Source organism: Psychrobacter sp. YP14 (assembly GCF_003209315.1).
Classification (GTDB): domain Bacteria; phylum Pseudomonadota; class Gammaproteobacteria; order Pseudomonadales; family Moraxellaceae; genus Psychrobacter; species Psychrobacter raelei.
On the sequence record NZ_CP029789.1, the window covers coordinates 2,479,872 to 2,595,214 of the forward strand.

Here is a 115,343-nt window from a genome sequence, read left to right on the forward strand (position 1 = left end):
CCCACTCTCTGCCACGTGCTAAATTCATCAGCTTATCACGCGTGAGTGGCTCTCGAGGGTGCTGTACTAAAGCTTTCAATACCGAAAACTCACCTGTGGTCAAGGTGACCACGTTACCATCACGTTTTAAAGTTCGAGTAGATAAATCAAGCGTCCATGGGCCAAACTCCACCACCTCCACTTGCTGCGAAGGCGCACCAGGCAGCTCACGGCTGTGACGACGCAGAACCGCTTTGATACGGGCCAGCAACTCTTTTGGGTTAAAAGGCTTAGGCAAATAGTCGTCAGCACCCGCCTCAAGGCCAGCAATACGATCACTGTCTGAGCCTTTTGCAGTGAGCATAATAATAGGGATATCACTGTTCTCTTCACGCAGGCGCTTACAGATAGCAATGCCATCTTCACCGGGTAGCATTAAGTCTAATACCACCAAGGAGAATAACTCGCGCTGCATCAGTTTATCCATTTGGCTGCCATCATGGGCGGTACGCACCACGAAGCCATCATCTTCCAAAAAGCGCTGTAGTAAAGAGCGTAAACGGGCATCATCATCAACCACCAAGATACGGTGGGTTAAACTGTCGGTATTGTTGATTTTATTGTCTGACATACTAGGCGTCCTATTGTTATTTTATTTAATATGGCTTAATTATACACATTTAGCGCCTCACTAATGGCGCAAGTTTAGCAAATCACGATTAAAGCGTATTTTTGATAAAAGGGCTATCACTCATTATTATAAATTGATTATAAAGAGGCAATGGTTTTAAAGGGTACTACTTATTCGCTTAAATTATTATAAGAGACTCATTATTTATATGGGAGTGTTTGGGCTATTTATCAATCTTTTTATTCCCTATCCCTTATTGTCCGGTATTTATTATTATTTTAAGCGTCTTTTAAATCCTATACAGCAGCGCTTTATCTGCTTGTCATTTATGCGGCTGCTAGTTATCTGGTTGCTGTTTATGCGCGGCTGACACAGGTTTATTTTAGCGCAGTTACGTTTGTCTGATAATGACGGTGCTTTTAATAAACCATCTTTAGACGATATAGTATCTGTATTTAATGACACCAAGCGTCGGCTTTTATTACCCACATAAAGCAGATAAACTGTAGCAATTAATTAGTGTATAAGATTACGCAAGAAATTACACACTTATTACATAGTAATGCTGTATGTGTTTGTTAATTTAAGCAGACAAAATCACATAAATAAACATTAATAAGCAAAACCATTTTTATTATCTCAGCTTTTGCTATAATGCCAACCACATTTCTTAACTTCGATACGGATATGAACCAAACCGATACTACAACTGCCAACACCCCTACCAGCCAAAGCAGCAGCAATTTGCCGGCTGATGTCATTGCCAACATCCATAATAAGCTTGCAAAAGAGCTGGGTATTAAGCCTGCGCAAGTCGATGCGTTTGTTAAGCTTTACGACGAAGGTGCTACGGTGCCGTTCATCGCTCGTTATCGTAAAGAAAAAACACAAGGCTTAGACGACAGCCAATTACGTGCTTTGGAAAAAGGTTTAAACTACGAGCGTGACATGGCCTCACGTCGTGCTAAGATTCTTGAGCTACTGCAAAGCCAAGGTAACTTAACCGAAGCGCTGCAATCTCGAATTGAGCAGGCCACCTCTAAGCTTGAATTAGAGGACATCTACCTGCCTTATCGCCCTCGCCGCCGCTCATTGGCTGCTAAAGCCCGTGCTGCAGGTCTGGATAAGGTTGCTAAAACTCTACTTAATAATGAAGTCACGCCACTTGACGCCCTAAGCGATTACAGTCTGCCTGAGACTATCACTGATGATACCGGCGCTGAGATTGACGTTGATTTTTCAGATACCGAAAAACAATTAGCCGGCGTGGAAGCCATTATCATCGATGGCTGGACCCAAGAGCTTGAGCTACTTGATAACTTACGTAGCGGTTTTGCTAAAACTGCCACTATCAATTCAAGCCTAGCTTCTGACGAAAAACGTGAGGTGGGTGAGAAGTTCGCTGATTATTTTGAGCATAGCGAAAGCTTAGCACGCCTGCCCAATCATCGCCTGCTTGCGATGCTACGTGGTCGTCAAGAAAATGTATTGGTGCTTAAAGTCGATGGTGAAGATACTCCTTTTGTCGATAAAGTTATCAATAAATTTGAGCTTGAAAATACCAAGCCTCAAGAGCGTCATGACTTTTTAATAACTGCTGCCAACAGCTTGTGGAAGGATAAGTGGCGCCCGCATTTAGAGCACCGCTTATTGACCGAAAAACGTCTGGCCGCAGAAGCTGATGCTATTGATGTCTTCGCCAGTAACTTACAGCACCTATTAATGGCCGCCCCTGCCGGCCGTAAAGTTATTTTAGGTGTGGATCCTGGTATTCGTCATGGTGTAAAAATGGCGGTGATCGATGCACAAGGTCAAGTCATACAAGATGGCGAAGGTAAGCCGGCCATCGCGACAGTCTATCCATTTGCCCCCGATAATAAAATGGATGAGGCTAAAGCAACTATTGCTCAGCTGTTAAAAGACCATCAGGTAGAGCTTGTGGCAATCGGCAATGGCACGGCCAGCCGTGAAACCGATGCCATGATCAAAGAGCTGATTGAAGCCGATGAGACCATCACAGCCAAAGCCGTCGTGGTCAATGAATCAGGCGCTTCTGTGTATTCTGCCAGCGAGCTTGCCAGTGATGAGCTCTCTGATTTAGACGTCTCTATCCGCGGTGCAGTGTCTATCGCCCGCCGTCTACAAGACCCCTTATCAGAGCTGGTTAAAGTTGAGCCAAAAGCCATTGGCGTGGGTCAATATCAGCATGATGTGAACCAAGCTCAGCTGTCTGACAGCTTAGATAAAGTGACGCAAGACTGTGTGAACGCAGTGGGTGTGGATGTCAATACCGCAAGCCCTGCTATCTTAGCCCACATTGCCGGTCTAAACCGTAACGTCGCTCAGCAAATTGTCAACTACCGCAAAGAACATGGTGCATTTACTAACCGTGAGCAGCTAAAAGATGTGCCCAGACTTGGGGTAAAAACCTTTGAACAAGCAGCGGGTTTCCTACGCATTCGTGATGGCGAAGAGCCGCTGGATGCTACCGGTGTGCATCCAGAGAGCTATGACTTGGTGAAAGCCATATTAGACAAGTCTGGCAAGTCAATTGCTGACGTACTGGGTAATGACAGCCTTATCAATACGCTAAGCACCGATGGTATTGACGCAGCCAACGATGACAACATCAGCATTGCCGCCATCAAACAAGAGCTTGCTAAGCCTGCTCATGACCCTCGCCCTGAGTTCAAAACAGCTCAGTTTAGAGACGACGTAAACAGCGTAAGCGATCTAGAAGAAGGCATGCAGCTTGAAGGCGTGGTTACCAATGTGACTGGTTTTGGCTGCTTCGTGGATGTTAGCGTACATCAAGATGGCTTAGTGCATATCTCTGAGATGGCCAACGACTTTGTTGAAGACCCCATGAACTTGGTTAAACCCGGTGATATCGTCAGCGTTCGCGTTATTTCAATTGATGCCAAACGCAATCGTATCGGCTTTAGCATGAAATCAGAAGATGCCGCTTCGGCCAAACGTGCTACTAGCCCGCAGCGCAGTACTGACAAAAACGCTGAGAATGCTGCGACTAAGCCGGCCAAGGCGCGCAAAAATAGTCGTGCTAAACCTGCCAATAAAGCCGCTCGTACTGCCAATACCCGCAGTGATAAGCCAAAGCCTAGCAAATCTGCTAAGCCCAAAGCTGAAGAGGCTAAAGTAGGCTCACTCGGTGCCTTGCTACAGCAAGCCGGGTTAAAAAAATAACCTAGCATTCATTGCTGCTTTGCAATCAATATCTAAAATCAAATAGAGCCGCCCATTAAACGATACCCCATCAGTTGCACACAACTTGTGGGGTATTTTTATGCGTGACTGTTATAAATATTCATAAATATGACTGTCCATAAAAGCTGATCACAGCTAGCCTAACTGTGATTGACAGCGATTTACAGCACCTCAAATGTGATACCAGCATGCGCCTGTAGACGCTCGATTAATCTTTCGCCCATTGATGACGCCGGCGTCCAAAACCCACCTGTTATTTCTTGCTTTGAGATATCTTGTAGTAAACAAAGCGCACTTTGAGATAACATCTGGCAAGTGCTGCCGTATCCAGGATCTTTATCGCCGGTTACTTTGGTCAACACCTGCTTGCCATGACTGCCCTCACCAAAGAAGCGAATATCAAAGTAACCCTCGTCTCGCTCTTGTTTATTTGGACCTTCACCAGATTGTGGTAACAGCTTGTCGTTAATCAAATCACGAGTGGGCTTAAATATCATGCCTGCAGCAAATCCGGCCATACCCGCCACTAAGCCATAACTTAGCAAGCGACCTTTTAGTCCAGATGGCATCCACATCGCTTCATCATATTTAAAGTCGCGGCCATACTCATAGCCACGTAGCTGATTGCTGCGATGTACCACGCGGGTATTGATAGACTCCATGATAAATGGTGCCAGCCAGCGCTTATTCTGCGCATCCCACTCAGGTACTTTTACACTATTTTGGCGAACATTGGGGCGCTTTGGGTCATCATTTAACACATAAGGGTTGGCCAATAATTTGCGCGCGGCCTTATTGGTACCGACTTCCTCTAATATGGTGGCCATCGAAGCAAACGTACCGCCTGACAGGCCGCCTTTGGCTGCTTTGACACGCATATGAATAGTATGACAAGGCGCGTTTAATGTCTGCTGGGCATAATTTTGGGTAAAAAGCACGCCCAAATCAGAAGGCAGAGAGTCAAAGCCACATGAGTTAACAATGCGAGCGCCCGACGCTTGAGCGGCAGACTGATATTTATCAAGCATGGCTTTGATAAAAATAGCCTCACCGGTTAAGTCAACATAATCGGTACCATTGTCCACACAGGCTTTAATTAATGGCTCACCATATTTAAGATAAGGGCCAACTGTTGAGATAATTACGCGGCTTTTAGAGGCCAGCGCATCTAAGCTTTGTGCGTCTTCACTGTCGGCAATTAAAATGGGCAAATTGCTATCACCCACCTGATCTTTGACCTGAGTTAACTTATCTTGATTACGTCCGGCGATGGCCCATCTGACTGAGTCGGCGTTATCCTTATTAGCCTGTGATAAAAACTGATGTAAGTAAGCGGCAGTCAATTGACCAACAAAACTGGTGGCACCGTAAAGTATGATGCCATAAGGACGGTTGTCCTGTGAGGCAGTATCAGAGCTCATGTTGCTTCATCCTTTAAAAAATAGGGCATCAATAAAAAAGGCAAGTGGGCCTTAAAATATGGCTTAAAATGTCCTTTAATTAAACCACACTTGCTTAGCACACAAAACTACAGTTTGTAAGGAGTCACAACAGACAGGTAAGCTAATTGGGTATTTGCCGCATGGGTAAAAAAGAATTCATCTTTTATTCATGTTTTTTATGCCGCTCATGGTATCACTGTGCTACATTTAGACGTAAAATAGCTTGATGATTGCGCAGGCTAGATTGTGCTACACTAATTGACATCAGTATTGCAATTTCAAAACTGTGGTCCACACAGTTTAACCCAACTCAGTTTTACGCCGCTTAGGGTGAGCCAAACGAGTTCAGATAACATTAGTTAAAACAAATTAGTTAAAATAACAAGGCAATATTATGAGTAACCGCTATTCTGACTTTAAAACCCAACTGCAAGGCTCAATGGTTGCCTTAGTAACCCCAATGAAAGCCAATGGCGAAGTAGATTACCCGCGCTTAGCCAATCTGATTGACTGGCAAATTGAACAAGGCACTCACTGCTTGGTTGCCGTAGGTACCACCGGAGAGTCAGCCACGTTATCTATGCAAGAACACAGTGATGTTATCCACTTTTTTGTGAAACACGTAAATGGCCGAGTGCCCGTAATAGCAGGTACTGGTGCCAACAATACTCAAGAGGCAATTCACCTAACCTCTGAGGCAAAAGCAGCCGGCGCCGATTGCGCCCTTTTAGTAGCGCCTTATTATAATAAGCCCACTCAAGAGGGGTTATACCAGCACTATAAAGCGATATCTGAGGCTGTAGATATGCCGCAAATGCTTTATAATGTGCCAGGACGTACTGTGGTCGATATTGCTCAAGAGACCGTAGAGCGTTTGGCAGATTTTGACAACATTGTCGCCATAAAAGATGCCACCGGCTCGGTAGAACGTGGCAAGCTATTAATTGATGCTTTAGGTGATCGTATTGTGGTGTTATCAGGTGATGATGGCACGGCGCTAGAGCTGATGAAACATGGTGCCAAAGGTAATATATCAGTAACGGCTAACATTGTGCCAAAAGCGATGAGTGATGTATTTAGTGCCGCCTTAAAAGGTGACTTTGAAACGGCCAAAAAGGTGCATGACAGCATTGAGCCTTTGCACAAACTTATGTTCGTTGAATCAAGCCCCATTCCGGTCAAATATGCTTTAAATAAAATGGGCAAAATTGAGAAAGGCATCCGCTTACCTATGGTGTGGTTAAATGAGAAGTTTCATGACCAAGTGGACGCCGGTTTACGAGCTGCCGGTTTGATTGACTAGATTTAAAGCAGTTATACCCATTATTAAGATCAATGGTTACGACTAAGATCAATGGTTACGACCAACCGTTTCAACGCCTGTACTTTGATACATAGTACTTTTGAAGATAAGTGGCTGTTTTATGCCAATTACCCACGCTGGGTTTGCATAAAGCGCCACTGACAAAGGATTTCCCATGCACCAAACCCAACTTTCTAAAACTTCACCAAAGCCGGTTAATGCTGCTCTTAGCACCGCTATACAACTGCTCATTGTCGGTGCGAGTAGTCTGGCTATTCTATCAGGATGCCAAGCCACCAAAGGCGTATTTGGTAAGGTTGATGATGGCAGCTTGGCTTACCAAAAAGCTGAAAAACTTGATCCAATTCAATTGCCTGCAGACCTAGAAGCAGGCCCATTTGTTCCACTTTATGCCACACCCGCTGTTGGGGTAAATACGCTTGATCTTGAAAATGAGTCTGGTAAACGCTTCGAGCTACCACCGCCTTATCGTCAAGTACTGGGACAAAAATCTGGCGATATTGAGTCTGATTCTAACTAGTCTGATGCTCTAATTTAGTACACTATACCCTGCGTTTATGCGCCCAGTCGCGCGATTGGTTGCACTCACATTACCCTTTTCAACCCCCTCTTAGCTAAGATACTTATCCCACTTAGCTATTTGCATAGGACTTAAATCATGCAGCTTCAAAAACAAGACCTCCTTTACAAAGGCAAAGCCAAATCTGTTTATGAAACACAGAACTCTGATTATCTGATACTTCATTTCCGTGATGACACCTCAGCTTTTAACGGTGAGCGCATCGAACAGTTAGGCCGTAAAGGACAAGTGAATAACCGCTTTAATGCGTTTATCATGCAAAAGCTTGCTGAAGCCGGTATTGAAACTCATTTTGAAAAACAGCTTTCTGATGATGAAGTATTGGTAAAACGCTTAGAGATGATTCCTGTAGAGTGTGTGGTACGTAACTTTGCTGCCGGCAGCTTAGTACGCCGCTTAGGTCTAGAAGAAGGACAGCCTCTTACACCACCCACTTATGAGCTGTTTTTCAAAGATGATGCGCTAGGTGACCCTATGGTTAACGAATCATTGTCTGTATCTTTAGGCTGGGCGACACCTGAGCAATTAGCAAAAATGAAAGAGCTTACCTTCAAGGTTAATGACGTGCTAAAAGAGCTGTTTGATGCAGGCGGTTTGATGTTGGTTGATTTCAAACTTGAATTTGGTGTGTTCCAAGACCGCATCGTATTAGGGGATGAGTTCTCTCCAGATGGCTGCCGTATTTGGGACAAAGAAACCAAGAAAAAACTAGACAAAGACCGTTTCCGTCAGAGCCTAGGCGATGTTATCGAGTCTTATGAAGAAGTGGCTCAACGTATCGGCGTTCCAATGAACTAAAAATGACTGCTAATGTGTAAAAAAGGCCGACTATGAGTAATTTATAGTCGGCCTTTTTTTCGCCTTGCACTGTGTGGGGGCATCTATAGTTAACGACCCCATTTAAGTCTTATAATAAACCCTTAAGGAGTCTCTATTTATGTACAAACTAACCGTGTTTATACCAGATTCTGATCTACAAGCAGTCAAGGCCGCTTTATTTAAGGCAGGTGCTGGTCATATTGGTAACTACTCTCATTGCTGTTGGCAGGTGCAAGGCACAGGGCAGTTTATGCCCTTATCAGGCAGTCAGCCGCACATCGGTCAGCAAAACCATATAGAGCAAGTAAATGAGTGGCGGGTCGAGATGGTGGTGGCCAAAGATAAGATAACAGCCGTTATAGAGGCTTTAAAGCAGGCGCATCCTTATGAGACGCCCGCTTACGACGTGATAAAGCTAGAGTCGTTTTAGATACGTTAAGCCTGCTAAGCTAACTGAGTTAAAATGGCAACCTCTTTAATATAGCTCATTAAATCATCTTCAGATTCTTGCAGCAGCTCATCATCATTCATGTGCTTGGCATACTCAATCCACAATAATAGCTGATAAACGCTGTTGCGCTCAGAGGCTTTAAACTGTTTACCAAACTGTTTGAGAGTGCCTTCATCATGGATGTTTAAGCGGGTGAACCAGCCTTCAATCTTAGCCGCCTGCTCATGACTAAAGCGGATTTGAAATAGAGCATCTACCAAGGCATGACGATCCTCCTCACTGATCAGTTTACCCACACGCTTGATTTGACGATTGCGAGCATTCGCACTGGTTATGTCGGCTAAAGCCATCAATTCTGCCAAAAAATACTCAGTGGTTGGCAGCTTTTTCATCTGTTTTTTTGATAATGCAGCTAAGGGCACAGACAGCTGTTGTAAGCGTTCGTGTGCTTTTTTTAGCTCAGTGCGAGAAACTCGCATATCATGTTCGGACCAATCAATCATAAAACTCTCAAATTATTAATAAATAAACTTGCGCGGCTGGGGCTAAAACGTTCATAGCGCCGCAATTTTCCTAATATTATCACCTGCTATTTTTGCCAATTCGGCAGGCAGTGGTGCTATAGGCGATACTTTTAGCATGTTGTCTTTATGCGATATAAGACCGTATCTTTTAGGCTTTCCAGTGCGCTTTTTCTCTGTGCTTAACCATCAGCTTAATCTCACGTGGTAGGCTCTCACTTAACATGCTATATAAGGATTCAGCAAGAAACACTGATCGGTGCTTACCGCCTGTACAGCCTACGGCGACTGTCACTGTGTGACGATTGTTATGCAAAAATTCAGGTAGCCAGCGGTCCAAATAGCGATAGATATCTTGCTTCATCTCTTCAACTTGGGGAAAGTTGGCAAAAAATTCTGCCACTTCGGTATCTTTGCCAGTTTTGACGCGAAGCTGTGGCTCCCAATGCGGATTGGGTAAGATACGCACATCAAACACGAAGTCTGCATCAATAGGCACGCCATATTTAAACCCAAAAGACAAAATATTCACCGTGATTTGATTGTCCGCTCCCACATATTCGCGTACCAACTCTTTTAACTGGTGAATGTTCAGCTGACTGGTATCAATGGTAATATCAGCATTGCCCGATATCGGACGCAGCGTTTCAGTCTCTTTTATGATCGCGCTGGGCAGGTTTTTGATTTCGTAATCATTAACTGCCATTAGAGGATGTACACGGCGAGTAGCAGCAAATCGAGCCACCAATACCGACTCTTGAGCCGTCACATACATAATTCTGACTTTATCAGGCCCATAGCTGTTTAGCAAAGTGTCATATATGGCTGAGAAGCTGGCCGAATCTGCCTTTAAGGTGCGTATGTCTACCCCTAACGCCAGATTAGTAATACCGCCATCTTCGGTAAGCTTATGGGCGGCATCAGAGAGCAAAGACAGCGGCATATTATCAATCACATAATAGCCCAAATCCTCTAAGATATTAAGCACTGACGTTTTGCCCGAGCCTGAACGCCCTGAGACGATAAGTACATCCACACCGCCTGTCGAAGGTACTCTTGGTTCTAAGTCAGCAGTTACCACAGACTCATTGGCCGACATAAAGCTTGCTCCCTATTTTATGATACGACAGATAATAACGACCCAAGGTTATCATCGCTTAGGCGCTTAGGCACTTAGCCATTTACCTCTTGATTATCGAGTAAGCGCGCCTTGCCAAGCCAGGCTGCTACAGCGATAACCCACTGCTTTTGACCGTAAAAGTCCGTAATCTTGCTCAAATCTTGATTGCTAACCTCAAGATAATCCACCCTAAAGCCTGCATTATTTATTTGTGCTATCGTGTCTTCGATTAAGGCCTGTAGCTGTTGATTATTAGCGATAGGGGTATTTTTAAGTTTTTGAGCTAATTTACTCAGGTGTTGATTTAACATCGGTGCAATCTGACACTCTGTTTCGGTAAGATATTGGTTGCGAGATGATAAAGCTAATCCATCTACTGCCCGCACCAAAGGCGCGCCAATTATTTCAATGTTATAACTTAAGTCACGCACCAATTGCTTAATGATGGCCAATTGCTGATAGTCTTTTTTGCCAAATACTGCCACATTCGGCTGCACGATATTAAACAGCTTAGTCACCACAATGCCGACCCCATCAAAATGTGTAGGACGTGACTTGCCACATAAATACTGGCTGATAGCACCGGCTAATACTTGAGTAGGCGGCGGCATGACAGGATACATCTCCTCCACGCTTGGCGCAAAAATATAATCTACCCCAGCCTCAGTCAGCTTTTGGGTATCGGCCTCAAGCGTGCGTGGATAACTGTCTAAGTCTTCCCCTACACCAAACTGAGTAGGGTTAACAAAGATACTGACCACTACCACATCTGCGTGCTCTTGTGCCAGTTTTACTAAAGAGATATGGCCGTCATGTAAATTACCCATGGTAGGCACTAGGGCGATTTTTTTGTCCGTGCGAAGCGGATGCAACGCTTGCTGAAGATCTTGGATGGTGTTAAATGTGATCGTCATAACTGTTGTCCGAAATTAACTAATTGAACTGATGCTCAGCTTGAGGGTAGCTGCCTTCAATGACTGAGTTATGAAACAAAGCAAAAGCCCCTTCCACACTGCCGGCGTATTCACTTTTTTGATTGCGCTCATCAGTCAAGAAATCATGGACAAAGCGAGCAGTACGCCCGTGGGTCACGCCCAGCATGTCATGCATCACCAGTACTTGACCATCAGTATCCGCACCTGCACCAATGCCAATCACTGGCACGTCCACCGCTTCAGTTACCGCTTTGGCCAAGGAGGCTGGAACACATTCTAACAAGATCAGTGAGGCGCCCGCCGCGACCACAGCATGAACATCGCTCATAAGCTTAGCGGCCGCATCATCGCTTTTACCTTGCACTTTATAGCCACCAAATACGTTTACTGACTGCGGTGTTAAGCCTAAATGTACACAGATAGGGGCGCCTGCCTTAGTCAATGTGGTTACCATCTCGCTCAGCTCTGCCCCACCTTCAAGCTTAATAACTTGAGCACCAGCCTGCATCACTTTGCGCGTATTGGCAATGGCATCTTCTACTGTGACATAGCTCATAAAAGGCAGATCAGCTAGGATAAGGGCATGTTTATTGCTACGACTCACATTGCCAGTATGATAAACAATATCCTCTACCGTTACAGGTAAGGTTGAGTCATTACCCTGCACCACCATGCCTAAGCTATCTCCAACTAAGATGGTATCTACTTGAGCATTTTGCATCATTTTTGCAAACATAGCATCATAGCAAGTTAGGCAGCTGAACTTACGACCTTCTTTTTTGTATTTTTTTAAAGTGGATAAAGTAATCATAGAAAGTACCTAGGCAAAATGGGTAAGAACAAAGAAGTGCGCGCTGGTATAGCGGTACTGATTGAAATGAGAGGTTAAGAAGGATTGTCATCCAAACGGGTCAGTCCCGTCCAGTCATGAGTGGGTGCCAAATCAGTTATCAGCTCACCTTGTATCACAAGCTTAGCATTGAGCTCAGCTAAAGGAATAAGCACAAAATTACGCAGTTTAATCCCTGGATGCGGCACAGTTAACGTACGCGTCGATACACTCTCATCACCATAAAGCAGCACATCCACATCCAAGCTGCGCTCACCCCAGCGGCGTAGGCGTACTCTTTGTGCTTGTTGCTCTAAGTGTTGGCACACTTCTAACAGTTGCTGCGCGCTAAGCGAGGTCTGCAGCTCGACCACAGCATTGATAAAATCCGGCTGATCTTGGGGCCCCATAGGCTTAGAGGCATATAACGAAGAGGCACGCACTTGCTCAATTTGTGGATGCGCACTTAAGCTGGCTATGGCCTTAGCAATATGCTCACTGGGCGTACCTAGCTCATTGCTTAGATTGCCACCGAGTCCAAGGTAGCAGGTTTTTAAAGCTCGAGACTCAGACAGATTGACCATATTAGTGGTTATCCTCTTCCAAATGCTTAACAAAAGTTACGACTGGCTTGTTTCGCTCACACTAAGCATCGAGCTTGGTTGACGACGACGACGTGTGGCAGGAACCCGCTCACTTTTTGCAATTAGACTATTCACATCAAGGGTTGCTGCCGGCTTTGACCGTTTTTTTGCTACTTCCGGCTTAGCCTTTCTGGTTTCGCTATCAACTCTCGTTTCGCTATTAGCGGGGACCTCAACTAATGTCTCAGCAGCTTTACTGTTACTGTTATTGGCAGGCTTTTTTGCTTTGGCAGACTTAGCGTCGGCAGAAGCGGCGTTGTTAGCAGCTGGTGTTACGTCGGCTTTAGTGGATGACGGCTGAGCGGTAGCGAGCTTAGCCTGCGCTTGTTCAGACTGGCTCATCTCTTGACTGGGTAGACGACGACGGCGCTTGGCAGGTACTGGTTCAGACTTAGGCAATAGCACGGCCTGTGACTGAACTTTAGCGGTAGCCTGATCTAGCTTAGCTTCCTGCTTTTGAGGCTCCTGCTTTTGAGAATTCTTAGCTTTAGCAGGTTTAGAGGCAGTCTCGGTGCGCCCTGCTGCTTTACTTTCTACCTCATTTTGTACGCTGGTAGCCTGTAACTCTGCCTGCGCCTCAATACCTGGCTGCTGCGGCACTTGTTTGGCCATTTTTTCAGCATTAATAGTAAATAGTGGGCTTGGCTGATTGTGCTTGGGCGACTGCTCACTCACTAAGTTACCTAATGACAGCTTCTCAAGCTGGGCTCTTTCTTCTACATAGCGATCATCTTGAGCAGCGTCTTTTGGCGTAGAATCAAGCGCTGCCTTGTGTTTGGGCACTTTTGGCTTATAGCTATTGGTGGCCTCAGTATTGGCTTGTGCGTCTATTGGGTTTTGCTCCTCGATGCGATTTCTATTACGGCTACGATTGCGACCTGACTTACCGCTGCCACGGCGCGCATCACCTGCAAAGTTATCAATGGCTTGCTGCTTTTGTTTTTCAGATAGGGTCTGGTAAGTCTGCCACCACTCACCCATGCCATTGGTCGACTCAGATAAAGGATTGAGCTCATCATCACACTGCTCACGCAATAATAAAAAGTCGAACGCAGCGCGAAAACGAGGGTGCTCGGCCAACTGTGGGATCTGCTTTACTCTAGGATTGGCAAGCTTGGGCTGCATAACCCAGATATCACGAATAAATTGCTCAGCAAAACGAGGAATGGCTGTTTTTACCCGTTGACGGTCAATGACCTTACTTGCTGCTTGCAATTGTGCATCATGAAAAGGCATGTTTTTCTTTTTAAACTTAGCCAATTGATGCAAATAATTCTCCCACAACAAAGCGGCATAGAAGAACGCTGGATTAATACTTTTGCCCAGAGCAATACGCTTATCGGTATTAATGGCCACTTGATTAACCAATCGCGTGGGCGCTTGTGGTGGATAAATAATCAAATGACGAATGGCACCATATTCAAATAATAAGGGCAATAAAGGGACCAAATAGCCGCCGGTAAACATTTTTTGTGATTCATCATACAGACGGTGCGGAGACACTTGATCTAACAGCGCCCAATTTTCATCATGAAACTGATTGGACAGCTCTTCATCAAACTCAAAACCCAACTTTGCTTTAAAACGTAGGGCACGTAGCAGACGAACGGGGTCTTCTTCAATACGCAAAGGCGCATGACCTAATAATCTTAGGGTCTTATTTTTGATGTCGTCTAAGGCATTACAAAAATCATGTACCACGCCTTTTAAAGGCTGATAGTACATGGCATTGATAGAAAAATCACGGCGCGCAAAATCTTGCTCGATATCGCCCCAGACGTTATCACGCACAATCATGCCATCACTGGTGGCATGCGCATCTCCCGTTGGTGGCGCACGAAAAGTAGCCACTTCAATCATGTCACGGCCAGAATACACATGCGCCAATTGAAAGCGGCGACCGATAATACGGCAACGTTTGCCAAATAAGTCTTTTACTTCATGCGGTCTGGCATCAGTTACGGCATCAAAATCCTTTGGACTTAAGCCCAAAAGTGTATCGCGAACCCCGCCACCGACAATATAGGCATCAAAACCACCCTTGTTTAAAGTGGCAATCACTTCAATAATCGAATTGGGTAAATCCGCCTTACTTAACCCTAACTGCTTGGCTGAACGTTCTGCCATGCATCTACTCCCTACAAACCAACAAAAGCGCTGTATTAACTGCTATCAATTATAAGCAGTAACACTAGGCATATATAAGCGTTAGTGTAACAAATTTTCAAGGCTGCTGCCCAACATACTCAACCTAAGCTACATTAATCAGTCAGTTAGTAAGCCTGACCATAATAATGCTTAGAATTTGCGCCTAATAGCAGTCCAATACACAGACCACCAAAATGAGCAGCAAAAGAAATACCGGCTTGCGGCATTAGCCCCTCTTTAAGAATCAGCCAATAACTGGCACTCATCAGCACACAGGCCAATAGATAGCCCCAACGCCTAGCAAAAAATGCACCACCAACCATATAGCCCAACATAGCAAAAATCAGACCTGAAGCACCAATATGAATCGAAAAAGGAGAGCCAAGCCCCCAAGTCATCAAGCCTGAGCCAATAATGAGCTTAACCATAGTGCGATAAGCATTGCGCTCAAAAATACCAAACAAAAATAAAATCTGTACCAACACCAACGTATTGCCCATCAGATGCGCGAAGCCATCATGCATGGTCCAAGAGGAGGTAATCCCTATCAAGCTACCAAGGCTTAAAGTGCGTGGTACGATACCAAAAGCATTCCAGTAATCAAACAGCACCAACCTATTGATAAAAAACATGCCCCAAATAGGGATCAACATGAAGGCATACAAGCCAAACACTTGCTGAATGCGCTGCCCGACTAATCTAAAGATTCTTTGCCAATTCATAAGTCATGCCGTATCAAAAGTCATAGATGGCGTAAAAGCGCCTCTGTTAACGGCTATTTTTCGGTCAGTTGCCAAGTGTGTGAGTGTAGCTTCGAGGTGGAATGGTATGGTACAAGACCTGAAGGCACATAATTTCTAGCGGCCTCAATATGCTGAATAGAGTCATCAAAGAAAATATGTGGGGCAAAACTCTTAAGAACAGCCGTCTTCTCAAGCCCCCCTAAAAAGAAAGCCATATCAACCGTAACGCCCCATTGCCGCAAAGTTTTGATAGCACGCAAATCAGCGGGCGAATTCCGTGCGGTCACTAGTGCAATCTGAATGGGCTGCTGCGCCTCTAAATTTGGCAATCTTCTTTGCAACACCGACAACTTAATCAGTAAATCTGCATAGGGCCCTTTTTCGATGGGTAAGTCCGCCATCTTAGCCTCTCTATCATGAAAGGCTTTAAGTCCTTTTTGCTTATATAGCAACTCACCTGAATCATCAAATAGCACCGCATCACCATCAAAGGCAATGCGTAATTGATCTGTGTCTAATTTAAAAGTATTAACAGGAGTAGCGTCTAAAATAGCACAAGCGCAGATTTGAGCGTCAGCCACGCTTTGAGCATCCTCACGATTTGTGGTCAAAAACAAATCCACCTTAAAATCTGCAATATAATCCGCCACTCTCGCACCTGAAATAAAGGCGGAACGCGTAATGCACAGACCTCGCTGCCGTATAGCATTCAGCACTCTAATGCCTGTCTCAGGACAGCTTTTTGAAATAATCACCACTTCAACTAAAGGAGCGTTATTTTGATAACTGCTGTCACTGGTATTTTGAGCACATTTATTCAAATTAAGAATGGCTTCAATCAACGGAAAGCCAGCGCCAGTCTCTAATGGCTCATTTTCACGCTCATACATATACTCCCTAAAACTTTGGGCAGCAGTTAGAGGATCTTTTTTAATTAACTGCTCACGATAGGTTTCGGATTCATTTAAGTCAAAAAGTGCGGTTGCGGAGATTGCAACAATAAGGGTATTAGATAAATCAATGGCCATCTGAGTACTCATAAAGCTTATAAAGATTACTGTATTTTACCACTAATTTCTAAACAACCCCTTTATTGGTATGTTGCACCGCTAATAAAAACCCTCGGCAAAGGAAAAAGCCCCCATTCGGATGAATGGGGGCTTTTAGGTATAGGGAGCTGACGATGACCTACTCTCACATGGGCGAACCACACTACCATTGGCGCGACGATGTTTCACTTCTGAGTTCGAGAAGGGATCAGGTGGTTCCATCGTGCTATTGTCGTCAGCAAAGGGGGTATAGATATGAGTTGGTTAAGGGTAAGCTTAACTTTGATTTGACTATTATATCAAGAACCTGAATCAAGTCACTGTTTATAAGTGATTATTTATAAATGATTATCAGGGTGATATCGAAATAATTATAGCTTATACAAAACCACTTGGGTGTTGTATGGTCAAGCCAAACGAGCAATTAGTACAGGTTAGCTACACGCATCACTGCGCTTCCACACCCTGCCTATCAACGTCCTAGTCTTGAACGGCTCTTAAGGGAAATCTAATCTTGAGGTTGGCTTCCCGCTTAGATGCTTTCAGCGGTTATCCAATCCGAACGTAGCTACCGGGCAATGCCATTGGCATGACAACCCGAACACCAGCGGTTCGTCCACTCTGGTCCTCTCGTACTAGGAGCAGATCCTCTCAAATTTCCAACGCCCACGGTAGATAGGGACCGAACTGTCTCACGACGTTCTAAACCCAGCTCGCGTACCTCTTTAAATGGCGAACAGCCATACCCTTAGGACCTGCTTCAGCCCTAGGATGAGATGAGCCGACATCGAGGTGCCAAACACCGCCGTCGATATGAACTCTTGGGCGGTATCAGCCTGTTATCCCCAGAGTACCTTTTATCCGTTGAGCGATGGCCCTTCCATACAGAACCACCGGATCACTAAGACCTACTTTCGTACCTGCTCGACTTGTGGGTCTCGCAGTTAAGCGCGCTTTTGCCTTTATACTCTATGAACGATTTCCGACCGTTCTGAGCGCACCTTCGTACTCCTCCGTTACTCTTTAGGAGGAGACCGCCCCAGTCAAACTACCCACCATACATTGTCCTCGGTATTGTTATACCTGAGTTAGAACCCCAACATGACCAGGGTGGTATTTCAAGGATGGCTCCACAGATACTGGCGTATCTGCTTCAAAGCCTCCCACCTATCCTGCACAAGTCAGGTCAAAGTTCAATGTAAAGCTGTAGTAAAGGTTCACGGGGTCTTTCCGTCTAGCCGCGGGTACACAGCATCTTCACTGCGATTTCGATTTCACTGAGTCTCTGCTGGAGACAGCGCTGCCATCATTATGCCATTCGTGCAGGTCGGAACTTACCCGACAAGGAATTTCGCTACCTTAGGACCGTTATAGTTACGGCCGCCGTTTACTGGGGCTTCGATCAAGACCTTCGCATACGCTAAGCCCATCAATTAACCTTCCAGCACCGGGCAGGCATCACACCCTATACGTCCACTTTCGTGTTTGCAGAGTGCTGTGTTTTTAATAAACAGTTGCAGCAGCCTGGTATCTGCGACTGTCAATAGCTTACACCGCAAGGGTTTCACCATCGACAGCGTACCTTCTCCCGAAGTTACGGTACCATTTTGCCTAGTTCCTTCAGCAGAGTTCTCTCAAGCGCCTTGGTATTCTCTACCTGATCACCTGTGTCGGTTTAGGGTACGATTCGTTTATGACTATAGTTTAGAAGCTTTTCCTGGAAGCATGGTATTTGCCACTTCGCTGTACAAGTACAGCTTGCTATCAGATCTCAGTATTAACAGCCCGGATTTGCCTAAGCCGTCTACCTACATCCTTCCACCTGGACAACCATCGCCAGGCTGGCATAACCTTCTCCGTCCCTCCATCACATCATAAACAAGTATCGGAATATTAACCGATTTCCCATCGACTACGCCTTTCGGCCTCGCCTTAGGGGTCGACTCACCCAGCCCCGATTAACGTTGGACTGGAACCCTTGATCTTCCGGCGTGCGAGCTTTTCACTCGCATTATCGTTACTCACGTCAGCATTCGCTCTTGTGATACCTCCAGCATACCTTACGATACACCTTCACAGGCTTACACAACGCTCCCCTACCACTTGAAACAATTTTCAAATCCGCAGCTTCGGCTCCTAGTTTGAGCCCCGTTACATCTTCCGCGCGGGCCGACTCGACTAGTGAGCTATTACGCTTTCTTTAAAGGATGGCTGCTTCTAAGCCAACCTCCTAGCTGTCTATGCCTTCCCACTTCGTTTCCCACTTAACTAGGAATTTGGGGCCTTAGCTGGCGGTCTGGGTTGTTTCCCTCTCCACGACGGACGTTAGCACCCGCCGTGTGTCTCCCGGATATTACTCATCGGTATTCGGAGTTTGCATCGGTTTGGTAAGTCGGTATGACCCCCTAGCCGAAACAGTGCTCTACCCCCAATGGTATTCGTCCGAGGCGCTACCTAAATAGCTTTCGGGGAGAACCAGCTATCACCGAGTTTGATTAGCCTTTCACCCCTATCCACAAGTCATCCCCTGGCTTTTCAACGACAGTGGGTTCGGTCCTCCGGTGCCTGTTACGGCACTTTCAACCTGCTCATGGATAGATCACTCGGTTTCGGGTCTATACCCTGCAACTAGACGCCCTATTAAGACTCGGTTTCCCTACGGCTCCCCTAACGGTTAACCTTGCTACAGAATATAAGTCGCTGACCCATTATACAAAAGGTACGCGGTCACACCTCAAGGGTGCTCCCACTGCTTGTACGCACACGGTTTCAGGTTCTATTTCACTCCCCTCACAGGGGTTCTTTTCGCCTTTCCCTCACGGTACTGGTTCACTATCGGTCAGTCAGGAGTATTTAGCCTTGGAGGATGGTCCCCCCATCTTCATACAGGATTTCTCGTGTCCCGCACTACTTAATATGCTTCATTATATGTTTCGAATACGGGGCTATCACCCACTATGGCCAGTTTTCCCACACTGTTCTTCTACATATAAATCCGTCGGCTCCTCCCCGTTCGCTCGCCGCTACTAGGGGAATCTCTATTGATGTCTTTTCCTAAGGGTACTGAGATGTTTCACTTCCCCTCGTTCGCTTCCTAATAAATTAGGATACCTAGCTTACGCTAAGTGGGTTTCCCCATTCAGAAATCTCCGGATCACAGGATATTGCCGCCTCCCCGAAGCTTATCGCAGGCTGTCACGTCTTTCATCGCCTCTGACTGCCAAGGCATCCACCATGTGCGCTTAATTACTTGACCATACAACCCCAAAGGGTCTTTAGTCTGTAATTATAACGATATCACCTTGATAATTTACGCTTGATTCAGTTCTCTTTACTTTGTAACCAACCCCTTGGGATAACAACTGATGTCATTAAAAGGTTGGTTACTGGTTAGACAATGGCTCAGTGAATGATTCATCGTCTAACCATATTACAACTCATATCTATGTTTTTAAATAGTAATAACGTCTTCATCAGATCGTCATATTTTCTCTGTATAAAACAGAAGTAAGTAATCGTTTTATCAATTGCTTAATTCTGGCTTATATCTTTTCACTCTTAAATCTGTATCCAATATGGTGGAGCCAAGGAGAGTCGAACTCCTGACCTCCTGCGTGCAAGGCAGGCGCTCTACCAACTGAGCTATGGCCCCTGAGAAGCGTATATAAATGTGCTGGGAGCACATTTTAGCTTCGCAAGAGAGAATCTGTGATTCTCTAGTGCTTTCCGTATTATAAGTGGTGGGTCTGATAAGACTTGAACTTATGACCCCCGCGTTATCAACACGGTGCTCTAACCAGCTGAGCTACAGACCCTTAAGAGCTTGCTAAATCAAAGAACAACTTGTTGTGAATTCTTGCTGACCGGATGCGTCAATAAGGAGGTGATCCAGCCGCAGGTTCCCCTACGGCTACCTTGTTACGACTTCACCCCAGTCATCGACCACACCGTGGTGAGCGCCCTCTAAAAGTTAGGCTACCCACTTCTGGTGCAATCAACTCCCATGGTGTGACGGGCGGTGTGTACAAGGCCCGGGAACGTATTCACCGCGGCATTCTGATCCGCGATTACTAGCGATTCCGACTTCATGGAGTCGAGTTGCAGACTCCAATCTGGACTACGATAGGCTTTTTGAGATTCGCATCACATCGCTGTGTAGCAGCCCTCTGTACCTACCATTGTAGCACGTGTGTAGCCCTGGTCGTAAGGGCCATGATGACTTGACGTCGTCCCCGCCTTCCTCCAGTTTGTCACTGGCAGTATCCTTAGAGTCCCCGGCCAAACCGCTGGTAACTAAGGAAAAGGGTTGCGCTCGTTGCGGGACTTAACCCAACATCTCACGACACGAGCTGACGACAGCCATGCAGCACCTGTATTCTAATTCCCGAAGGCACTCCCGCATCTCTGCAGGATTCTAGATATGTCAAGACCAGGTAAGGTTCTTCGCGTTGCATCGAATTAAACCACATGCTCCACCGCTTGTGCGGGCCCCCGTCAATTCATTTGAGTTTTAACCTTGCGGCCGTACTCCCCAGGCGGTCTACTTATTGCGTTAGCTGCGTCACTAAGGAATCAAGTTCCCCAACGACTAGTAGACATCGTTTACGGCGTGGACTACCAGGGTATCTAATCCTGTTTGCTACCCACGCTTTCGAACCTCAGTGTCAGTATGATGCCAGGAGGCTGCCTTCGCCATCGGTATTCCTTCAGATCTCTACGCATTTCACCGCTACACCTGAAATTCTACCTCCCTCTCACCTACTCTAGCCTAACAGTATCAGATGCAGTTCCCAGGTTAAGCCCGGGGATTTCACATCTGACTTATTAAGCCACCTACGCTCGCTTTACGCCCAGTAATTCCGATTAACGCTTGCACCCTCTGTATTACCGCGGCTGCTGGCACAGAGTTAGCCGGTGCTTATTCTGCAGCTAATGTCATCGTCTATGGGTATTAACCATAGAGTCTTCTTCACTGCTTAAAGTGCTTTACAACCAAAAGGCCTTCTTCACACACGCGGCATGGCTGGATCAGGGTTGCCCCCATTGTCCAATATTCCCCACTGCTGCCTCCCGTAGGAGTCCGGGCCGTGTCTCAGTCCCGGTGTGGCTGATCATCCTCTCAGACCAGCTACAGATCGTCGCCTTGGTAGGCCTTTACCCCACCAACTAGCTAATCCGACTTAGGCTCATCCAATAGCGAGAGCGCAAGCGCCCCCTTTTCCCCGTAGGGTGTATGCGGTATTAATTCGAGTTTCCCCGAGCTATCCCCCACTACTGGGCAGATTCCTAAGTATTACTCACCCGTCCGCCGCTCGTCAGCAAGAAGCAAGCTTCTCCTGTTACCGCTCGACTTGCATGTGTTAAGCCTGCCGCCAGCGTTCAATCTGAGCCATGATCAAACTCTTCAGTTTAATCTTGCTATGAAGCTCTTTAAAGAAGCTTCTAAACTTGGCTCATTCAATACTAGCAAATTGCTTTTCCGTATGTTTCATATAATGAATTAACTTCGAGTTTTTCTGCTATTAAAGAATGATAATTTTTATAGTTAGTCACTTACCCGAAAAGAGTAAGCCCCAACTTTAATTTTTAGCATCCTAAATCAGCAAAAATCCACACAAGTTGTTCTTTGATTTTAGCTTTTAAATAGTTGACTTATTACGTCGTCCGTATTAAGTTAATCACACTAAGAGAAGTTTAAGCAATTTGCTTTCCTACTTAGCGAGCTATCCAGTATACCATCAATTCGGTATGTGTCAAGCTTTTGTTTTAATTCGTTTCATCAGGTAACAATCTCTAAATCTTATTGATTATCAATCCCGCTGTCCCGATGAGGTGCGTATTATAGACGCTTTATTTTCTTAGTCAAGGGCTTTTTTCGTTTTATTTGATTTTTTGTCATTCAGCTTGGCGCTGTATACTTTATATCAAAATAATGCAGTAAATCAAAATAATCCAGTTAGCTTTCAACTGCTTATTTCTAATCAGTTTTTTCAAAACTTGTTTTTGCTCTTAACAGAGCTGCGTAGTATATACCCTTTTACATTTAGGTCAAGCCAAAACTCAAAAAAACTGTTGTTTATATCACTATTTAAACACACTTTTGATTGCGCACAGCTCAGCTTTGGTAGAGTTACCTATATAGTAAGTTTAAATTCAATCACAAAGCTTAAGCTAATCAAGTTTTTCACTATCTTTAAAACCTTAAAGGATTAGCTATAAAAACTGCGCTAAAATCCTTTATAATAGAAGCAATGACGAATTATTAACTGGCCTTACGGTCAGTTTTTCTGTTTTAATGGTTGTGTTTATTATAATCATCACAATTATAGTGATGGTGTCCTTCTTATTTGCGTTATAGATTATTGGATTTAATATTATGGTTGCAATTACTTTACCTGATGGCAATGTAAAAGAGTTTGACGGTGCGACAACAGTGATGGAAGTGGCTCAAAGTATTGGCCCAGGCCTTGCTAAAGCAACAATCGCTGGACGTGTGGATGGTAAGCTTGTGGATGCAAGTGATCCGATTACCCAAGACGCAAGTGTTGAAATTGTGACCGCAAAAGACAAAGATGGTGTCGATATCATTCGTCACTCTACCGCACACTTACTAGGCCATGCGGTTAAGCAGTTGTATCCTAACGTAAAAATGGTTATTGGCCCTGTTATTGAAGATGGCTTTTATTACGACATTTTTAGTGAAAAGCCCTTTACCCCAGAGGATATGGCCGCTATTGAAAAGCGTATGGCAGAGCTGATCAAGCAAAATTATGATGTCATTAAGAAAATGACCCCACGTGAAGAAGCGATTAAAATTTTTGAAGAGCGCGGTGAAGATTATAAGCTCAAGCTAATCGCAGATATGCCAGAGGAAAAAGAGCTGGGTCTGTATCATCATCAAGAATATGTAGATATGTGCCGCGGCCCACACGTACCAAACACCCGCTTCTTAAAAGTATTTAAACTGATGAAAATGAGCGGTGCATATTGGCGCGGTGATGCCAAAAATGAGCAGCTCCAGCGTATCTATGGTACCGCTTGGGCAGATAAAAAAGATTTACAAGCTTATATCCAGCGTATTGAAGAAGCTGAAAAGCGTGATCACCGTAAAATTGGTAAAGCGCTGAATTTATTCCATATGCAAGAGCAGTCGCCAGGTATGGTGTTCTGGCATCCAAATGGCTGGACCATTTATCAAGTGCTTGAGCAATACATGCGTAAAGTACAAAAAGACAATGGTTATCAAGAGATCAAGACACCACAGATTGTTGACAGAAGCTTGTGGGAAAAATCAGGACACTGGGGTAACTATGCAACCAATATGTTCACTACCTCGAGTGAAAGCCGTGATTATGCAGTAAAACCGATGAACTGCCCTTGCCACGTGCAAGTATTTAACCAAGGCCTAAAATCTTATCGTGAATTGCCAATTCGTTTGGCAGAATTTGGCTCTTGCCACCGTAATGAGCCCTCAGGCTCTCTACATGGCTTGATGCGGGTACGCGGCTTTACTCAAGATGATGCTCATATCTTCTGTACCCAAACCCAAATTCAAGAAGAAGTAGCCAACTTTATTAAGCTAACCTTGGATGTCTATAAAGACTTTGGCTTCGACCAAATTGAGATGAAACTCTCTACTCGCCCAGAAAAACGTGTGGGTACTGACGAATCTTGGGACATCGCCGAAAAAGCCTTGGCCGATGCGTTAGACAGCTCAGGTCTTGAGTGGGAGTATCTGCCTGGTGAAGGCGCATTTTATGGTCCAAAAATTGAATTTAGCCTAAAAGACAGCTTAGGCCGTGTGTGGCAGTGCGGTACCATTCAGGTAGACCCCAATATGCCTGAGCGTTTAGAGGCTGAGTTTGTCAATGAGAACAATGAGCGTGAAACGCCCATTATGCTGCATCGTGCGATTCTAGGATCGTTTGAGCGCTTCTTGGGCATGCTAATTGAGCATTATGCCGGCTGGATGCCTGTATGGCTTGCGCCGCAACAAGTGGTGGTCATGAACATCACTGACAAGCAGGCTGATGCCTGTCAAAATGTGGCCAACGAGCTACAAAATGCCGGTCTGCGCGCCATTACTGACTTGCGTAATGAAAAAATTGGATTTAAGATACGAGAAAGAACACTAGAACGTATCCCCTATATGCTAGTATTAGGGGATAAGGAAGTTGAGTCAGGACAGGTTAACGTACGTACTCGTGAAGGCGAAAACCTTGGCGTCATGTCTGTGGCCGACTTTATCGAATTAGTACAGAAAGCTGTCGCCCAAAAGGGTCGACTAACAACAAAAACTGATGAGGAGTAATACCTATTAAACAGTCAAACCGTTTGAACATCAACGAAGAGATTCAGCAAAAAGAAGTTCGCTTAGTGAAAGAAGATGGCGAACAGATGGGCGTTGTCGATATTGAAACTGCCCGTAAAGCGGCTCGTGATGACAATCTAGATTTGGTTGAATTGGTACCGGATGCTAAGCCGCCTGTTTGTAAGATTATGGACTACAAGCGCTACTTGTATGACCAAAAGCAAAAGGCGAAAGAAGCTAAGAAAAACCAAAAGCAAACTCAGCTTAAAGAGATGAAACTTCGCCCAAGTACTGACGAAGCCGATTACCAGGTAAAACTGCGTAAAATCATCAGCTTCCTAGAAGATCAGGACAAGGTAAAAGTAACCATCCGTTTCCGCGGTCGCGAAATGGCTCATACTGAGCTTGGCCGCCAACAACTTGAGCGTATCATTGCAGATACCGCTGAGATCTCAAATGTCGAGCAACATCCAAAAATGGAAGGCCGTCAGATGGGTATGCTACTTGGCCCAACACGTAAAAAATAATTCGCTAATAAAGCGTGATAAGCCCATCGGTTTGTCACATTTAAAGCAATTAATATTACAGTTATGAACGATACCGCCAATTTGCAGCAGCAGATTGGTGGTTTTTTTATGTGCCAATCTATTTTTAGCCTATCCCATAAGGCTGTCTTTTAATGAAGTTCACTTAACCATTAACATTGTTTACTTATAATCAATATCATAGGTTTTCTCTTTCTTGTAGTATTTATTTTATAAGCTTAAAGTTTTTGATACGCCCCTTCTTTACTTTACTTATCAAAACACACTAAAACAACTATAAGGACCTGTTATGCAAGAATTGACGCCTCCAGAAAATGCCACCACGCCTTCTATTAGCTTAACGCCGCCTGAGCCGGTAAAAGAAGTACCCACCAGTGAAGCGGATCAAATTGTGAAGCTTGATCCTAACCAAATCCCTGAGCTAGATGCCAAAGTAGATGCTTTTGTTAATCATGTTTTGACCAACCCAGTACAAAGTAGCGAATTTAAGCAAAACGTGCAGTCTATTCACAACTTGGGTAACCAAGAAATCCGTGAATCGGCACAAGTATCAAACCGCATGCTTGAGCTACCTGCCAAAAGCTTGGACAAAGGCTTATTTGACAACTCCCCTATCGCCAAGTCATTGACTGAACTGCGCGGCATCGTTGAAGACTTAGATCCCAGTAAAAAGGAGCTGACCAGCTCACGCAAACTGTTCGGACTGATTCCGATGGGCAACAAGGTGCAAGATTATTTTCGTCAATATGAGTCGGCGCAGTCACACATCAATGCGGTAGTGACCAGTTTATATAATGGTAAAGATGAGCTGCTTAAAGACAATGCCATGATTGAACAAGAAAAAGTCAACATGTGGAATCTTATGCAGTCCATTCGCCAATATGTTTATGTGGGCAAAAAAATTGATGAGCAATTGGAAAAGAAAGTCTATGAGATTGAGGCCACAGATCCTGAAAAAGCACGCATCATTAAAGAGGAAATGCTGTTTTATGTGCGTCAAAAGAACACCGACTTTTTGACTCAATTAGCGGTCAACGTCCAAGGCTATTTAGCACTAGACACCATCCGCAAAAACAATCTGGAGCTGATAAAAGGGGTTGATCGCGCCACTACTACCACAGTATCGGCACTTCGTACTGCTGTGATTGTGGCTCAAGCAATGACCAATCAAAAACTGGTCTTAGATCAAATCAGTGCACTGAACAAAACTACCAGTAGCCTAATTGAATCTACTTCAGCCATGATGAAGCGTCAGTCTACAGAAATTCATGAGCAGGCCAGCAACAGTACCATTGAGCTTGATAAACTACAAAGTGCCTTTAATAATATCTATGAGACCATGGATATGATTAGTGACTATAAAGTGAAAGCTTTGGATAATATGAAACAGACTGTTGACACCTTGACCACTGAGGTAGATAAGGCGCAAAAATATCTTGATAAAGCCAACCAAACTACGGTCCTTGAAGTTACCAAAGAGATTGATACCAAAAAAATCACCAATCAGACCAATGGTTCTAATACGGTAGATATTGATATCTAATGGTTGTAGCCATCTTATTGTGATAAATTCAAGACATAAAAAAACCCCGCTAATTTTTAATAGCGGGGTTTTTTATTATACGTCTAACTCAATGCTTTGGTTCATTGATCCAGCATTAATTAGATTTTACCGACTAAGTCTAGGCTTGGCTTAAGCGTTGCTTGACCTTGTTCCCAAGCAGCTGGGCATACTTCACCGTCGTTTTCACGAACGTATTGAGCTGCTTTTACTTTGCGAACTAGATCTTTTGCGCTACGGCCGATACCGCCTGCATGGATTTCAGCAACTTGGATTTTGCCGTCTGGATCTACGACGAATGTACCACGTTCAGCCAGACCCGCTTCTTCAATCATTACGTTGAAGCCACGAGTGATACGGCCAGTTGGGTCACCGATCATTGGGAAAGTTACTTTACCAATAGCTTCTGAAGAATCGTGCCATGCTTTGTGAGTGAAATGAGTGTCAGTAGATACTGAGTACACTTCTACGCCTAGGCCTTTTAGCTCTTCATACTGAGCGGCCATGTCTTCTAGTTCAGTTGGGCAAACGAAAGTGAAGTCTGCTGGGTAGAACATGAAGATAGCCCATTTGCCTTTTACGTCGTCTGAAGTGATGGTTTTGAACTCACCGTTAACGAATGCTTCAGCTGAAAACTCAGGGATTTCTTGATTAATAATTGACGCCATGTTTTGGCTCCTTTTTTTGGTGGGTTTAATAAAAATTGTTATTTTGTACTTTGTTGTGATTTATCAATACGACTAAATGCCGTGTTATTTTCTATAGCTTTGGAGAAACTTTATTTTAGAAAATTAAGTCCGCTTGCTTGGCTTAACCTATCATAACGCGATTACATTTCTATGACGTTAAAGGTTGTGAGCATAAGTGGTGGTTTTATGTAGCTACTGGTTGAAATTATCCAGTTGATAACCATATCGTTATCTTATAACCCCAATGCTGATAACCGTTTAAGCAGTGCCTGTTGCTAACTACAAGACCTATTATAGCAAGCGTTTATCTTTAATCTATTTTAAAGATTTTAACGTGATGTTTTGTTTAATAAAACATAGACCTACTTCTTATCAAGCTGTTATCATTATACATGGCCCCGTTTAGGAGAGATTTCAAGCTTCAATCGCACAGTTAACTTACTACAGACTTGCCCTATATACTGCCTATCGCAATCTATCAACCGCTGACCCACAAGAGAATTTTAATGATCACTTTAAGACAACTAGAATTTGCCATTGCCGTAGCCAAACACCGTCATTTTAAGCGCGCAGCAGAAGAGTGCAATATTTCTCAGTCGGCGTTGAGCTTAGGTATTGCAGAGCTTGAAAAACAACTCGATACCCAGATTTTTGAGCGCAATAATAAACAGGTGTTAATTACCCCCATTGGCGAAGAGATTTTAATCCGTGCTCAGCGTGTTTTCTCAGAAATCAATGACTTAACCACTCGTGCCCACAGTCATCAGACGCCTCTAGCCTACCCCATGACTGTCGGTATGATTCCGACCATTGCACCTTATTTATTACCCAAAGTACTTCCTGAATTAAAGGCTCAATACCCAAATTTTCGTATGACTGTGGTTGAGCAGCAGACCGAACGCCTACTCGAACAAGTCCGCTATGGTCATATCGATACGGCCATTATTGCACTGCCTTATGCGGTAGATGGGCTACATACTTTTGAGTTTTGGCAAGAGGATTTCTTTGCTATCTTCCCACAAGACAATCCCATGGCCACGCTTGACACCATTAGTGCAGATGAGCTCGGTGATGCCAACTTGATGCTATTAGGTGAAGGCCATTGCCTAACTGATCATGCACTGAGTGTGTGCTCATTTGACCGAGATGAATTCAAATCCAATTTTTCAGATGCCAGTTTGAACACGTTAATTCAAATGGCATTGGCTGGTATGGGTACCACTTTAATTCCAGAAATGGCTTTAAACCAAGTGCGCCACCAAAACAATGAGGTGGCCACTGTGCCTTTGGCTGAGGCAGGACCACACCGTCACATCGCTTTTGTCACTCGTTTGAATTATGCACGGGTTGATGATGTCAATTTATTAGGCACTATCTTTAAAGCCGCTTTTGAGGCAGACAAGCAAACCAAAAGATGAGCTTAAACTCTTGCTCAACAAAAGCCCCTATCACACTCACAGGGGCTTTTTGCTATGCGCTAAGCTTTGCTAATCTATCAAAATTGATTTGCCTGCCAACATATCATGCCAGCGTTTGTAGTCTGGCATGGCATGCTTTACCTGATTCCAAAAGGCGGTGCTGTGATTGGCATGATGTAAATGACACAGCTCGTGCACGATGACATATTCAGTGCACTCAATCGGATAAGCTGGCAAATACACCGAAAGCCAAATACGTTTAGCCCGAGTATTGCAGCTGCCCCATCGAGTGCTCATCTTTTTTATCCGCATCTCGTTGGCGTATGCCCCCACGATCGGCTGCCATTTGGCAAATAAATCTGGCATAACCTGCTGCAGCTCACGGCGATACCAGTTAATTCGCTCAGTCTCGCTCATAGTTAATGATTGCCGCTGTCCCCATAATCTAATAACGGATAGATTATTCGAGGGCGAAGACCCTTTGGTGCTATGACTATCCGGCAATGGACTCTGTATCAAGCTTTGGCGTTTTAACAGTACCGCATGCTGAGCAATCGCCCATTGTATACGCCGAGCCAAAGCGGCCATAACCTGTTTATCACTGGCGTAGTGCGGAGCTGAGACCGACAAGATATGTGGCCTGAGCCGAAAATTGATGTTTTTCACCCGCTTTCGTGTGATTTCAAGGGCAATACCGGCTTCTGCTAACCTGCGCCTTAGTGGCTGATGGTCATCAAGGGGCGGTGTTTGTGATGGCACATGATTCAATCGCATTGAGGTTAGCTATCTACTGTACCTAATGTTGTCAGGTGATTATCAAAAGCATAACTTTGATGCTTTTTTTCAACCCAAATGGATTGGGGATACGCGGCCTGATCTACGCCAATACTGCTCAGATAGCCTTGTCCATCACTAACCAAGAATAGTGGCAAACCAGACGGTATCTGCTGTGTCGCTTGGTATTGCGTTTGACTGGGCCAAGTGGTGACACCGGCACAATCAGCCAAGGGTATGTCACCAATCATCATTCCTGTGCTTAAATCAAATACCGCAGCGCAGCCACCAATGGGACTGGTGGCACATGCCAGATTGTGCTTAGAGTCTACCGCCACGCTGGCGATATAATGATGGAAGCGGTGCCACCCCTTGCTATCGTCTTTAGCAATCTGCAACTCAGTAAACTTAGGCTCACCTCGCCTATGCGTTAACACCATAGGCACGCTCAAATGACGCTCGCCTTGGAACTGAATACCGATAATCACGCTACCATTGTCATGCATGGCCAAATGCCGCACACTCATCTGATTGTGTGCCGGAAAAACCTGCTGCAATAGTTGTCCGGTATGCCGATTGAGATACACCAAGGAGGGCTGCATGCTATCAAGATTAAGCTCTTCGCGTGAGGCTCTTTCGGTTTTTATGCCACCATTGGCAATCAGTAAGCTCTCGCCATCAGGGTGCATGACTATCTCATGGGGACCAATACCATGCGAGGCGTATTCGGCGATTTTTTTATAGCCTGAGGCCACCTCGTATATGCCAATCCTACCGCTAAAGTCAACCGTATTGTTCTCGGTAACATAAAGCAAGTCACCTTGAAGGCTATAACAAGCATGACCATAAAAATGTCGATCTGTCTGGGCTTTGATGCTGTGGATAATCTCACCACTGTGCGCATCAAGTATCCAAAACCACTCGCTAGGCCGTCTGCCCATCACTGCCACGTGCGGCGCTTGTAAAGCTTTAGAAGCTAAGGGCTGAATGAGCAAGTCATGTACCCGCTCTGGCATGGCGCTCTGCCATACTATCTCTCGAGCTGCATTCAACCCCACTACTGCAAATTCGCTGGTAGTCAGCTCAGCCACGCCGCTTATCCAGGTTACTGAGCTGTTATTTCGGCGAGCTTGGGACTGAACAAGGTTAGCTGGCGCGTCACTTGGTGTCACTATGGGGGCTGCTGCGGTGACTTTACCTAAAGCCTGTCGTAGCCCGTCACGATAATCAGTTAGGCGCGCTTGAGAGTTGTACTGCTTGCGTCCCAAATGATGAGCCCCCACCAAGGCGGCAGTGCCAACACTTGCCAGCCCCAAAGTGGTGAGTGTGTTCTTTAAAGTTTGGGCCAACATATTCAGCCCAGTCTCTTTATCACTACCAATCAAACGGCTTGGCTTATGACGACTGTGTAATGGAGTCGACATTAATCGCCATCCGTACTATTAAAGCCCACTTGTACCCCAAGCGTTGGCATCAACTGGCGTTTGACAACCTGTGCCAGCTCGGTGAGCTTGTCATACAGTGCTTTTTGCTGCTCTGGGGTGGCTGTGGCCAAATCTTCTGGCAGCTGTGCCAATAAGGTTGAGGTATCAGATAATAGTGTAGATAACTTATCTGCTAAGGTATCTTGGCCATTTTTAGATAAGACGGCCACCAAGGCCGGATCAGTTAATGCCTTATTTAAAGCCGCCACTTTAGCGGTAATAATCTCTCGACTTTGCCCTGCTGCATCCGCTGGCAAGTGACCTTTTTTATTGCCAGTAATGCCTAGCGGCTGATCTAAAGAGGTACTTTTGGTGGTCTCAACCAAAGCTAAAATAGAGTTAACCCAACGATTTAGACCTTCTTTGTTATCATCAGGGCTACCATAGCTCAGTAAACTCTGCGGTGATGCTTGCCAATCTTGACTGACTTTATCCAATCGATTTGCTAGAGCCGCACTGGCACTAATCACATATTGGCACTGAGATTTATCCAAGCTATCGTTGGCATACAGCACCTCCTCTAATCCGGGTATCCCTTGAACAATGGCGCTTTCTGAGGCCAATTGCTCCGGTGTCAAATTCGGATTGGCAGCAATCAAGTCAATCACCCCTTGGTGCACCAAGCCGCGCTCATCGGGATAATAGTTGATATATAAGTTGCTCATGCTGTCCATCGCTGGGCCAAAGCCGATGATTTCTGCTTGTGCCCAAGCTTTAGCCAGTTGTAACCACTGCGCTCTAAGGGCGGCAAGCTTATCGGCTGCGACCGAACCATCTGCTTGACAGCTTTGAGTCGCTAGTGCGTTCAGAGCTTGGCTTTGTTCTACTACGTTTTTGTAGGCACTGATAATTTGGGTATCTGCGACTTGCTTGAGATAACTCTCAGCACTTGCGTCAGATAAGGCAATGGCTTTTACTGCCGTGGTATCTGCCGCCGTTTCGCTGCTTTCAGTCGCAGGTTTGACATCGGCAGCTTGTTTATTCGCCGTCGGCTGCGCTTCGTCAGCAGGTTTGCTGCAGCTGATTAAAATACCGGCACTTAAGGCCGACAGTACCATAGCGGCAAGTTGGTGTTTTTTCATAAAGATCTCATTGTGATGGTTGGTGCCCTGTGGGCTTTTTTTGTCAAGCAACCCTCAATTGGCCATTAAATAACTGTGCTTGTAGATTTAAAAACACAAGGTTATGGTCTTAAGGGTCATAACGAATTTAAGAAGGCTTCAAACTCAGTGCGGCCTTGTTTATCAAGCTGTAATACTTTTTGTTTATGCGGCTCAGCCTCGCCACCATGCCACAATACAGCTTCCATCAAGGTTCTGGCACGGCCATCATGTAAGAAGGTCGCTTGTGAATCTACTTTTTGAGCCAGACCTATTCCCCACAGTGCTGGCGTACGCCATTCATAAGAGGTCGCCAAAAACTCTACTTGAGCCTCTTTGGGTGGCAGCTTACCTGCTACGGTGCGATCGGCCAAATCCTCACCCATGTCATGTAGCAATAAATCGGTATAAGGATAAATCACCTGACCTTGCTGCTCTAAATGAGTCTTAGCCATAGCATCTTGAGCTTTGGGCAACTGATAGCGCGGCGTATGACAATCTTGGCAGCCCATATCATAAAAGCGCTTCTTGCCGGCCAAGACTACTTTGTCATCGGCATTACGGCGATTGGGTACCGATAAATTCTGGGTATAAAATTCCACAAACTTGGCCACCTCATTGCTAACCTCTACCGGCGGCTTACCATCACCTTGATCATCTGCACCAGTTGGGGCGCTTAGACATTGCGGTTGGTTTTTGGTGCAAGACTCAATGGGACGGATACGTGAGGTGAGCCCCATGTCCTCATTAAAGGCGCTCATATTCTGGGTAATAAGTCGGGTTTGTCCCGCTTTCCAGCCAAACTTACCCAGCGCTTTTTCACCGGTCTCAGGATCAATGACCCAGTTGTATTTACCACTAATACCGTCTTTGTCTTTGTCATCAACATCTGCTTGGCTTTTGATGTCCTCAGCAGGAATATACTCCAGTAATCCCAGACCTATCATAGGCAGTGCCACTCGAGGTGAGAGCATCAGTGTCTCATCAAAGGGGCCATAACCTGGGTTTTTTAACTGAAAATTAGGCCGACGCAGGGTGACGATATGACCGTCTTTAAAGGTTACGGGCACATCGCTCCAGCTGACACTTACTTTAGCTTCTGCAGGCACCCCTTGTACACCCCGATCTTGTAACTGACCTCCGTATACCGAGTGTGCAACCTTCTCAATTTGAGACTCACTTAAAGCTTTGCGCTGCGCCTCAGTGACGGCAGGCATGGCCAATCGAATTAATAGGCTGTCGGCATCATCTCCCTCATGCAGAGGGGCATGCCCGCGGCCATCTTTTATATGGCAAGACTGACAAGCAGCCACGTTAAATAATGCCCCAAGTCCATCCCGGCTATCGGTACTGGCAGGAGCGACCACCCAAGGCTGCTTAAAAAAGGCATTACCAATAAAAAAGTTACCTTTACGGGAGGCGGCAATGTTCGATGAGGGCTTAGAATAGCTTTCTGCTGAAGTAATGGCTATGCCCGTATCGCCGCCTTGCTTGACCTCTTGGGGATCAAAAGTGACCAGTTTGCTCAGCGGCACACCTGCCAGTGCTTCAATTTTCTGCGTTCGCGCATTGGCTTGAGCTGAGCTCTCCTCTTTTGACTGACAGCCATTTAAGGCCAGCACAGCTACCGCCGATAGCGATAGCCAGACCGCTTTTTTTGGAAGAGTAAAAGCTAAAGCATGAAAAACGGGCGTTTTTGAGGAGGGCGTAGATCGATGGATCATAATAGAAGCCTTACAAAGATGCGGATAGAACACACTAAAAATGGCAATCTTTAAAACAAAAACACGTTGCCAATTCTACACTGGCAACGTGTCTATTTTACAATTTAAGACGAATAAAGTCTTGGTAATAAATTTTGCATCAGTCACTAATTAAGTTCAGCCACGAGCACTTACCTTATGTTAAAACTGCGAGCCTGTATCGGCGTCTAGATTATCAATACCAATGCTTTTTGCAGATGATTCTAAGACATCGGTTAAAGATTTTAGATCATTGATGGCAGACTCCATCCAGCCGCGGCGTTTGTTTTGCTCTTCAGCTGAAACGCCTTGCTTGGTAGCTTGACCCACTGTTGCAATCATTTGATCAATTTTAATACCGTTTTTCTCACCCTGCTCAGCGATGGTATTGAAGCTTGCCTCTACTTTTTTGAAGGCGGCATCTAATTGTTCAGCTGAGTCTTTTTGACCGGCATCGATTAGGTACTGTTTAATACCATAATCACCCACAGTGCTGCCAGATACTGTTTTGTATTGGCCATTAAAGATGTTAGCAATACCGCGCGCATTATTGGCATAGCTTAGATGCGTCAAGTCACTAAAGCACTCGTGCTCATCTTCAGTGGAGCCAGTAACGAATGCCACTTGCATACGCTCTGAGGCAAGCTCTCCTAAAGCTAGGCTACCCATTTGATAAAATATCTGGCGTACGGCATTGTCTGAGCTGCGAGCCATCAAGTCACTACGCAAAGTATTTTCAGTATTGGGCTGCCACTGAGCCACCATATCTGTTAAATCATTAACCAACAGCTGGGTGGCTGCTTTTAGGTACTCACCGCGCTTAGCACATACTGCCGCTTCAGCAGAATTGCCCTCGCCACTGGTGCAGCTGTCATTGGCCATATAATCGGTAACTGGGCGCTGACCTGCCCCTTCACCCACGCCATTTAAATCCTGACCCCAAAGTAAAAACTCAATGGCATGGTAGCCTGTGGTGACATTGGCTTCACTGCCACCAATCTCATTCATCTCAGCCAAGAGCTCAGGGGTAATGGTCTTGGTGTCTTGGCTTGTGCTGCCCACAGTGATTTTGTCTGAATTAATGATATTGTCTTTGCTGTTGTACTCGCCGGCATAGCCGTCTGCAACATAATCAATTAAGGCCTCATCTAATGGCCATGCGTTCACCTGACCTTCCCAGCCATCGATGCTGCCTATAGCGCGCTTGTCGTCTTTGCCCACAAAACCTTCATCAAAACGAAAAACTTCGGTCTGTGAATAAGGCTGGCGAGCAGCTTTATAAGCGGCTTGAGCTGCCTCTAAATTCTGCTGAGTAGGGTTGGCCACTAAGGCATCTACTGCGGCTTGTAATTTTTTGGCTTCACTTAAAGAGTCTTCATAAGCGGCTTGAGCCATATCGGCATAACTGGTTAATAGCTTATTAACAGAAGCCTCATCACCAGCGAGCGTCTGAGTATTTTTGGTCTCTGTGGTTTCATTGGTAACTTCAGCGCTGTTTTCTGCACCACTTGCATTATCTGCCTCTTTTGAACAGCCTGATAAAGTTAAAGCACCAATAAGGGTTGCCATTAGCGCTGTGGTTAGTTTTGATTTGATCAAGTGATTCGAAGTAGCTAAAGCCATAGAGTATTCTCAGATTAGAATTTTTAAAAGAATTGTTGCACAAAGTGCGCTATTTGTTAATGAATTATAATGGTATCGATAACCATTATCAATAATATTATATAAAAACTTAACTAACCTTGAAAATAAACACTTGAAAGGGCATGGCAGACAAAAAAATAAGCCAGTGAATAATCACTGGCTTATGGTTTATCTATTTGCCCTTAACTGTACCTTAGGGCGAGGTAAGATTAAATTAGTTTACGCTTTTTGGGGCCACAATTTGAATCTCAACACGGCGGTTTTGTAGGCGACCACTTTCAGTGCTGTTAGAAGCAACTGGTTGGTTTTGACCATAACCCATGGTGCGGATACGGTTGCTTGATACACCGCGCTGGATTAGGTAACTTGCTACCGCTTGCGCACGACGCTCTGATAAACCTTGGTTGTAAGAAGGGTTACCTACGCTATCAGTGTGGCCCATGACATTTACTGTGGTATCACCGTACTGAACCATAGTTGAGGCAAGCTTATCTAGAGTATTGTAAAAAGACCCATTAATGTTAGTGCTGTCGTGAGCAAAGGTAATATTGCCTGGCATTACTAGGTCAATGTTACCGGTATTTGGGTTACGGTTTACTTCAACACCCGTCCCTGCCATCTGCTGTTTTAGCTGTTTTTCTTGGTTTTCCATGTATAGACCAACTGCACCACCTAAAGCGGCACCGATAGCAGCATCACGGCCAGTTTTTTCGCCGCCAGTTACTTTAGAGATACCGGCACCAGCAGCGGCACCACCTAGAGCACCCAATACCCCTTTATTGATAGACTGTTGGCCAGTTACTGGATCAGTAGCACAGCCAGCTAGAGCTAGTGTAGAAGCTAAAGCGCCAATCATTAGTTTATTTTTCATAGTATGTTCCTCAAAATTATCCGTTAGTTTTATATGTCTTTGCTAAACTGCCTTCTCTGTTGATGACAGAGGTTTTATGACAGAGAATTAACCTCTTCTCATTAGTACATCACGTTATACGCGTTTTAGACACTAATGATATAGCAGTTATTATAATAGAAAGCTTTGGTTAATATAGTTAGCAAATGTTTCATGGATTATTATGACGTTTCAAGCCTACCTTAATGTAATAATTTGTCGTTTTGCTGTATTACATCTATACAACAACTCGGACTTTTATCACTTTAAGCTATCAGAACTGTGTCATCTGATAGTCCAATATTTTAAACGGGTAATCGGTAGATTAGATCTCAAGCAGTCATTGTCTTTAGCGCTTTGGTATGAATGAGCAGTTTGAGGATAGCCATTGTCATTATACTCAAGCTTGGTTTACAATCGTAAACTACCTTGTCTTGCTAATTAGACATTGGGTCTGCATCCCCACCCTACTCTTTAGCCGGCCTTGTGGTTAATTTTGGCTTAGCTTGTTAGCCTGCTATTGATTAGACATGGCCAGACTAGGCATATGCCTATATATATTAGGCGTATTAAGCCTGTCGCTGAGCCTGTTTTATGCTAATGTGGGCTTTTGCTCAATGCCATTGGGGACACCCTACTTTAGTTGATCAAAACGCCTTTAGAAATAAAGTAGGGGTTGAACAAGCTTAAAACAAGTGAACTGCGCTGTTACTTCATGGTTTTTGAATACTCTACTTGACTTGGTCTGTCTTATGAAACATAGAATAAAGAATATCTACCAAAACCTACATGCAAAATCGCCTGTTGTGGGTAAGGCGGCATCTTTCACCACCGCTGTGGGCGTGATTGGGGCCAACACCTTATCTTATGGATTGCCTTTATGGCTACTGGGTGCCACCAAAATTGCCACCGGCTCAAGCGTTGCTGACAATACGGTCATTAAAATTGCCAAACACTGGATTACCACTAACAATCGCCTCATCGATAATGTGCTGCCTGAGAGAGATTGGCGTATTGAGCTGCCTGATGATTTAGAACAAGACAAACAGTATCTATTAATTAGTAACCATTTGTCTTGGGTAGATACCAGCATCGTGCAATATATCAGTCAAGACAGACTGCCTTTGACCCGCTTTTTTACCAAGTATAACCTTATTTATATCCCCTTTATCGGACAAGCTTTTTACTTCTTAGACTTCCCGATGATGAAGCGGCACAGTAAAGAAGAGATTGCCAAAAACCCGAGTCTAAAAGATCGTGACATATTAGAAGCCAAACGCGCTTGTGAACTCTTAAAAGACAAACCCTTTGCGCTACTCAATTATCTTGAAGGTACCCGCTTCACGCCTGCTAAGCGTGATGCTCAAAAATCACCTTACAAAAACCTACTTCGCCCAAAAGCGGGGGGGATTTCTTTGGCGATTCAGGCGTTAGGCCCTCAAATTGATGGCATCTTGGACATGACAATTGTTTATCCTGATGGTAGCCCCTCTTATGCAGACTTGTGGAAAGGCAATGTCAAACGCCTTGGGGTACATGTGCAGCGCATCGATATCCCGCAAGCTTTATTTACCGCCATTGAAGAGGGTGATTATAATAACGATAAGGCCATGCGCGAGACCATGTACACGTGGTTGGATGAGATTTGGCGCAATAAAGATGAGCAAATCTCACGCATGAAAGCGGATTTCATTGATAATCCCAAGTCAGTAGAAAAGGCAGCAAGCTAATCGGCTATTAGCGGTTATCAGTGTACTCATCTCATAATAAGGGTGACACTTAGCGTAAGTTATGGAATGATATTGCAGGACGATTCAACCTAGAGGCATCCCCCCTGCATGACTGATTTAAAAAACGACGCCAACTTGTCACCCACTGACTCTATGAGACCCTCTACTGAGCCTGTCTCCCCTTTAAAAGGTAAGACAGCCACCAAGCTGGCGCTGCTGTATGACATCGCTATGCTGGTTGTTATCATTATTGACTTAGCCATCATCAGCCTAGATTTGCTGCTTATGAGTAAGTTTGCCGCTCAAGTGGCTGAATGGCTCAGTTTATCTGAATCTTTAGACATCTATGTCGATAACATCCACCATCCACTCAGGGTTTTGGGTGGGTTTTTTACCATTTTTTTAATGGCAGAATTGGGGCTACGTTGGCTGTTAGCCATCATCAGCAAACAGTACACTCGGTGGTTCTTTTTTCCTTTCGCTCACTGGTATGAAGTACTCGGCTGTTTTCCCCAATTTCGGGCGTTACGTCTGCTGCGGGCATTTTTTATCGGGCGTAAGCTTTATCAACTAGGCTATCAGGTTCTACCCAAAAAATGGATAGCCACCGGTAAGTTCTATTATGACGTGGTATTTGAAGAGCTCTCTGATCGAGTGATTTTGACCGCCACTGATAACTTGCGTCAACAGTTCGCTGACGAAAAAGCGCATCAGCGCTTTATCGAAGACACTCTAAATAAGAACCGGCCTCACATCCAGTCTATGCTTGCCTCTTTGCTCAAGCAGCAGTTGGCACCGCAGCTACAACACATGGCACGCAGCCAAGCCACCCGCGAGTTGTCCGAGCAAGTGGGTATAGCCGTACAAGAGGCACTTAACAACACCCCTGAGCTGCGTCGTTATTTGCGCTTGATTCCTATTGCCGGCACCCTTATTGAAGGCCAGTTGCACAGTGTCAGCCAAAACATAGGTGAGAACATCACTCAAACCCTATTCACTCATTTAACTCAGCCGCATATTACTGAAGCCATTATCGATGAGGTGGCCCAAACTATCGCCTATATTGACCTCAGTAATCCTGAGCTAGATGCCTTACTATCAGGTATCATCAATGACGCTTTGAGCGCTTTTGAAGCTCAAGTAAAAGTACAACAATGGAAACACCAAGAATACTTGCATCTGTAGCCTATAATTATAATAATCGTAGGCTGACGCTCATAAAATCAGATCCAAGTTAATGCTCTTTATCCCCCCTATCTAAGCCGGCTTATAGGACAGAGCTTTTTTCACCAATAACCCTAATTAAAAAAACTTTGCTGTTTTGATCTTTAAGGATTTACTATGACCGCCGCCACTGAGGTTACCCCTGCATTAAAAATGTTTGGCAAAATGCTCACCTTTACCCGTATCAAGTTAGAAACCGATAATTTAACAGACATTGAAGCTTATCTATCGGGCCAACTAAGTAATAAAGACAGTCAAATCCCAGTAATTATTGACAGTGACATTGAGCAAGATTTAGACGCTTTGGTTGAGCTATTTTGGTCTTGGGGACTTCAGCCTATTGGCGTGGTCACAGGGGTGTTAGATGACGCAGCCAAGGCCAAGCGCTTGGCAATCTTCCCAGGCGATGGGAAGCGTATTGAGAGCATCCGTCCAATCAAAAAGGCAGTGGTCAATGAGCCGCAAGCAGCAGTAAATGCCACTCAGGCCACCCAGAACATGGATGGCTCACAGAGCATCAGTCCCACTCAAGGTCAAGATCTCGTCACTGAGCCTTCTGCCGATACTACATCGGCTACTGTGCAGGCGGCCAATACTAACAGCGACATCATCTCCGAAAGCCATAGCGACTTTGGCAGTGTGGATGCCATGACCACCTTGTTTTATGATCAGATGCTGCGCTCAGGCCAAAGCATCAATCATGTGGGCGGCGACTTGGTATTGACCAACAGTGTTAATAACGGTGCTGAAGCCATTACCGACAACAGCTTACATGTCTATGGCCGAGCGCAAGGTCGCTTGGTAGCCGGTGCCACAGGGGACAAAGATGCACGTATCTTCTGTCAGCGCTTTAACCCCTCACTGGTATCTGTGGCCGGAACCTATTGCTTAAATGATAATATTCCTCAAGAGATGATTGATAAGCCGGTCCAAGTTAGATACGTTGAGGGACAAGGCTTGGTGTTTGAGATGATTACCGATAATTGATAACAGTGGAGCAGACATCTGGGGCACAATCGGTTGAATGCCGCTTGTGTCCATTTTAATCGATTATACCTAAAGCTTTGATAGCAAAAATTTACCTTTAATAGTAATAAAATAGAAATAAAACTCTGTATTAAACTTACACGTAATAAGCACTCAAAGCCTTTATAATCAAGCGAATGCTATGACTTTAAGGTTATCTGTGATAATCTAGAGCCACAAAATTTGACTTTTTGGTGCATTTGTATTTTGTGTTGTCGACTACAAAATGTCGCTCACAGGGTAAGTCAACACTGTCCCTAAAAAGTGCGCCTAATCTTATAACAGTTATGGGCACATTCTGCCCATTTTCATATTCATAGGAGTATGCCATAGTGGCAAAAATCGTTGTAATTACCTCAGGTAAAGGCGGTGTCGGAAAAACTACGACCAGTGCTTCATTTGCCGCAGGTCTAGCATTGCGGGGTTACAAAACCGTTGTCATCGACTTCGATGTGGGCTTACGTAACCTTGACTTACTTATGGGCTGCGAAAACCGTATCGTCTATGATTTCGTTGATGTTATCTCAGGCAATGCTCGTTTGTCACAAGCCTTGGTAAAAGACAAACAGCTAGAGAATTTGTACATCTTGCCTGCCAGCCAAACCCGTGACAAAGACGCCCTAACCGATGAAGGGGTGGCTGAAGTTATCGATGAGTTGTCTAAACAGTTTGACTATATTATCTGTGACTCTCCGGCCGGTATTGAGCGCGGTGCTCAGTTGGCCATGTATCATGCAGATGAAGCCATCATCGTCACCAACCCTGAAATCTCCTCTGTACGCGATTCGGACCGCATTATCGGTGTTCTGCAAAGCCGTACCAAAAAGGTAGAAGAAGGCACAGGTACCGTTCGTGAGCACTTGGTAATCAATCGCTATAATCCTGAACGTGCGGCTGCCAAAGAGATGATGGATATCGACACCATCTCTAATGACATCCTAAAAGTGCCTTTATTAGGTGTGGTGCCTGAGAGCAATAGTGTACTAGAAGCCTCAAACCATGGTGAACCAGTCATTCATAACCCAGACTCAATTGCGGGTCAATGCTATGAAGATATCGTGGCGCGTTTCTTAGGGGAAGAAAGACCATTACGTCACATTGATGTTAAGAAGAAGAGCTTCTTGCAACGCTGGTTTGGGGGTTAAGGATGTCAACACGGAAGAAAGGATTTTGGAGCGCTCTGTTTGGGACAGAAACCAAATCATCAGGCAGCGCCAATACAGCTACTGAGCGACTGAAAGTTATCGTTGCCAGTGAAAATCGTCTCAATTCACGCTTAACTGCTGACCGTATCGAGAAAATGAAACGTGAAATTCTTGAAGTGGTGAACAAGTACGTTAATGGGGTGCAAATCAACGATGTAAACATCAATCACCGTCATGAGGACAACCTTGACGTGTTAGAGATGAACATCAACTTACCTGACGCCAAATAATGGTGTTATTGAGGTATGACAGGTAATTTTTACTAAAAAGCCGCTTATCTCAAGCTATACCTAAAAAGCCGCCCTCAATGAGGGCGGCTTTTTTAATTTTAGGCTGAAGCTATTTGATGCGTGCTAAGATATTGTCTTTTTTGATAAATTGATGCTGCAGCGCGGCTAAAATGTGTAATGCTGTGAACGCCAACAAGGCCGGCCAGAACACATCAGTATGTAATTCATTGATAAAGCGCGCCTGGCTGCGATCAGTGGTCAAAACACTGGGTAAATCAAATAAGCCAAACACCTCAATACCACGTCCCCCATACCAAGTCATCAAAATACCTGAAAGTGGCATAGCAAATAACAGCACATAAAGCACTAAATGGCTAATGTGTGACAACGCGGTCTGCCACTTTGGCATGACCACAGGCGCTGGTGTCGGACTAATCACCCTAGCAATGACACGAAAAATCATCCAAAGCAGTAGGCTTAAGCCAAAGGATCTATGCAGGTCTATAAACGTATTGCCATCTGAGTTTTGATGTAAGGTAATCATCGCCCAAGTAATGACCAGTAATAAAGCACTGCCCCAATGAAACAGCTTAACGGCACGCGACCACATAGTGGGTCTTAAAGGGGTTACTGCATTTGTGTTAACAGACATAGGTTACCTATATTGAGTGGAACTCAAATCAATAAATACCAAAAAACGTTTAGATAATAACTGAGTATTATAAGGGACTGAACGCTATTATGGTAACCTGTGATTATTTTGAGTCATCGCATTTTTTTATGGGGGCAATTACTTTGTTTTATACAGCATCTTAGCAAGCTTGGCTAAGTCTGGTACCACAAAGACCTGTTGGTCTAGTATCACCTCTTGAAACACAAAGTTAGGCGCCGTACTGGCTGTGGATATAGGGCTGGTATCAAGGTCTTTGATATCCGATACTTGGATATAACGCTCGGTTAGCGCCCCCTCAATCAATAAGCCAAGCCGTTGTTGCTCACTACTGCCCTGTAAAATAACCACTGTTGTTGGGGCCGCCTTGGTTAAGAGTAAAGAATATACAGCCAGCGGTTGCTGCTGCCATTCGTAACTGCTTACTCGCTCAGAACAGGCCATACTGTCCAAGATAAGTGCGCTCGGCACTATCCAGTCGGGCTGAGTGCCACGTGGAATGATAGTGATATTTAGGCCACCTTGATTGAGCATTAATAGGGGGCTAATTTTCAGGGAGGATGGGCTGTTTTTCACGACTGCTGTGCCTTATTAAGAGAGTGTATGACATGAGGCTTGGCGACTACTGGGAGTGTTTGGTGATGAGCATTGCTGGTAGCTGCTGATTATCCATCCCCTTTGCTTGGTTATCACTGATAAGTTAGCTGATGAGATTTTGAATAAGCGCCACCAGTTTCGCTTCTTGGAATGGCTTGCCCAGGTAGGCATTAACCCCTATTTTTAGCGCCCGCTGACGGTGCTTATCACCGCTACGCGAAGTAATCATAATGATTGGCAGATGACTGATAGCCTGATTGTGACGCACATGGGTAGCCACCTCAAAGCCATCCATACGTGGCATCTCAATATCAAGTAGCATTAAATCAGGGCGCAAGGTTTGTAGCATCTCGACTGCCTCTACCCCGTCACGAGCAACATGAGCTTGATAACCCTGTCGCTGTAGCATGCGTGCGGTTACCTTGCGCACCGTTACCGAGTCATCAACAATCAAGATTTGTGGCTTAATGGATTTGGTAGCAGGCGCTGGGTTTTGAATGACCCGCTCAGGTTGTGTACCGCCACTTAATCGACTCTGAGCACTTATGGGAAGCGATGCTTTACGTATCAAGGTCTGCACATCTAAAATAAGCATGACCGAGCCTTCAGCCGTAATGGTGGCAGCCGATAAGCCAGCGATGCTTGATAGCGGACGGCCTAATGGCTTAACCACCACCTCAGAGCGTGAGCCTATAATCTCATCGACATGTAGTGCAAAGCTTTGTCCAGCGTGATGTTTAATTAACAGCACCGGTAAGCTGTCTTGCGTATCGAATACTTTAACATCCACCGTCTCACCGGATAGCAGCTGGGTCAGATAGCGTACTCGATACGGTTTACCCCCCACATTAAGCTGTGCCGACTCATGACCGCCCACGGTATTTGGCGATCCATTTTGATTGCGATTACGCTTAGAATCATACAAACTGCTCAAACGTTGTGCCGCTATTCGCTCAATCCGTTCAATTTGTAATAAAGGCACGGCATAAGTTTGATCCCCTGCCCGAACCACCAGAGCCTCAATCACCGCAAGGGTCAGTGGTAATGTGAGGGTGAACTCTGTCCCTTGATTAGCACTGGAGTGCACGGTGACATTACCCCCCAGCTGGCGTACTTCATTGAGCACCACATCCATGCCCACACCGCGCCCTGATATCTGAGTGAGGCTACTGGCGGTCGACAGCCCTGCATGGAAGATATATTGCATCACTTCCAGATCACTTAAGGTATTGTCTTGGGCATCCATAAGCCTGCAAGCGATTGCTTTTTTACGCACAGAATTGACATCAATACCTTGACCGTCATCTTTAACACGAATGACAATTTCGCTGCCTTTTCGGTCCATCTCAATGATGATATGACCTGTGCGCGGCTTGCCTAACGCTTCGCGCTGATCTGGTGTCTCTAAGCCATGATCGATGGCGTTGCGAACCATATGCTCAAGTGGTGCAGTGAGGCGCTCAAGCACAGTTCTATCTATCTCATCTATATCGGTGATGAGCTCAAGCTTGGCCTCTTTACCCACCTCATTTGCGGTCTGTCGAAGCGTACGCTGCAATCTGGGCAGTAGCCGCGAAAAAGGCGCCATCCTTGAGCTCATCAGCCCCTCTTGCATCTGGGTCTGAGTCTGTGACAGCTGCAGCAATAAGCTCTCCGTCTCACGGGTCTTGCTGCGCAAGCTGGTTCTAATCTCCAATAAGTCTGACGCCGATTCGGACAAAGACTTGGACAACTGATTAAGCGCTGAGTACTGATCTATCTCAAGCGGATCAAAGCTTTGATCAGCTTGTAAGACGTGGTCCTCAATCTGAGAGCGTATCTGAGCCTCAAGCTCAATATCCATACGCCGCAACTGCTCTGCCAGACGCTGTACGGTAGACTCCATCTCACTTAACGTACCTGCCACGCTGCTCATATTGAGCTCAATACTTGAACGACGAATAGCCGACTCTGCCGATAAATCAATCATCTGCTCCATCAGCTTGGCAGGCACCCGAATCATCTCGTTGCTGCTATCTTGCGTCGCACCACTCTCAGATCTTAGCAAGCTAGGTGGCATCTGACTGATATCATGGGTGCTCTGTTTGTGGTCAACGTTTTCAGTACTTTGAGCCTTTGGCGCCTTATTTTCAGCCATTATAGTAGCTTTAACAGACACTTTATCATGGTCAGCCGCAGTATCCCCCTCTGTGTAAAGCTGAATCGGCTTAACATCAGACTCCGGTAGTCGCTTGCTACGTACTATGGTCTGCAGTTTGGCCACCAGCTCAGGCACAAAAAATGACTGCCCTTGACGCACCAAACTGTCTACTTGAGCGGACAAGGTATCTTGTACTGACTGCATCAGTGCCACCCAATTAGCATCAGGCACAATTTGCTGATCTAACAAATACTCGTATAACGTCTCCGCTTCATGTGTCAGCTCAGCTAAGCTATCTATACCAGCCATGCGTGCCCCACCTTTTAAGGTGTGTAGATAACGCAGCAAAACGTTAACCGGTGCTAAATCCGCTGGGTTTTGTTGCCATAAGCGCAACTGCTCTTGGCTATCTGTATCAAGCTGCTGTGCTTCTTCTATAAAGATGGCAAGCAGCTCAGCATCTGCCTCGGTGTTTTGTTGTTCGTTATCATCGCTTAAACCCTGTTTGCTTTTAGGGTCAGCACTGAATCGGTTTATCAAAGGTCGGCTGGCCTGAGCTTTATTTAACTCATCACCGAGCTGAGCCAATAATGTGTCATCCACTTTGAGCGTCATGCGACCTGCCAAAGCGTCAAATAAGCCAGTCAACTGCTCGTGCACGGCAATCAAAAGAGCAAGCCTTCGGCGGTCGTGCAGCCATTTTTGAGCAAGTTCAATGTCATTACTAAATGCTTGATATACCAACTGCAAACAATTTAGGACACTGATAAATTTGGCAGAATGACCCACACGTAAGCTCAGCTGCTTAATTTGCTGAAGCATATCGTCCACATAACCTTGAAGGCTTTGCTGCGATAAAGACTGCTCACTGCTTTGTTCAGCTTCATTATCCTCTATCGGCTCATTTGTTGTATGTGCCAACGGCAACAGACGCCATTCTGCATCTAATAGGTCATCGATGCCGTCAATCAGCTCAGCCACACTAAGAGCCACATGACTACCAATATCGCTATCTACCTCTTTGACATCATCATGATGCTCAGCTATTGGTGCATCTATCGGCGCATCTTTTAGGCCAACATGGTGCTGGGTGTCATTATCGCGTGTCTGCTCTAAATACGGGTGCGGATACTGCTGCTGTAAGTGACTTTTTATCAGTTCAATTGATTGCCTCAAGGTGTCCGCATAGCTTGGAGTGATCAGCTGATCGCTTTGTTGCAGCTGCTCTAGATCTTGCTCTACTGCGGCACTTAACTGGCTAATGGTGGTTAAAGATTGGCTACTGGCTGCCCCTCGCAAGGTATGGAAGGCGCGCAGCAGCTTGTCATCCACCTCAAAGCTTGATGAGTCTTGGTGTTGTGCCAGCATAGCGTCGATACTTTGCAGCAGTTCAGTGGCCTCTGCAATAAACACCTGCGCCAGATCTGCCTCATCAATGGCATTATCTACACTGTTTCTAAGCGCAGTACTCTGTGCCGGTGCAGCGGCGTCTAAAGACAGCGGTAGGCGCTGAGGCAGATGAGCCTGGTCGTCATTTATAGCTTCGATAGCTTTAGAAAGCTGTGGCTGAAGCAGCTGCCAATCATCAAACTCTGTGTGTTTGTTGTTGGCATATAAGTTAGCAGCGGCTATCTGATCTACTATCTTTGAGGGATAAAGCGGCGGCTTGTCTGCAGAAGCAGGCTCAGCGAATATCGCTACCAGCGCTGGGTATTGTGCCACCACTTCTGTGAGTAACTGCCAGATGCCTGTCGTCGGCTCAATACTGTCATCTAAGAGCCGATTAAGCATGTTTTCAATGGCCCAAGCCAGCTCAGCGATGGTATGTGCTCCAACCATACGCCCCGACCCCTTTAGCGTATGAAAACCGCGGCCCACCTCACCGAGCTGCACTTTGTCCTGCAAGCGAGGTGTAAGCTGAGCCATTGCTTCGGTTATCGCTTGTAGCACCTCTTGTGCTTCCTCAACGAAGATTTGCTTTATTTCAACATCACAGTCGGGGTCATCGCTTGGCAAATGCACCTCATCGACGGTGCTTTTTAATAACTCAGATAGACCAGCGGCTTTAGTGCTGTGTAAAGATGCCAAAGATTGGCTGTGCTGAATGCTTGAGTCAGGCTTGGTGGGGTAAGTTTTAGAATGGGACAGACGTTTGTAACCGCGCTTATCATAAAGCGCGCTGTCAGTGGCAAAGTCCGTCTGTTTTGGCTGACTGCTCGTTAGGGTTTGATCTAAGCTCAGCTCAGTATCATAGCGGGCAGGCAGCGCAATAATTACCCGGTCGTCCTCAGTGCTGTTATCCTCTTGCTTAACCTGAGCTGGTTTAATATCGTGCTCAGGTTTGTGTTTGCTATTTTTTTTCAGATGGCCTTTTACAGCGCCTGTACTAAGCTGCTGTAAATGCTGTTCACATTGATGCAAAATATCAGGCTGATACGTACCAATTTCTACATAATAGCTCAGCTCTTGTAACAGCTGCTTACTGGCAGTAACCACCGAAGGCAATACTTGAGGGTTAAGCTGTTGGGAGCTTACAGCACAAGTCGTGTTATAAATAGCCTGTGCCACATTCGCAAAATCAACCAAATCAGCACTGTGCAGCTTTTCAAAAACTTGCTGATAGCCGTGACAAATCTGCGCCAAGTTGTCAGCGGTGGCAGGCTGCTTAAGCTGTTTATTATGCAGTTCAAGCAGTTGCTGTTTTAGTAGCGGTAGCATCCAGCGGGCGGTGAATAAGGCATTTGGCTGATCGCTCATTATTTATCCTTTATCACCAGTTGGATCTTGCTCAAGCTTAAAGCCAGAAACTGATTTTTGTAACGAGGCGGCCATCTCATTGAGCTGACCCACAGAGCGGACAGTTGCACGTGTACCTGCAGTGGTCTTAGAGGTTATCTCTTGAATCACCCCCATGGTCTGCGAGATGTGCCCGGCAGAGCTGGCCTGAGCTTTGGCCTCGTTAGAGATCTCTTGGATTAAAGAGGCCAAGCTGTTGGAGACAGTCTGCACCTCTTTTAGTGCCTCGCCTGCGTCGGCTGCAAGCTTAGCCCCTTGCACCACCTCAGCGGTGGTGGACTCCATCGACATCACCGCCTCATTGGTATCGGCCTGAATGGTTTTTACCAAGGTGTCAATTTGCTTGGTGGCATTGGCTGAGCGCTCGGCTAGGCGTTGTACCTCATCAGCCACCACGGCAAAGCCTCGACCTGCTTCACCTGCCATCGACGCCTGAATGGCCGCATTAAGCGCTAAGATATTGGTTTGATCAGCAATGTCACTGATCAGACCCACAATCTCACCAATCTCTTGTGACGACTCACCCAAGCGCTTGATACGCTTAGAGGTCTCTTGAATTTGCTCACGAATGGTGCTCATTCCATTGATTGAGCGCTGCACCACTTGCGCCCCATTATGGGCAATCTCTACCGAACGCTCTGCTACCGAAGTCGACTGCGAAGCATTGGAGGAAACCTGCTTGATAGATAGCACCATATCATTGATGGCTGAGGACACATCGCCAATCTTTTGTGATTGCAGCTCAGAAGCTTGTGCCAGCTCAGTGACATTAAGCTGGGTATGGCTTGATGACTCAGCCACAGTAAAGGCGGTGCGGTTAATGGCTTGCACCAGATGACGCAGCTGATCGATGGCGTAGTTCACTGAGTCAGCAATGGCGCCCGTAATGTCTTCTGACACTGTGGCACTGACTGTCAAATCCCCGTCAGCCACATGCTCAAGCTCATCAAGTAGACGCAAAATTGCCGCTTGGTTTTGCTCATTTTCTTGCTGTACTGCTCGTGCCCGCTCAAATTGCGCATCCATCTCATCACGCTGACGCAACGTTTCTTTTTCAATCAATAAACGCTGAGTGAGATTATTGGCTTGATACAAACGATACAGGGCATAAATGCTGCCAAGCAAACTTAGCAAAAACAACAACGCTGGAATAATAATTATCTTGCGTGACAATAAGCTGCGATCTACCTGCTGCAAGTTCTGCTGGGTTTGTGCGGCGAATAGGCTCACCTTATTAGCGCTTTGTTGTCGCTCAAGCGTAGGCATAGTACTCTGCTCATCACCTACCTCATCTTTTGCCTGACCACTATTAATCACAGACTCAACTTCAGGCTTAACCATTTGCCACTGCTGATTGAGATTTTGATAAATACTTGGGTCATCTAAGGCGTAGGTCTGCACTTGATTTAATGCAGCTTGATAGGTGATTAGGTCATCGGGTAATTGCTGCTGAGCGCTCATGCCTTTTTGAGGAGGGGTTGAGAATATTGCTTGGTTGACATGACGTACCAAGGTGCTTGAAGCCACCTCTAATTGATTAATGCTGCTGACATATCCTGCGACCTTGCTGATGCTAATGATCAGATAAATGATGCTTATAACGCCTAGCACCCCTAAGCCTAATAGGCCATAAATCCATTTTTTTTGAGGCTGAGCGGTATTGTGGGCAGGCCTTTTCGCTGCATCTTTCATTCATCGTTCCTTAAGGTTAATTCTTATTACTGCGCATTGGAGCCTTAGCATAAGGTATAGGGCATACAGCGTAGTTAATGGTCCCTCATGACTACTCTTGAAGCCTTAAAATTGGCTCAATCTTACTTTCAGAAAATTATAACTGTGTTGGTAAAAGCGCCTCTATTATTTAAAGGGATACTTCCAAAAACCTAGGATCGGCTAACAATAAGCTTGGCCTAAATATCGGCCAAGCCTCAAGCTCGGTATCGGTGACAAATTGACCGTGGGTATAGGGTAAAAAAGGGGCGCCAGCTGGCAGGTGCTCAGGCAGGTAATGCTTAGGTAAGAAGTTTTTTATGTGCCACACGGTATCGACCAATAGCCCGACTGCTATGTCTTGCTGCTTAACTACCAGTACTTTACGACGGTTTAATTGTTCCGCTGTACCAGATAGGTTAACAAAGCTTGCCAAATCCACCAAGGGCAACAGTTGACCACGTATGTTGGCAATCCCTAACAGCCACGGCTTGCTCATAGGTAACTCCGTTAGGCTGTTAGGGAAGCTGATAACCTCGGTCACCTCACCAATGGGGGCCACAAAATTTAGCCCAGCCACACAAAATGCCACTCCCTGCCATGGGGTATCCATCCCTTGCTGACGCTCCACTTGGCGTGATTTGGCCATATGCTCTAAGTGCAGTAACTCAATAAATCCCTTTAAAGCCACAATTGCTACCCTATGACCGAGTCGATGGTAGTCAGCAGTTCGGTCTCATTAACAGGCTTAGTTAGATAAGCCTTAGCGCCTTGTCTTTTGCCCCATACCCTATCGGTTTCTTGGTTTTTGGTGCTGATCATCACCACAGGAATATGACCTGTAGCCTCATTGCGAGTAATCTTACGTGTGGCCTGAAAGCCGTTCATTTCAGGCATAACAATATCCATTAAAATGGCATCGGGTAAGTGTATTTGCGCCTTCTCAATCCCTTGTTGACCATCAGACGCTTCTATCACTTCGTAGTTATTTTTTATCAATAACTCCCGAAAACGAGCCATCTCAGATTGTGAGTCTTCTACCACCAAAACCTTGTGCATGTGTTGTCCTTACTATCGATTCCCTGCGTCTTTTATAAGCCCGACTCTGTGCTTTGTATTTCCTAATTTTTGGGTACTACTTTTAGCATAAAACCAGCCGCTTAACGGTCGGCCTTGTGATGCTGCTGAATGGCCGTATATAGCTCATCTTTACTAAAGGGCTTGGTCAAATACTCATCTGCCCCCACAATGCGTCCGCGCGCTTTATCAAACAGACCATCTTTTGAGGACAACATAATCACTGGGGTATCGGCAAAGTCTTTGTTATTTTTTACAATGGCGCAGGTTTGATAACCATCTAAGCGCGGCATCACCACATCAATAAAGATAATCTCAGGCTTGTAGTCGGCTATCTTGGCCAAAGCCTCAAATCCATCTACTGCAGTGACCACATCACAGCCCACTCTTTGTAATAACATCTCGGCTGTACGTCGAATGGTTTTTGAATCATCAATCACCATCACCTTTAGCCCCTCAAAACTTATGTCCATTGCACCTACCCTATATGTAAAACGCTTTTTTTTAAACAGTTTTTATCTTTATTGGTACACTAATATGATATCCATTGCTTGTTTGATATGCGCTTTTGCCGCTTATCTAAGCCTTTAGTTATCTGAGTTACTCACGATTACCCTCACAGTTACTCCTGTCATTTTTAGCATAAAAATACAGGGTTTACTACTTGTTTCCCCATAGACACTCAAAGTTTTTAATGACAACCCTCTCTAAGCAGTTAATTTAATCACATTAATCACTGCCAATCCGCTTTATACTGTACTTAGCTTATCTCTATTAGGCCATATAGATGGTGTATTATCAAACCTACTGTATATTTTTATTTGACAGTTGTAGCAATCTAGACAATTTAGACTTAACAATCTGTGTGTAACAATAGCGAGAAAAAGTAACAAACTGTGTATTGTTATGATAGGCACACCTTAGGCATTATAGTTATAATAGTGCTTACTGGGCGTGCAACATTTATTTACACCGGCTCAATTGTTAATGGCATTTATAGCCCCATTAAGCCCTTAAGTTAAGCCATTTTATTACTTCGGCACTTAATTACTTAAGGTCATAAAAGATAGGTCCTAACTTAAAACAGCCGCCCAAGCTGTTAATAACCAATAATCATCACAAAATTAACAGCCAAGCCAGATGATTCAATTTTTATAATTTTTAAGGATAGTTATGAGCAAGCAAATACTCCTGATCGAAGATGATCCTGATTTAGCAGAATTAATTAGCGATTACTTGGCAATGAATTATTATGAGGTGCACCATGCGCCCACAGGTCAAGAAGGTCTTGATATTCTTGACGCCAAAGAACGCGCCATCGACTTAATTATCCTAGACTTAATGCTACCGGATATGGATGGTATGCAGGTTTGCCAAAAAATCCGTGGCGGTAAAAATAGCCAAACCAATAAAGTGCCTATCGTTATGTTGACCGCCAAAGGCGATACGACCGACCGAGTACTGGGTCTGGAGATGGGCGCAGACGATTATATTTCAAAGCCATTCGAGCCTCGTGAGCTGTTGGCTCGTATTCGTGCCGTACTGCGTCGTCATGAGCAGCCAAATCAAGCTGACAGCCAGTCTGACAGCTTAACGTTTGGCCGCTTAAGCGTATTCCCTGATAGTCATGAAGTCACCATTGATGACAAGCCTGTCCGTTTAACCACCCATCAATTCCAGCTGCTCCACTACTTCGCCACCCATGCAGGTAAGGTATTAAACCGTGAGCAGTTGTGGCAAGCCATGCCCAATGATGACAGCTCAGATAACATTGATCGCGCAATTGACGTGCACATCTCAAGACTGCGTGCATTAATTGAAGACAACCCACGTCAGCCTAAACGCATCATTACTGTGCGCGGTGTCGGCTATCAATTTGCTACCGATCAAGTTTAATTCGGTTCGATATTCTACAATTGATATTCTACGGTTGATATCTACCATCCATTGAGGGTCTAAGCAAAACCGGTTGGCTTAGACCCTCAATTACTCTCATCTAGATTAGATAAGCTTATGCCCCGACTGCCTCGATTTGGTTTTACCTCTGTTTTTAATAAGCTATTTACCAGTGTGGTGTTGACGCTGGTTTTTTTTGCGGCGGCCATGATTACTTTGATGAACATGGTGCACAACAACTCTGCAGATGCAAGATGGGAGGTACTGGCAAAACAAATTGTCAGCCAAGTTGACCCGTTTATTGACGAATTAGACAATGCCACTACCATGAACGAGCTGTTACAGGCCCGATTTATGCTGGCTGTCATAAAAAAAAGCTTCGATGTTTTTGATGAATCCCTACAAGCCAAAATGGGGCTTTATGACCGCAAGGGTCATTTGTTAATTCAAACTGACGATAGCGACTTGCCCAAGACCCTACCCGAGGACCCCTCGTTAATCTCGCGTATGCTACCGGCTTTTTTCTCCTCGGATCAGGTGAACGTGCAGGCCATGAGTGATCGTGGCTATACCTTGCTGTATGAGCCACGCAATCCCCCAAAACGCTCTGAATTATGGGCGGTACTCAATATATTCACCGGTACTTTGGCCTTAATTGGTCTGATGTCGGCCGTGCTGTGGTGGATTGCGCACTCTATGACCTGGCGCATTAATCAGATGAGCAAACAGATGGCTCAGCTTGGTGAGGGTAATTTTAGTGTGCGGGTGCCTGCCAAAGGGACGGATGAGATTGCCAGTCTGGCACGCGGCTTCAACCAAGCAGCACAAAAAATTGAGCAGCTTATCAATGCCAATAATCTATTGCTGGCGCATGCTTCACATGAGCTACGCACGCCCATTACTCGTATTCGTCTGCAGATTGAGATGATGGAGATGCTGTCTAATGAGATGTCCGAGGGCACCAAAGCCAAGTTCCATAAACGGGCACAAGCTGTCAATCGTGACCTCACTGGCCTCAATGACTTGGTGGAGAGTATCTTACTGGTGAGCCGCTTAGATGCCGGTCACGCTGCCCAAGCAAATGAACGCTTTGACTTTTTTGAACTGGTCAATCAAGAGTGCCAGCATTACCCTGAGGCCACTTTATACGGCAAATCTTTGGTAATTGAAGGTCAGCCTAAGTTGCTGATTCATTTGATACGCAATCTTTTAAATAATGCCCTTATCCATGGTCAGCCGCCCATTGAAGTGCATGTTTACGGCGTGGTCAATCAAAAAGATGCGCTGTATCCGCCCAAACAGCTGCTGGATCAAATTGCGCTATCACATGCTGAAGATGAGCTAGAAGTGTTAGAGGACTTAGCTGAATACGAGAGTGAGGCGAATTTACCAGCGCTCGGCACAGAGCAGGCAAGTGAGGAGGCAGATCAATCGCCTGAGCAAGATGAGGATGAGCACCAAAGCCTAATCTCTGACGCTCAAGAGGTCGCCGATGACCAAAGCGCAGACAGCACACCCAATACAGTCGCTGCTAAAGAGGCAGATGAGGGTAAAGATAAGGCCGACAAGCTCAAAAAAGTCGATAAAAAAGCAAAATCTGAGAGCTCTAAGCTCAATGACATGAGCTTTGCCAAACGCTTACGCCGGCCAAAAGCTGAGCCCATTGCCCAGCCCAACTATGTGGTATTGGCGGTGATAGACCAAGGTAAAGGCATTCCAGTTGATAAGCGTGAGGAAATATTTAGTCCCTTTGTGCGTCTACAGCAGCAAAAGAAAGGGTCAGGACTAGGTCTGTCCTTGGTGGCACAAATTGTAGAGGCACATAATGGTCGCATCCGCACCGATACCTATAATGGTCGTACCCGCTTTATCGTGCTGTTACCGGTCAATGATAAGGTGACGGTGGAGAAACCGAGTTTTTCTTAATAAAAAATGCCCCTGCTATTACCTCACGTAAGCTTACGGATCACCTGAGGGACACGGACGGTGATACGACTCACTGCTACTGGGGTAATTGTCATTGCAAGAGCGAGGCCAATCTTCACCCTAGTCAGCAAAAAATATCTGTTTGGCCAATCTAAAAGTGTTGCAGTGGGCCTCTACCACCTGTTCCACCTCTTCTGAATATCCGCCGCCCATGACAATGGCTATTGGGATATGATGCGCTTTGGCCTGAGTTAGCACAAACTCATCACGTGCTTTGCAGCCCTCTAAACTTAGGGCCAGCTTACCCAGCTTATCACTGGCCAGCACATCGACCGCTGATTGATAAAAAATTAAATCAGGCTCATGCTCTGCAATTAACTTAGGCAAGGTGTCTTTTAACAGAGTCAGATAAGTGGCGTCATCGGTATCATTAGGCAAATCTATGTCTAAATCTGAGGGCGGCTTACGAAATGGGTAGTTTTTTTCACCATGCATACTAAACACAAATACCCGAGGCTCATTGGCCATAATACTGGCATTGCCATTGCCTTGGTGCACATCTAAATCCACAATCAAGATTTTGCTTGCCTGCCCTCGTGAGAGCAGCAAATTACTGGCAATACACACATCATTGAACACACAAAACCCCTCACCATGATCGGCAAAGGCGTGGTGTGTACCACCTGCGACATTAAGAGACACCCCGTACTGCTTGGCGTACAAGGCACACTCATAAGTGGCATGGGCAATATAACGCCCCCGCTCAACCAACTGAGGTGTCATCTCAAAGCCGATGGCACGGGCGTCTTTGCGTGGTAAAGTTTGGTTTTTTAATTTATCCCAATACTCAGGAGTATGGGTGGTTAGAATCTCTGCCTCGCTGACCTTGTCCGGTGCAAAAAAGTTGTCCTGAGTCAGTGTGCCTTCTGCAAGTAAACGCTCAGGTATCAGCCGATATTTTTGCATCGGGAAACGGTGTTTTTCGGGCACGTCATATAAGTAAATGGGTGAAAAAGCAATTTTTAACATAACCGTATAATCATAATATCTAAGCTACTGCGTAACTCGGGTAGGCAAAAAGAAGGTTTTATCCATCTGCGCCTTGTGCAGCTCTTGTAATATGGTGGATAACTCAAAGTCTTCAGGATTACTGGCCAATAAGTCACTAAATAAGGGAGAAAAAGAAGCCGTCATTGCCATCACCCCTTTGAGCAAGTAACTGATGACTGTAGGTGGTACGATACCACCGCTGGCATTGATAATCGGCTCTAAATCTAACGAGTTTTTAAAGCGGATCTCGCCATCTCGAATATCAATCTCTACGCAGCCGAGCATCATATCGTAGTTCAGCTGAGTGGCCAGTGCCAGGCCTGCTTCTAAGTGGGTTTCAGGTAAGCTAAATGGCAACACACCGTACATGGCCACCAGTTGGGTGTGCTCATGGACTCGTATCACACAGCCCCACTCTACTTCATTGGCATCAGGTGTGCTGCCTGTGCCAGGTCGTCTTTGCCCCTCACTGCTCTGATCAGCATCAACATCATAGTCACCCGTGGTGTCATTATAGTAGCGCATTGCCATAGAAATATGGTGCACGTTTCGTTTAGTAATGCTGCCTTGGTATTTTTGGGTCTGGTTGCCGGAGGGAGTATCTGCCGTCTCTTCACTTGAGTCGTTAACCTCACTGCTTTCGACCGGATCATGATAATAGTAGTTTAAATCGCTGGCTTCCAAAAAATCCAAAATACTATCGGTAATGGGGTTTTGCGAATACTGAAAAGAAGCGGTGCGCATTTTCATGTTATCGGCATTATCTAGATTAGATAAGCTGATAAATTTGGCAGGCGCTTCATCCACTGCTGCGGCATCGATACTGTCCTCATCAGAAAAATAACTGGTGCTTTCGTAGCCACTGGGGGTCATCTTATGCGCATCACTGGTGCCAGGCTGCTGTGTGCGACTTTTTTGATAATCGTATCGCTCGCGTTTAGGTGGCTGTGCTTGCATCACATCTGCTGTTAGCCGCTCAGGTGAGGCTTGCTGGTCGAGCTCAAAAGCTGACGTAAGCTCCTGATGCTCAGCATTAGACATCTGTGTTGGCTCACGTGTCTGACTCAATGGCGGCGTGGCCGAAGACTCAGAGAAACGGTGCGCTGTGGTCAACGTCTCGGCCTCACTTTTTATGATATCGGACTTTGCCGTTATTAAATATTTTAATCGTTGCCAAAAAGATGGCTTTTTTTGTGAGCTCATAATAGGGACAATACGTTAGTTGTGGGTCGAGGTTTGATATACTATGCACTATAATCTGTATCAGGCGATGGCCTATTAAAGCTATATGACGGCTAGGCGCTCCGATTGCAATAGCCTGAGCGCCACAAACACGGACATAAATGCCAACAGCTTTACAGTTAATATCCCTATATTAAAGCACAATCACCTCACACTGCGCTAAAAACGCACATGGAGGCGAGTTTATTTGTAACTTGGACCGCTTGTGTCGTCAAAAGTATGGCGGCAAATGCAGTATCAAATGCAGTATAAGGTCCATTACGCGGCATAAATCACAAGGGATACCCTAAACTCACACTAATGCGTAAGCTTAGTTGTCTGTCCACCTTTTTATACATCAGGCCACCATGCACCCCACAACCTCGACACATTCAGCTCACATAAATGCCTCTGATAGCCCCTCTACGCCGGTGCTGGTCTTACAAGACCTTACCGTACAGCGTGGCGACTTTCCACTGTGTGAAGGGGTGATGCTGCAGCTGTATACTGGCGATATTTGCCATCTTATTGGCGCCAACGGTACCGGCAAAACCACGCTATTGATGCAATTGGCCGGACTATTACCGCTGCTTGAAGGCAAGGTGCTGTATCAAGGCCAAAACAGCTTACCGATAGCACCTGTCTATGTTTCGCATCAATTGGGTATCCATCCAAGCCTCACCGTTAAGCAAAACCTTAGTTTTTTATTGAACCTATATGGTATTGAGCCAAGCAATGCTCAAATTGAAGCAGCACTGGACTGGGTCGGACTGTCAGGGTTTGAGAACATGGGTAGCAATCAGCTCTCAGCGGGTCAAACCCGCCGTGTTACCTTAGCGCGTTTGTACCTGATGACGCCACAGCACACGCCTTTGTGGTTATTAGATGAGCCGTTTACGGCATTGGATGTGGCCATGGTGGCACGGTTGCAGCAGCAATTAAACAGTTTTGTGAACGCAGGCGGTGCGGTATTAATGACCAGTCACCAGCCGGTAGAGGTCGCCAATAAGCAGCTGGATTTATCTGGTTACCTGCCCTCTTATTCAGGCAGTGATGATTTAGACAGTGATGACAATTTTGCGTCATATGCTTATGATGACGATCACTATGACCCTAATAATCAGGGAACACTATGAGCCACAACCCATTAAACCCAAACCAAGCAACTTCTGTCGGTATCAGCACTGCTCGACTATGGCGCCGTGAATGGCAGGTCAAGCAGCAAGGTGCCGTTCAATGGCTGTATCCTTTGGTGTTGTTTTTGGTGATTATCACCTTATTTCCACTGGCAGTCGGCAGCGAGCCACAATTACTGCACCGACTAGGCGTGCCGGCTGTATGGATAGCGGCTCTGCTGTCGTTGGTGATGGGCGTAGATGATTTGTTTAAGCCGGCAATGGACAATGGTACCTTAGCACAGCTGATTGTCTCTAAGACCTCGTTACCGCTTTGGGTGCTTATTCGTCTTAGCATTCACTGGATATTTAGCAGCGGCTTTGTGGCACTTTTAAGTCTACTGGCGATACTGTTATTTGGATTATCTTGGGGAGAAGCGGGCGCACTTTTGGCCTCTATTGTCGTGGGTAGCCCTATGCTGCTTATGCTATCGGCCATCGCCAGCAGCCTGACCTTATCTTTAAAAAATGGCGCAGTTTTGGTGCCTTTAATTGCCTTGCCGATGCAGTTGCCGGTGCTGATATTTGCCACAGGAGCGGTTGACTTGTACGCGACAGGCCTCAATGGTCTGCCCATATTGGCCTTATTGGCAGCCGGTAGTATCTTATCGATCCTCATTACACCTTGGGTGATTGCTATGACTCTGAAGATGGCATGGCTTAACTGAGGCCAATATTTGCTATAATAGTTAAACATTAGATAAAGTATTCATTGTAGTAGGCACTACGGCAGGCGAGCCCCTTTATATCAGGAATCCATGGCTTAACTTACCGAGCGCCTCACTGACTCGTGTGTGGGACTGTTTGCCCACACTTCCTTGCTCACACTGTGGCTTACAAGGTCGTTTTATTATGCCAAACGCTAATTTATCACCTCAAAACCCGGGCTTTTTTTCACGCCTATGGCAGGGCTTTTTGGCCACTGTTGGTACCCGTGAATTCTTTCGTATCTTCACGCCTTGGGTAAAGTGGCTGGCGGCATTGGCCACTATTATGTTGGTAGTCGGCAGTGTTTGGGGGCTGGCCTTTGCGCCACCTGATTATCTACAAGGCAACAGCTATCGCATTATTTTTATCCATGTGCCTGCTGCCGGTATCGCCTTATCTATTTATTTTGCGCTTGCGGTACTGGGCGTGATATTTTTGGTGTGGCGTATTAAGACCGCCAACCTAGTGGCTCAAGCAATCGCCCCCATCGGATTTATGCTGTGTGTTTTAAGTTTAATAACAGGATCAATTTGGGCCAAGCCGACCTGGGGTACTTTTTGGGTATGGGATGCTCGCCTGACCTCGATGCTGATTTTAGCGTTTTTATACGCAGGTGTGATGGCGCTATTTGCCGCCTTTGAGCATTCACCAAACCGCGGTAAAGCTGCTGCTATTTTATCGATTGTGGGTGCAGTTAACCTACCCATTATCAAGTACTCAGTAAACTGGTGGAACACCCTACACCAAGGCTCTACCATTACCCTCACTGAAGCACCAAAGATGTCATTAGATATGTTGGCGCCTTTACTATTGATGATTATTGGTAGCTACCTGTTGGTGGCCGCCTTAGCCATTTATCGCACCAACACCCTTATCCTACGCCGCGATCAAAATAAGGCTTGGGTCAAAGAATATGTGCGTGACGCCAAATAAAGGAGCGACTTATGCAGCCGTATTTTTATAGCTTTCAAGAGTTTTTGGCCATGGGTAAGCATGGTATGTATGTCTGGAGCACTTGGGGTCTTACCTTAATTGTGGTACTGGGCTTTGTCTTATATAGTGTGCACCAACGTCGCCAACTGGTCAAAGATCTAAAAATCCAGCATACCCGTCAACAGCAGCGCAAGCAAGCTCAGCGCCGCCCGTAAGCAATACTCTATCTGACTAAATTAGGCCTGTTTTTTGGCGCATGTTTTTATAATGGCTCAAAAACAGAACCCAACTTTTGCAACAACACTCAATGATTTGAGCGTATTAAATAAAAGGCAATCTTATGAATGCTGTACGTCGTAAAAAACTGATATGGGTCGCGGCTACTTTAGCAGGCGCTATTATTGCCGTGCTATTGGTCATCTACGCCATTGGGCAGCAGACTGACTATTACTTTGACCCGACTGCTATTGCTGCTGGGGACGCACCTCAGAATAAACGCATTCGTGCAGGCGGTATGGTGGTGAAAGACAGTGTGCGTCGTGACCCTAACGATGACTTGAAAGTACAGTTTGAGATCACTGACTTTAATGCCACCGTGCCTGTCAGCTATCAGGGCATCTTACCGGATTTATTTGCAGAAAACTCCGGCGTTGTTGCCACAGGAGAGATGCAAGGCAAGGTGTTCGTTGCCAGCGAAGTATTGGCCAAGCACGATGAGAACTATATGCCTCCTGAAGTTGCCGCCTCGTTAAAAGAAGACCATGCTGCCAAAGGGGTTACGCCCACCTCAGAGCAGTTTAGTCCCGCCATTCCAGTCAAACAAACAGCGGGCGAAGGTAACCACACCACAAGCACCCTACAAGAGTAATGCGGCCATCTGCTAAGGGCAGATAACTTATCACCAAAAAAAAGCGGAGATAGCAATTATCTCCGCCTTTTTTAACCACTCATTTTAGACACCTTAATCTTGGCGTAACCAGCGTAGCCAAACTTCATGGCCAATAAAGAACAGCACTGCTAAGAAAAATGGCAGAAGGTAATACAGCAGTCTAAACACCAGCAATACGGCCAGTAAATAGGTCTTATCGACTGTGGGCAAGGAGGCCATCATAGTTAATTCAAAAACACCAAGTCCACCAGGCACATGACTTAAGATTGCCAAAATCATCGATTGGATAAAAGCTGAAAACACGGTGAAATAGCCAACACCAGCATCATGCGGCAATAATAAATACAGCACAAAAGCCACACTGGCTAAGTCCACAATAGAGATGATAATCTGCTTAATCATCATCGTCGCAGGCGGTAAATCAAAGCGCCAACCTTTTACCTGAATATGGCGGCCTTGTCTGCCCGACCAAGCTATTAGACCAGCTACCATGGCAAGTAGGCCCAAGCCCAAACTACGAATCACCGACGCATTGCGCAAAAACTCAGGGATATCAATAGAGACTTCTGCCAACTGCAAGTCGAGCTGATTCATCATAGTGACCGTGGCTTCTGGGTTAAATGCCAAGGACAAAGATACCAAGGTAGTAATACCAAAGGTAAAAGCCATGGATACCAACCACACCACATTGGCGATATTTTCAGGGCGTATCTTATTGACCCCATACATCCTAAAACGGACACCAGAGGCGGACAAAATGGCCAGCCCTATGGTGTGACCGATCGCATAAGCCGTAAACGAGGTAAACGCCACCTTTTTAAACGGTAGAGCGATATTCATGTGTTTAAAGGCGATGGTGTCATATAGAGTAAGCACCAAATAGCCAAAGGCAACCACCAATAATGCCCAAAAGATATCTAAATTGGGGATTTGTTCAATGGCTAAAAAAATCTCGGAGAGGCTAATGCTGTGGGTGATGGTGTATAGGGTTTTTATGGCAAGTACGAATATAACCAATGCCAATAAAAAAAGCACACCTCTAAGCAAGATGGCTTTTGGATTTATGACGGTTTTTAGGTTAATAGACATACAGGCACTTTATCAAGACGCTATAAATTCAAAGAAGATTACCGCTGTGAATAACAGACTGATAATTATAGTGCATATAATAACAGTCTGAGCCCTCAGTTTGTGTATTAATGCGATTTAGCGGGCATTTTAGGCACAAATTTTTTTTACTTAAAGTAGCGATTAAATAACGGACACAAAAAAACGAGCCAAAGGCTCGTTTTTTTTGATTCATCTAAAGTAATGAGTGTTTAATGATCACCACTTTAAATCATCATCGCTAATTAGATAGCTGTGATACCGTGAGCTTGTGGGCCTTTAGCACCTTGAGTTACAGTGAACTCAACTTCTTGGCCTTCAGCTAAGGTTTTGAAGCCTGAGCTTGCGATTTCGCTGTAATGAGCGAAAACGTCTGGACCAGTTTCTGGAGCGATAAAGCCAAAACCTTTAGCTTCGTTAAACCACTTTACTGTACCTTTGATAGTATCTGACATATATATAATCCTAATTTTAAAACATAATGACCAATTTGGTCGGTAACGCTCTGAGCAACTACGGTAAATCTTAAAACGGAGGATTAATGCTAATACTACGAGGTAATGATTTGTTGTGGGCTTCTCTCAAGCAGGAGCCTAGTATAGGGTGACAACTCCCCTTTAGCAAGCTTTATTTTAAAATAACTTAAAAAAACAGAAAAATTTACTAAAAAATATGCCGTTAATCGCTGTCAGAGGTGAGTATGCGGCGCTATTCATGTCACAAAATTAGTTATGTTTACCCAAAAATGAGGCTGCATATCTATTAAAATAAGCTTATGATAGTATTAAACAGTAAGGCATATATCATGCAATCAGCCTCTAACAATATGCCACTATCATTGCCATTAACTGCGCAGCTAAGCATGCCCGTTAATGTATCTTTCACTCTGTTTGATATAGGTGTTGCCATGAGCTATAAACATATTTTGCTCGTTACTGACTTACGCTCTGATGCCGACGTTGTTGCCCAAAAAGCCAAATACATTCACTCACGTCAACAAGATGCACAGCTGTCAGTACTACATATTATTAAAGATACGATGGTAGGCTTTGGATATGAAATGGTCCCTGCTGCCAGTCTTTATGATGAGATAGATGATGAGCGCTGCAAAAACGCAAGAGGTGATTTGATTGAGTTTCTCAAGCGAAACGGTCTAGACTGCAAGAGTCAGGAAGTCACCACCGCTATTTCAAATAGCGAGGGTATTATTAACTATTGTCATAAAAACGACGTGGATTTAGTCATTATCGGTCGCCATGAGCGCCATGGTATCTCCGCTTGGATTAACGGCGCGACGGTAGATGCTATTTTGCCCAATGTCTCTTGTGATGTGTTGGTAGTCAGACTAGAAAAGCCGGTAAAATAAAGCTTGACTGTGCTTGAGCCGAAGAGCTGCACCGTCCCATCAAGCCGCTTGGGTGGACAATGAGCGGATAAATGGTCTGTAGTAACAGCCTATAGCCCATTGTGCATAGATAGATAGACATAGACATAGCAGTCTATCAGGCGTCAGGCAACCGCCATAGATAGACGCCGACACAAAAGCAAACCAAGGCCACCGTCCATGCCACCCAAGCTTTGGCCTCAGGTACTGTCAACAGCAGCATGCTGCTTGAGAAGCCCATCATAATACACGCCAGCCATTTTGCTCGGCGTGGCACAGCTCGGCGCTCCTCCCAGTCTCGAATGTACTTACCCATGTGTTTGTGATTAATAAGCCACAAATAAAAACGCTTAGATCCGCGAGCCCAGCACCCTGCTGCGAGTAAAATAAAAGGAGCCGTGGGCATAACGGGCAACACCGCCCCTATCACGCCGAGTGCAAAAAATACAAACCCCAAGATGAGATATAGCCAGCGCATGTGGGCATACTTCGAGGGGTTTATGCGTCCGGTATGTCGATACTTAGTTTGTTCGGTCATATAAACTTATAGCGCTACAGCCTGTCCAAGCCCATCACGCTTCGCCAATTGGGCAATCTTGAGTGCCACAGCTGCATCAAAACTTGCAGCCCCCACAGATTTAAATAAGCTGAGCTTGCTCTTCGCCTGCTCATCGCTTAGCTGTAATTTACCATTGACCAAGTCCATTAGCTGGCCACTTAGCTCATCCCAGCCCCAATCGCAGTCAGCATTGTCATCGGCCTGAATTAGGTCACCCGCTTCATGCTTACCGCCCTCTAGATCATCGATTACCACATAGTCACAAGCGGCAATTACCGAATCACTCACCTCTTTCATATGCGGCTGATAAGCACCGACCGCATTAATATGGGCATTGGGTTTAATCTGCTCGATTTCAAACAGCCCTTGGGTGGCCCGTGTGGCCAAATTAATCACATCCGCCTCTGCCACAGCCGCTTCAATAGACTCACATACCTTAACGCTGATACCTTGCTGGGCCCACTGCGGGTAATCAGCAATAAACTGTGCTTTAAACTGCTGGGCTTTATCACCACTGCGGTTCCATAAGTTCACTTGGCGAATGTTAGGACATACGGTTAACACCGCATTAAGCTGCTCATAGGCCATGCCGCCGGTGCCAATGACAGCCACAGTTTGGCTCTCAGGATTGGCCAAGTACTTAGTGGCAACCCCAGACAAAGCCGCCGTACGAACTTGAGTGACATAGATGCCATCCATAAATGCCAAGGTATCCCCTGTCGCAGTATCTGATACAGTAATGGTAGCCACAGTAGTTGGCTTCTGGCGCTGCGGATTGTCTGGGCAAATAGTGACCAATTTGACCACAGCATACTCCTGCTCGCCATCGAATACGACAGAGGGCATGGACAAGTGCGAGCCTTGCTGATGCGTGTCTGAATCTTTATTGGTGGGAATGACCAAGCGCTCGGGCGTCTTGACCCAATTTGGGTGCTCAGTCTGACGGATGAGTAGCTGTTCAATGGCCTCAATTGCCATGGACATAGTCAGCTGCTGCTTAACGGTTTCCATGTTTAATACTTGCATCATTATTCCTTTATCATTTTATTTATAGATATATTATAAAGGAAGTATGCTAGCAGCACACAGCGGGCGCAAACAATAGGCGAAATGTCAAATTTTGTCAGAATACCTCAACGCTAAGCCCGCTGTTAATACACTACTTTGGGCTATATTGCCTGATCAGATCGTTTGATAACAAAACCCAGCAGTGCCATTAAAATGGTCGGTACTATCCAGCCTAAGCCCAGCTCAGCCATAGGCAGCTTCTCAATTAAGCTGTGCCAAGGCAGTGGACTGCTCACCAAATTGCTCAGCATGTCATTAAAGGCGAACAAGGTAGCTGTTCCTACACCGAACACATAGGTCAAAGGATGCTTAGCAATCATAGGATGTATCAAAGACAACAGAACTAAGGCGATACTAATGGGATATAAAAATACCATAATGGGCACCGCTATGGCCAAGATGCTGTCTAGTCCCAGATTTGAGAACAAAGCACCCAGCACAGTGAAGATGAGCACATAAACGCCATAACCAATCTTAGGATAGACTTGATTGGCAAAGCTTGAACAGGCATTAATTAAGCCAATACAGGTGGTTAAACAGGCCAAAATAACAATCATACCAAAGGCCACGTTCCCAGCATTGCCCATCAGTTGCGTGGCAGCACTCGATAGCAGCACCGCTCCATTTTCATAGCCCTCAGGACGATACATACCACGGCCAATCCAAGCCAGGCCAAAGTAAATCAGACCCAAAAATAGACCCGCCACCAATGAGGACTGAATCATTACTTTAACCAACTGCTGGGGCGCCAAAGGTGCCTGACCCGCCGCCTTAGTCGAGCCCATAATGGCATTGGCCAATACCGTACCAAAGGCCAGGCCTGCCAGCGCATCCAACGTAAAATAGCCCTCGATAATGCCCGCTGACAGAGGATTGCTGTTAAATTGCTCTGAGGGCGCATGCACGCTTGGCGTCAGATGCATAAAAGCCAGACCGCAAAGCAGTGCAATCACCCCGAGCAGTACCGGAGTCAATACCTTACCAATGATATCCACCAAGCGACCTGATTTAAGGGCGCATAAATAACACACGCTAAAAAACACCACCACATAAGTAATCAGACTTATGCCCTCGGGCAAGTTTATAAAGTGGCGAAAGCCCATCTCATAACCCACGTTAGCAGCGCGCGGAATACCGTACATCGCACCAATAGACAGATAAATTAAGATGGCAAAAACATAAGCAAATACCGGATGCACTCGGCGCCCCAAACCCAACAACTCTCCACTAGACTTGGCAATGGCAATGAGGCTGAGCATTGGTAGTGCAATGGCAGTAACGATAAAACCGATGACTGCAGGCGTAAAGTTAAGCCCAGCATTCATCCCCAACATAGGCGGAAAAATTAAATTACCGGCACCAAAGAAGAAGGACAACAGCATAAACCCTAAGAATAAGGGATTGCTGGCTGAGGAAGAGGGGTTGACTGCGTGATCTTTGTCCATGAAGGGGCCACCTGATTGAATCCGGCACATCGTATATGCACTAAAAAATGGCCAATTGTATAGCAACACCAAGCGTATGGCAAAAACTACTGATATCAGCGCTTTAGCCCCAGCTAAGTAGGCCTTTTACGCACAGTAGCAGTAGCGCTGAGATGCCCAGTCCCAATGCCCCTGCTCGCTTAAAAACAGGATTGGGCATCTTTAGGCTCAAGGTCGTGTAGATAATTAACAGATAACTGCTAAAGGGTAACAGCAGCAATACCATGATTAAATAACCAAACCAAGGCCAATGTTTTATGGGCTCGAAATGCAAAGTCAGAGTCAATAGCAGCGCCAAAAGATAACCTAGCATAACAAGACTGGCATAAATGGCTGCCCTATCTAGCAACTTATGACGCCGCCACAATAACCATAAAGCTGGCAGAAGTAATAACAGTAACAGCTTTATTATCATAGTTTTATTATCATAGTTTTGACGTCTTAGAAGTAAGTTAGGTAAATAGGCTAATGTTGGCCATGTTGTGACTGCTGCTGATCCCAGTCATCGGCCGCTTTAAGCATCTTTTTGATCAGTATCGCCGATAAAAAAGCCACCACAGTGAGCACAACCGCAAAGATTGTAAGCGTCATAAAGAACCCACCGTAACTCTCTACCGCTATTGCTTGGGTCAGTTTAGTCCCTTTATCCAAAGCAATTGAGGTTGAAAACACCGCTCCAATAATGCCGCTCACTGCCATAGCCACCATAAATAGGCTCACTGAAAAGCTGGCAATGGCCTTGGGCGCAACTGATAAAATATATGCCACCACCAGACTGCCTACCACCACCTCAGCAAAGGCTTGGAAGAAATGTACCAGTAAAAATATCTCTGGTCTTAAAATGGTATCAGGGCCAATGTGCAATAAAGAGACGGTTAAGATAGCAAAAGCTATGGTTGTTAGAATAAAGGCCACACCCACTTTGACCGGTGTGCTTAAGAAGATATCACGCTTCTCTAAACGATTGGTAATAAAAGCAATCACAGGACCTGCCACTGCACACCATAGGGGGTTCATAACCAACGAGCCTTCTGGCTGAATTGGAATTATGCCAAATAAATCACCACGCATGGTGTTAATCGCCACGATATTCATTGAGGTCATCATCTGCCCGTAGTACACAAAAAAGGCGATACTCAATAGCACCATGATCAAGATAGTTCCCATACGCAGCGCCGTTGATCGGGCAGCTTTGAGCATCAATACCACAAAATAACCTATCGCTGCAGCACTGATGGCATAAACAATGTATTGCCCTATATCCATGTCACTAAACATATAAAATACAACGGCAATCATTAATGCACTAAGCCCAAAAAACTTTAGCCAGCTTTGTACAGAAACCGGTGTTTTATCAATCTCATCGGCATGGGTGACCAAGGGTTTGCGTATCAATAATAGGGATAACACACCCAGCCCCGCCATAATGGCTGAAAGCATAAAGTTACCTTTATAGCCAATAATCAATGTCAAAAACGGAAACACATACTGACCCAAAAAAGCCCCTAAATTATTCACCGAATAGTTAATTGGATATACTTTTTCAAAGTCAGCTTGTGAGGCAAAAGTGGTCTGAAATAAGGTCGGATAATTGGGTGACATCAGCCCGCGGCCATAGCTGGCCAAAGCAATCCCCATTAAACTTAGCGGCACATTGACCCCTACGGCACTAATCATAAGCAGCACATAGCCCAAGGTAAAGGCGACATAGCCCACCACCAAGGAGCGGTACGCCCCCAAAAACTTATCACCAATAACGCCGCCAGCAATAGAAAACAAAGTGCCCACAGCACCAAAGGCACCAATAACCATCAAGGTATCAGCTTCACTGTACTGTAATTTTTCTAAGAAAAACGGAGTAAGGACAATCATTACCCCATAAAACGAGAAGCCAAAACCCATTTGGCAAAACATCATTACTAGGTTTCTTTTATTAAACACTGGGTACCTCTCGCATGTGCAATCAAAAAAATAAAGCCACCCAAACGGTGACTTTATTATGGCTGTTAAGGATAGATAATTTCGAATTTCGACAGAAATCGGCTATTTTATCTTAATTCGGCACTCATGGTTAAGCCAAATACTCGGTTTTTGATGAAATACTGCGTCTACAAAAAAGGCCACTGATTTTCATCAGCAGCCTGTTATCAATTGCTTGTAAAGTCACCATTAATCTGTATTTAATGTCCGGTAGTGCCGCCCACCAATCCAGTGACTGTGCACGCACTCAAAAATATCGAGCTGGTTAGTATAATGGCCAATGCCCGTGTGGTCTTGTTAATTAAAGTTAGCATAGCCGCTCCTTAATTTATAGTGAGCAAACAGGCTCTAAACGGCTCTTATAAACATAAGAGTAATTTTGGCCATTTGGGTAAGCACGCTGTAGCTCAGGCTCATTAAAGGTTTGATTTAACATAAGCGATTGTTTTGGCGCAAACTTAGTGGCCTTGATATAAGAAAAAACAGGCTGATTTTGATACTGTAGTCCAACGGCGTTAGCAGTCGGTACCAGCTTATATTGCTCCATGCCTATTTGCTGATAAGTACCGTCAGCATAGCACTTAAAGCGGTAATTCTGGCTCATGCCATTGTTGAAGCTGACGACTGATGCCTCGCCATTTATCGCTGAGGTCATGGCCCAATAGCCCTCAGATATGCCTTGAGGCAACTGGTAGGCATTGCTAGTTGAATTGGGCGCCATACCAGTGCTGGCACAGCTTGATAAAAATAAGGCGCTACTGATGATGGTAGCAGCTGAAATCTTCATACGATGACTCATAATCGTTCCTCTGATTCAATCCTTGATAAGGAGAAGGTAGGTAAACAGTAACTATTAGCAATTTACTATGTTAGCAATTTACTATGGTAGCTTACTTTGCTGTGCCAATCGTTTACCAACTTAGGTGTCATTGTAGGTTTTTTATGTTTAATCGATAACTGTTGATTGGGTATAAATACCCTGTTTAGTCGTAAACTTAACTAAAAAAATGGCGGCCCCAATATAAAATTGAAGCCGCCATAATAAGGTAAATACAAAATAAAAACAGTAAAGCTAGCTGTCCAATGACTTTAGAGATTATAGTGCTTTAAGCTGAGCCATCTGTTCGCTCATCACTTTTAACTGACCTTCAAGTTCCTCAAGCTTGGCTTTTTCTGCAGCAACCACTTCAGCAGGGGCTTTACTAACAAAGCCTTCATTACCCAACTTACGTGCGATGCCATCCGCCTGCTTTTGCAGTTTTTCTTGTGCTTTTGACAGACGGCCTAGCTCAGCTGTTGGGTCAATAAGACCTTTCATAGGTACCATCACCCGCAGCTTGCCGACCATACTAGAGGAGGATAATGGCACTTCATCACCGTCATTTAGGATGGTTAGGCTCTCAACTTTGGCCAGCGCTTTAAACTGGTTTTCAATACGATGTAGGCGCTCAGTTTGCTCCGCTGTGATGTTCTCAAGCAGTACCGGCAGACGTACTGCGTTACCCAGCTTCATCTCACCACGGATATTGCGTACGCCAGCGATAAGCTCTTGTAACCAGGTCATATCGGCTTCAACTTGAGCGTTAATTTGCGACTCATTGACCTCAGGGAACTGGGCAATCATAATGCTGTCAGTATCTCTGCGCTCTAATAGCGGTGCAATGGTCTGCCAAATCTGTTCTGTCAAATACGGCATGACAGGGTGAGCAAAGCGCATCGCCGTCTCTAATACATGTAGCAGCACATAACGAATCTGCGCCTTACGCTCACTCGATACCGTGTCATCATTTAAGCTGGCTTTAGCAAGCTCCACATACCAGTCACAGTACTCATTCCAGATAAATTCATAAATATCATGGCTGACCATATCTAAGCGATACTGCTCAAAGTGCTGCTTGATATTGGCAATGGTCGAATTTAGACGGCTGATAATCCACTGCTCAGGTAGTTCCCACACTTGGGTATTGGGCGCCTTATCGATGGCCAGCGCATTGCCCTGTTTGTCAACACAGTTCATCAGTACAAAGCGGCTGGCGTTCCAGATTTTGTTACAGAAGTTGCGATACCCTTCGACACGTTTTAAATCAAAGTTAATGTCACGGCCGGTGCTGGCAAGCGAGGTAAAGGTAAATCGCAGCGCATCAGTACCAAAGGCTGGAATACCCTCTGGAAACTCTTTGCGGGTTTGTTTTTCAATCTTGGCCGCATCTTTAGGGTTCATCATGTTGCTGGTGCGTTTTGCTACCAAAGATTCCAGATCAATACCATCAATCAGATCGATGGGGTCAAGCACATTACCTTTAGATTTTGACATCTTCTGGCCCTGACCATCACGCACCAAACCGTGCACGTAGACCGTCTTAAATGGTACTTGCGGCGTGCCATCTTCATTCTTCATAAAGTGCATGGTGAGCATAATCATACGCGCCACCCAGAAGAAGATAATATCAAAGCCGGTTACCAATACGCTGGTCGGGTGAAAAGTCTGTAGCGCTTTTTGGTCTTGTGATTCATCGCCCCAACCTAGGGTGCTAAAGGTCCATAGACCTGAGCTGAACCACGTGTCTAGCACGTCTTCATCTTGGCGCAGCTCAATGCTGTCATCAAGATTGTATTTGCTGCGTACTTCGGCCTCATCACGTGCCACATAAATGTTGTCGTCGTTGTCATACCAGGCTGGGATGCGATGACCCCACCACAATTGACGGCTGATACACCAGTCCTCAATGTTGTTCATCCATGCCATGTACATGTTTTTGTACTGTGCAGGCACAAATTCAATACGGCCATCTTCCACCGCTTCAATCGACGGCTTCGCCAATTGCTCTACTGCCACATACCACTGATCGGTTAGCCAAGGCTCAACGATAACCCCACTGCGATCACCGCGAGGCGCTTTAAGCTGATAGTCCTCGATTTGATCCAGCCAGCCCTCAGCCTGAGCCTGCTCAACCAACTGCTTACGGGCGTCAAAGCGCTCAACACCGGCATAAGCTTCAGGGGTTTTTTCAAGCTTAGGCTCACGGGTCTGCAGATCTGGATAAATCTCCATCTCGGGCAGTATATGGGCGTGTGCATCAAAGATATTGATAAGCGGTGTATTATGACGACGGCCAAGCTCATAGTCATTAAAATCATGCGCTGGGGTAATTTTTACCACACCGGTACCAAAGTCGCTTTCAACATAGTCATCAGCCACGATAGGCACTACGCGGCCGGTAATCGGCAAGGTAATGGTCTGGCCGACCAAGTGGGTATAGCGCTCATCTTTTGGGTTCACGGCTACTGCGGTATCACCAAGCAAGGTCTCAGGACGGGTGGTTGCTACCACAACATAATCTTTGCCGTCTTGGGTTTTGATAGATTTGTCAGTGAAATAGTAGCGAAAATGCCACAGTGAGCCTTTTTCGTCATGGTTTTCTACTTCTAAGTCTGACAGTGCGGTTTGAAACTTAGGATCCCAGTTCACCAGACGCTTACCGCGGTAAATTAGACCTTCATCATGCAAGCGTACGAATACTTCTTTTACCGCGTTTGATAAGCCCTCGTCCATGGTAAAGCGTTCACGCGACCAATCCACGGATGAGCCCAAACGGCGAATCTGACGGGTAATGTTACCGCCCGACTCTTCTTTCCACTCCCAAACCTTATTGATAAAATCTTCACGAGTTAAATCAGTACGCTTAATACCTTCTGCATTTAAACGGCGCTCTACCACCATCTGTGTGGCAATACCGGCATGGTCTGTGCCCGGCTGCCACAATGTATTGTCGCCCAGCATACGATGATAACGGGTGAGCGAGTCCATAATGGCGTTGTTAAAACCATGACCCATGTGCAAGCTGCCAGTCACGTTAGGTGGTGGCAGGGCAATAGAAAACGACTCATCGCTGTTATATTTGGGCTGAAAATAACCACTTTCTTCCCAGCGCTGATACATACCCTGTTCAACTTCACCGGGATTATAGGCGTTTTCAAGTTGTTTTAGGGCCGATTGAATAGAGGCAGTAAGATTTTGATTGCTCATAATAAAAGTGTCTTATTGTTGATGAGAAATTTATAAAATAAAGGCAGATACAAAGACGTTAATGGGTATGATTTTAACGCAGATAGCAGGATTTTGTTAGAGGTTAAGCCAATTTAGCTCAGCACGTCTTGACTTCCTGCCCTCCCTAAAATGAGGGGATCGCTACAGCTAGACGATAAAACAGCTATAAGGGTAATGGCGGCGGGATTTTTGGATTGCCCACAGTATAAACCGCCGTGCCATAAGCAATGGCTTCCACCATACTTCCGCTAATATTGATACTGGTGACCTCCAAGCGCAGACCATAGACTTGATTGTAGCCCAAAAACTGCGCCTCAAGCTTCATGCGAATTACCGCCTCACGCCGAGCCCTATCAAGTAGCGTCTCATAGGTGGTGAGGTTTTTACCAAACACATTAAGCACCCGAGCGACTATCATCTTAAAGTAATCTTGAGCAATCACCACACTGCCCATCACCAACACTGGCTGAGTGGCATCGGCAATGATCGGCTGATAAAAACGTTCAGTTGAGACAATGATGTGCCCCAGCTCTTTTTCGGTGCTATCTAGACGCTTAAGATGATCATTTTCGTTATAACGACCAAACACCCATCCAATAAAAAACAGCCCAATAAAAACTATATTATCGATAAAAAAGTCAAAAACAGTATCCATGAGCGCCGCCCCCTAGCTTAGGTCTTGAGTAAGACAGCCTGATTGACTCAACTTAAGCGCTCTAGTCATACGGCGTATGGTCTATAGGCGGTAGTGGTGGTACGGCTATAGGCTCAGCAGGCGGCGCGCTTTGAGGTGCACTGCTTGGTTCAGCAACACTCGCTGGCACCGGATTGGCAACCGCTCTAACAGCAGTGCCATAGACAAAAAGCTCAGAGGCACCTTGAGCAATACTTGAGGTCGAAAAACGCAGTCCCACCACCGCATCAGCCCCTAGCGCCTCGGCCTTCGCCAACATGCGATCTATCGCCTCTTGCCGCGACTCTTCTAATAGCTCGGTATAAGCGGTCAATTCGCCACCCACGATATTTTTTAGGCTGGCAAAGATATCCTTACCCACATGCTTTGAGCGCACGGTACTGCCATACACCACATCTAATCGCTCAGTGATGGTGTAGCCTGGCAGGTGTTCAAGATTGGACAGTAGCACGCTCATCACTTACTCGTCAGTGTTAAATAACAAAAACAGCTCGCTTAGATTGCCTTCAATACTATTAGCCATTTGGGCCAAAGCATCGTCATCGCGGCGGATAGCGGCCAAATCCTCATCCTCTTCACCGTCCACAGTATCTATACCACTAAATACCATCATCGGTAAAGTCAGCATGGCCACATCTTCAGAGCTGTCTTCATCGCTAAACCAGTCCACATTCTCATCGCCATACATAGCATCAACGAAGCCGATGGACCAAGCGGTAAGCTCTGAGTCGGGTGAAAAATCCATCTCACCAGAGTCTTCATCGATATCAAGCGGTAAGGCAATACCCTCTTCGCTTTGTAAATCTTCTAGAAGCTCAGCACGCCACTCTTTTACTGCCGCTTTCACTGCAGCATCAACTTGGGCATCTTGGCCTTCAAATAAGAGCGACAACCAGTTTGGTAATGGCTTACCGACGATGGTAGCGGTCAAAAATCCGTGGGTAGCCACGCTATCAAGGCCATGTTTGTTGGCATCAGAATCTAAGAAGTCTTGTAGCTCATCTAAGGTCATAGGGGTCTCTTTATTGGGTGACAAATTGGGTGGTCAGTTGGGTGATAAATTTGGGGTAACTTGGCATTTGCTATATTAGTATTTGGGCTATGTTTTAGGTAATCTTACCGCTAAACAGCTTGATATGCTATCTAGACTAAGCTCAGTATTGGCTGCCGCTGCTTATCAAGCCATATATCCTCATATAAACAGCAGCAAGCACTGATGAGTCCGCTAAGCCATCACTTAGCATAGACTAAAAGAAATCATTGAGAGATGCTAACTAGAAACGGTGGTGAGGATGAGGGGTAATCGCTTTTGAATGAGCCGCTATTGAGACAGCAATAACAATCTACCTGCGACACTATGACTTGCATGAAGTGATTTACTTGAAGCGACTGAGTTAACATGTCGACCTAAGTAATTACCTTGCAGGGGGTAACAAATGCGGCTAGCACAGGCTAACCGCAGCCATTACTCATCATCCAAGTCGTCGTCGAAATCATCGTCATCTAAATCATCATCGAAGTCATCGAAATCGTCATCGAAGCCATCTTTTAGTTCACGTTCTAGACGCTTTTCTTCTAGCATATTATCGATAAGACGGCGTTTTTCTAGGCTGGTTAATCGCGCAGCTTCGGCTTCGGCCTCATCTACCTTTTTGGCATCATCGTCATCTTCGAAATTATCATCATCGAAATCATCAAGATCATTATCACTCATGTCTTTATCCTCTTATCTTAATGGTCTGATTTGACCGATTGGGTTTGATTGGTCGGATATCAGTTAATTAACACTCAGCCGTCCCAATTCGCAGACAGTTATCAGGCTCATATTAGCCTGTTATTAATTAACCTATGCCGGTTATTGTAAAAACGCTAGTTTAATTAAGTTAGGCTATTTAGTTAATAGGTAATAGCACATTTAATTTAGCGCAGAGAGCAATACTGCATTACGCACTTCGATCAAGCGCTGCATCATAGAATCGCTCACTCCTTGCAGTGACGCGCAGTCTCGCTCATATACTGTGGTTGGGTTTTTTAGGTTATCTAATTGGATATAACCGCGTAGCTGCTTGATACCTTCGACCGGTAATAACGCAAAAATATCACTGGCTTTGGCTTTATTGTACAGTAGCTGCTCAAGCTTATCTGCGGTCGCCTCATCACTCACCCCAACCATCACCTCAGATGCAAAGCGCTGTAGTTCACGATGCTTAATATAAGTGACTTGATTCAGCATGACGTAAGCTTTGGCCAACATCATCGCTGCTAAAGCAGGACGGCTATGACTGGTACTGCCTACAAACTCTACCACTGCGCCATGTTCATTAAATACCGGCTTATTGTGCAGCTCAATACCAAACAAAATAGGCTGCTTTAGCATCTCATCAATGGTGCGGTGCAGCAGCTGGGTACATAGGGCAAAATAAGGCTCTGACTTTTCATAAGCTAAGGTCGTTAATAGCTTATTGGGGTCATAAAAGCGAATTTGAACACTGGCCACTTCAAAAGCTCTATTGGCCACCAAGGCCTTTTTATTGTCAGCACTGTTCTCTATTTTGCTTGGCATGCCCGCCTGCAAACTGTCACCCTCAGCATCGGCTGCTGCATTATCATCTATTTTGGCTAAAATGTCTTGTCCTGAAGCTGATGAATTATCCGCTTGTGACAAATTATTTGCATTATCCGCGACACTGCCCTCAGCACCATCTTCTTGCTTAGACTGAATGTAGTTATTTAGCGCCTGATGAATGCTTAATCCATCTTTTGGCGCTTCATCACCTAAAGCTGCGCTTTGACTGCGACTGCTGCGCCCGCTCTGAGATTTTTGGGTGATTAGATAGTCTTGTACGTCGCGACTGAGCGCAGCCAACTGCTCGCGCGTAGGACGTGCGATATAGCCATACAATAACCAAATCAGCAGATGGGTAATGAGTGATCCTAAGATAAAGATCCACTGTGACGCAATAATCTCCCCATAACTGGTATCACGCAGCGTCATTTCCACTTTACCAATGACAGTGTCGCTCATAATCACTTTGCGACTGATGGTCTCACCCTCTAGAAGTTGGGCCTGACCGGTTTGTAATATTACCTCATCATCGATGTCTTTTACTGTTAAGCTGGCAACGTTATTTTCACTGGTGTATCGACCAGTTAAGACACTCAAGCTAACCTTGTCTTTACTCAGTAAAGGCAGTTTAACTTCGTCAATAAGTTGCACCAGCATTCGTTGTCCTGTTTGCATTTTCAGCTCATCAAGCTGTTGGTCGGTGCTAATAAGCATCAATGTGGTATGAATCAAGAAGCTGATGAGAATAATTATGGCAAACAAGCCTTGCCGTGGCGCTAAATAGGTCATGTTATGCTAAACTTTTGTTAATAGGTAGGGGGTGCCCCATTTTTGAGCACGCTCTATTATTCCTAATCTTGCTTACGCTTACAAGGGGCTTAGCTCGCCATGACAAAAAATACTACAACTAATCATCAAAATAACCCAAATTCAGCAACTTCAGAGGCAGCCGCGACCCCCCTAAATGCCACGGCTAACTTTGCCCGCTTCGGCTCAGGCATGACCGCCCATCTAAAAGCATGGATAACTGCCTTACAAAAAGCTAACGACTTGCTGCCAAGCAATTTGCGTTTTGATGACGTAGATTTTGAACAAGGCGCCAATGACCAAGGCAAAATCTCACTCAGCCTTATCGAGCAGCTGGAGGACTTGCCAGTTTTTGCATTATCTGTGGTGGTACAAAAGCAGGCCTTACGCTCATCAGACGGCAGTGAGTTGGATAAAAAAAGCGACTTTGAAGCCCACATCGCTGAGTGGGCGCAGCAAAACCCTTTGTGGCAAATTATTAGAGTGGTGCGCAGTACCGATGAGCTACAAGACCACTCAGGCAGTGACCGCTTAACCTCAGTACTCACTTACCGCTATATCTTAATGCCGAGTGACACTACCATCATGCAGCCCGGCAAAAAATCTGCTGCAGCCCGTCTACTTGATGAGGGTATCACCGCCCATCTGCGTCAGTTTATCAATACCTTACCCATCACCAGTGACTTAGGCGGAGATGCGGCCATTGACTGTCATATTGTGTCACTAGCCAAGATGCTACGCCCGCACCGAGTGGCCGTATTTGATATGGACTCAACCTTAATTGAGCAAGAGGTCATTGTTGAGCTGGCCAAACACGCCAATATTGGTGATCAAGTCAGCGAAATTACTGAATCGGCCATGCGCGGTGAGATTGATTTTGACACCTCATTTACTGAGCGTGTAGCGCTACTTGAGGGCTTATCGACCCATGCTTTAGATGACATTCAGCAGCAGCTTACCTTATCTGCTGGTGCCCGCACTTTGCTTGCCACCTTAAAATCCTTGGGCTATTACACGGTGCTTGTCTCCGGTGGCTTTACTTATTTTGCGCAGCGTATTGCCCAAGAGCTGGGTATCGATGAGGTGTATGCCAATGAGCTGGATATCGAAGATGGTGCAGTGACTGGCAATGTACAGCTGCCCATCGTCAATGGCGAGCGCAAAGCGCTGATCGTAGAGCAGGTCGCCAAGCGCATGCAGTTGCCTTTATCTCAGGTTATCTGTGTCGGTGATGGTGCCAATGACTTACCTATGATGGCCATTGCCGACTTAGGGGTGGCGTATCATGCCAAGCCCATCGTACGCGCCCGCGCCGATGCGGCCATCAATGCCACTGGACTTGAGGGTGTGCTCTACGTGCTCGGTTACGCCGCTCAAGACTTGTTATAAGTCTATATTATAGTCATGATTATAGTCATGATTATAGTTATGGTTATCGTCATGTGTGATAAATAACCGGCAACATACACCAAAAGTTTATACCTTAAAAAAACCGGACCCTAGCTACTTTATTGTGGCGCTAGCGTCTGGTTTTTTTATTTGCTTTTTTTATCAAAATAAGGTTACCGCTTTGTTTCTGTCAAAAATCCACAGCGGCACTTTTGGGCACCAAGTTTTTACAAAAAATATTTTTTTAGCCGATTTTATGCACCTTAGATATGCTCTAGGCTTAGCGATGCTGTCAAATTTTTAGCAAAATTAAACGACAGTCATTGTCGTAAGTTCTATAGATATTCTTTGTATTTTAATAAAACATGGGCATAATAACTATCAACCAATCGCAACATTCGACTCACAACACACCGCTTTCGTGTTGTATCTGTTGACCGTTCATGAGGCAAATAAACATGGCAACTCTTACCATTATGGCAACCAGTCAACCTGGGCTTTATGGCACTTTATCCTGGTCTTCTTTAGGCTATATGCTTTTGACTATAGGCGTATTAGCTACTTTATTATCAGGCCGCCGCTACTTAATGGGCTATATGGCCGCAGGCATGGGCTACTGGCTGGTCATTGAAGTGCTGCAATCTATCGTGGTGACTGTCACATCTATGAGCAGTGGTTATGGTTACTTAAGCGCTTTTATTCTCAGCATTGTTTTGATGGCAAGCTTCCTTGCTTATCGTTACAAAAAACAAAGCGTTACTATGGCGCAAAAAACTGGGGTAGAGACATTAGACCGCCGTGGTCGTCCTGTGGCCACCCTTGCTAAATCTGGTATCGCTCAAGACAAATATATTGAACACACACCTATTTATAATAACTACAAACCACGTTTTCGTAATTAAAACTTATTAATCAAATATTTAGTAATCATAACCTTATCTATTTAAGCCCCACCGTTTGATGGGGCTTAGTTATTGTAGCGGCTGTCAGCGTAGAGCACGGGGCACAGTCGCTATAAGGTGTTACTTAGCTTTGCAAAAAAGCTCACAATTGGCAATACTAAATCACAAGGATATGTTCTAAAATGCCTGTATGTTATTCGCTTAACTTATCATTTGATTGAGTGTTTGATCGAGCGATTATTTGATCAACTTACAGCTTAGCTTATCTATTGCTTAATGGCTTGCCCAATCCTTAATGTGTTGTTAGCTTTCACTCACTGGAAAATTTTGGACCTTATTATGTTTACTCTTCCTATCCTAAATATCAAAGCCAACCCTTTAGATGCCCTACTGGCCGCTGTTGGCTATCGTCTGGCTATGCTGGCCAAAAGTGATGATCCTAACATTGCTAAAATCCTAAATGACCGCAAAGTAAGCATTGAGCTTGGCAGTAAAGCGGACGGCGTGGCTCGCTATTATGTTTTTGATAATGGCAGTTTTAACCAGTATTCAGGTAGCGCCAATAACCCAAGCTTACGTATTGATTTTAAAGACTCAATGACTGGCGTAAAACTATTAACAGGTGGCAATGTGGCAGCATTTATGACCGCCATTCAAGACAAAGAATTGGTTATGGAAGGTGATTACAGCCTACTTATGTGGTTTAACCAATTGGCCAAACACATCGTGCCAGAGATTCCTGCAGAGGTAAAACCTTTATTAGAAAAGGCGCGTCCTTTGGCCGAAAAAGCGCAAGGTGTTGCCTCACAGCTTATCGGTATGGCAAAACATAAACTGTCTAAATAACTAAAGGGGTCTAAAGCTTAGATGGCTAGACTCTAAAATGCCTTCTAAATAGATAACTTTTTAGTTTTTAGATAGTTACTGCCGTCAATAACCCCTTCTATCTTAAACCGCCCAAGCTTCTTGTCATAAGCTTGGGCGTTTTTTATGGGTGCTATCGACGCTTAAACGGTTAAGCGTTTTGTATTTTTTTATCTTGCTAATAAAATGTTACAATTAGGCTAATTTTTTATATTTGACCCTACCCCAGTTAACAAAGGAATGTTTTATGAGCTTTTTGGCCACCTTAAAAGAACCAGGCACCAGCGTTTGCTTAAAAAATGAGCCGGCTCAAAGCCTGAGCCTACATGACCATGCCCCCTCTACGGCTGCTATTAGCCGCGAATATATCGCCAATCTTTTTGATATGCCGTTTATGGATCTGCTGCTAAAAGCTCAAAGTGTGCACCGTCAGCACTTCACTGCCAATGCCGTACAAATCAGTACCCTGTTGTCGATTAAGACCGGCAACTGTCCTGAGGACTGTGGCTATTGCTCTCAATCTGGCCACCACCGAGATACTACGGGGCTACAGGCCGAAAAACGTCTTGAGATTGATAAAGTCATCGCCGCCGCTAAGCGAGCTAAGGCTTCGGGCTCTTCACGCTTTTGCATGGGTGCAGCATGGAAGCATCCGAGTGCCAAAGATATGCCTTATGTTGCTGAGCTGATTAAAGAGGTTAAGGCTTTAGGACTTGAGACTTGCATGACGTTAGGTATGCTCACCGCTGAGCAGTCAGAGCAACTGGCTGAAGCTGGACTTGATTATTACAACCATAACCTAGATACCTCTCGGCGCTATTATGATGAGGTGGTGAGTACACGCAGCTATGATGAGCGCTTGCAAACCATCGACCACGTACGCAAGTCAGGTATCAATGTCTGTAGTGGCAGTATTGTGGGCATGGGTGAGAGCCGTGAAGACCGTATTGATTGGGTGCTTGAGCTGGCCAGTATGCCGCTACCCCCAGAGTCTATTCCAGTCAACTTATTGGTGCCCATTCAAGGCACGCCTCTTGGCGATAAGGTGCTTAGTGAAGGCCAGCTGCCGGTGCTAGAGTGGATTCGCACCATCGCGGTGACTCGTATTTGTTGTCCCAGCAGTTATGTACGGCTATCGGCAGGACGTGAGAGTCTGTCTGATGCTGAGCAGGCTCTAGCCTTCATGGCAGGGGCTAACTCGTTTTTTTATGGCGATAAACTGCTCACCACCGGCAATGCCAGTCAATCTAATGATGATAGAATGATGCAGATGCTTGGACTTATCCCTGAAGCACCTAAGCCGAAGCTTACTGTGATTGATGCGCTAAGTGGTCATCAAAGTCAGCTATAATAGGGGTATCAACCCTTAACTGAGTAATGTGATTATGCCTGAGTATTTTAATTGGATAAAAGCGGCGCACGTCATCTCTATGGTCTGCTGGTTTGCGGCTATTTTCTATTTGCCACGGCTGTTTGTATACCATGCGATGAGTGAAGATAAGGTGAGTCAAGAGCGCTTTGCAATTATGGAGCGTAAGCTATATCGCGGTATCATGACCCCATCTATGATAGCCACCTGGGTATTTGGTCTATGGATGCTTAGCTTGGGGTGGGAGGTGTATAAAGCCCAAGGTTGGCTACATGTGAAGCTACTACTGGTGGTGCTGTTGTCAGGCTATCATGGCATGTGCGGGGCTTACCGAAAAAAGCTTATCGACAATCCTCAGTACAAAACCCATGTGTTCTGGCGCTGGTTTAACGAAATCCCTGTGTTTGTGTTGATCGCTGTGGTGGTGCTGGTTATCGTCAAACCCTTTTAAAATATTAAGATAAAAAATAAACCCAGAGTCTCACCCTCTGGGTTTATTTTTTTTGGCGTAATATACGACTCGGTGAGCGCTTAGCTTAAGTGTCATAAGCTAGGACGAATCACATTATAAGTATGCGACACATCATACACTTTATAGCGGGCCGGCTCATTGCGCCGCTCTCCGGCATAACTTAATATCAGTGCTTGATTGTTAGCACGGTTGAGCCAGCCTACAAATAAGCCGCTGTGCTCGACATCATTATAGCTGTGATTGATATAATACAGCCAATCGCCCGGCTGAATCTGATTGGTATCGATAAAGGGGCCAACCTGATACGCTCCCTTAAACACCGTTTCACGTGCCACGCCGGCTCGATTAAAGGCCGCATTTAGATAGTCCCAGCACGAGCCTTTAATAATCTCCTTATTATCAAGCGCCATCTGTCGTGCCACTTGCAATACTTGCTTGCTGGCAGGTGCCGCCACTTGTTCAGCGCGGTACAGGGTTTCTATATAATCGCTATCAATATTAGGCGCTGCGGCGTAATTTTGATAGAAGCTTGGATGCGTGGTATTTAAATAGGCGGTGCTTAATGGGGCTTGTACGGCAGGGGCTTGCGCATAGCTTTGGTTTTTTGTGCGGATTAAATCTGCCAAGTCATCGGCATGTAGCATAGGGCTTGCCAGCAGTGCCAGCCACAAAGCTGAGCGCACCCAAGGCTTGGACTTAAGATGATAACGCTGATGGGATAAAGTCTTAAAGGCGCAACGGTTATTCATGTTCAAAGTGGACACATCCATGTGACCCTCCTTAACAAATAAGCTAATTTCAAATAAGGCAGCCATGTCACTGCCTTAACATACCGCTTAAAATATAAACCAGTTAACGCCCTAAACTCAAGAAGATTGCATCTTAATATTGGCATTGCGCTTACCAAGGCTTTGGCCTTGCAATATGGCCTGCATCACTTCAGCCTCTTTTTGACTGTCGAAGCCTGAAATCTGATAACGCACACTGCCTTTATCATCACAGATGATCAGCTGAGTACCTGTAACACTAATACTATTGTCGGGTTGCACCGTCACTTGTTGGGTCTTACCCAGCAGATTGTGTACGAAGCCGCCTGAATACACCTTTAAGATACCAGAGCAAATGTGGCTATTATCGATTTTTTGCTTATGACGCATCTTATTAAACAAAAAGCTTCCCACAATCAAAACGGCTAGGGCTCCAATGGCCAAGCGCTCAGGCAGCAAGCTCATTGCCATGGCCACACCCACAGCGCCGATTAATAATGCCACCCCAAACCAAAACAGCCCATCTGTACCGCCTTGGGCTTTACCCGATAGCGTAATATTAGCGCCATTTTCAGTCACTTGTAGCATAATTAACCCATAAAAGTTAGCAGTTTATAACAGGCTTACCAGCCCAGCGCAGTTTGTTGTAGTTTTACCAAGTCAGCAATGCCTTTTTCGGCCATGGCCAGCATTTTGTCGGCTTCTGCACGGGTAAATGGCTTCTCTTCAGCTGTGCCTTGGATTTCGATAAATTCACCCTTTTGGGTCATTACCACATTCAAGTCAGTATCACAGCGGGAGTCTTCTTCATAGTTCAAATCCAGTAATACCTCACCGTTTTTGACACCGACAGAGACCGCTGCCACTAAGCCAATTAGCGGATCGGCTTTGAGTTTTTTCTTTTGCTGCAGCACCTCTAGCGCATCAATAAGGGCGATGGCTGCCCCAGTAATACTAGCGGTACGGGTGCCACCGTCGGCTTGCAGCACATCACAATCTAGATAGATGGTATTCTCGCCAAGCTTGGTTAAATCCACCATAGCTCGTAGGCTACGTCCAATAAGACGTTGAATCTCTTGGGTGCGGCCAGATTGCTTACCACGCGCCGCTTCACGTTGGTTGCGGGTATTGGTGGCTCGAGGTAGCATGCCGTATTCTGCGGTGACCCAGCCTTGGCCCTTTCCTTTTAACCAACGTGGCACACCGGCCTCCACACTGGCGGTGCACAAAACTTTGGTGTCACCAAAGCAGACCAGTACAGAGCCTTCAGCATGTTTGGTGTAATTACGCTCAAAAGTCACTGTGCGCAGTTGGTCAAGCTCGCGGTTATCTATACGCATTGCTACGGGGTATCCTTTATTTATCATTCATAGTAAAAATTGGGTATAAAAATCAGGCCACAATCGAAAAAAACCTTCAATTTCGCCTTCATCGTAATTTTATGACCCTGCAATAGCAAGGCCAATGCAGGGTCTTAAGCAAGAGTTATCGGACGGCAGAGCTGTCCGTCATAAGTGCTTATTTTAGCAGTTATCTGGCTATTTATAAGCAGCATATGTAAACAACCTGCCAATCTGATTATTCTAAGCCTTCGATCTTACGCAGCTCTTTACGCAGGATTTTGCCCACGTTTGACTTTGGTAGCTCATCCACAAACTGCACATGACGCGGGCGCTTATAACCAGTTAACTGCTTTCTACCGAAGTCTAGCAGCTCTTTTTCGGTGACACTGGCACCTTTTTTCTTGACCACGAAGATTTTGGGATCCTCACCACGCTCATCATTAGGAATACCAATGGCACCTACTTCCAATACAGCAGGATGCTGCGCCATGGCCTCCTCAATCTCATTAGGATATACGTTAAAACCTGACACCAAAATCATGTCTTTTTTACGATCAACGATTTTGATAAAGCCTTTTTCATCTAAGATACCGATATCGCCTGTTTTGAAGTAGCCATTTTCGGTGAAAGCCTCTTTGGTTTCTTCAGGACGATTTTGATAGCCAACCATCACTTGTGGGCCCTTCACACAAATCTCACCGCGCTCACCAATCGGCATGACCTGACCGTTATCATCGATTAAGATAATATCGGTATCGGGGGCAGGCACCCCAATTTTGGCGGTGAATTCAGAGATGTTCATAGGGTTAAAGCTGACCACAGGTGAGGTCTCAGACAAGCCATAACCTTCTACGATAGGCAGACCAGTGGCTTCATGCCAAGCTTTTGCGACGCTGGGTAGAACAGACATGCCACCGCCAATGGAGGCTTTTAGGTTTGAAAAATCCAAATCTTTGAACTTCTCATGATGCACCAAGCCATTGAATAAAGTATTGACAGAGGGGATAAAGGCCGGCTTATACTTATCAATCTCTTTAATCAGGCCATCTAAGTCGCGTGGATTTGGAATAAGTAGGCCGGTATAGCCTTTATACATGGTATACATACCGCACACCATAAAAGAGAACACGTGATATAAAGGCAGCGCTGTGAGGATAACTTCAGTGCCATTTGAGTCGCCAAAAGCGGCGTCCATTACCGCATTGATCTGTAGCATATTGGCAATTAAATTACCGTGCGTTAGCATAGCGCCTTTGGCTACCCCTGTGGTGCCACCCGTATATTGCAGCAAAGCCACATGACTTAAGTCTAACATAGGACGCTGATATTCATGAGCGGAAACCGACTCTAAGGCGTGCTTATAAGACACACTACCGGGCAATGAATAACTGGGTACCATTTTTTTGATATGGCGAACGACCGTGTTGACCACAAAGCCTTTTACCAGCCCCAACATGTCACCCATACTACAGATCACCACATGCTCTACACTGCCTTTGTCTGTTACATCTTCAAAGGTCTTGGCAAAGTTTTCTACGATAAAAATCGCTTTAGCACCACTGTCATTGATTTGATGTTCAAGCTCATGACTGGTATACAGTGGGTTCACATTGACCAAGATCATACCTGCACGCAATACGCCTAAAGCTACCACAGGATACTGCAATACGTTGGGCATCATTGCTGCCACTTTATCGCCCACTTTTAGGCCCAGTGACTGCAGATAAGCGGCTATCTGACGGCTTTTGGTATCCAGCTCACGATACGTGATCGAGCCACCCATACAGATATAAGCATCGCGATTACCAAAACGGGCGAAGTTACGTTCAAATACTTCTAATAAAGAGGTGTCATCAGCGGGGCGTTCGATTTGTGAAGTAATGCCATAGCGCTCATAAGATTCAAACCAAGGACGGTCACTGGGGATATCAGGATAAGTAGGATAGGTTCCGTGAAGATCACTTAGCTGAGTGTTCTGGGTAGAATTTGAAGCTGCTGTCATGGCATTACCTGTAATATGAAGGGTTGGTTAATTTTATATAAATTTTAGTTGGTTTTAGAGAGTAAAGTTATGATCAAGATTTTAGCAAATTAACTTTTTAGACACCGTTGTTTGGTGATGTCGTTTAAATAATTTTACTAAAATAAACGTTTGTGTCTTACGGATTACCGTGGTATTCAAGCGACCTCTGTATTTTAGGCCTGTACTGCCTATCATACGGGCAATAAGGCTATTTTTTACTGATTTTTTAGACAAAAAAAGGATACGATTAATGCTCGTATCCCTTCCTTGTGAACTTTTTAATTGTACTCGTTAACCAATCAAACTTAAAGCATAAGATTGACACAGCGTGTATAGTTAATATTAAGCTTTACTTTTCGCCGCTTCCATTTCACGCAAATCTTTACGTAAGATTTTACCCACGTTCGATTTAGGCAACTCATCAACGAACTCAACAATGCGAGGACGCTTATAGCCAGTTAGGTTTTCTTTGGCGTAATCAAGTACCTCTTGCTCAGTTAAACTGTCATCGCTACGTACTACGAAAATTTTGGGCTCTTCACCACTCTTATCACTGTGCACACCAATCACACCGCACTCTAAGATTTTTGGATGGCCACTCATCACATCTTCAACCTCGTTAGGATAAACGTTGAAGCCTGATACAATAATCATGTCTTTTTTGCGATCAACAATCTTAAAGTAACCGTCTTCATCCATCACCCCGATATCACCGGTACGGAAATAACCGTCCTCAGTCATAACCTCAGCAGTGGCATCTTCACGTTTCCAGTAGCCTTTCATTACCTGTGGGCCACGCACACAAATCTCGCCGCGCTCACCGATAGCCACTTCATTACCTTCATCATCAATAATGGCCATATCCGTTCCAGGAAATGGGACACCGATGTTACCTGGGAACTCATCTAATCCCAGTGGGTTGGCTGAGGCCACAGGTGAGGTTTCTGACAGACCGTAACCTTGCACAATGACGTTACCTGTACCCGCTTTCCACTTAGCTGCCGTGTCTTTTAGCACCGCCATACCGCCGCCCATAGACATCTCAAGCTTGCTATGGTCAAGAACACGGAAGTGCTCACTGTTAATCAAACCGTTAAATAAAGTGTTCACCGCAGGGAAGAAAGCAGGTGGATAGTCTTTGTAAGCTTTAATTAAGCTTTTGCCATCACGGGGGTTTGGTACCAATGAGCCAATGCAGCCTTTATATAAGCCATACATGCCGCATACGGTGAATGAAAAGATATGATATAGCGGCAATGCGGTCATAATAACCGGTTGCTCATTTCTTTCGATGAATTTATCAAAAGCATTACCAATATAAGTATCGGCCTGTAGCAAGTTGGCCACTAAGTTGCCATGGGTAAGCATAGCGCCTTTGGCCACACCTGTGGTCCCACCGGTGTACTGTAATACCGCCACATCATCTAAGCCAATATTGGTTGGGCGTTTGTATTTTTTGGCAGCGCCTACTTTAAGCACTTTTTTAAAGCTTACACTGCCAGGAATGTTATAATCTGGCACCATTTTTTTAACGTAGCGTACTACAGAGTTAACGATAAAGCCTTTGACAGGGCTCATCAAGTCGCCCATTGAGGTCACCACCACCTGATCGACCATCTTTTTGCCAATGTCTTCATAAGTCTTGGCAAAGTTTTCTAACAAAAACAAGACCTTGGTCTCAGAGTCAGATAACTGGTGCTCAAGCTCATGGGCGGTATATAAAGGGTTTACGTTAACTAAAATATAGCCTGCACGTATAATACCAAGTACCGTTAACGGCATTTGTAAGATGTTGGGCATCATCACGGCGACTTTATCGCCTTTTTGTAGGCCAAGTGACTGCAGATAGGCGGCGACTTGGCGACTATAGCGCTCTAAATCATTATAAGACAGCTCTTGATTCATGCATACAAAAGCGGTACGGCCTTCATGCTCAACGAAGCTGTGCTCAAGAATATCGATTAAAGAGGTGTTGGCGGCGGGCATTTCAAAGTCGTATTGCATACCTAGTTTTTCATAGGTTTTTAGCCAAGGTCTATCATTACGACGAAAATGACTTTGTTGATTTTCCATAATCTATAAAACTCCAAAAGTTGTGCTAAATAAGGCAGATAAGGCCGAAATTTATTGTTCAATAACAGATAAATAACTATAACGCTGATTGTTAAATCTAAAATACACTATTTAGTTGGCTTATGACAACAACATTGTGCATTAATGGCTGCAAAATAAGGAACTGACTGTTCACAAATAATAACAGAGACGCTTACGTCATCAGTTGACGTTTAGTGCTTAAAGTGCCTTTTTTATTGGGATAATATGCTTTACGATAGGCTTACTTTATAATTTTAATCATTCATGATTGCTCTTTTTTAACCTGTTAGCACCTAAAAGATGATTAAATAAGCTTTTTTATAGGGCTTAATAATCTGTTTTTTATGCCAAGGTTATTCGCCTGTAGACGCTACTAGGCTACGTACCAACATTTAATTTAAAAATATTAATTTAACAATCGTAAAGTACTCAGTGAATAAAATTGACCGCATAGGCAACCTTAAACTTAAAGGTTTAATGTCTATAATCGAAACCATGACCCCCTTTGTTCTTAAAAACTTTTATATGAAATAAGGCAGAAGCTTTTATTATGTCTGATATTACAACTCCCGCGTCTGTAATTCCAAACGAAGCGATGGATACCCGCTCTGTGGCTGAATTCACCGAGCAAGCTTATCTTAACTACGCCATGTACGTGATTATGGATCGTGCGCTGCCACACATCGCTGATGGTCTAAAGCCGGTGCAACGCCGTATTATCTACGCCATGAGCGAGCTTGGACTTAAGTCTACGACCAAACCCAAAAAATCTGCACGTACAGTTGGTGATGTGTTGGGTAAATACCATCCTCATGGTGACACTGCCTGTTATGAAGCCATGGTATTGATGGCTCAGCCGTTTAGTTATCGCTATCCACTGATCAGCGGTCAAGGCAACTGGGGTAGTCCAGATGACCCAAAATCCTTTGCTGCGATGCGTTATACCGAGGCCAAAATGTCAGCCTATGCCAACACCTTATTGGCTGAGCTGGGGCAAGGCACAGTCGACTGGCAGGACAACTTCGACGGTTCGATGCAAGAGCCGGTCACCTTACCTGCCCGCTTGCCCAACATCTTATTAAATGGCACCACAGGTATCGCTGTGGGTATGGCAACGGATATCCCGCCGCACAACTTAAATGAAGTGGTGCGTGCCGCCATTCGGCTGCTAAAAAACCCAGATTTATCGGTCAAGCAATTAACCCAGTCTATTCCTGCCCCCGACCTGCCCACTGCTGCTGAGATCATCACCTCTAAAAAAGACTTGCAGGCGATGTATGAAACAGGGCGCGGTAGCTATAAGATGCGCGCGGTTTATCATGTCGATCAACAAGAGAAAAATCTGGTCATTATCGATGCCTTGCCGTATCAAGTTTCAGGCAATAAAGTACAAGAACAAATTGCCAAGCTTATGATGGATAAGAAGCTGCCATGGGTGGTGGATATCCATGACGAATCAGACCACGAAAACGCTTGCCGTATTGTGCTTGAGCTGCGCTCTACTCGTGTCGATGTGGCGCGCGTGATGAGCCATTTATTTGCCAGTACTGACCTTGAGAGCAGCTACCGGGTCAATATGAACATGATTGGCTTAAATGGTAAACCGCAGGTCAAAAACCTCAAAGAAGTGCTAGAGGAGTGGCTGATCAGCCGCCGCCAAGTGGTTACTCGCCGGGTACAATTTAGATTGGATAAAATTGACAAGCGCTTACACATTTTAGCCGGTCTACTTATCGCCTATCTTAATATCGATGAGGTGATTCGCATCATTCGTGAAGAAGACGACCCCAAACAAGAGCTAATGGGCAAATATGACCTCAGTGACATCCAAGCCAATGCCATTTTAGACATTCGTCTACGTCAATTAGCACGCTTAGAGGAGATTGAACTTCGCTCTGAAAAAGACGCATTAGAGGCTGAGCGTGCCACGCTACAAGAGCTATTAGATAATCCTGAGAGCTTAACTCAGCTTATGATTGAAGAGCTTGAAGCGGATATGAAAGAGCATGGCAATGATCGCATGTCCTCTGTGGTTGAGCGTGAGGAGGCCACCGCATTAAAAGAGTCTGACTTGGTGCCAAGCGAGCCGATTACCGCCGTATTGTCTAAAGCAGGTTGGATTCGTGCTGCCAAAGGTCACGACGTTGATGCTAAAGGCATGAGCTACCGCTCAGGTGACAGTTATCAAGCGCATGTGCACAGCAAATCCAATGAGAAGATTTATATCATGGACAGTACCGGTCGCAGCTATAGTATAGAGGCGCATACCCTAGCCTCGGCGCGAGGTCAAGGTGACCCACTCACCAGCGTGTTAAAACCGCCTGCCGGTGCCAGCTTCGAGCAGCTGTTGGCCGGTGCTGATGATCAGCGCATTATCCTTGCCAGCTCACAAGGCTATGGCTTTATTAATACCCTAGGCAATCTTGAGACCAATCAAAAAGCGGGTAAAAATGTCATTAACTTTGATGCCGATGCTAAGCTGTTAACGGTTGCAACCATTGATAGAACAGACTCAGAGACGCCAGATGACGCACAGGCGTTAACTCAAAACCAAATCGCTGTGGTGACGTCAGCGGGCTATTTGCTTATCTTTGGGGTCGATGAACTGCCCGAGCAGCAGCGTGGCAAAGGCAATAAGCTGATTAACCTAAAGGCAGGCGAGGAAGTATTGGCCGTGATTGCTTTAAACAGCCATGACAGCTTAACCATCACCGCCGGCAAACGCCATGTGACACTAAAACCGATGGACTTGGCCAATTACACCAGCAAACGTGGCAACCGTGGCGGTCAATTACCGCGTGGTTTTCAGAATGTGACCCAAATCGAAGTGACTCAATAGCCTGTGACAGCAGCTATTTTATAAGGACATACCCCCTAACTAAGGACACAACCATGGTTTTTCAGACTTTATTTAACCGGGCATTTAGCGCTCACAGCGCATTAGCCGCTACGCCATTAATGCTAGTGACGCTGCTGGCCAGCACCCATGCTATGGCCTCAGAGGAGTACTGTAACGGCAAGTATGATCAGGCCTCAATGAATCAGTGTGCTCAAGCGGACTATAAAGACGAGGATACTAAGCTTAATAGCGCCTATAAAACGTTAAGAAGTCTGCTTAATACTGAAGAAAAAGACCAACTAAAGCAAGTACAGCTGGCTTGGATTAGTTATAGAGACAAGGTTTGTGACTTCGAGAACAGAAACGAAAAAGGCGGCAGTATCTATCCTTTACTGACCTCTAGCTGCTTAAAAAAGCACACTGAAGTCCGGCGCAAACAGATAGAAGGTGAGATTAACTGGATTCAAGAGACGCAGCACTGAGTCCAACTCAGAGGCGGCCTCTTATAAGCTTAAACCATTGGCGACCTAATGTGACCATGGTATAACCAAGATTGGCTTGGATTTAACTTTAATAAAAAAAGAGAGTCTACCTATGTGGTTTATTTCCTCTACGCCTTTGGCAACTGATGCGCCCATCAAGGCGATGTCTCCTATCAAGCTGCTCAGCTATACCATGCTGGGCTTATTCAGCTTAAGCGGCTGCTCTTCTTCTGACGGGAGTAACGCTCAGCTAGACCAAGGCATAGAGGCCGTGACTGAGTTTTTTGAATCGGCATCTGCAAACAGTAGCAGTGACTCTGAGTTGGAAATAGCCACTAAGACCGAGCCAGAAGCTGAGCCTGCCAAGCAGTTGCAGCCGAATACCAGTCAGCAATTCATTGGCGATACGCCCTCTCAATTGCGCTTAGCCAAAGCCTTTGCGGAGCTGCCTTATAGCGTGGATAATCTGCCTGAAAAAGCTCAGAAAGTGAATGCTGCCCAGTGGACAGAAGATGCCATTTTAGATGAAAACTTAATCCTGAAAATACAAGCCTTGCTAAATTACAATCATCACTCAGTGGGCGCCGTCGATGGCCGCTTTGGTGAGAATGTGATTAAAGCACTAAAAGTATTTCAAGAAAAACATGCCATGAAGCCCACCGGCCAATTAGACCCTGAAACTTGGGCCAAGCTCACCGAAGACCCAGCGCTTATGTCTCAACCGGTGTTGGTTAACTATACCCTCACCCCTGAGGATGTCACTTTAATCAAAAACCCTAAAGGTCAACAGTTTACGACTGTCACCGAAGCGGTTGCAGAGAAGTTTCATATGAGCCAAGGTCTACTTTGGCGACTCAACCCAGACACGCCACTTGAAGCAGGCAACACCATTGTGGTGTACAACCCGTATCAGCCTAATGAGCAAGAGGTGCACCGAGTGGTGGCCGTCAAAGCCAAAAACCTACTCTATGCTTATAATGACAAAGACGAGCTGGTCGCAAGCTATCCCACCACTATGGGCAGCGTCTATAAGCCCTCTCCGGATGGGGATTATAAGGTGCTGAGTCGCATCAAAGATCCAAGCTATAATAAAGACTTTAAAAACCCAAATACGGTCTTGCCACCCGGACCTAACAACCCTGTTGGCCGAGTGTGGATTGGTATTAATAAACGCAGCTACGGTATTCATGGCTCGCCCAATCCTGAGAAAATCAGCCGTCAAAACTCTTCTGGCTGTGTCCGTCTCACCAACTGGGATGCCTTAGGCTTATATGGCACCATTGAAGAGGGTGCTAAAGTTGAGTTTTTATAACGTACACATAGCCATTAACCTTAAGTTTTAAACCTCTGTATCGTGTAAAAAGCCTGACCCTCAATTTGAGCGTCAGGCTTGTTGGTGGCAACTGATTTTATCAGATAGACCTTATGCTAAGATTGAATGGGCTTAGTTTGGTGCAGATCACTACCCCCAGCGCAGCCCCAAGATAGGAATAACTAAATCTTCCTCATCGGTTAAATGCTGCGATAGAAAGTCGGTGCCGGTGATGAGATTCTGATGCAGACGATCAGCCAGCGCCTTATCTTCTATATTGGCTTTGGCAAGCTCATCATTAAGCCCTTGTAGCTCATCGAGTAACGCATTGAGCTTCACATGATCTTTTTCTAGAATCTCAAATCCAGCTTTTAGCTGCGGATAAGAGCTGACAAAATCTGGGAAAAACCCATGGTCTTCTACGCTATGATGCTGATGTAATTTGAGCACATGGATACCAATACGCTGCAGAATCTGCGAGCGGTAATTTTCCCAATTTAGCGCCCCCATCAAATACTCTTCACTAAGCTGACGCAAAATGCGCTGGCGCTTACGAATGTTGGTGTGCACATTGAGCCAGCCGGAAGTTTTGTACGCATAGTCAGAGGAATACCACTGATTTGACGGCAGTTTCTCATATAAAAACAGCCAATCTGACTGTAAACGGCTTTCAGGATGTCGCGGCTTCACTTCCACTTTAGCATTATCGTCCGTACTGCCAACCGTCGCTTGCGGTTGACCTGCTATCTGTGAGTTATTGATGCCCATGATAACCCTCTTGTTTTGTAGAAAAAAAATATAGTAAAGACTTATGGTCTATAATTAGTAAATTATACTAAACCAAAATTAAACAATGTTTAGTGTTAATGTAAGGACTTGTTTTTCATAATCAACCCTTCATTTGCGTATCTACAGTCATCTCTAGCTATCAAGTAAACAATAGCTGCTTTTACTCATTTTACATAAGCTCACTTCTGACTCACGTTTGGCACAAAACATATATCAAATAAGATTAAACATTAAGGGCTTAAGGACAAGATTCGTCAGAAAACAGCCCCATTTAGTAGGTTAAATAAAAAACCCCTCACTACTTAAGTAATGAGGGGTTTTATCGGTTATCGGCAGGACTAATCTGGAGAGGATTCTATCTGATTCCAGACCTGTAAGAATGTCTGTTCAAGCTGAGCCCGCATTCCAAGCGTAAGCTTAGTACATAAATGACGCAAACCATGTACCGGAATCCCCGCCACCTCGGTATAAGCGTAGTAAGATTCCATTTTACCCATTAGCGGTAATTGCTTAATGGTGATTTCTTGACCGTCACCATACTGCGCCAAAAATCTATCAAAGGCACGCCAGCCCATACAAATGATGTGCTTTGGCTCAATGCGGTCGATATCAAGCTGAGTTAATGCGTGATGCTCTCTCTGCATCTCCTCTGGCAGCTCGGCCAGTTGGGCTTGTAACACGGACTCTTTAGGCGCTGCAAAGTACGACACAAAGCTGGTCTCAGCACAGTAATTTAAACGATCACTTTCACCTAAGCAAATCACATCAATAATACGCTGGGCATAACGGCTACCTCGGGCCGCATCGGCTATATACTTACAAGGCACCGCCTTAAAATCTTGAACCACAGCTTGGGCTCGGCGCGCCTCAATATCGCCCCAGTCTTCTCGGTTACTGTGGCCTGGATTAATGCTAACGAATAACAGATCAGGGCGCTGTATCTGACCACTAATAAAGTTACCGGTATAACACAGCGGGTCATTGCCCAACACCACATTGGCCCGTGCCACAAACTCATTTATACGCCGCTGTTTGTCCTCAAAATAACCCATCATCGCTTATAGTCCTTATGCCCTTGATCATACCCAACCATCACACCTAAAAAGGCCATGCAAACAACTGCCCCTTACACATCCAAATCACTCTCACCCCCATGGGCATGTATACGGCGCTGCTCTTGGCGCTGATAGCGTAGGCCCGATCCTTTATACCACTGGGCTTGAGTATGTTGTAGTAAATCACTCAAGCTTTGCAATTGACCTTGCAAGGTTTGGGTTAACCAAAAATAGCCCTGCCATTCAAAAGGTAGGGTCTGCACACTCGGATAATCTGAAACCTGAATGCGGGTAATGGGCCGAAACACCTCATCACTGGGGCTTCTTAATACCGCGGCTATATGACGCATAGCTTGGGTTAATTCTCGGTGATAATGATCAACTAAAATCCGATTTTCCTCATCAATAGGACTGTGAGCAAGCTTAGGCGCGGCACTCAATAGCAGGTCAATGGTACCAATAATATTGCGATGGGTACGCTGAATCATATCCAAATCTTGGATGTCTATGCCAGACTCCTTGGCCGTTGCCGCAATATGGGCTCTGACTCGCAATAGCCGCTTATTAATCTCTTTAAACTGCTCTACCATGTCTTTATTAACGTAAGTGGTCGAGGCAGTATTGGTAACACCATCAATAGCTGTCACTGTCGTGGCTCCCAAGTCTAACTGCACATGTTGGGTATCTATATTGGCCACTTCAGCAGAGCTGGGATGATGTTTATTCAGCTCCTTATCGGCCATCTTATCTTCTTCGATATCCGCTTCTGCAAAACGCTGATCTAAGCTTGGATCTGAGATATAGGCCTCTACCCCATCATACATATTCGCGCAGGCTTCTAGATTATTGGCCAATAAAAAGCGCCACATTAACGTCGACTTTAACGGCAAAATTAACGTGGCCACCACCGCAAATAGGGTACCAATTAATACGTTAAACGCTCGAGCAATCCCATCAGGACCAATGCTGTTATGGCTTGAGATAACCATACACATGGTGATCCCCGTTAAAAGGCCAATGTAGCCTAGCTGCTTGATAGAGTAATAACCGATGATCCCACTAATGAGCCCGACCAACACATAATACAGCCAAGCGATGCCAAGATACCCTTGTACGTGGTGATTAATCCACAGCAGGCCTAAACCCACAACAATACCTAACAACGTACCGAGGATACGTTCTTTGGCTTTGGTATAAATCGCACCTTGATATTGCAGTAACCCTAAGATGACGAACACAGTGATGGTGGCCCACTCTGAATGTGGGAGTTGTGTGACCTTACTGAATATTAATGAGGAAACCACCGCCACACCCAATCTAATGGAGTGCAATAAATCAGCATGCAAATAGCGAGCATAGGGCTCAAATAGAGGGGCGCTCAGGCGAGACTTTAAAGAGTAGTTCATGAGTAAAGATCGTTTTTAAAGGGCCATTAAAAAAAGTAACCATAACAAGTCGCGTAAACATGCCGGTTGTTATTTGGATAATATGTAGAGATTTGGATAATATTTAAGGATTATTAGGGCATTGTCAGTGACTGAACTACCTATTATCACTAATACCTTAGTTATGAGACCCCGAGGGTGTAAAAAGCACCTCACAGTCTCTGATATCATCGAATAAGTCTGGATCTGGGGCGACATCATTTTGTTTGATCACGCTCATATCACCGGTGGTTTCCATCACCACCGCAAATACTTCTGACTTAGATTTTAGTCCATTTTTGCGCAGCACTTCTTGAATATCGCTTTTGGCCAAATTGGCACTTTTAATATTATCCCAGTGGTATTCCCCGTGGGCCATCAGTACCAATGGCTCATTATCAATCAAATCTTTTAGTGGTTTAACATTACGGCGCAGCATAGAGACCAAGGCTTGCAAAACAAACAGCATTGCCATCGCGACTAAGCCTTGCATTAAAGAGGGTGACTTCGACAAAACGGTGGACGCCAAAATACTACCTACGCCCACGGTCATCGCAAAGTCATGGCTAGATATCTTAGCAAAGCTGCGCAGCCCCATAAGCCGCGTAAACAGCATCAGACCAAAATAAATCCCCACCGCAGACAGCGCAATACCTAGCACTTGTGTTAAGTCTATCGAAAACCACTTTGACTCATCCATAATGCCCTCTTAGTTTCAGTGTGTTGTGTTGGTTTATGTGGAGGTAGCTCAATACTGTAAATAAGCGCAGGTATATATTTCTTTGCTACAACATAACAATAGCACACTCAATGTATAACAATAACTTACGCTATGGTTTTTTTTCTAAGCTATTATAAATCATGCTTTAGAGTTAATTAAAAGCATCGAAAAAATGCAGCAAATCAAAAAACTTAAATTTAACTCTAACAAGTTATATATACAATTACAATTTACAAGGAGTGTCTTATGTTTAGATGGGCTATCATATTTGCGGTAATCGCTTTATTGGCAAGTTTATTAGGTTTTGGCGGTGTGGCAGGCTTAAGCCAGAACTTCGCTTATATCTTCTTAGTCGTAGCGGTTATCTTATTCATCATTGGCTTTATTTCACGTAGAACTTAATAGCTCAATTAACAATGATTGATTAATGAGTTAGATACTTACCCTTGATGGGATCATAAGCTTAATAAAAAAACACCTTCATTTGAGGTGTTTTTTTGTTTTTGACTGGGCTGTTTTTGACGAGCCTACCCGGTTCAATGCTATTATCAAGCCAGAAGTTAGCTAACACAGCCACAATAATAAGTACAATTTTGGCAAATGAACTACCCGCCACCTCTCCCCCTTTACTTTTAACCAGTTGGAGTCTGCCTATGATTTATGATGTTATTGGAGACATTCACGGTCATGCCGATAAGCTCAAAGGATTGCTTGATAAGCTTGGTTATAAGATGACCCAGCATGAAACTTTGAATATCTCGTACTATCAGCCGCCACCAAACCACAGAGCGATATTTATTGGTGATTTGATCGACCGTGGCCCCCATGAGATTGAAACCTTACAACTCGTGTTTGCTATGCTTGATGCCGGCGTTGCTGATGCTTTGATGGGTAATCATGAATACAATGCGCTTGCTTATGCCACTGTCGATGACATGGCCGAGCCTACTCAGGGCAAACTTAAGTATTTGCGCTCGCACAATCAAACGCATACTCATCAACACCAAGCTTTTTTAGATGAGATACCGTTTGGCTCTGAAACGCACAATTATTGGTTAACTCGCTTTTATGAGTTACCGCTGTGGATAGAGACTGAACATGCTTGTTTCGTACACGCCTGCTGGGATGTCGATAGTATGGCGGTGTTAAAGCCCTATTTAACTGAGGATAATCGCTTAACATTTGAGGCCTTGCAGCGCAGCAGTCAGAAGCACTCACCAGAGTATGACGCTCTAGAGCGAGTGCTCAAAGGCGTAGAGGTTGCTTTACCAGAGGGGACAAGTTTTACTGATAAAGATGGCGCAGTGCGTCACCGTATGCGAGTCAAATGGTGGCAGCAGCCGCTACAAGGAGAGCGCATCGTTGATATCGCCCGAGCCGCACGCTCAGATTTGGCACAAATTCCGCAGCAGGCCCGAGTAGAAGATTTGAGCTTTGAGCTGCTGACAGACAAGCCCATATTTGTCGGTCATTACTGGCTAAATGGTGAGCCTGAGCCGCTAAGTTCTCAAGTGGTGTGTACCGATTATTCGGTCGCAGGACAAGGCCATATGACGGCCTATCGCTTCGATACTCAGCAGCCTCTGCCCCTTTGTTCTGATAACTTTATACAATATAAGCCATCTGCCATAACCCCTGAATAGAGTGCATACAGATGGCTTTAAATAAGCGTTAATTGGGTTTTGAAAAAGGTGCTTTTTATTAGCGCAAAAATTTTGTATGATGAATGTTTTTTGCAAGGAAACTCAAACCATGGCAAATGCCACCAACCACCCGCAAGCTGACGCTCCTCTTGGACCGATTCAATCTCCTGCAGGCACCCCAAAAGTGGGCATTATTATGGGCTCGCAATCTGATTGGGCCACCATGAGTTTGGGTGTTCAATTATTGGCCGACTTCGGTGTGCCTTTTGAATGTGAGGTTGTCTCAGCCCATCGCACTCCAGACAAGCTATTTGATTATGCTAAATCTGCTAAAGACAAAGGTCTACAGGTGATCATCGCCGGCGCAGGCGGCGCCGCGCATCTGCCCGGTATGTGTGCCAGCCAAACTGAGCTGCCGGTACTTGGCGTACCAGTGAAATCCTCAACCCTAAGCGGCTGGGACAGCTTGTTATCAATTGTACAGATGCCAAAAGGTATTGCTGTAGGCACCTTAGCCATTGGCACAGCAGGTGCTTATAACGCAGGTTTACTGGCGATTCAGATTCTGGCTTTACAAGATGACGCACTGGCCAAACAGCTGGTTGAGTTTCGTCAAAATCAGACTGAAACGGTATTGGCGAGCCCGACCCCTGGCATCATAAACAGCTAAGTTTGCTATACTTGAGTAGTAATAGACGAACCAGATGGTGAACAAAGGGGTGCTGTGAGCACCTTTTTGTTTTTTATTTTTGTGCGATACCCTTGTTGTCCAAATCATCTTATTATTTATTGTTATTTTTACGGTTTTGACTTCTCCTACTTTTCACTAATTTAAGAGCCAAACATGACCACAGCCAACGCTTATCCTGCCAACCAAACCATCCGCACCATCGGTATTCTAGGTGGCGGTCAACTCGGTATGATGCTGGCAGAAGCCGCACTACCTTTGGGCTACCGCTGCGTATTTTTAGAAGACGCGCCCCATTGCCCCGCCTCACTGTACGGCCAAGTCTTTACCAGTGAGCAATTAGACGACTTCGTTGCTGCAGCCGATGTGTTTACCTTAGAGTTTGAAAACACGCCTGCCAAAACGGTGGCTTGGCTCAAGCAGCTATCAGATGAGGGCACCAAGCAAGGGATGTATCCACCACCACAAGCCTTAGAGGTGGCGCAGGACCGCTTAAGCGAAAAATCCTTATTTAATGAGCTGGGTATCCAGACCGTGCCATTTAAGAGCGTCAGCTCAGAGCAAGAGTTGCAAGCGGCTGCCCAAGAGCTGGGGCTACCGTTGGTATTAAAGACCAGCCGCGGCGGTTATGATGGTAAGGGTCAATTTGTACTAAAAACAGAAGCAGATATCAATGAGGCCTGGCAGGCTTTGGGGGAGGCTGTGACCGGCAAAGGCAACTTGACCCCCACTCCAGCCCCTCTTATCGCAGAAGGCTTTATCAACTTTAGCCGCGAAGTTTCTATCATCGCCACCCGTGCTCAAGATGGCAGCATGCGCACCTATGACTTGGTAGAAAACCACCACCACAATGGTATATTGGCCAAGTCGCAAGCACCTGCCGTGGGGACCAGCCACTTATTGCCTGCTGCTAAGTCTGCCATTGAAACCTTAATGAGCCACTTAGATTATGTCGGTACTATGGCACTTGAGCTGTTCGTCAGCAAAGATGCTGCGGGTAAAGATACCATTTTGGCCAATGAGATCGCGCCTCGGGTACACAACTCAGGACATTGGAGCATTGAGGGGGCGGTCACCAGTCAATTCGAGAACCACATTCGTGCTGTGGTCGGTCTACCACTGGGTGATACCGATAATGTTTATCCGTCAATGATGATTAATGTCTTGGGCCAATATCCCAATATTGAGGAGGTACTAAAAATCGATGGCGCTCATTATCACACCTATCACAAAGAGGAGCGTGACGATCGCAAGATTGCCCACATAACCTTGATGCCAAATGACGTGGCTGCCCTTGAGCAGGCCTTGGCTGCTTTGGTACGTGCCTTGCCTAATAAGATGGGGCTCGAGTCTTGAGCTTAGATACTCAAGCTGCCAATCTGGCCAAACCACAAGCGGGCATGACCATCTGGATTGACGCCGATGCTTGCCCCTTGGTGGTGAAAGATCTGATTACCAAGACGGTTATTCGCACCAATACTCCGGCAATATTTGTCGCCAATCAGCCGATTAAAGTGCGCAAGTCTCCGCTTATTAGCATGAAGGTGGTGGGGTCAGGCTTTGATGTGGCAGATGACTATATTGCCGATCATGTGTCACCTGGTGATTTGGTGATCACCAGCGATATCCCTTTGGCCAATGATGTGCTAAATAATGGTGGTCAGGTACTAACCCCACATGGCATTATTTATGACAAAAACAACATTAAGCAGAAGCTAAATGCCCGTGATTTTATGGATACCATGCGCTCAACGGGCATGCTGGATTTAACCCAAATGGGCGGTCAAAAACCGTATTCGGATAAAGATAAAAAGCAATTTGCTGATGGGCTTAATAAGTTGGTGCGTTAAGCTTCGTATTTCTGCCTAAATTAACGGTGCGTCTTTTATGACTATTTGAGTCATTGATGCAAGTGGCCGTGTGCGCTTATGACTAAATTCCCTACGCCTGCCCAATACCAAACCCAATAACCTCATCGATACTTGCAGCGCCCGTTACCACCATTAACAGACGATCGACGCCCAGCGCAATGCCGCTACAGGCTGGCAGCTCATCGCACGCGGCTACCAGACGCTCATCAATGGGCATCACCGGTAATCCGCGGCGGATCCGTTCTGCATTGTCCGCTTCAAACCGAGCTTGCAGCGCAGCCCCATCTGCCAACTCATCATAAGCATTGGCAATCTCTATACCCTTGATATACAGCTCAAAGCGCTTGGCCACCTCATTACCCTGCTCATCTATCTCCAGCTTAGCTAAAGCCGCAGTAGCAGGCGGATAGTCGGTAATAATCGTTGGCATATCATGGCCCAAATTAGGCTCTACAAGATGGCTAAATAATACATCAAGCCAGCCTTGGCGGTCTTCACCTAAGTCAAGCCCACCCAGCCCCTGCTCATTGGCAGCATTGATAATCAACTCAAGGTTAGCACTCAAGGGATGAATACCCACATAATCAATAAATGCTTGGCTATAGCTATAGTGGGCTAAAGGTTGTGGCTGCCCATATACCACAGCCAGTAAGTCAGACAGCTCAGCGGCCAACGCCTCTAAGTTAAAACCCGGCCGATACCACTCAAGCATGGTAAATTCACTGTTGTGGCGACGACCCACCTCGTTGTCGCGAAACACAGAGCAGATCTGATACATAGCCACTTTCCACGTCGCCAGCATACGCTTCATCGCAAACTCAGGTGATGTATGTAAATAATAAGTTTTTGGTTTATCGGCAACAGTGATATTGGTCGAAATAGACGGCACAAACACATCCGTATTGCCCGCCTGCGACATCAACGGTGTCTGCACCTCTAACACCTGACGCTCCGCGAAAAAATGACGCAAAGTGGCCATTAGCTGGGCACGTTTAAAAGCCATCTCTAGGCTCATACTTGGCGCAAATAGCACAGGTGACGTTAAACGCTCATCACTCATCATAACTCTCTTGCTCTTGTATTATTTGGTATTTTGTCTATAAAGTGGATGCTTAATCGAATAACCACTCACGGCGCAAAGTGTAGTTTTTTCTAAGCGCATCAAAGTCAGTTCCTAGCACCGCCCCAGCCTGTTCATTCACACTGTCTCTGAGCTGTCTGTCATCCGCATTGATGTCATAAAACTGCGGCAGTTTTTCAGGCAACTGTTTTAACTGCGACCAGTGATAAGGATTGGCGGGCAATAAATCAGCCATTAAATCTGTCTCTTTAATACTCAAAATATCCGCACCCTTCTCACCATAAGAGCGTACAAAAGCATCAAATATCATTTGCGTACCTCGCAGCTTACCCTCAAGGGTGTAGCCGGCAATATGCGGCGTAGCAAGGGTTAGCTTATCTAGCAGCTCAGCAGAAACGGTCGGCTCATTTTCAAACACATCAAGCACCACTTGACGCTCAGGATTTTGATTTAAATCAGCCAATAAGTCCGCTTCACTAACCACTGCGCCGCGTGAGGTATTAATGAGCATTGTGGTGCTGGGCATTTTAGCCAAAGCGTCTGCATCAATCATATGATAGGTGGGCAGCTCGCTATGCCCTGTCAGGGTCAAGGGTACGTGTAGGCTAATCACATCACTCTGTGCTAACACTTTCTCAACGCTTGCGTTATTAATCACAGATGCAGATTGAAACGGGTCATAACCGAGTACTTCCCAGCCCAAATCTAGCGCATAACGCGCCAGCGTACTGCCAATATTACCCAAGCCAATAATGCCTAGTTTGACAGGCTTGTCCGACTGACTGGTATTACTTGCCCAGTATTCAGGGCGCAGTTGCAAAATAGCGCTCATCACATACTGCGCTACAGAATGCTTGCTACAGCCTGCGGCATTGGCAAAACGCATACCTCTGAGGCTCACATAGCCTTCATTGACGTGGTCGGTACCAATGGTGGCTGAGCCAATAAATTTAACGCTTTGGTTGGTATCGAGCAGCTTGGCATCAATCTGCGTCACCGAACGAATAAGCAGTACATCCGGCTGATACTGTTGTAGCGCATCAGCGGTAATGTCACGTCCAGCCATGCTAATCACCTGAATAGGATGATTTAGAGTCTGCTCATTAAAATAATCGTGCAGATGAGCAATGTTACTATCGGCAATAATGGTGAGCATAAAAAAGTCAGTCCTTATTTAAGTAAAAAGCGGGGTGATACAGACCATTAGGTTAAAACTGTGGTTATCTGTCTCTTAGGTCAATGAGTGATCTGTGATCTGTGTTCTGCTCTTGGCAGCTGTGCCGTCAGTCCTTTAGCCTAGTCATTATGAGGCTGCTTGTCATCTGAGGTATCCGGCTCCTCTTTTGGTGCATCGGCAAAGGGATACTTGCTAAAAGTCACCACATTGGGCGATATCTCTAACGCCATGGGTCTATCGGCCGGCTTCCACTGATGCTCATCAAGCTGCGCATAACAGGGCGCAAAGATAACATTGCGGTGCTGATTAATCCATTCACGCCATACTGCCAGCGCAATGGCCAATACCACAGGACCAATGAATAAGCCCACAAAACCAAAGGCAGTCAGGCCACCGAGCACCCCAATAAAGATAATAATAAACGGAATTTTGGTGGCACCAGAGATAACAATCGGGCGAATTAAATTATCAACCCAGCTGATTACCAGCATCCCCCATAATGCCAAGCCTATGGCCTCTGGCGTATGGCCTTGGGTTAATAGCCAGATGGACACACCCATCCAAGCAAAAGGGGTTCCAAAGGGCACTAATGCCACCACAAACGTCATTAAAGTCAACAAGATAGGACTGGGTGCACCAGCAAAATAATAACCGACACCTGCCAATAAAGCCTGCGCCAAAGCGGTCAGACCAATGCCATACACCACAGCCTGAGTGGTGGAGCCTACTGAGTCTAGATAATCGTCGATACGGTTACCAATAATATTACGCAGCGCTTGGCGAATTTGTTTGATCAGGCTGATGCCATCTCGGTAAAAGAAGAAGATGGTCATAAGCGCCATACCCAATTTGGCCATGGTACTAAAGGCCACATCGAGCGCCACCTTGCCATAATACAAATGCGACTGCAACCAAGCTCTAAAAGCACTCAAAGAGGCTTCAGGGTCTTTATTAATCTCCCACAAAATATCTTTGATCTGCTGACCAATGACCGGTAGGTTTTTGATCTCTTGTGGCACATCAACATAGCCAACCTTGATGCGGTACAACAAGTTACTATATAGGTTAACGGCCTCTTGTTGTAGCACAAAAAGACCTAACACAATAGGTACCCCTAGCATAAGCGAGATGCTCACGGTCATAATACCGGCGCTAACATTGGGGCTAAGTTTGACTTTTTTATGGAAGAAATTATAAATAGGAAAGGTCACGTAGGCCAAAATAGCGGCCCATAAAGCCGGTACAATAAAAAACTGTACCACCCTAAAGCAAAGAATAAACAAAATGACCAATAAAGTAGCAGTCAGCACACGCTGTGTGACCAGCTCTCGTGTCCAGTTTTCAATCATGACAGCGCATACCCAAGTAACGTAACAGAGAATTTCAAAGCAGTTTAAGCCACCCTATTATGCGATAAGATTTCAAAAATGAGTAATGTTAACTTGTAACTTTTACTTACAATATTACAGCCGTCTTTGACGTTGTTTAAGCTCTAAAAAAAGAGCATAACGCAAAAACGTCATGCCCTTAAATTAGCCCTTATCAAGATGACACATTAAATCTGTAATTCACCCACATCGGCCACCGTCAAAAACAGCTCGCGTACTTGCTTAAGCAAGGTCAAACGATTGACTTTAAGTGCCTCATCTTCGCTGTTGACCATCACATTATCAAAGAAGCCGGTCAAGGGCACCTCTAATGTGGCAAGAGATTGTAAGATCTGAGTGTACTGAGCTTCTGCTTGTAACGGCGCCACTTCAGTTTTGGCCGTACTTAACGCCTGATACAAGGCTTTTTCTGCATCCTCAGTCAGTAGCGACTCATCAACTGCCTCACCCACTTGACCTTCAGATTTGGCTAAGATATTGGCCACGCGCTTATTAATTTCAGCCAACGTCGCTGCTTGTGGCAAGCTGCGGAACTCATTCACTGCATGGATACGTTGGTCAAAATCAAGCGGCATGTGTGGGTTAATCGCGAGCACTGCCTGAATGGTATCTACACTCACACCTTGCTCGGTATACATAGCGCGGTAGCGTGAGTTAATAAAGTCGATAACCTGAGCTAAGGTCTCGCCCGCTTTAGGCAGTTTATCTTGGTAATTTAAAATGGCCTGCTCAATTAAGCTGACCAAATTAATGGGCAGCTGTTTTTCGATTAAAATACGCAGTACCCCAATGGCTGAGCGGCGTAAGCTAAATGGATCTTTTGAGCCTGTAGGGGCTTGGTCAATACCAAAGATACCCACTAATGTATCAATGCGATCGGCCAGTGCTAAGCAAATACCCACAGCGGTTTGTGGCAGTTTGTCACCACTGAACTTCGGCAAATACTGCTCCTCAATGGCCGCCGCAATCGCCTCAGGCTCACCATTTAGACGTGCATAATAAGTACCCGCCACCCCTTGTAGCTCTGGAAACTCACCAACCAGCGTGCTGGTTAAGTCGGCTTTGGACAACATGGCCGCGCGTGTAGCTTGTGCCACGTCGATGTCTGCGTAGCCGGCAATATTTTGCTGTCTAAAAGTCGCTGCAATGAAGGCAGCAAGCTTGGCAATACGCTCAGATTTTTCCCAAATCGTGCCTAATTTGTCTTGGAAGACGCGATTTTTTAGGCTCTCAGCCATCTCGATCAGTGGCTGTTTTTGATCTTGTAAGAAGAAAAACTCAGCATCAGCAAGGCGTGGGCGTACTACTTTTTCGTTACCGCTGACCACTTGGCTTGGGTCTTTGGATTCGATGTTACTGATAAAGATAAAATACGGTTGCAGCTTGCCTTCACTGTCGGTTAAACAAAAATACTTTTGGTCTGCCTGCATGGTGCTAATCAGCGCCTCTTGTGGCACTTGTAAGAAGCGCTCCTCAAAGCTGGCGCGAAGTGCCACGGGTAAATCTACCAATGAGGTCACCTCATCGAGCAAGTCTTGCGGTACGATGGCACGGGCATTTACTTCATCGGCCAAGGCAGTAACGCGCTCACTGATGAGCTGCTGACGACGGTCAAAGTCGGCAATAACTTTAGCACTCTCAAGCACGCTAAGATAGTCGCTAGCATGCGCAATAGTGATAGGATTTGGAGAGTGATAACGGTGACCTAATGTCTGATTACCGGCGTCAAGACCTTGCACAGTGGCGTCAATCACTTGATCATCTTGCATCAACACCAACCATTTTACAGGACGCACAAACTCTTCGCGGCTGGCGCCTGAGCGCATACGTTTGGCAATGGGCAGATTGTCTAAAGCGGTTTGAAAAATATTGGGCAGCAGCTCAGTGGTGGCTTGACCTTGAATGGTTAGCTCATAGCCAATGTAATCGCCTTTGTCCGTTTCGATAGTGATAAGCTCACTGGCATCAATACCTAGGCCTTTAGCGAAGCCTTCTGCAGCACGGGTAGGCTTACCCTCAGCATCATAGGCGGCTTTTACTGCAGGTCCACGTTTTTGTTCAGTGCGGTCCGGCTGCTTTTCACTAATGCCTTCAATTTCGATGGCCAGACGGCGCGGCGCAGCATAGGCCTTTAGGCTGTCATAGCTGATATTAGCCTCTTGTAGTTGGCTCTCAACACTAGCTTTTAACGAATCACGTAATGGCTTTAGGCTTTTTGGTGGTAGCTCTTCACTACCTAATTCAAATAAAATTGTACTCATGAGGGTCTCTGATTTTTTTAACAAGGTATAAGGTTACTGGCGAATCACAATACGGACTTACTTTGCCGCTTGATCAGGCTCTGGGCTGTTGTCTTTGGGCAAATACTTCTCTAACGCTTTAGCCTTGTGCTCTTCAGCAGCCAAAGGGAAGCCAAGTTTTGCGCGAGCCTGTACATAGCCTTGTGCCACTTTGCGAGCCAGCGTACGTACTCTTAAAATAAAGCGTTGACGCTCAGTAACCGAAATCGCCCCACGCGCATCAAGCAAGTTAAAGGTATGTGACGCTTTTAACACCATCTCATAGGCAGGCAGCGGCAAGTCGGCTTCTACCAGCTTATCTGCTTGCTGCTCATAAAAATCAAATAGCTCAAACATCTTAGGCACATCGGCGTGCTCAAAGTTATAGGTCGACTGCTCTACTTCGTTTTGATGGAACACATCACCATAAGTCACTTTACCAAACTCACCATCGGTCCAAACAAGGTCATACACACTGTCTACGCCTTGGATATACATGGCCAGTCGCTCAAGGCCATAAGTGATTTCACCGGTTACTGGGAAGCACTCAAGGCCGCCCACTTGTTGGAAGTAGGTAAACTGAGTCACCTCCATACCATTTAACCACACCTCCCAGCCCAGACCCCAAGCACCTAGCGTTGGCGATTCCCAGTTGTCTTCTACAAAGCGCACATCATGGGTTAAGGTATCGATACCGATTGCTTCTAGTGAGCCTAAATACAGCTCTTGAATATTGGGTGGGTTGGGCTTCATCACAACTTGGAATTGATAATAATGCTGCAAACGGTTGGGGTTGTTACCATAACGACCATCGGTCGGACGGCGTGACGGCTGTACATACGCGGCGTTCCAAACTTCAGGGCCTAATGAGCGCAAAAAAGTCGCTGTGTGAAACGTGCCCGCCCCAACTTCCATATCATAAGGCTGTAATACCACGCAGCCTTTGTTGGCCCAATAGGTTTGCAAAGTTAAAATGAGTTCTTGAAAGGTCATAATGTCGCCATGTTTTGATTAAAATAAGGGTTAATAGACAGCAAAAAAATGTGAGCTTAGCCTCTTTTTTTTGAGGGGTTACCTTTGGTACGCTCACCTTACTAAAAAATCGCTATTTTATCTATATTCAGAGCCCAATTGATGCAAATATAGACAAAAAAATACCTAGATGGTAACCCATCTAGGCAGGAGGAAAGTGGTGCTGTCGTGGCCTAGATACGACCACTTAAGTATTTTAATTATAGTTATCTATATCGACGTTATTGTTATTGGTATTTTTAATCGCAACATAAAATAAATAGCTTGTCTTAAATAAGGCAATTAAGAGACATAAGAGTCTGCGGTTGCCTTTGGCATAATTAACCAAAGAATCAAATAGATTAAGATACCGGGTACTGCCACACTTGCCGTAGAAATAAACACGAATAAGATACGGGTCAGATTAGGTGACCAACCAAAATATTCAGCAATACCGCCCATTACCCCAGCGATCATTCGATGATTACGCGAACGATGAAGCTTGTTAAGTTTTGCCATAGTTATTCTCCCTATCAAGACAAGAGCGTCAATCTAAGATTAGTGTTTAAGCACATCGCCTATAAAGTACGGCTTAAAACCTTAAACTACTGCTTAAAATATCAAATAAAATAAATCCTACTTAATATTATGGGGATTCAAGGTATGATAGACAAGGTACAAACAGATTAATAAAAAGCATTAAAACCCAAGTTACACCCTTTGATTGACTGAGTTAATTATAGCGTATGATTTAACTATTGCTGTTGAGAATTTAGGCGAAGTTTGTAACTTTATAATCACAAAGTATTGCACAATCCTAGCCCAATTATAAAAGCAGCTATCGACAGGTAAAGCAATGTTTTAAAAAGGGTTATTAAGGGTTTTTAGCGCATACAAAAATGACAGACGCTTTTTTGAACGTGACTAAAAACCCATAGATCTTTATCAAAAAAATATTAAGCTAAGCTACATTAAATAAAAAAATATTATCCAACTAACATTGTTAAGGAGCAGTATATGCAAAAGTCAGGACTTATGATTGGTCACTTTGAACCGCTACATTTAGGTCATATTCGCAGTATTTTGCACGCCTCATCTATGGTTGAGGTGCTTCACATTGTGATTACTCGCCACCCCAATCCCAATCAAAAGTTCCCGGTTACTTTGCAAGATAAGGCACGCTGGTTACAGATGGCGTGTAGCGACTTACCTTTTATCAAAATTCACACCTGTGATGATTTTTCGTTCCCAGTTCACGACAGCATCGAGGACATTACGATTAATATCGATGGCTATAATGCCAAGATTGACTACATCCAAGATAAATTCAATATGGATGAGGACACCGTATTGTTGGTCACTGAAGGCCATCCACTGTCTAAGCCGTCAGTGACTTCTGCGCTAAACACCCAAGTGGCCACTACCCCGCTACACCCTGAATTTGACAGTACCGCCATTCATTACAACCCCATTGCCAACTGGGATATTATTCATCCTGAAGCGCGTGGCAACTATACCCGCACTGTCGCTATCGTTGGCGGTGAAAGCTCAGGTAAGACCACATTGTCACACAAGATTGCCAACTACTATGGCGCAGACTTAGTACTTGAGATGGGCCGTTTGTATGTGGGCACAGATTTGGGTGGTACTGAAGAGGGGCTACAATACAGCGACTACGGACCCATTGCGTTAGACCACGCTCAAGCGGTGCGTGAGACCTTATATCAAGCTCAGTCACCGGTCACCATTGTTGATACCGATTTTGTCACCACTCAAGCTTTTTGTGAGGAATATGAGGGACGTACCCATCCGTTCGTCACTGCCTGTATTGAAGAGTTTCGCTTCGATCATACCTTGTTTTTGGCCAATAACACCCCGTGGATAGATGATGGCATGCGCTCTTTGGGTACCCCAAGTGCCAGAGATCGTTTTGAGAGTAGACTGACTGATATTTTTGCGCGTCATAATATCCAAACTTATCGTATTGATAGTCCAGATTATTTTGCACGCTATGAGCAGGCCATTGCTTATATCGATCAACATATCTTTGGAAAGTAGGCCTGTTTATTGCGCCATAACATCCCGTACACTCAAAAAATCTTACCAGATGACGATAACTCAATCTCACCAATCACATAATTAGGACTGATATGCGTATAGAACTGCTAGATAATCTGACCGGTAAATGGGCAATGCAATGGATTGTTGCTTGGTTCGTGTTCGGGGTAATCGCCTTGAGCACCGGCTTTTGGCTCACCACAGAACATACCCGCTTAGATTGGTTTTATCTGGGGGTATCTTTGGTCGGTCTGGTGTGTGTGGTCTCCCTCTCGTTCCGCCGCAATGTTATGGGCAACGGCTTGGGCATGGCAGCCACTGCCGGTGAGGTAGTTGTACAAGGTACTTCAGGTGCCGTGGGCTTAATGCTGGCGCCTTTATTTAACTTTTTTACTCATGTGTACGGTCTGGTGTATTGGTCAAAAAACACCGATCCAGACGGCAATATGGTGCCCAAATCTGCGACCAAATGGGTGTGGCTAGTCACCCTTGCCTTTATCGCCATTGGTCTGGCCATGTTCCCTATCGTGAATGACTTTTTAGCCCAAAAGGGCTACGCTGTGGTACAAGATGATGGCAGTCAGTTTTTAGGCCTCATTGATTTTTATTGGATTAACGTTTTTGCCTTTGTGCTGTCTATTACCGCTCAGGCCACTATGATCTTACGTTATTCTTTTAACTGGTGGATTTGGATTGCCGTAAACTTTGTGTGGCTCATTGTCAATTTAATGAGTGGTAACTATATCTTTGCTATCCAAACCATGGTGTATCAGATTAATGCCTTTATTGGTCTGTATGAATGGCAACGTAGTGCAAGTCAAAACAAAGTGGGCTAAAAGCTATCGTGTAAACAAAAAAATACCGCGATCTTCATCGCGGTATTTTTTATGAGGATACGTTATAGGGTCTATGTGATTTAATGACTTAAGACTGGCCTGGCGTGTACTTTTTTAACGCTTCAATACGGTCATCAAGGGTGGGATGAGAGCGAAAGAAATTAGCAATACTAAAGCCTTGTGTCTGACCTGATGAGATGGCAAAAGCTTGCATGTTTTCAGGCATCTGATCGGGACGTGCTTCGGCCGGACGCAGCGCATTTAACGCACTGATCATCTTGTCACGGCCAGCAAGCTTAGCGCCCATAGCATCGGCACGGAACTCACGCTGACGTGAGAACCACATCACAATCGCTGATGCTAAAAAGCCCAATAAAATATCCATCACAATACTGGTCACAAAATAGCCAATACCTGGGCCATCTTCGTTCTTGAAGACGACTCTATCTACAAAGCTGCCGACAATACGAGCAAAGAACATCACAAAGGCGTTAACCACCCCTTGAATGAGGGCTAAAGTGACCATATCACCATTGGCCACGTGACCAATTTCGTGTGCCAATACCGCCTCGACTTCATCTGGGGTCATGGTATGCAGTAAGCCTGAAGACACCGCTACCAGCGCTTTATTTTTATTCCAGCCCGTAGCAAACGCATTGGGCTGAGCGTTATCAAAGATACCCACCTCTGGCATATCAATATTTACCGCTTTGGCTTGTTTGGCCACTGTCTCAACCAGCCATTGCTCACTGGCATTGCGAGGCTGTTCAATCACCACGGTACCTGTAGAACGTTTTGCCATCCATTTGGATAAAAACAGTGAAATCATAGAACCGATCATGCCATATACCGCACACATTACGGCTAGGCTGGCAATGTTTAGACCCCCTGCTCCATGGACAGAACCCAGTCCAAAAACACTAGATAAAATCCCAAACACAATACTAAATACCACCAGCACTGCTAAGTTGGTCAATAAAAACAGGCCAATACGCATCATACGTTAACTTCCTTTAAATATAATTGAGAGGCAAATAAGCGATGAAATCTTAGCCAAAATCCAAGCGCCCTTTGCAGCAGTCATGACCCTCTTAAATGGGGTCTAAGCGCCAAAAAGTCAACATATCGTCTGACTAATAAAATCCTGTTTTAACCAAACAACAAGACAGCAGTTTACTTTAAGGTGGCTTATTGTAATAATGAATGACTATAAGCCGTCAATAAGTGCACGCTATCACTCTCTACCTCATTACTAATAAGGATATTAGAATGACATCACGTAAACGCTCTGAAAAGCGTAGCTTAGATCAATGGCTGGCAGATTATGCCGTTAGCCACCAAAACCCTATTAATAAAAAAATACACTGGCTGTGTGTGCCGACAATTTTTGTCAGCATATTAGGCATGGGCATGTCGCTGGCCGCTTGGTTTACCATTGTGGCGGCCATGCTGGTTGCGGTGTTCTATTTGCGCTTATCAACCCCTTTATTTATCGCCATGGGCATATTTATGCTGATCAGTATGGCCGCTATCGCTTTACTTCCTCTTGGCTTTAAAGCTTGGGCCGCTGTGTTTGTAGTGGCATGGATTGGACAATTTATCGGTCACAAGCTTGAAGGTAAAAAACCTTCTTTTTTTGAAGATTTACAATTTTTATTAATCGGTCCAGCTTGGGTAGCCAATACCTTAATGGGACGCAAGGTGGCCCCTAGTCGTTAACCAAATGTCAGCTTATAACCAAACTACAACCAAAACTGTTGGTTTTGTGGTTTTAGCTATCCCAAATTTACTAAATATTTGTTAAACTAGTGAGTGCTATATATAAGTACCCCTTATAGATTTAGGATGCCTAACCAAGGGCTGTCTGTTCAATAAGATATGTCTCACTTAGTGTAGCTTTTCATGCGACTGCTTATCGATCTAACTGACGATGGATTTGATGACTTTATAATCGCACCTTATAAAACTTATAACAGGAGAATGTACTGTGAATCTAATTCAAAAAACGCTTACTATTGCCACTGTAGTTGGCCTAGGTTCTTTAAGCGTTGCTGCCAATGCTGCGCTTTATGAAATTGATCCTGCCCATGCCAATGCTCGCTTTTCTGTAGACCATTTTGGTACCACCACGAACGCTGGCGGCTTCTACGGTCTAACAGGTGTGGTAGATTATTCTCCTGAGAAAAAACAAGGCTTTGTGGGTATTACCATTCCTATGAACGACTTAAGCACCAACTTTAAGCCTTTTGATAAGCACTTAAAATCTGCTGACTTCTTCAACGTAGAAAAATACCCTACTGCTTACTTCAAATCTACCAAATGGGAATTTGATGGCGATAAAGTAAAATCAGTCAAAGGCGAGCTAACCATGCTTGACCAAACACACCCAGTTACTTTAACAGCCACTAAGTTTAACTGCTACGATAACCCAATCTTAGAAACAAAAACTTGTGGTGGTGACTTTGAAACCACTATCGACAGAACTCAGTGGGGTATTAACACTTACACTGACGGCGGTATGATGAAAGACGTTAAACTAAAAATCCAGATCGAAGCGGGTCTAAAAGACGATAACAAAAAGTCTTAATAACCACAGGCTTTCATCACGTTTTGGTCAAGGCTGCTTTAGGGTAGACCCAACCTAGTTCATCCAAAGCACAGGCCCAAAAAAGGCGCTACTCAACAGTGGCGCCTTTTTGTGTTTCAATAAGTCAAGATTATCGTTTTTCTACAGATGACCGGAGTATCAAAATAGATGAGCCTACCCCATATTTGGCCTATTTCGGCAAGAGATACCCATGAGCCTAACCGCGCCTCAACCCCGCTTGAGCTTTTATTTGACTTGGTGTACGTGATTGCCATTTCTGCGGCAGCTCAGGGACTGTATAAAGATTTATTGGCACATGAGTATGCAGGGTTTATTACCTTTACCGTGGCATTTTTTATTCTATGGAATGCCTGGTCTAGCTTTACTTGGTTTGGTTCCGGCTACGACCCTGATGACTTGCCGTATCGGATATCGGTCATGATGCAGATGTTTGGCTCGTTACTGATTGCCGCCAATATCCACCAATTCTTCGAGCAAGGGCTGATCTGGATTGGGGTTGCAGGCTACGCCATCATGCGCTTGGCCAGCTGTAGTCAATGGTGGCGAGTGTATCGCCATGTGCCAGGCCACAAAAAGGTAGCTGGCCGCAGTATCTTTGGTCTCATAACGCTACAACTGATGTGGATAAGCTGGTTGTTTTTGCCCGCTGCAATAAAAAAACCTGCCTTATTTTTATTCATCACAGCAGAGCTGTTGATGCCCATCTGGGCCCGCTCAGAGCAATTTGATAATTGGCATCCCCGTCACATTGCAGAGCGTTATGGGTTACTTACCATTATTGTGCTTGGGGAAGGTATATTGGGCGTCAGTCAGACTATTTTGCATTTTTTAATCAGTCCGGCCTACTCAGCCTTTGCCATTATAATCTCAGGCTCAGCTTTGGTGGCGCTATTATTTGCTGTATGGTGGCTGTATTTTAGCATCCCCTTCGATGACATCTTGGATGAAGAGCGTCGCCGCCATGACTTTGTATTTTTTGGTTATGGTCATTTCTTTATTTTTGCGGCGTTGACCGGTCTGGGCAGCACCCTAAAGCTGGTCACCGAAATCATTGATGAAACTAGTGAAATAACCGCTCAAGGCATCTCTCAGTCCTATACCATGGCGATGATTATGCTACAGTTAGCAAGCTTTTTATTGGCCTTAATTACATTACGAGCGCTCATGTGCCGTAATTCGAGTCACAATATGGTTGCGGTACTGGCAAGCTTGGTTATCCTAGCCTTAAGCTACACGATGGTACATCAAGGCATTTCAATCACTTATGGCATTTGGTTTAGCGTACTGGCACCCCTGAGTCTGATTGCCTTATTTAATTGGGACAACAAGACTTGGGCCATGAAATCAGGATAATTAACAGATCAGGATAATTAACAAGGTGACATTAAGTCATCAGCAGATTAGTGTCCTAAAGCCACATCTACTACATCTACTAAATGAGACTTTGCCATTGGCAATAAACAATTAATCGGCTAAAGCCTGTATCAATTTAAAGCGCGGTACAGTCTGCCCTTCGAGCTGCACAGTCTCAGTAAACATAGCTAGGGGTCTTACCCACACGCCATATTCGCCATAAAGACAGCGATAGACCACAACTGCCTCTTCGGTTTCTGAATGGCGCGCGGTGTGTAATACTTGGTACAGATTACCTTTGTAATGCTGATAGATACCTTGGGGCACGTGATTGTTATGATGTTCACTCATAGCGTTTTTGTTTCTCTTCAAGTTGTGTTTTGGCTTGTGGCCACTCATCGGCAGTCATGCTATAAAACACCGAATCTGTAATCGTGCCGTCTTGGCGTATTCTATCGCCTCGAATGATACCGTCTTTTTTGGCACCCAGTCGTTCAATGGCATTTTGAGATTGCGTATTGATGATGTCGGTACACCACCCCACCGTCTGATAGCCTAGCGCTTCAAAAGCATGGGTTAACATCAACAACTTACACTCTGTATTCACATGGGTGCGCCAGTACGACTTGGCATACCAAGTATAGCCAATGCTTAACCGCTTAACGTCTGGTCTGATTCGATACAAACTGGTTGAGCCAATTGCTTGATTGGTAGCCATATCTATGACCGCAAACGCAATTCTGTCTTCGGTATCATTTGCTGTAGCGATATAAGTAGGTATCGACTGAGGGTCTGGCACAAAAGTATAGACTGTTTCCCACAGTTTTCCGTCTTGGCAGGCGTGTGCCAAATCAGTGGCATGCTTTTGAGTTAAAGGTTCAAGCCGTACTTTAGCAGTGGTTAATATGGGCGAATTTGGCATCATTATGTTTACCATTAATGGTTATTGCTCAATAATGATTTAGAGCTTAAAGAGCCTTGAGCATCTTGCAAAGTGCTTGATACCCA

97 protein-coding genes, 2 tRNA genes, 3 rRNA genes and 1 pseudogene (1 of these 103 only partly in view) are annotated in these 115,343 nt (G+C 45.3%); 40 read left to right on the forward strand and 63 right to left on the reverse strand.

Annotated elements, in window-relative coordinates:
• Positions 1–610 carry the 5' portion of a two-component system response regulator OmpR gene (ompR, locus tag DLE54_RS10140; protein ID WP_011961334.1) on the reverse strand. The gene continues 137 nt to the left of window position 1, outside the view, so only the first 610 of its 747 coding nucleotides appear in the window; it begins with the start codon at positions 608–610; its stop codon lies off the left edge, out of view.
• 687 nt (positions 611–1,297) lie between these two features.
• On the opposite strand from ompR, the gene DLE54_RS10145 reads away from it, so the two are divergent.
• Positions 1,298–3,814: a Tex family protein gene (locus DLE54_RS10145; RefSeq protein WP_110817068.1), complete on the forward strand. Its 2,517-nt coding sequence runs from the start codon at positions 1,298–1,300 to the stop codon at positions 3,812–3,814.
• A gap of 182 nt (positions 3,815–3,996) precedes the next feature.
• Here the strand turns inward: DLE54_RS10145 and DLE54_RS10150 are convergent, their stop codons facing one another.
• Complete coding sequence (locus tag DLE54_RS10150; protein WP_110817069.1) at positions 3,997–5,256, reverse strand: saccharopine dehydrogenase family protein; 1,260 nt, start codon at positions 5,254–5,256, stop codon at positions 3,997–3,999.
• 415 nt (positions 5,257–5,671) lie between these two features.
• Here DLE54_RS10150 and dapA point away from each other — a divergent pair, with 415 nt between their 5' ends.
• From dapA to cutA, 4 genes are all read left to right on the forward strand, one after another.
• Complete coding sequence (gene dapA, locus DLE54_RS10155; protein ID WP_110817070.1) at positions 5,672–6,580, forward strand: 4-hydroxy-tetrahydrodipicolinate synthase; 909 nt, start codon at positions 5,672–5,674, stop codon at positions 6,578–6,580.
• 175 nt (positions 6,581–6,755) lie between these two features.
• A complete protein-coding gene (locus DLE54_RS10160; protein ID WP_011961338.1) occupies positions 6,756–7,121 on the forward strand; it encodes a hypothetical protein in 366 nt (121 codons plus the stop codon).
• Between the two features lie 138 nt (positions 7,122–7,259).
• Positions 7,260–7,979, forward strand: a complete 720-nt coding sequence (purC, locus tag DLE54_RS10165; protein ID WP_110817071.1) for a phosphoribosylaminoimidazolesuccinocarboxamide synthase — start codon at positions 7,260–7,262, stop codon at positions 7,977–7,979.
• Between the two features lie 139 nt (positions 7,980–8,118).
• On the forward strand, positions 8,119–8,430 hold the full coding sequence (cutA, locus tag DLE54_RS10170) for a YqfO family protein (protein ID WP_011961340.1): 312 nt from the start codon (positions 8,119–8,121) through the stop codon (positions 8,428–8,430).
• Positions 8,431–8,444: 14 nt separating this feature from the next.
• On the opposite strand, the gene yjgA is transcribed toward cutA, so the two are convergent.
• The 13 genes from yjgA to DLE54_RS10235 all read right to left on the reverse strand — a co-directional run bounded on the left by yjgA (position 8,445) and on the right by DLE54_RS10235 (position 21,851).
• Complete coding sequence (yjgA, locus tag DLE54_RS10175) at positions 8,445–8,954, reverse strand: ribosome biogenesis factor YjgA (protein ID WP_011961341.1); 510 nt, start codon at positions 8,952–8,954, stop codon at positions 8,445–8,447.
• A 169-nt stretch (positions 8,955–9,123) separates the two neighbouring features.
• Complete coding sequence (gene rapZ, locus DLE54_RS10180; RefSeq protein ID WP_110817072.1) at positions 9,124–10,071, reverse strand: RNase adapter RapZ; 948 nt, start codon at positions 10,069–10,071, stop codon at positions 9,124–9,126.
• 74 nt (positions 10,072–10,145) lie between these two features.
• Positions 10,146–11,006 carry a pantoate--beta-alanine ligase gene (panC, locus tag DLE54_RS10185; protein WP_110817073.1) on the reverse strand — a complete coding sequence of 287 codons (861 nt, stop codon included), beginning with the start codon at positions 11,004–11,006 and terminating at the stop codon, positions 10,146–10,148.
• 19 nt (positions 11,007–11,025) lie between these two features.
• Positions 11,026–11,838, reverse strand: coding sequence for a 3-methyl-2-oxobutanoate hydroxymethyltransferase (gene panB, locus DLE54_RS10190; RefSeq protein ID WP_110817074.1), 813 nt, complete (start codon positions 11,836–11,838; stop codon positions 11,026–11,028).
• Between the two features lie 74 nt (positions 11,839–11,912).
• Entirely contained in the window at positions 11,913–12,440 is a 528-nt protein-coding gene (folK, locus tag DLE54_RS10195; protein WP_011961345.1) for a 2-amino-4-hydroxy-6-hydroxymethyldihydropteridine diphosphokinase, read from the reverse strand.
• 36 nt (positions 12,441–12,476) lie between these two features.
• Entirely contained in the window at positions 12,477–14,627 is a 2,151-nt protein-coding gene (gene pcnB / locus DLE54_RS10200) for a polynucleotide adenylyltransferase PcnB (protein ID WP_110817075.1), read from the reverse strand.
• A gap of 146 nt (positions 14,628–14,773) precedes the next feature.
• Positions 14,774–15,370, reverse strand: coding sequence for a rhomboid family intramembrane serine protease (locus tag DLE54_RS10205; protein WP_110817076.1), 597 nt, complete (start codon positions 15,368–15,370; stop codon positions 14,774–14,776).
• A 53-nt stretch (positions 15,371–15,423) separates the two neighbouring features.
• Complete coding sequence (locus tag DLE54_RS10210) at positions 15,424–16,419, reverse strand: 5'-nucleotidase (RefSeq protein WP_110817077.1); 996 nt, start codon at positions 16,417–16,419, stop codon at positions 15,424–15,426.
• Positions 16,420–16,566: 147 nt separating this feature from the next.
• A 5S ribosomal RNA gene (gene rrf, locus DLE54_RS10215) occupies positions 16,567–16,680 on the reverse strand.
• Between the two features lie 163 nt (positions 16,681–16,843).
• Positions 16,844–19,696, reverse strand: a 23S ribosomal RNA gene (locus tag DLE54_RS10220).
• A 320-nt stretch (positions 19,697–20,016) separates the two neighbouring features.
• A tRNA-Ala gene (locus DLE54_RS10225) sits at positions 20,017–20,092 on the reverse strand.
• A gap of 86 nt (positions 20,093–20,178) precedes the next feature.
• Positions 20,179–20,255, reverse strand: a tRNA-Ile gene (locus DLE54_RS10230).
• Between the two features lie 61 nt (positions 20,256–20,316).
• Positions 20,317–21,851, reverse strand: a 16S ribosomal RNA gene (locus tag DLE54_RS10235).
• The 16S, 23S and 5S rRNA genes sit together here with 2 tRNA genes alongside, the layout of an rRNA operon.
• A gap of 965 nt (positions 21,852–22,816) precedes the next feature.
• Between DLE54_RS10235 and thrS the strand changes: the two genes are divergently transcribed.
• From thrS to DLE54_RS10255, 3 genes are all read left to right on the forward strand, one after another.
• The gene (gene thrS, locus DLE54_RS10245) at positions 22,817–24,751 is read left to right on the forward strand and encodes a threonine--tRNA ligase (RefSeq protein WP_110817079.1); all 1,935 of its coding nucleotides are present in this window, start codon (positions 22,817–22,819) and stop codon (positions 24,749–24,751) included.
• Between the two features lie 23 nt (positions 24,752–24,774).
• Positions 24,775–25,278, forward strand: coding sequence for a translation initiation factor IF-3 (gene infC / locus DLE54_RS10250; RefSeq protein ID WP_011961350.1), 504 nt, complete (start codon positions 24,775–24,777; stop codon positions 25,276–25,278).
• 307 nt (positions 25,279–25,585) lie between these two features.
• Positions 25,586–26,839 carry a toxic anion resistance protein gene (locus DLE54_RS10255; protein ID WP_011961351.1) on the forward strand — a complete coding sequence of 418 codons (1,254 nt, stop codon included), beginning with the start codon at positions 25,586–25,588 and terminating at the stop codon, positions 26,837–26,839.
• A gap of 119 nt (positions 26,840–26,958) precedes the next feature.
• On the opposite strand, the gene ahpC is transcribed toward DLE54_RS10255, so the two are convergent.
• On the reverse strand, positions 26,959–27,525 hold the full coding sequence (ahpC, locus tag DLE54_RS10260; RefSeq protein WP_011961352.1) for an alkyl hydroperoxide reductase subunit C: 567 nt from the start codon (positions 27,523–27,525) through the stop codon (positions 26,959–26,961).
• A 527-nt stretch (positions 27,526–28,052) separates the two neighbouring features.
• Between ahpC and DLE54_RS10265 the strand changes: the two genes are divergently transcribed.
• Positions 28,053–28,964, forward strand: a complete 912-nt coding sequence (locus DLE54_RS10265) for a hydrogen peroxide-inducible genes activator (protein ID WP_011961353.1) — start codon at positions 28,053–28,055, stop codon at positions 28,962–28,964.
• A 69-nt stretch (positions 28,965–29,033) separates the two neighbouring features.
• On the opposite strand, the gene DLE54_RS10270 is transcribed toward DLE54_RS10265, so the two are convergent.
• From DLE54_RS10270 to DLE54_RS10295, 6 genes are all read right to left on the reverse strand, one after another.
• Complete coding sequence (locus tag DLE54_RS10270) at positions 29,034–29,723, reverse strand: M48 family metallopeptidase (RefSeq protein WP_319922123.1); 690 nt, start codon at positions 29,721–29,723, stop codon at positions 29,034–29,036.
• Between the two features lie 20 nt (positions 29,724–29,743).
• Positions 29,744–31,162 (reverse strand): DUF1513 domain-containing protein, encoded by a 1,419-nt coding sequence (locus tag DLE54_RS10275; RefSeq protein ID WP_110817081.1) that lies wholly within the window; start codon positions 31,160–31,162, stop codon positions 29,744–29,746.
• On the reverse strand, positions 31,162–32,304 hold the full coding sequence (locus DLE54_RS10280) for an imelysin family protein (protein ID WP_110817388.1): 1,143 nt from the start codon (positions 32,302–32,304) through the stop codon (positions 31,162–31,164). Before DLE54_RS10280 ends, DLE54_RS10275 begins: the two co-directional genes overlap by 1 nt.
• A gap of 116 nt (positions 32,305–32,420) precedes the next feature.
• On the reverse strand, positions 32,421–34,046 hold the full coding sequence (locus DLE54_RS10285) for a di-heme oxidoredictase family protein (RefSeq protein WP_110817082.1): 1,626 nt from the start codon (positions 34,044–34,046) through the stop codon (positions 32,421–32,423).
• Positions 34,047–34,226: 180 nt separating this feature from the next.
• Positions 34,227–35,687, reverse strand: a complete 1,461-nt coding sequence (locus DLE54_RS10290) for an imelysin family protein (protein ID WP_011961358.1) — start codon at positions 35,685–35,687, stop codon at positions 34,227–34,229.
• A gap of 235 nt (positions 35,688–35,922) precedes the next feature.
• Positions 35,923–36,579 (reverse strand): OmpA family protein, encoded by a 657-nt coding sequence (locus tag DLE54_RS10295; RefSeq protein ID WP_110817083.1) that lies wholly within the window; start codon positions 36,577–36,579, stop codon positions 35,923–35,925.
• 770 nt (positions 36,580–37,349) lie between these two features.
• On the opposite strand from DLE54_RS10295, the gene DLE54_RS10300 reads away from it, so the two are divergent.
• From DLE54_RS10300 to minE, 5 genes are all read left to right on the forward strand, one after another.
• Positions 37,350–38,327 (forward strand): acyltransferase, encoded by a 978-nt coding sequence (locus DLE54_RS10300; RefSeq protein WP_110817084.1) that lies wholly within the window; start codon positions 37,350–37,352, stop codon positions 38,325–38,327.
• 108 nt (positions 38,328–38,435) lie between these two features.
• A complete protein-coding gene (locus tag DLE54_RS10305; protein ID WP_110817085.1) occupies positions 38,436–39,512 on the forward strand; it encodes a hypothetical protein in 1,077 nt (358 codons plus the stop codon).
• 156 nt (positions 39,513–39,668) lie between these two features.
• Positions 39,669–40,538, forward strand: a complete 870-nt coding sequence (gene minC, locus DLE54_RS10310; RefSeq protein WP_110817086.1) for a septum site-determining protein MinC — start codon at positions 39,669–39,671, stop codon at positions 40,536–40,538.
• A gap of 371 nt (positions 40,539–40,909) precedes the next feature.
• On the forward strand, positions 40,910–41,722 hold the full coding sequence (minD, locus tag DLE54_RS10315; protein WP_011961363.1) for a septum site-determining protein MinD: 813 nt from the start codon (positions 40,910–40,912) through the stop codon (positions 41,720–41,722).
• A gap of 2 nt (positions 41,723–41,724) precedes the next feature.
• On the forward strand, positions 41,725–42,012 hold the full coding sequence (minE, locus tag DLE54_RS10320) for a cell division topological specificity factor MinE (protein ID WP_011961364.1): 288 nt from the start codon (positions 41,725–41,727) through the stop codon (positions 42,010–42,012).
• 109 nt (positions 42,013–42,121) lie between these two features.
• On the opposite strand, the gene DLE54_RS10325 is transcribed toward minE, so the two are convergent.
• The 7 genes and pseudogenes from DLE54_RS10325 to pilG form a co-directional block, all read right to left on the reverse strand.
• A complete protein-coding gene (locus tag DLE54_RS10325) occupies positions 42,122–42,664 on the reverse strand; it encodes a cytochrome b (protein WP_011961365.1) in 543 nt (180 codons plus the stop codon).
• Positions 42,665–42,802: 138 nt separating this feature from the next.
• Positions 42,803–43,258 carry a hypothetical protein gene (locus tag DLE54_RS10330; protein WP_162617743.1) on the reverse strand — a complete coding sequence of 152 codons (456 nt, stop codon included), beginning with the start codon at positions 43,256–43,258 and terminating at the stop codon, positions 42,803–42,805.
• Between the two features lie 124 nt (positions 43,259–43,382).
• Positions 43,383–48,176, reverse strand: a complete 4,794-nt coding sequence (locus DLE54_RS10335; protein ID WP_110817088.1) for an Hpt domain-containing protein — start codon at positions 48,174–48,176, stop codon at positions 43,383–43,385.
• A 3-nt stretch (positions 48,177–48,179) separates the two neighbouring features.
• Positions 48,180–49,355, reverse strand: a pseudogene (locus tag DLE54_RS10340) (methyl-accepting chemotaxis protein); the annotation flags it as partial.
• Positions 49,356–50,076: 721 nt separating this feature from the next.
• The gene (locus DLE54_RS10345; protein ID WP_110817089.1) at positions 50,077–50,616 is read right to left on the reverse strand and encodes a chemotaxis protein CheW; all 540 of its coding nucleotides are present in this window, start codon (positions 50,614–50,616) and stop codon (positions 50,077–50,079) included.
• 5 nt (positions 50,617–50,621) lie between these two features.
• Positions 50,622–50,984 carry a response regulator gene (locus tag DLE54_RS10350; protein ID WP_110817090.1) on the reverse strand — a complete coding sequence of 121 codons (363 nt, stop codon included), beginning with the start codon at positions 50,982–50,984 and terminating at the stop codon, positions 50,622–50,624.
• Positions 50,985–51,085: 101 nt separating this feature from the next.
• On the reverse strand, positions 51,086–51,475 hold the full coding sequence (gene pilG / locus DLE54_RS10355; protein ID WP_110817091.1) for a twitching motility response regulator PilG: 390 nt from the start codon (positions 51,473–51,475) through the stop codon (positions 51,086–51,088).
• 700 nt (positions 51,476–52,175) lie between these two features.
• Here pilG and DLE54_RS10360 point away from each other — a divergent pair.
• Complete coding sequence (locus tag DLE54_RS10360) at positions 52,176–52,898, forward strand: response regulator transcription factor (RefSeq protein ID WP_011961373.1); 723 nt, start codon at positions 52,176–52,178, stop codon at positions 52,896–52,898.
• 117 nt (positions 52,899–53,015) lie between these two features.
• Positions 53,016–54,824 (forward strand): sensor histidine kinase, encoded by a 1,809-nt coding sequence (locus tag DLE54_RS10365; protein WP_110817092.1) that lies wholly within the window; start codon positions 53,016–53,018, stop codon positions 54,822–54,824.
• 120 nt (positions 54,825–54,944) lie between these two features.
• On the opposite strand, the gene DLE54_RS10370 is transcribed toward DLE54_RS10365, so the two are convergent.
• Positions 54,945–55,853, reverse strand: a complete 909-nt coding sequence (locus DLE54_RS10370) for a histone deacetylase (RefSeq protein ID WP_110817093.1) — start codon at positions 55,851–55,853, stop codon at positions 54,945–54,947.
• A gap of 24 nt (positions 55,854–55,877) precedes the next feature.
• The gene (locus tag DLE54_RS10375) at positions 55,878–57,077 is read right to left on the reverse strand and encodes a hypothetical protein (RefSeq protein ID WP_110817094.1); all 1,200 of its coding nucleotides are present in this window, start codon (positions 57,075–57,077) and stop codon (positions 55,878–55,880) included.
• 386 nt (positions 57,078–57,463) lie between these two features.
• On the opposite strand from DLE54_RS10375, the gene ccmA reads away from it, so the two are divergent.
• The 5 genes from ccmA (at position 57,464) to ccmE (ending at position 60,779) form a co-directional block, all read left to right on the forward strand.
• The gene (gene ccmA, locus DLE54_RS10380) at positions 57,464–58,231 is read left to right on the forward strand and encodes a heme ABC exporter ATP-binding protein CcmA (protein ID WP_011961377.1); all 768 of its coding nucleotides are present in this window, start codon (positions 57,464–57,466) and stop codon (positions 58,229–58,231) included.
• Positions 58,228–58,938 (forward strand): heme exporter protein CcmB, encoded by a 711-nt coding sequence (locus DLE54_RS10385; RefSeq protein ID WP_110817095.1) that lies wholly within the window; start codon positions 58,228–58,230, stop codon positions 58,936–58,938. The genes ccmA and DLE54_RS10385 overlap by 4 nt, the downstream gene beginning before the upstream one ends.
• 184 nt (positions 58,939–59,122) lie before the next feature.
• On the forward strand, positions 59,123–59,911 hold the full coding sequence (locus DLE54_RS10390; RefSeq protein WP_011961379.1) for a heme ABC transporter permease: 789 nt from the start codon (positions 59,123–59,125) through the stop codon (positions 59,909–59,911).
• Positions 59,912–59,922: 11 nt separating this feature from the next.
• Entirely contained in the window at positions 59,923–60,126 is a 204-nt protein-coding gene (gene ccmD / locus DLE54_RS10395) for a heme exporter protein CcmD (RefSeq protein WP_110817096.1), read from the forward strand.
• A 125-nt stretch (positions 60,127–60,251) separates the two neighbouring features.
• Positions 60,252–60,779, forward strand: coding sequence for a cytochrome c maturation protein CcmE (gene ccmE, locus DLE54_RS10400; RefSeq protein WP_011961381.1), 528 nt, complete (start codon positions 60,252–60,254; stop codon positions 60,777–60,779).
• A gap of 93 nt (positions 60,780–60,872) precedes the next feature.
• Here the strand turns inward: ccmE and DLE54_RS10405 are convergent, their stop codons facing one another.
• Positions 60,873–61,889, reverse strand: a complete 1,017-nt coding sequence (locus DLE54_RS10405) for a UPF0104 family protein (protein ID WP_011961382.1) — start codon at positions 61,887–61,889, stop codon at positions 60,873–60,875.
• A 263-nt stretch (positions 61,890–62,152) separates the two neighbouring features.
• Positions 62,153–62,362, reverse strand: coding sequence for a cold-shock protein (locus DLE54_RS10410; RefSeq protein ID WP_011959622.1), 210 nt, complete (start codon positions 62,360–62,362; stop codon positions 62,153–62,155).
• A gap of 452 nt (positions 62,363–62,814) precedes the next feature.
• Between DLE54_RS10410 and DLE54_RS10415 the strand changes: the two genes are divergently transcribed.
• On the forward strand, positions 62,815–63,273 hold the full coding sequence (locus DLE54_RS10415) for a universal stress protein (RefSeq protein ID WP_011961383.1): 459 nt from the start codon (positions 62,815–62,817) through the stop codon (positions 63,271–63,273).
• Between the two features lie 136 nt (positions 63,274–63,409).
• Here DLE54_RS10415 and DLE54_RS10420 read toward each other — a convergent pair whose 3' ends face one another.
• From DLE54_RS10420 to DLE54_RS10475, 12 genes are all read right to left on the reverse strand, one after another.
• Complete coding sequence (locus DLE54_RS10420; protein WP_011961384.1) at positions 63,410–63,829, reverse strand: YbaN family protein; 420 nt, start codon at positions 63,827–63,829, stop codon at positions 63,410–63,412.
• Positions 63,830–63,835: 6 nt separating this feature from the next.
• Entirely contained in the window at positions 63,836–64,876 is a 1,041-nt protein-coding gene (locus DLE54_RS10425) for an ornithine cyclodeaminase family protein (RefSeq protein ID WP_110817097.1), read from the reverse strand.
• Positions 64,877–65,019: 143 nt separating this feature from the next.
• Positions 65,020–66,363 carry a branched-chain amino acid transport system II carrier protein gene (gene brnQ / locus DLE54_RS10430; RefSeq protein WP_110817098.1) on the reverse strand — a complete coding sequence of 448 codons (1,344 nt, stop codon included), beginning with the start codon at positions 66,361–66,363 and terminating at the stop codon, positions 65,020–65,022.
• Positions 66,364–66,466: 103 nt separating this feature from the next.
• Positions 66,467–66,817 carry a hypothetical protein gene (locus DLE54_RS10435; RefSeq protein WP_110817099.1) on the reverse strand — a complete coding sequence of 117 codons (351 nt, stop codon included), beginning with the start codon at positions 66,815–66,817 and terminating at the stop codon, positions 66,467–66,469.
• A 50-nt stretch (positions 66,818–66,867) separates the two neighbouring features.
• Complete coding sequence (locus tag DLE54_RS10440; protein WP_110817100.1) at positions 66,868–68,319, reverse strand: peptide MFS transporter; 1,452 nt, start codon at positions 68,317–68,319, stop codon at positions 66,868–66,870.
• Between the two features lie 391 nt (positions 68,320–68,710).
• A complete protein-coding gene (locus DLE54_RS10445; RefSeq protein ID WP_011961389.1) occupies positions 68,711–69,181 on the reverse strand; it encodes a hypothetical protein in 471 nt (156 codons plus the stop codon).
• Between the two features lie 297 nt (positions 69,182–69,478).
• Positions 69,479–72,409 (reverse strand): valine--tRNA ligase, encoded by a 2,931-nt coding sequence (locus DLE54_RS10450; RefSeq protein WP_110817101.1) that lies wholly within the window; start codon positions 72,407–72,409, stop codon positions 69,479–69,481.
• 184 nt (positions 72,410–72,593) lie between these two features.
• Positions 72,594–73,085 (reverse strand): YbjQ family protein, encoded by a 492-nt coding sequence (locus DLE54_RS10455; protein ID WP_011961391.1) that lies wholly within the window; start codon positions 73,083–73,085, stop codon positions 72,594–72,596.
• 61 nt (positions 73,086–73,146) lie between these two features.
• Positions 73,147–73,581, reverse strand: coding sequence for a YbjQ family protein (locus tag DLE54_RS10460; RefSeq protein WP_110817102.1), 435 nt, complete (start codon positions 73,579–73,581; stop codon positions 73,147–73,149).
• A 3-nt stretch (positions 73,582–73,584) separates the two neighbouring features.
• Positions 73,585–74,136, reverse strand: coding sequence for a YecA family protein (locus DLE54_RS10465; RefSeq protein ID WP_011961393.1), 552 nt, complete (start codon positions 74,134–74,136; stop codon positions 73,585–73,587).
• A 453-nt stretch (positions 74,137–74,589) separates the two neighbouring features.
• Positions 74,590–74,838 carry a PA3496 family putative envelope integrity protein gene (locus DLE54_RS10470; protein ID WP_011961394.1) on the reverse strand — a complete coding sequence of 83 codons (249 nt, stop codon included), beginning with the start codon at positions 74,836–74,838 and terminating at the stop codon, positions 74,590–74,592.
• A 201-nt stretch (positions 74,839–75,039) separates the two neighbouring features.
• The gene (locus tag DLE54_RS10475) at positions 75,040–76,479 is read right to left on the reverse strand and encodes a hypothetical protein (RefSeq protein WP_011961395.1); all 1,440 of its coding nucleotides are present in this window, start codon (positions 76,477–76,479) and stop codon (positions 75,040–75,042) included.
• Between the two features lie 99 nt (positions 76,480–76,578).
• On the opposite strand from DLE54_RS10475, the gene serB reads away from it, so the two are divergent.
• From serB to hemJ, 5 genes are all read left to right on the forward strand, one after another.
• Complete coding sequence (serB, locus tag DLE54_RS10480; RefSeq protein ID WP_110817103.1) at positions 76,579–77,886, forward strand: phosphoserine phosphatase SerB; 1,308 nt, start codon at positions 76,579–76,581, stop codon at positions 77,884–77,886.
• Positions 77,887–78,344: 458 nt separating this feature from the next.
• Positions 78,345–78,788 (forward strand): AciT family ciprofloxacin tolerance protein, encoded by a 444-nt coding sequence (gene aciT / locus DLE54_RS10490; protein WP_011961397.1) that lies wholly within the window; start codon positions 78,345–78,347, stop codon positions 78,786–78,788.
• A gap of 339 nt (positions 78,789–79,127) precedes the next feature.
• Positions 79,128–79,634: a hypothetical protein gene (locus DLE54_RS10495; protein WP_041773365.1), complete on the forward strand. Its 507-nt coding sequence runs from the start codon at positions 79,128–79,130 to the stop codon at positions 79,632–79,634.
• A 265-nt stretch (positions 79,635–79,899) separates the two neighbouring features.
• On the forward strand, positions 79,900–81,003 hold the full coding sequence (gene bioB, locus DLE54_RS10500) for a biotin synthase BioB (protein WP_227535254.1): 1,104 nt from the start codon (positions 79,900–79,902) through the stop codon (positions 81,001–81,003).
• Between the two features lie 34 nt (positions 81,004–81,037).
• Positions 81,038–81,472, forward strand: a complete 435-nt coding sequence (hemJ, locus tag DLE54_RS10505; RefSeq protein ID WP_110817106.1) for a protoporphyrinogen oxidase HemJ — start codon at positions 81,038–81,040, stop codon at positions 81,470–81,472.
• Positions 81,473–81,564: 92 nt separating this feature from the next.
• On the opposite strand, the gene DLE54_RS10510 is transcribed toward hemJ, so the two are convergent.
• The 5 genes from DLE54_RS10510 to DLE54_RS10530 form a co-directional block, all read right to left on the reverse strand.
• Positions 81,565–82,263 carry a hypothetical protein gene (locus tag DLE54_RS10510; RefSeq protein ID WP_227535256.1) on the reverse strand — a complete coding sequence of 233 codons (699 nt, stop codon included), beginning with the start codon at positions 82,261–82,263 and terminating at the stop codon, positions 81,565–81,567.
• 96 nt (positions 82,264–82,359) lie between these two features.
• Entirely contained in the window at positions 82,360–82,848 is a 489-nt protein-coding gene (locus tag DLE54_RS10515; RefSeq protein ID WP_110817108.1) for a hypothetical protein, read from the reverse strand.
• 35 nt (positions 82,849–82,883) lie between these two features.
• Positions 82,884–83,600 carry a ribonuclease PH gene (gene rph / locus DLE54_RS10520; RefSeq protein ID WP_110817109.1) on the reverse strand — a complete coding sequence of 239 codons (717 nt, stop codon included), beginning with the start codon at positions 83,598–83,600 and terminating at the stop codon, positions 82,884–82,886.
• Positions 83,601–83,838: 238 nt separating this feature from the next.
• The gene (locus DLE54_RS10525; protein ID WP_227535258.1) at positions 83,839–85,605 is read right to left on the reverse strand and encodes an AMP-binding protein; all 1,767 of its coding nucleotides are present in this window, start codon (positions 85,603–85,605) and stop codon (positions 83,839–83,841) included.
• Between the two features lie 363 nt (positions 85,606–85,968).
• On the reverse strand, positions 85,969–87,699 hold the full coding sequence (locus DLE54_RS10530; protein WP_110817110.1) for an AMP-binding protein: 1,731 nt from the start codon (positions 87,697–87,699) through the stop codon (positions 85,969–85,971).
• A 571-nt stretch (positions 87,700–88,270) separates the two neighbouring features.
• On the opposite strand from DLE54_RS10530, the gene parC reads away from it, so the two are divergent.
• The 3 genes from parC (at position 88,271) to DLE54_RS10545 (ending at position 92,353) form a co-directional block, all read left to right on the forward strand.
• Positions 88,271–90,559 carry a DNA topoisomerase IV subunit A gene (gene parC / locus DLE54_RS10535; RefSeq protein ID WP_110817111.1) on the forward strand — a complete coding sequence of 763 codons (2,289 nt, stop codon included), beginning with the start codon at positions 88,271–88,273 and terminating at the stop codon, positions 90,557–90,559.
• A 53-nt stretch (positions 90,560–90,612) separates the two neighbouring features.
• Positions 90,613–91,041: a lysozyme inhibitor LprI family protein gene (locus DLE54_RS10540; RefSeq protein WP_110817112.1), complete on the forward strand. Its 429-nt coding sequence runs from the start codon at positions 90,613–90,615 to the stop codon at positions 91,039–91,041.
• Between the two features lie 112 nt (positions 91,042–91,153).
• Positions 91,154–92,353: a L,D-transpeptidase family protein gene (locus DLE54_RS10545; protein ID WP_110817113.1), complete on the forward strand. Its 1,200-nt coding sequence runs from the start codon at positions 91,154–91,156 to the stop codon at positions 92,351–92,353.
• 150 nt (positions 92,354–92,503) lie between these two features.
• Here DLE54_RS10545 and DLE54_RS10550 read toward each other — a convergent pair whose 3' ends face one another.
• The 4 genes from DLE54_RS10550 to DLE54_RS10565 form a co-directional block, all read right to left on the reverse strand.
• Positions 92,504–93,121 (reverse strand): hemerythrin domain-containing protein, encoded by a 618-nt coding sequence (locus DLE54_RS10550; protein ID WP_110817114.1) that lies wholly within the window; start codon positions 93,119–93,121, stop codon positions 92,504–92,506.
• A 359-nt stretch (positions 93,122–93,480) separates the two neighbouring features.
• Complete coding sequence (locus DLE54_RS10555; RefSeq protein WP_110817115.1) at positions 93,481–94,197, reverse strand: hypothetical protein; 717 nt, start codon at positions 94,195–94,197, stop codon at positions 93,481–93,483.
• Positions 94,198–94,268: 71 nt separating this feature from the next.
• A complete protein-coding gene (locus tag DLE54_RS10560; RefSeq protein WP_110817116.1) occupies positions 94,269–95,603 on the reverse strand; it encodes an FUSC family protein in 1,335 nt (444 codons plus the stop codon).
• Positions 95,604–95,760: 157 nt separating this feature from the next.
• Positions 95,761–96,321 carry a DUF421 domain-containing protein gene (locus DLE54_RS10565; protein ID WP_110817117.1) on the reverse strand — a complete coding sequence of 187 codons (561 nt, stop codon included), beginning with the start codon at positions 96,319–96,321 and terminating at the stop codon, positions 95,761–95,763.
• 267 nt (positions 96,322–96,588) lie between these two features.
• On the opposite strand from DLE54_RS10565, the gene DLE54_RS10570 reads away from it, so the two are divergent.
• The 5 genes from DLE54_RS10570 to DLE54_RS10590 all read left to right on the forward strand — a co-directional run bounded on the left by DLE54_RS10570 (position 96,589) and on the right by DLE54_RS10590 (position 100,523).
• Complete coding sequence (locus tag DLE54_RS10570; RefSeq protein WP_011961414.1) at positions 96,589–96,744, forward strand: DUF1328 domain-containing protein; 156 nt, start codon at positions 96,589–96,591, stop codon at positions 96,742–96,744.
• 251 nt (positions 96,745–96,995) lie between these two features.
• Positions 96,996–97,985 carry a metallophosphoesterase gene (locus tag DLE54_RS10575; protein ID WP_110817118.1) on the forward strand — a complete coding sequence of 330 codons (990 nt, stop codon included), beginning with the start codon at positions 96,996–96,998 and terminating at the stop codon, positions 97,983–97,985.
• A 109-nt stretch (positions 97,986–98,094) separates the two neighbouring features.
• Entirely contained in the window at positions 98,095–98,655 is a 561-nt protein-coding gene (purE, locus tag DLE54_RS10580; RefSeq protein ID WP_011961416.1) for a 5-(carboxyamino)imidazole ribonucleotide mutase, read from the forward strand.
• Between the two features lie 174 nt (positions 98,656–98,829).
• Positions 98,830–100,029: a 5-(carboxyamino)imidazole ribonucleotide synthase gene (locus tag DLE54_RS10585; RefSeq protein ID WP_110817119.1), complete on the forward strand. Its 1,200-nt coding sequence runs from the start codon at positions 98,830–98,832 to the stop codon at positions 100,027–100,029.
• Positions 100,030–100,073: 44 nt separating this feature from the next.
• Complete coding sequence (locus DLE54_RS10590; RefSeq protein WP_041773844.1) at positions 100,074–100,523, forward strand: YaiI/YqxD family protein; 450 nt, start codon at positions 100,074–100,076, stop codon at positions 100,521–100,523.
• Positions 100,524–100,614: 91 nt separating this feature from the next.
• Here DLE54_RS10590 and epmA read toward each other — a convergent pair whose 3' ends face one another.
• The 6 genes from epmA to DLE54_RS10620 form a co-directional block, all read right to left on the reverse strand.
• Positions 100,615–101,607, reverse strand: coding sequence for an EF-P lysine aminoacylase EpmA (gene epmA, locus DLE54_RS10595; protein WP_110817120.1), 993 nt, complete (start codon positions 101,605–101,607; stop codon positions 100,615–100,617).
• A 49-nt stretch (positions 101,608–101,656) separates the two neighbouring features.
• Complete coding sequence (locus DLE54_RS10600; protein WP_110817121.1) at positions 101,657–102,781, reverse strand: 4-phosphoerythronate dehydrogenase; 1,125 nt, start codon at positions 102,779–102,781, stop codon at positions 101,657–101,659.
• Positions 102,782–102,921: 140 nt separating this feature from the next.
• The gene (locus DLE54_RS10605) at positions 102,922–104,151 is read right to left on the reverse strand and encodes an AI-2E family transporter (protein ID WP_110817122.1); all 1,230 of its coding nucleotides are present in this window, start codon (positions 104,149–104,151) and stop codon (positions 102,922–102,924) included.
• Between the two features lie 206 nt (positions 104,152–104,357).
• Complete coding sequence (gene glyS / locus DLE54_RS10610) at positions 104,358–106,451, reverse strand: glycine--tRNA ligase subunit beta (protein ID WP_110817123.1); 2,094 nt, start codon at positions 106,449–106,451, stop codon at positions 104,358–104,360.
• Between the two features lie 57 nt (positions 106,452–106,508).
• Complete coding sequence (gene glyQ, locus DLE54_RS10615) at positions 106,509–107,462, reverse strand: glycine--tRNA ligase subunit alpha (RefSeq protein ID WP_011961423.1); 954 nt, start codon at positions 107,460–107,462, stop codon at positions 106,509–106,511.
• Between the two features lie 321 nt (positions 107,463–107,783).
• Positions 107,784–107,999, reverse strand: coding sequence for a PspC domain-containing protein (locus DLE54_RS10620; RefSeq protein ID WP_011961424.1), 216 nt, complete (start codon positions 107,997–107,999; stop codon positions 107,784–107,786).
• Between the two features lie 480 nt (positions 108,000–108,479).
• On the opposite strand from DLE54_RS10620, the gene nadR reads away from it, so the two are divergent.
• Both nadR and pnuC read left to right on the forward strand, forming a co-directional pair.
• The gene (gene nadR, locus DLE54_RS10625; protein ID WP_227535683.1) at positions 108,480–109,538 is read left to right on the forward strand and encodes a multifunctional transcriptional regulator/nicotinamide-nucleotide adenylyltransferase/ribosylnicotinamide kinase NadR; all 1,059 of its coding nucleotides are present in this window, start codon (positions 108,480–108,482) and stop codon (positions 109,536–109,538) included.
• A gap of 92 nt (positions 109,539–109,630) precedes the next feature.
• Positions 109,631–110,374, forward strand: a complete 744-nt coding sequence (pnuC, locus tag DLE54_RS10630) for a nicotinamide riboside transporter PnuC (protein ID WP_110817124.1) — start codon at positions 109,631–109,633, stop codon at positions 110,372–110,374.
• 88 nt (positions 110,375–110,462) lie between these two features.
• Here the strand turns inward: pnuC and htpX are convergent, their stop codons facing one another.
• Entirely contained in the window at positions 110,463–111,374 is a 912-nt protein-coding gene (htpX, locus tag DLE54_RS10635; protein WP_011961427.1) for a protease HtpX, read from the reverse strand.
• A gap of 269 nt (positions 111,375–111,643) precedes the next feature.
• Between htpX and DLE54_RS10640 the strand changes: the two genes are divergently transcribed.
• From DLE54_RS10640 to DLE54_RS10650, 3 genes are all read left to right on the forward strand, one after another.
• The gene (locus DLE54_RS10640; protein WP_011961428.1) at positions 111,644–112,093 is read left to right on the forward strand and encodes a DUF962 domain-containing protein; all 450 of its coding nucleotides are present in this window, start codon (positions 111,644–111,646) and stop codon (positions 112,091–112,093) included.
• Between the two features lie 268 nt (positions 112,094–112,361).
• Complete coding sequence (locus DLE54_RS10645) at positions 112,362–112,961, forward strand: YceI family protein (RefSeq protein WP_110817125.1); 600 nt, start codon at positions 112,362–112,364, stop codon at positions 112,959–112,961.
• 168 nt (positions 112,962–113,129) lie between these two features.
• Complete coding sequence (locus DLE54_RS10650) at positions 113,130–114,335, forward strand: low temperature requirement protein A (protein ID WP_011961430.1); 1,206 nt, start codon at positions 113,130–113,132, stop codon at positions 114,333–114,335.
• A gap of 111 nt (positions 114,336–114,446) precedes the next feature.
• Here the strand turns inward: DLE54_RS10650 and DLE54_RS10655 are convergent, their stop codons facing one another.
• Together DLE54_RS10655 and DLE54_RS10660 are read right to left on the reverse strand one after the other, a co-directional pair.
• The gene (locus tag DLE54_RS10655) at positions 114,447–114,686 is read right to left on the reverse strand and encodes a DUF1653 domain-containing protein (protein ID WP_110817126.1); all 240 of its coding nucleotides are present in this window, start codon (positions 114,684–114,686) and stop codon (positions 114,447–114,449) included.
• Positions 114,679–115,260: a GNAT family N-acetyltransferase gene (locus DLE54_RS10660; RefSeq protein ID WP_227535260.1), complete on the reverse strand. Its 582-nt coding sequence runs from the start codon at positions 115,258–115,260 to the stop codon at positions 114,679–114,681. The genes DLE54_RS10655 and DLE54_RS10660 overlap by 8 nt, the downstream gene beginning before the upstream one ends.
• Between the last annotated feature and the right edge of the window lie 83 nt (positions 115,261–115,343).

What these genes read in the sequence shown, in the direction of transcription:
- DLE54_RS10145 (WP_110817068.1), top strand. Translation starts at nt 1,298, where the DNA reads ATGAACCAAACCGATACTACAACTGCCAACACCCCTACCAGCCAAAGC.
- DLE54_RS10150 (WP_110817069.1), bottom strand. Translation starts at nt 5,256, where the DNA reads ATGAGCTCTGATACTGCCTCACAGGACAACCGTCCTTATGGCATCATA.
- dapA (WP_110817070.1), top strand. Translation starts at nt 5,672, where the DNA reads ATGAGTAACCGCTATTCTGACTTTAAAACCCAACTGCAAGGCTCAATG.
- DLE54_RS10160 (WP_011961338.1), top strand. Translation starts at nt 6,756, where the DNA reads ATGCACCAAACCCAACTTTCTAAAACTTCACCAAAGCCGGTTAATGCT.
- purC (WP_110817071.1), top strand. Translation starts at nt 7,260, where the DNA reads ATGCAGCTTCAAAAACAAGACCTCCTTTACAAAGGCAAAGCCAAATCT.
- cutA (WP_011961340.1), top strand. Translation starts at nt 8,119, where the DNA reads ATGTACAAACTAACCGTGTTTATACCAGATTCTGATCTACAAGCAGTC.
- yjgA (WP_011961341.1), bottom strand. Translation starts at nt 8,954, where the DNA reads ATGATTGATTGGTCCGAACATGATATGCGAGTTTCTCGCACTGAGCTA.
- rapZ (WP_110817072.1), bottom strand. Translation starts at nt 10,071, where the DNA reads ATGTCGGCCAATGAGTCTGTGGTAACTGCTGACTTAGAACCAAGAGTA.
- panC (WP_110817073.1), bottom strand. Translation starts at nt 11,006, where the DNA reads ATGACGATCACATTTAACACCATCCAAGATCTTCAGCAAGCGTTGCAT.
- panB (WP_110817074.1), bottom strand. Translation starts at nt 11,838, where the DNA reads ATGATTACTTTATCCACTTTAAAAAAATACAAAAAAGAAGGTCGTAAG.
- folK (WP_011961345.1), bottom strand. Translation starts at nt 12,440, where the DNA reads ATGGTCAATCTGTCTGAGTCTCGAGCTTTAAAAACCTGCTACCTTGGA.
- pcnB (WP_110817075.1), bottom strand. Translation starts at nt 14,627, where the DNA reads ATGGCAGAACGTTCAGCCAAGCAGTTAGGGTTAAGTAAGGCGGATTTA.
- DLE54_RS10205 (WP_110817076.1), bottom strand. Translation starts at nt 15,370, where the DNA reads ATGAATTGGCAAAGAATCTTTAGATTAGTCGGGCAGCGCATTCAGCAA.
- DLE54_RS10210 (WP_110817077.1), bottom strand. Translation starts at nt 16,419, where the DNA reads ATGGCCATTGATTTATCTAATACCCTTATTGTTGCAATCTCCGCAACC.
- thrS (WP_110817079.1), top strand. Translation starts at nt 22,817, where the DNA reads ATGGTTGCAATTACTTTACCTGATGGCAATGTAAAAGAGTTTGACGGT.
- DLE54_RS10255 (WP_011961351.1), top strand. Translation starts at nt 25,586, where the DNA reads ATGCAAGAATTGACGCCTCCAGAAAATGCCACCACGCCTTCTATTAGC.
- ahpC (WP_011961352.1), bottom strand. Translation starts at nt 27,525, where the DNA reads ATGGCGTCAATTATTAATCAAGAAATCCCTGAGTTTTCAGCTGAAGCA.
- DLE54_RS10265 (WP_011961353.1), top strand. Translation starts at nt 28,053, where the DNA reads ATGATCACTTTAAGACAACTAGAATTTGCCATTGCCGTAGCCAAACAC.
- DLE54_RS10275 (WP_110817081.1), bottom strand. Translation starts at nt 31,162, where the DNA reads ATGTCGACTCCATTACACAGTCGTCATAAGCCAAGCCGTTTGATTGGT.
- DLE54_RS10280 (WP_110817388.1), bottom strand. Translation starts at nt 32,304, where the DNA reads ATGAAAAAACACCAACTTGCCGCTATGGTACTGTCGGCCTTAAGTGCC.
- DLE54_RS10285 (WP_110817082.1), bottom strand. Translation starts at nt 34,046, where the DNA reads ATGATCCATCGATCTACGCCCTCCTCAAAAACGCCCGTTTTTCATGCT.
- DLE54_RS10290 (WP_011961358.1), bottom strand. Translation starts at nt 35,687, where the DNA reads ATGGCTTTAGCTACTTCGAATCACTTGATCAAATCAAAACTAACCACA.
- DLE54_RS10295 (WP_110817083.1), bottom strand. Translation starts at nt 36,579, where the DNA reads ATGAAAAATAAACTAATGATTGGCGCTTTAGCTTCTACACTAGCTCTA.
- DLE54_RS10300 (WP_110817084.1), top strand. Translation starts at nt 37,350, where the DNA reads ATGAAACATAGAATAAAGAATATCTACCAAAACCTACATGCAAAATCG.
- DLE54_RS10305 (WP_110817085.1), top strand. Translation starts at nt 38,436, where the DNA reads ATGACTGATTTAAAAAACGACGCCAACTTGTCACCCACTGACTCTATG.
- minC (WP_110817086.1), top strand. Translation starts at nt 39,669, where the DNA reads ATGACCGCCGCCACTGAGGTTACCCCTGCATTAAAAATGTTTGGCAAA.
- minE (WP_011961364.1), top strand. Translation starts at nt 41,725, where the DNA reads ATGTCAACACGGAAGAAAGGATTTTGGAGCGCTCTGTTTGGGACAGAA.
- DLE54_RS10325 (WP_011961365.1), bottom strand. Translation starts at nt 42,664, where the DNA reads ATGTCTGTTAACACAAATGCAGTAACCCCTTTAAGACCCACTATGTGG.
- DLE54_RS10335 (WP_110817088.1), bottom strand. Translation starts at nt 48,176, where the DNA reads ATGAGCGATCAGCCAAATGCCTTATTCACCGCCCGCTGGATGCTACCG.
- DLE54_RS10350 (WP_110817090.1), bottom strand. Translation starts at nt 50,984, where the DNA reads ATGCACAAGGTTTTGGTGGTAGAAGACTCACAATCTGAGATGGCTCGT.
- pilG (WP_110817091.1), bottom strand. Translation starts at nt 51,475, where the DNA reads ATGGACATAAGTTTTGAGGGGCTAAAGGTGATGGTGATTGATGATTCA.
- DLE54_RS10360 (WP_011961373.1), top strand. Translation starts at nt 52,176, where the DNA reads ATGAGCAAGCAAATACTCCTGATCGAAGATGATCCTGATTTAGCAGAA.
- DLE54_RS10365 (WP_110817092.1), top strand. Translation starts at nt 53,016, where the DNA reads ATGCCCCGACTGCCTCGATTTGGTTTTACCTCTGTTTTTAATAAGCTA.
- DLE54_RS10370 (WP_110817093.1), bottom strand. Translation starts at nt 55,853, where the DNA reads ATGTTAAAAATTGCTTTTTCACCCATTTACTTATATGACGTGCCCGAA.
- DLE54_RS10375 (WP_110817094.1), bottom strand. Translation starts at nt 57,077, where the DNA reads ATGAGCTCACAAAAAAAGCCATCTTTTTGGCAACGATTAAAATATTTA.
- ccmA (WP_011961377.1), top strand. Translation starts at nt 57,464, where the DNA reads ATGCACCCCACAACCTCGACACATTCAGCTCACATAAATGCCTCTGAT.
- DLE54_RS10385 (WP_110817095.1), top strand. Translation starts at nt 58,228, where the DNA reads ATGAGCCACAACCCATTAAACCCAAACCAAGCAACTTCTGTCGGTATC.
- DLE54_RS10390 (WP_011961379.1), top strand. Translation starts at nt 59,123, where the DNA reads ATGCCAAACGCTAATTTATCACCTCAAAACCCGGGCTTTTTTTCACGC.
- ccmD (WP_110817096.1), top strand. Translation starts at nt 59,923, where the DNA reads ATGCAGCCGTATTTTTATAGCTTTCAAGAGTTTTTGGCCATGGGTAAG.
- ccmE (WP_011961381.1), top strand. Translation starts at nt 60,252, where the DNA reads ATGAATGCTGTACGTCGTAAAAAACTGATATGGGTCGCGGCTACTTTA.
- DLE54_RS10405 (WP_011961382.1), bottom strand. Translation starts at nt 61,889, where the DNA reads ATGTCTATTAACCTAAAAACCGTCATAAATCCAAAAGCCATCTTGCTT.
- DLE54_RS10410 (WP_011959622.1), bottom strand. Translation starts at nt 62,362, where the DNA reads ATGTCAGATACTATCAAAGGTACAGTAAAGTGGTTTAACGAAGCTAAA.
- DLE54_RS10415 (WP_011961383.1), top strand. Translation starts at nt 62,815, where the DNA reads ATGAGCTATAAACATATTTTGCTCGTTACTGACTTACGCTCTGATGCC.
- DLE54_RS10420 (WP_011961384.1), bottom strand. Translation starts at nt 63,829, where the DNA reads ATGACCGAACAAACTAAGTATCGACATACCGGACGCATAAACCCCTCG.
- DLE54_RS10425 (WP_110817097.1), bottom strand. Translation starts at nt 64,876, where the DNA reads ATGCAAGTATTAAACATGGAAACCGTTAAGCAGCAGCTGACTATGTCC.
- brnQ (WP_110817098.1), bottom strand. Translation starts at nt 66,363, where the DNA reads ATGGACAAAGATCACGCAGTCAACCCCTCTTCCTCAGCCAGCAATCCC.
- DLE54_RS10435 (WP_110817099.1), bottom strand. Translation starts at nt 66,817, where the DNA reads ATGATAATAAAGCTGTTACTGTTATTACTTCTGCCAGCTTTATGGTTA.
- DLE54_RS10440 (WP_110817100.1), bottom strand. Translation starts at nt 68,319, where the DNA reads ATGATGTTTTGCCAAATGGGTTTTGGCTTCTCGTTTTATGGGGTAATG.
- DLE54_RS10445 (WP_011961389.1), bottom strand. Translation starts at nt 69,181, where the DNA reads ATGAGTCATCGTATGAAGATTTCAGCTGCTACCATCATCAGTAGCGCC.
- DLE54_RS10450 (WP_110817101.1), bottom strand. Translation starts at nt 72,409, where the DNA reads ATGAGCAATCAAAATCTTACTGCCTCTATTCAATCGGCCCTAAAACAA.
- DLE54_RS10455 (WP_011961391.1), bottom strand. Translation starts at nt 73,085, where the DNA reads ATGGATACTGTTTTTGACTTTTTTATCGATAATATAGTTTTTATTGGG.
- DLE54_RS10460 (WP_110817102.1), bottom strand. Translation starts at nt 73,581, where the DNA reads ATGAGCGTGCTACTGTCCAATCTTGAACACCTGCCAGGCTACACCATC.
- DLE54_RS10465 (WP_011961393.1), bottom strand. Translation starts at nt 74,136, where the DNA reads ATGACCTTAGATGAGCTACAAGACTTCTTAGATTCTGATGCCAACAAA.
- DLE54_RS10470 (WP_011961394.1), bottom strand. Translation starts at nt 74,838, where the DNA reads ATGAGTGATAATGATCTTGATGATTTCGATGATGATAATTTCGAAGAT.
- DLE54_RS10475 (WP_011961395.1), bottom strand. Translation starts at nt 76,479, where the DNA reads ATGACCTATTTAGCGCCACGGCAAGGCTTGTTTGCCATAATTATTCTC.
- serB (WP_110817103.1), top strand. Translation starts at nt 76,579, where the DNA reads ATGACAAAAAATACTACAACTAATCATCAAAATAACCCAAATTCAGCA.
- aciT (WP_011961397.1), top strand. Translation starts at nt 78,345, where the DNA reads ATGGCAACTCTTACCATTATGGCAACCAGTCAACCTGGGCTTTATGGC.
- DLE54_RS10495 (WP_041773365.1), top strand. Translation starts at nt 79,128, where the DNA reads ATGTTTACTCTTCCTATCCTAAATATCAAAGCCAACCCTTTAGATGCC.
- bioB (WP_227535254.1), top strand. Translation starts at nt 79,900, where the DNA reads ATGAGCTTTTTGGCCACCTTAAAAGAACCAGGCACCAGCGTTTGCTTA.
- hemJ (WP_110817106.1), top strand. Translation starts at nt 81,038, where the DNA reads ATGCCTGAGTATTTTAATTGGATAAAAGCGGCGCACGTCATCTCTATG.
- DLE54_RS10510 (WP_227535256.1), bottom strand. Translation starts at nt 82,263, where the DNA reads ATGGATGTGTCCACTTTGAACATGAATAACCGTTGCGCCTTTAAGACT.
- DLE54_RS10515 (WP_110817108.1), bottom strand. Translation starts at nt 82,848, where the DNA reads ATGCTACAAGTGACTGAAAATGGCGCTAATATTACGCTATCGGGTAAA.
- rph (WP_110817109.1), bottom strand. Translation starts at nt 83,600, where the DNA reads ATGCGTATAGATAACCGCGAGCTTGACCAACTGCGCACAGTGACTTTT.
- DLE54_RS10525 (WP_227535258.1), bottom strand. Translation starts at nt 85,605, where the DNA reads ATGACAGCAGCTTCAAATTCTACCCAGAACACTCAGCTAAGTGATCTT.
- DLE54_RS10530 (WP_110817110.1), bottom strand. Translation starts at nt 87,699, where the DNA reads ATGGAAAATCAACAAAGTCATTTTCGTCGTAATGATAGACCTTGGCTA.
- parC (WP_110817111.1), top strand. Translation starts at nt 88,271, where the DNA reads ATGTCTGATATTACAACTCCCGCGTCTGTAATTCCAAACGAAGCGATG.
- DLE54_RS10540 (WP_110817112.1), top strand. Translation starts at nt 90,613, where the DNA reads ATGGTTTTTCAGACTTTATTTAACCGGGCATTTAGCGCTCACAGCGCA.
- DLE54_RS10545 (WP_110817113.1), top strand. Translation starts at nt 91,154, where the DNA reads ATGTGGTTTATTTCCTCTACGCCTTTGGCAACTGATGCGCCCATCAAG.
- DLE54_RS10550 (WP_110817114.1), bottom strand. Translation starts at nt 93,121, where the DNA reads ATGGGCATCAATAACTCACAGATAGCAGGTCAACCGCAAGCGACGGTT.
- DLE54_RS10555 (WP_110817115.1), bottom strand. Translation starts at nt 94,197, where the DNA reads ATGATGGGTTATTTTGAGGACAAACAGCGGCGTATAAATGAGTTTGTG.
- DLE54_RS10560 (WP_110817116.1), bottom strand. Translation starts at nt 95,603, where the DNA reads ATGAACTACTCTTTAAAGTCTCGCCTGAGCGCCCCTCTATTTGAGCCC.
- DLE54_RS10565 (WP_110817117.1), bottom strand. Translation starts at nt 96,321, where the DNA reads ATGGATGAGTCAAAGTGGTTTTCGATAGACTTAACACAAGTGCTAGGT.
- DLE54_RS10570 (WP_011961414.1), top strand. Translation starts at nt 96,589, where the DNA reads ATGTTTAGATGGGCTATCATATTTGCGGTAATCGCTTTATTGGCAAGT.
- DLE54_RS10575 (WP_110817118.1), top strand. Translation starts at nt 96,996, where the DNA reads ATGATTTATGATGTTATTGGAGACATTCACGGTCATGCCGATAAGCTC.
- purE (WP_011961416.1), top strand. Translation starts at nt 98,095, where the DNA reads ATGGCAAATGCCACCAACCACCCGCAAGCTGACGCTCCTCTTGGACCG.
- DLE54_RS10585 (WP_110817119.1), top strand. Translation starts at nt 98,830, where the DNA reads ATGACCACAGCCAACGCTTATCCTGCCAACCAAACCATCCGCACCATC.
- DLE54_RS10590 (WP_041773844.1), top strand. Translation starts at nt 100,074, where the DNA reads ATGACCATCTGGATTGACGCCGATGCTTGCCCCTTGGTGGTGAAAGAT.
- epmA (WP_110817120.1), bottom strand. Translation starts at nt 101,607, where the DNA reads ATGATGAGTGATGAGCGTTTAACGTCACCTGTGCTATTTGCGCCAAGT.
- DLE54_RS10600 (WP_110817121.1), bottom strand. Translation starts at nt 102,781, where the DNA reads ATGCTCACCATTATTGCCGATAGTAACATTGCTCATCTGCACGATTAT.
- DLE54_RS10605 (WP_110817122.1), bottom strand. Translation starts at nt 104,151, where the DNA reads ATGATTGAAAACTGGACACGAGAGCTGGTCACACAGCGTGTGCTGACT.
- glyS (WP_110817123.1), bottom strand. Translation starts at nt 106,451, where the DNA reads ATGAGTACAATTTTATTTGAATTAGGTAGTGAAGAGCTACCACCAAAA.
- glyQ (WP_011961423.1), bottom strand. Translation starts at nt 107,462, where the DNA reads ATGACCTTTCAAGAACTCATTTTAACTTTGCAAACCTATTGGGCCAAC.
- DLE54_RS10620 (WP_011961424.1), bottom strand. Translation starts at nt 107,999, where the DNA reads ATGGCAAAACTTAACAAGCTTCATCGTTCGCGTAATCATCGAATGATC.
- pnuC (WP_110817124.1), top strand. Translation starts at nt 109,631, where the DNA reads ATGCGTATAGAACTGCTAGATAATCTGACCGGTAAATGGGCAATGCAA.
- htpX (WP_011961427.1), bottom strand. Translation starts at nt 111,374, where the DNA reads ATGATGCGTATTGGCCTGTTTTTATTGACCAACTTAGCAGTGCTGGTG.
- DLE54_RS10640 (WP_011961428.1), top strand. Translation starts at nt 111,644, where the DNA reads ATGACATCACGTAAACGCTCTGAAAAGCGTAGCTTAGATCAATGGCTG.
- DLE54_RS10650 (WP_011961430.1), top strand. Translation starts at nt 113,130, where the DNA reads ATGAGCCTACCCCATATTTGGCCTATTTCGGCAAGAGATACCCATGAG.
- DLE54_RS10655 (WP_110817126.1), bottom strand. Translation starts at nt 114,686, where the DNA reads ATGAGTGAACATCATAACAATCACGTGCCCCAAGGTATCTATCAGCAT.
- DLE54_RS10660 (WP_227535260.1), bottom strand. Translation starts at nt 115,260, where the DNA reads ATGATGCCAAATTCGCCCATATTAACCACTGCTAAAGTACGGCTTGAA.